The 115,343-nt window shown below is 41.0% G+C and carries 101 protein-coding genes and 1 CRISPR repeat array (1 of these 102 running past the window's edge); of the genes, 55 read left to right on the top strand and 46 right to left on the bottom strand.

Annotated features, from left to right (window positions below; translation table 11 throughout):
• Positions 1–872, bottom strand: an 872-nt coding sequence (locus VB836_RS18790) for an Ig-like domain-containing protein (RefSeq protein WP_323221504.1), incomplete at its 3' end; no start/stop codon positions are given.
• A gap of 746 nt (positions 873–1,618) precedes the next feature.
• On the opposite strand from VB836_RS18790, the gene VB836_RS18795 reads away from it, so the two are divergent.
• Positions 1,619–2,830 (top strand): M20 family metallopeptidase, encoded by a 1,212-nt coding sequence (locus VB836_RS18795; RefSeq protein ID WP_323221506.1) that lies wholly within the window; start codon positions 1,619–1,621, stop codon positions 2,828–2,830.
• Between the two features lie 135 nt (positions 2,831–2,965).
• Here VB836_RS18795 and VB836_RS18800 read toward each other — a convergent pair whose 3' ends face one another.
• Both VB836_RS18800 and VB836_RS18805 read right to left on the bottom strand, forming a co-directional pair.
• Complete coding sequence (locus VB836_RS18800) at positions 2,966–4,501, bottom strand: DUF4335 domain-containing protein (protein WP_323221508.1); 1,536 nt, start codon at positions 4,499–4,501, stop codon at positions 2,966–2,968.
• 27 nt (positions 4,502–4,528) lie between these two features.
• Positions 4,529–5,089, bottom strand: coding sequence for a DUF3038 domain-containing protein (locus tag VB836_RS18805; RefSeq protein WP_323221510.1), 561 nt, complete (start codon positions 5,087–5,089; stop codon positions 4,529–4,531).
• 417 nt (positions 5,090–5,506) lie between these two features.
• Between VB836_RS18805 and VB836_RS18810 the strand changes: the two genes are divergently transcribed.
• On the top strand, positions 5,507–7,324 hold the full coding sequence (locus VB836_RS18810) for an iron uptake porin (RefSeq protein WP_323221512.1): 1,818 nt from the start codon (positions 5,507–5,509) through the stop codon (positions 7,322–7,324).
• A 149-nt stretch (positions 7,325–7,473) separates the two neighbouring features.
• Here VB836_RS18810 and VB836_RS18815 read toward each other — a convergent pair whose 3' ends face one another.
• The 4 genes from VB836_RS18815 to VB836_RS18830 form a co-directional block, all read right to left on the bottom strand.
• The gene (locus VB836_RS18815) at positions 7,474–8,583 is read right to left on the bottom strand and encodes an ABC transporter ATP-binding protein (protein WP_323221514.1); all 1,110 of its coding nucleotides are present in this window, start codon (positions 8,581–8,583) and stop codon (positions 7,474–7,476) included.
• A gap of 245 nt (positions 8,584–8,828) precedes the next feature.
• On the bottom strand, positions 8,829–9,905 hold the full coding sequence (locus tag VB836_RS18820; protein WP_323221516.1) for an ABC transporter substrate-binding protein: 1,077 nt from the start codon (positions 9,903–9,905) through the stop codon (positions 8,829–8,831).
• Between the two features lie 23 nt (positions 9,906–9,928).
• Positions 9,929–10,792 carry an ABC transporter permease gene (locus VB836_RS18825; protein WP_323221518.1) on the bottom strand — a complete coding sequence of 288 codons (864 nt, stop codon included), beginning with the start codon at positions 10,790–10,792 and terminating at the stop codon, positions 9,929–9,931.
• Positions 10,792–11,670, bottom strand: a complete 879-nt coding sequence (locus VB836_RS18830; protein WP_323221520.1) for an ABC transporter permease — start codon at positions 11,668–11,670, stop codon at positions 10,792–10,794. The genes VB836_RS18825 and VB836_RS18830 overlap by 1 nt, the downstream gene beginning before the upstream one ends.
• 153 nt (positions 11,671–11,823) lie before the next feature.
• Between VB836_RS18830 and VB836_RS18835 the strand changes: the two genes are divergently transcribed.
• Both VB836_RS18835 and VB836_RS18840 read left to right on the top strand, forming a co-directional pair.
• Positions 11,824–12,486 (top strand): RNA polymerase sigma factor, encoded by a 663-nt coding sequence (locus VB836_RS18835; protein ID WP_046280168.1) that lies wholly within the window; start codon positions 11,824–11,826, stop codon positions 12,484–12,486.
• A gap of 70 nt (positions 12,487–12,556) precedes the next feature.
• Entirely contained in the window at positions 12,557–12,709 is a 153-nt protein-coding gene (locus tag VB836_RS18840) for a hypothetical protein (protein WP_323221522.1), read from the top strand.
• Between the two features lie 128 nt (positions 12,710–12,837).
• Here VB836_RS18840 and VB836_RS18845 read toward each other — a convergent pair whose 3' ends face one another.
• The 8 genes from VB836_RS18845 to VB836_RS18880 all read right to left on the bottom strand — a co-directional run bounded on the left by VB836_RS18845 (position 12,838) and on the right by VB836_RS18880 (position 24,592).
• Positions 12,838–13,905 carry a hypothetical protein gene (locus VB836_RS18845; RefSeq protein ID WP_323221524.1) on the bottom strand — a complete coding sequence of 356 codons (1,068 nt, stop codon included), beginning with the start codon at positions 13,903–13,905 and terminating at the stop codon, positions 12,838–12,840.
• 91 nt (positions 13,906–13,996) lie between these two features.
• A complete protein-coding gene (locus VB836_RS18850) occupies positions 13,997–15,778 on the bottom strand; it encodes a tetratricopeptide repeat protein (RefSeq protein WP_323221526.1) in 1,782 nt (593 codons plus the stop codon).
• Positions 15,779–15,868: 90 nt separating this feature from the next.
• The gene (locus tag VB836_RS18855) at positions 15,869–16,540 is read right to left on the bottom strand and encodes an FkbM family methyltransferase (RefSeq protein WP_323221528.1); all 672 of its coding nucleotides are present in this window, start codon (positions 16,538–16,540) and stop codon (positions 15,869–15,871) included.
• A 102-nt stretch (positions 16,541–16,642) separates the two neighbouring features.
• Positions 16,643–18,046, bottom strand: a complete 1,404-nt coding sequence (locus VB836_RS18860) for a tetratricopeptide repeat protein (RefSeq protein WP_323221530.1) — start codon at positions 18,044–18,046, stop codon at positions 16,643–16,645.
• Between the two features lie 137 nt (positions 18,047–18,183).
• Complete coding sequence (locus VB836_RS18865; protein WP_323221681.1) at positions 18,184–18,711, bottom strand: tetratricopeptide repeat protein; 528 nt, start codon at positions 18,709–18,711, stop codon at positions 18,184–18,186.
• Positions 18,712–18,717: 6 nt separating this feature from the next.
• Positions 18,718–20,391 carry a tetratricopeptide repeat protein gene (locus VB836_RS18870; RefSeq protein ID WP_323221532.1) on the bottom strand — a complete coding sequence of 558 codons (1,674 nt, stop codon included), beginning with the start codon at positions 20,389–20,391 and terminating at the stop codon, positions 18,718–18,720.
• Between the two features lie 30 nt (positions 20,392–20,421).
• Positions 20,422–23,427 carry a tetratricopeptide repeat protein gene (locus VB836_RS18875; RefSeq protein ID WP_323221534.1) on the bottom strand — a complete coding sequence of 1,002 codons (3,006 nt, stop codon included), beginning with the start codon at positions 23,425–23,427 and terminating at the stop codon, positions 20,422–20,424.
• A 76-nt stretch (positions 23,428–23,503) separates the two neighbouring features.
• The gene (locus VB836_RS18880; protein ID WP_323221536.1) at positions 23,504–24,592 is read right to left on the bottom strand and encodes a calcium-binding protein; all 1,089 of its coding nucleotides are present in this window, start codon (positions 24,590–24,592) and stop codon (positions 23,504–23,506) included.
• Positions 24,593–25,687: 1,095 nt separating this feature from the next.
• Between VB836_RS18880 and VB836_RS18885 the strand changes: the two genes are divergently transcribed.
• From VB836_RS18885 to VB836_RS18895, 3 genes are all read left to right on the top strand, one after another.
• Entirely contained in the window at positions 25,688–26,170 is a 483-nt protein-coding gene (locus VB836_RS18885) for an orange carotenoid protein N-terminal domain-containing protein (RefSeq protein ID WP_323221538.1), read from the top strand.
• Positions 26,171–26,709: 539 nt separating this feature from the next.
• Positions 26,710–28,260: a glycosyltransferase family 39 protein gene (locus VB836_RS18890; protein WP_323221540.1), complete on the top strand. Its 1,551-nt coding sequence runs from the start codon at positions 26,710–26,712 to the stop codon at positions 28,258–28,260.
• A 240-nt stretch (positions 28,261–28,500) separates the two neighbouring features.
• Positions 28,501–29,544 carry a glycosyltransferase family 2 protein gene (locus tag VB836_RS18895; RefSeq protein WP_323221542.1) on the top strand — a complete coding sequence of 348 codons (1,044 nt, stop codon included), beginning with the start codon at positions 28,501–28,503 and terminating at the stop codon, positions 29,542–29,544.
• On the opposite strand, the gene VB836_RS18900 is transcribed toward VB836_RS18895, so the two are convergent.
• Entirely contained in the window at positions 29,541–29,945 is a 405-nt protein-coding gene (locus VB836_RS18900) for a hypothetical protein (protein WP_323221544.1), read from the bottom strand. The genes VB836_RS18895 and VB836_RS18900 overlap by 4 nt on opposite strands.
• 334 nt (positions 29,946–30,279) lie before the next feature.
• On the opposite strand from VB836_RS18900, the gene VB836_RS18905 reads away from it, so the two are divergent.
• From VB836_RS18905 to VB836_RS18935, 7 genes are all read left to right on the top strand, one after another.
• Positions 30,280–32,004 carry an ABC transporter ATP-binding protein gene (locus VB836_RS18905; RefSeq protein WP_323221683.1) on the top strand — a complete coding sequence of 575 codons (1,725 nt, stop codon included), beginning with the start codon at positions 30,280–30,282 and terminating at the stop codon, positions 32,002–32,004.
• Between the two features lie 178 nt (positions 32,005–32,182).
• Positions 32,183–33,364, top strand: a complete 1,182-nt coding sequence (lpxB, locus tag VB836_RS18910; protein ID WP_323221546.1) for a lipid-A-disaccharide synthase — start codon at positions 32,183–32,185, stop codon at positions 33,362–33,364.
• A gap of 219 nt (positions 33,365–33,583) precedes the next feature.
• A complete protein-coding gene (locus VB836_RS18915) occupies positions 33,584–34,270 on the top strand; it encodes an endonuclease I family protein (RefSeq protein WP_046279062.1) in 687 nt (228 codons plus the stop codon).
• Positions 34,271–34,378: 108 nt separating this feature from the next.
• Positions 34,379–36,037: an S-layer homology domain-containing protein gene (locus tag VB836_RS18920; RefSeq protein ID WP_323221549.1), complete on the top strand. Its 1,659-nt coding sequence runs from the start codon at positions 34,379–34,381 to the stop codon at positions 36,035–36,037.
• Positions 36,038–36,232: 195 nt separating this feature from the next.
• Positions 36,233–37,069, top strand: coding sequence for a nucleoside triphosphate pyrophosphohydrolase (mazG, locus tag VB836_RS18925; RefSeq protein WP_323221550.1), 837 nt, complete (start codon positions 36,233–36,235; stop codon positions 37,067–37,069).
• A gap of 319 nt (positions 37,070–37,388) precedes the next feature.
• The gene (locus VB836_RS18930) at positions 37,389–37,610 is read left to right on the top strand and encodes a DUF4327 family protein (protein WP_046279093.1); all 222 of its coding nucleotides are present in this window, start codon (positions 37,389–37,391) and stop codon (positions 37,608–37,610) included.
• A gap of 460 nt (positions 37,611–38,070) precedes the next feature.
• Positions 38,071–38,607 (top strand): universal stress protein, encoded by a 537-nt coding sequence (locus tag VB836_RS18935; protein ID WP_323221552.1) that lies wholly within the window; start codon positions 38,071–38,073, stop codon positions 38,605–38,607.
• Positions 38,608–38,627: 20 nt separating this feature from the next.
• On the opposite strand, the gene thiS is transcribed toward VB836_RS18935, so the two are convergent.
• Positions 38,628–38,861, bottom strand: a complete 234-nt coding sequence (gene thiS / locus VB836_RS18940) for a sulfur carrier protein ThiS (protein ID WP_323221554.1) — start codon at positions 38,859–38,861, stop codon at positions 38,628–38,630.
• Between the two features lie 19 nt (positions 38,862–38,880).
• The gene (locus VB836_RS18945) at positions 38,881–39,963 is read right to left on the bottom strand and encodes a thiamine phosphate synthase (RefSeq protein ID WP_323221556.1); all 1,083 of its coding nucleotides are present in this window, start codon (positions 39,961–39,963) and stop codon (positions 38,881–38,883) included.
• Positions 39,964–40,158: 195 nt separating this feature from the next.
• Here VB836_RS18945 and VB836_RS18950 point away from each other — a divergent pair, with 195 nt between their 5' ends.
• A complete protein-coding gene (locus VB836_RS18950; RefSeq protein ID WP_323221558.1) occupies positions 40,159–40,860 on the top strand; it encodes a CADD family putative folate metabolism protein in 702 nt (233 codons plus the stop codon).
• A 142-nt stretch (positions 40,861–41,002) separates the two neighbouring features.
• On the opposite strand, the gene VB836_RS18955 is transcribed toward VB836_RS18950, so the two are convergent.
• Both VB836_RS18955 and hpsJ-B read right to left on the bottom strand, forming a co-directional pair.
• Complete coding sequence (locus VB836_RS18955) at positions 41,003–41,899, bottom strand: glycosyltransferase family 2 protein (RefSeq protein WP_323221560.1); 897 nt, start codon at positions 41,897–41,899, stop codon at positions 41,003–41,005.
• Between the two features lie 138 nt (positions 41,900–42,037).
• On the bottom strand, positions 42,038–42,874 hold the full coding sequence (gene hpsJ-B / locus VB836_RS18960) for a hormogonium polysaccharide biosynthesis protein HpsJ (RefSeq protein WP_323221562.1): 837 nt from the start codon (positions 42,872–42,874) through the stop codon (positions 42,038–42,040).
• 348 nt (positions 42,875–43,222) lie between these two features.
• Between hpsJ-B and VB836_RS18965 the strand changes: the two genes are divergently transcribed.
• Together VB836_RS18965 and VB836_RS18970 are read left to right on the top strand one after the other, a co-directional pair.
• The gene (locus tag VB836_RS18965; RefSeq protein WP_046279070.1) at positions 43,223–43,735 is read left to right on the top strand and encodes an adenylyltransferase/cytidyltransferase family protein; all 513 of its coding nucleotides are present in this window, start codon (positions 43,223–43,225) and stop codon (positions 43,733–43,735) included.
• A gap of 81 nt (positions 43,736–43,816) precedes the next feature.
• On the top strand, positions 43,817–44,542 hold the full coding sequence (locus VB836_RS18970; protein WP_323221564.1) for a GUN4 N-terminal ARM-like repeat domain-containing protein: 726 nt from the start codon (positions 43,817–43,819) through the stop codon (positions 44,540–44,542).
• A gap of 27 nt (positions 44,543–44,569) precedes the next feature.
• Here VB836_RS18970 and cas6 read toward each other — a convergent pair whose 3' ends face one another.
• The 4 genes from cas6 to VB836_RS18990 all read right to left on the bottom strand — a co-directional run bounded on the left by cas6 (position 44,570) and on the right by VB836_RS18990 (position 47,385).
• Positions 44,570–45,502: a CRISPR-associated endoribonuclease Cas6 gene (gene cas6, locus VB836_RS18975; protein WP_323221685.1), complete on the bottom strand. Its 933-nt coding sequence runs from the start codon at positions 45,500–45,502 to the stop codon at positions 44,570–44,572.
• 76 nt (positions 45,503–45,578) lie between these two features.
• Complete coding sequence (locus VB836_RS18980) at positions 45,579–46,658, bottom strand: RNA-guided endonuclease InsQ/TnpB family protein (protein ID WP_323221567.1); 1,080 nt, start codon at positions 46,656–46,658, stop codon at positions 45,579–45,581.
• A 58-nt stretch (positions 46,659–46,716) separates the two neighbouring features.
• Positions 46,717–46,917 carry a hypothetical protein gene (locus tag VB836_RS18985; protein ID WP_323221569.1) on the bottom strand — a complete coding sequence of 67 codons (201 nt, stop codon included), beginning with the start codon at positions 46,915–46,917 and terminating at the stop codon, positions 46,717–46,719.
• 219 nt (positions 46,918–47,136) lie between these two features.
• Positions 47,137–47,385: a hypothetical protein gene (locus VB836_RS18990; protein WP_046279076.1), complete on the bottom strand. Its 249-nt coding sequence runs from the start codon at positions 47,383–47,385 to the stop codon at positions 47,137–47,139.
• 259 nt (positions 47,386–47,644) lie between these two features.
• Here VB836_RS18990 and VB836_RS18995 point away from each other — a divergent pair, with 259 nt between their 5' ends.
• The gene (locus VB836_RS18995) at positions 47,645–48,277 is read left to right on the top strand and encodes a TetR/AcrR family transcriptional regulator (protein ID WP_323221572.1); all 633 of its coding nucleotides are present in this window, start codon (positions 47,645–47,647) and stop codon (positions 48,275–48,277) included.
• Between the two features lie 165 nt (positions 48,278–48,442).
• Positions 48,443–49,168 (top strand): GDSL-type esterase/lipase family protein, encoded by a 726-nt coding sequence (locus VB836_RS19000; protein ID WP_046279078.1) that lies wholly within the window; start codon positions 48,443–48,445, stop codon positions 49,166–49,168.
• A 15-nt stretch (positions 49,169–49,183) separates the two neighbouring features.
• Here VB836_RS19000 and VB836_RS19005 read toward each other — a convergent pair whose 3' ends face one another.
• Genes VB836_RS19005 through VB836_RS19025 form a run of 5 tightly spaced genes read right to left on the bottom strand, consistent with a single transcriptional unit; the run spans position 49,184 to position 53,294 of the window.
• Complete coding sequence (locus VB836_RS19005; protein ID WP_323221575.1) at positions 49,184–50,260, bottom strand: SGNH/GDSL hydrolase family protein; 1,077 nt, start codon at positions 50,258–50,260, stop codon at positions 49,184–49,186.
• 58 nt (positions 50,261–50,318) lie between these two features.
• Positions 50,319–51,560: an alginate O-acetyltransferase AlgX-related protein gene (locus tag VB836_RS19010; RefSeq protein WP_323221577.1), complete on the bottom strand. Its 1,242-nt coding sequence runs from the start codon at positions 51,558–51,560 to the stop codon at positions 50,319–50,321.
• Positions 51,561–51,606: 46 nt separating this feature from the next.
• A complete protein-coding gene (locus VB836_RS19015; protein WP_323221579.1) occupies positions 51,607–51,759 on the bottom strand; it encodes a transporter associated domain-containing protein in 153 nt (50 codons plus the stop codon).
• The gene (locus VB836_RS19020) at positions 51,756–52,067 is read right to left on the bottom strand and encodes a CNNM domain-containing protein (RefSeq protein WP_323221580.1); all 312 of its coding nucleotides are present in this window, start codon (positions 52,065–52,067) and stop codon (positions 51,756–51,758) included. The genes VB836_RS19015 and VB836_RS19020 overlap by 4 nt, the downstream gene beginning before the upstream one ends.
• A gap of 45 nt (positions 52,068–52,112) precedes the next feature.
• Positions 52,113–53,294, bottom strand: a complete 1,182-nt coding sequence (locus VB836_RS19025; protein ID WP_323221582.1) for an RNA-guided endonuclease InsQ/TnpB family protein — start codon at positions 53,292–53,294, stop codon at positions 52,113–52,115.
• Positions 53,295–53,386: 92 nt separating this feature from the next.
• Here VB836_RS19025 and tnpA point away from each other — a divergent pair, with 92 nt between their 5' ends.
• Positions 53,387–53,797, top strand: coding sequence for an IS200/IS605 family transposase (gene tnpA / locus VB836_RS19030; protein ID WP_323221584.1), 411 nt, complete (start codon positions 53,387–53,389; stop codon positions 53,795–53,797).
• Between the two features lie 48 nt (positions 53,798–53,845).
• Here the strand turns inward: tnpA and VB836_RS19035 are convergent, their stop codons facing one another.
• A complete protein-coding gene (locus VB836_RS19035) occupies positions 53,846–54,055 on the bottom strand; it encodes a CNNM domain-containing protein (RefSeq protein ID WP_323221586.1) in 210 nt (69 codons plus the stop codon).
• An 87-nt stretch (positions 54,056–54,142) separates the two neighbouring features.
• On the opposite strand from VB836_RS19035, the gene mfd reads away from it, so the two are divergent.
• From mfd to VB836_RS19055, 4 genes are all read left to right on the top strand, one after another.
• Complete coding sequence (gene mfd / locus VB836_RS19040; RefSeq protein ID WP_323221587.1) at positions 54,143–57,580, top strand: transcription-repair coupling factor; 3,438 nt, start codon at positions 54,143–54,145, stop codon at positions 57,578–57,580.
• Between the two features lie 271 nt (positions 57,581–57,851).
• Positions 57,852–58,642: a CRISPR direct-repeat array (repeat unit 37 nt; unit sequence CTTTCCAACATTAAATTCCCCGCAAGGGGACTGAAAC).
• Positions 58,643–58,764: 122 nt separating this feature from the next.
• Positions 58,765–60,024, top strand: coding sequence for a DNA (cytosine-5-)-methyltransferase (gene dcm / locus VB836_RS19045; protein WP_323221590.1), 1,260 nt, complete (start codon positions 58,765–58,767; stop codon positions 60,022–60,024).
• Between the two features lie 11 nt (positions 60,025–60,035).
• Positions 60,036–61,061, top strand: coding sequence for a hypothetical protein (locus tag VB836_RS19050; RefSeq protein ID WP_323221592.1), 1,026 nt, complete (start codon positions 60,036–60,038; stop codon positions 61,059–61,061).
• A gap of 129 nt (positions 61,062–61,190) precedes the next feature.
• Positions 61,191–62,102 (top strand): 2OG-Fe(II) oxygenase, encoded by a 912-nt coding sequence (locus tag VB836_RS19055; RefSeq protein ID WP_323221594.1) that lies wholly within the window; start codon positions 61,191–61,193, stop codon positions 62,100–62,102.
• A gap of 16 nt (positions 62,103–62,118) precedes the next feature.
• Here the strand turns inward: VB836_RS19055 and VB836_RS19060 are convergent, their stop codons facing one another.
• Complete coding sequence (locus VB836_RS19060; protein WP_323221596.1) at positions 62,119–63,390, bottom strand: RNA-guided endonuclease InsQ/TnpB family protein; 1,272 nt, start codon at positions 63,388–63,390, stop codon at positions 62,119–62,121.
• Between the two features lie 26 nt (positions 63,391–63,416).
• Between VB836_RS19060 and VB836_RS19065 the strand changes: the two genes are divergently transcribed.
• Together VB836_RS19065 and VB836_RS19070 are read left to right on the top strand one after the other, a co-directional pair.
• On the top strand, positions 63,417–63,563 hold the full coding sequence (locus VB836_RS19065; RefSeq protein WP_323221598.1) for a ribbon-helix-helix protein, CopG family: 147 nt from the start codon (positions 63,417–63,419) through the stop codon (positions 63,561–63,563).
• Between the two features lie 204 nt (positions 63,564–63,767).
• Positions 63,768–65,690: a S9 family peptidase gene (locus VB836_RS19070; RefSeq protein ID WP_323221600.1), complete on the top strand. Its 1,923-nt coding sequence runs from the start codon at positions 63,768–63,770 to the stop codon at positions 65,688–65,690.
• Positions 65,691–65,862: 172 nt separating this feature from the next.
• Here VB836_RS19070 and VB836_RS19075 read toward each other — a convergent pair whose 3' ends face one another.
• The gene (locus VB836_RS19075; RefSeq protein WP_323221602.1) at positions 65,863–67,803 is read right to left on the bottom strand and encodes a protein-arginine deiminase family protein; all 1,941 of its coding nucleotides are present in this window, start codon (positions 67,801–67,803) and stop codon (positions 65,863–65,865) included.
• Positions 67,804–67,943: 140 nt separating this feature from the next.
• Here VB836_RS19075 and moaA point away from each other — a divergent pair, with 140 nt between their 5' ends.
• On the top strand, positions 67,944–68,930 hold the full coding sequence (gene moaA, locus VB836_RS19080) for a GTP 3',8-cyclase MoaA (protein ID WP_323221604.1): 987 nt from the start codon (positions 67,944–67,946) through the stop codon (positions 68,928–68,930).
• Between the two features lie 76 nt (positions 68,931–69,006).
• On the opposite strand, the gene rpsD is transcribed toward moaA, so the two are convergent.
• The gene (gene rpsD / locus VB836_RS19085; protein WP_046279390.1) at positions 69,007–69,615 is read right to left on the bottom strand and encodes a 30S ribosomal protein S4; all 609 of its coding nucleotides are present in this window, start codon (positions 69,613–69,615) and stop codon (positions 69,007–69,009) included.
• Positions 69,616–69,751: 136 nt separating this feature from the next.
• Complete coding sequence (locus VB836_RS19090) at positions 69,752–70,849, bottom strand: clostripain-related cysteine peptidase (RefSeq protein ID WP_323221606.1); 1,098 nt, start codon at positions 70,847–70,849, stop codon at positions 69,752–69,754.
• A 210-nt stretch (positions 70,850–71,059) separates the two neighbouring features.
• On the opposite strand from VB836_RS19090, the gene VB836_RS19095 reads away from it, so the two are divergent.
• Entirely contained in the window at positions 71,060–71,653 is a 594-nt protein-coding gene (locus tag VB836_RS19095; protein ID WP_323221607.1) for a hypothetical protein, read from the top strand.
• Here VB836_RS19095 and VB836_RS19100 read toward each other — a convergent pair.
• Positions 71,595–72,128, bottom strand: coding sequence for a hydrogenase maturation protease (locus VB836_RS19100; protein WP_323221610.1), 534 nt, complete (start codon positions 72,126–72,128; stop codon positions 71,595–71,597). The genes VB836_RS19095 and VB836_RS19100 overlap by 59 nt on opposite strands.
• 88 nt (positions 72,129–72,216) lie before the next feature.
• Between VB836_RS19100 and VB836_RS19105 the strand changes: the two genes are divergently transcribed.
• Entirely contained in the window at positions 72,217–72,774 is a 558-nt protein-coding gene (locus tag VB836_RS19105; RefSeq protein ID WP_323221611.1) for a Uma2 family endonuclease, read from the top strand.
• Positions 72,775–72,875: 101 nt separating this feature from the next.
• Here VB836_RS19105 and VB836_RS19110 read toward each other — a convergent pair whose 3' ends face one another.
• Both VB836_RS19110 and VB836_RS19115 read right to left on the bottom strand, forming a co-directional pair.
• Positions 72,876–74,489: a nickel-dependent hydrogenase large subunit gene (locus VB836_RS19110; RefSeq protein WP_323221613.1), complete on the bottom strand. Its 1,614-nt coding sequence runs from the start codon at positions 74,487–74,489 to the stop codon at positions 72,876–72,878.
• Between the two features lie 231 nt (positions 74,490–74,720).
• The gene (locus VB836_RS19115; RefSeq protein WP_046276467.1) at positions 74,721–75,683 is read right to left on the bottom strand and encodes a hydrogenase small subunit; all 963 of its coding nucleotides are present in this window, start codon (positions 75,681–75,683) and stop codon (positions 74,721–74,723) included.
• 451 nt (positions 75,684–76,134) lie between these two features.
• On the opposite strand from VB836_RS19115, the gene VB836_RS19120 reads away from it, so the two are divergent.
• The 5 genes from VB836_RS19120 to VB836_RS19140 all read left to right on the top strand — a co-directional run bounded on the left by VB836_RS19120 (position 76,135) and on the right by VB836_RS19140 (position 79,862).
• Entirely contained in the window at positions 76,135–77,118 is a 984-nt protein-coding gene (locus VB836_RS19120; RefSeq protein ID WP_323221617.1) for a tetratricopeptide repeat protein, read from the top strand.
• A gap of 14 nt (positions 77,119–77,132) precedes the next feature.
• Positions 77,133–77,411 (top strand): hypothetical protein, encoded by a 279-nt coding sequence (locus tag VB836_RS19125; protein WP_323221619.1) that lies wholly within the window; start codon positions 77,133–77,135, stop codon positions 77,409–77,411.
• 18 nt (positions 77,412–77,429) lie between these two features.
• Entirely contained in the window at positions 77,430–77,654 is a 225-nt protein-coding gene (locus tag VB836_RS19130; protein ID WP_046276464.1) for a hypothetical protein, read from the top strand.
• Positions 77,655–77,821: 167 nt separating this feature from the next.
• Positions 77,822–78,691, top strand: a complete 870-nt coding sequence (locus VB836_RS19135; protein WP_323221621.1) for a NifU family protein — start codon at positions 77,822–77,824, stop codon at positions 78,689–78,691.
• Between the two features lie 10 nt (positions 78,692–78,701).
• Positions 78,702–79,862 carry an NHL repeat-containing protein gene (locus VB836_RS19140; RefSeq protein ID WP_323221624.1) on the top strand — a complete coding sequence of 387 codons (1,161 nt, stop codon included), beginning with the start codon at positions 78,702–78,704 and terminating at the stop codon, positions 79,860–79,862.
• A 187-nt stretch (positions 79,863–80,049) separates the two neighbouring features.
• On the opposite strand, the gene VB836_RS19145 is transcribed toward VB836_RS19140, so the two are convergent.
• The gene (locus VB836_RS19145) at positions 80,050–80,889 is read right to left on the bottom strand and encodes an Rpn family recombination-promoting nuclease/putative transposase (RefSeq protein ID WP_323221626.1); all 840 of its coding nucleotides are present in this window, start codon (positions 80,887–80,889) and stop codon (positions 80,050–80,052) included.
• Between the two features lie 138 nt (positions 80,890–81,027).
• Here VB836_RS19145 and hypF point away from each other — a divergent pair, with 138 nt between their 5' ends.
• The 9 genes from hypF (at position 81,028) to hypB (ending at position 88,770) form a co-directional block, all read left to right on the top strand.
• Positions 81,028–83,394, top strand: coding sequence for a carbamoyltransferase HypF (hypF, locus tag VB836_RS19150; RefSeq protein WP_323221627.1), 2,367 nt, complete (start codon positions 81,028–81,030; stop codon positions 83,392–83,394).
• Positions 83,395–83,411: 17 nt separating this feature from the next.
• A complete protein-coding gene (locus VB836_RS19155) occupies positions 83,412–83,657 on the top strand; it encodes a HypC/HybG/HupF family hydrogenase formation chaperone (RefSeq protein ID WP_046278812.1) in 246 nt (81 codons plus the stop codon).
• A 38-nt stretch (positions 83,658–83,695) separates the two neighbouring features.
• Positions 83,696–84,184 (top strand): hypothetical protein, encoded by a 489-nt coding sequence (locus tag VB836_RS19160; protein WP_323221632.1) that lies wholly within the window; start codon positions 83,696–83,698, stop codon positions 84,182–84,184.
• 35 nt (positions 84,185–84,219) lie between these two features.
• Positions 84,220–85,377, top strand: a complete 1,158-nt coding sequence (hypD, locus tag VB836_RS19165) for a hydrogenase formation protein HypD (RefSeq protein WP_323221634.1) — start codon at positions 84,220–84,222, stop codon at positions 85,375–85,377.
• Between the two features lie 44 nt (positions 85,378–85,421).
• Complete coding sequence (locus VB836_RS19170; protein WP_046278809.1) at positions 85,422–85,637, top strand: 2-hydroxymuconate tautomerase; 216 nt, start codon at positions 85,422–85,424, stop codon at positions 85,635–85,637.
• A gap of 88 nt (positions 85,638–85,725) precedes the next feature.
• The gene (locus VB836_RS19175; RefSeq protein WP_323221637.1) at positions 85,726–86,382 is read left to right on the top strand and encodes a Uma2 family endonuclease; all 657 of its coding nucleotides are present in this window, start codon (positions 85,726–85,728) and stop codon (positions 86,380–86,382) included.
• A 5-nt stretch (positions 86,383–86,387) separates the two neighbouring features.
• Positions 86,388–87,494, top strand: coding sequence for a hydrogenase expression/formation protein HypE (gene hypE, locus VB836_RS19180; protein WP_323221638.1), 1,107 nt, complete (start codon positions 86,388–86,390; stop codon positions 87,492–87,494).
• A 32-nt stretch (positions 87,495–87,526) separates the two neighbouring features.
• Positions 87,527–87,871: a hydrogenase maturation nickel metallochaperone HypA gene (gene hypA / locus VB836_RS19185; protein ID WP_323221640.1), complete on the top strand. Its 345-nt coding sequence runs from the start codon at positions 87,527–87,529 to the stop codon at positions 87,869–87,871.
• Entirely contained in the window at positions 87,862–88,770 is a 909-nt protein-coding gene (gene hypB / locus VB836_RS19190) for a hydrogenase nickel incorporation protein HypB (RefSeq protein WP_323221643.1), read from the top strand. Before hypA ends, hypB begins: the two co-directional genes overlap by 10 nt.
• Positions 88,771–88,838: 68 nt before the next feature.
• Here hypB and VB836_RS19195 read toward each other — a convergent pair whose 3' ends face one another.
• Positions 88,839–88,979, bottom strand: a complete 141-nt coding sequence (locus VB836_RS19195; RefSeq protein WP_160315460.1) for a hypothetical protein — start codon at positions 88,977–88,979, stop codon at positions 88,839–88,841.
• A gap of 760 nt (positions 88,980–89,739) precedes the next feature.
• Here VB836_RS19195 and VB836_RS19200 point away from each other — a divergent pair.
• The 4 genes from VB836_RS19200 to amt all read left to right on the top strand — a co-directional run bounded on the left by VB836_RS19200 (position 89,740) and on the right by amt (position 99,249).
• On the top strand, positions 89,740–92,649 hold the full coding sequence (locus VB836_RS19200) for an ATP-binding protein (RefSeq protein WP_323221646.1): 2,910 nt from the start codon (positions 89,740–89,742) through the stop codon (positions 92,647–92,649).
• Positions 92,650–92,974: 325 nt separating this feature from the next.
• The gene (locus VB836_RS19205) at positions 92,975–94,303 is read left to right on the top strand and encodes a hybrid sensor histidine kinase/response regulator (RefSeq protein WP_323221648.1); all 1,329 of its coding nucleotides are present in this window, start codon (positions 92,975–92,977) and stop codon (positions 94,301–94,303) included.
• 41 nt (positions 94,304–94,344) lie between these two features.
• Complete coding sequence (locus tag VB836_RS19210) at positions 94,345–96,381, top strand: sensor histidine kinase (RefSeq protein ID WP_323221650.1); 2,037 nt, start codon at positions 94,345–94,347, stop codon at positions 96,379–96,381.
• Positions 96,382–96,603: 222 nt separating this feature from the next.
• A complete protein-coding gene (amt, locus tag VB836_RS19215) occupies positions 96,604–99,249 on the top strand; it encodes an ammonium transporter (protein ID WP_323221652.1) in 2,646 nt (881 codons plus the stop codon).
• Positions 99,250–99,321: 72 nt separating this feature from the next.
• Here the strand turns inward: amt and VB836_RS19220 are convergent, their stop codons facing one another.
• Positions 99,322–99,888 carry an HD domain-containing protein gene (locus tag VB836_RS19220; protein WP_046278802.1) on the bottom strand — a complete coding sequence of 189 codons (567 nt, stop codon included), beginning with the start codon at positions 99,886–99,888 and terminating at the stop codon, positions 99,322–99,324.
• The gene (locus VB836_RS19225) at positions 99,888–101,240 is read right to left on the bottom strand and encodes a TIGR03985 family CRISPR-associated protein (protein WP_323221657.1); all 1,353 of its coding nucleotides are present in this window, start codon (positions 101,238–101,240) and stop codon (positions 99,888–99,890) included. The genes VB836_RS19220 and VB836_RS19225 overlap by 1 nt, the downstream gene beginning before the upstream one ends.
• Positions 101,241–101,391: 151 nt before the next feature.
• Between VB836_RS19225 and VB836_RS19230 the strand changes: the two genes are divergently transcribed.
• Complete coding sequence (locus VB836_RS19230; RefSeq protein ID WP_323221659.1) at positions 101,392–101,697, top strand: CRISPR-associated protein Csx3; 306 nt, start codon at positions 101,392–101,394, stop codon at positions 101,695–101,697.
• A 325-nt stretch (positions 101,698–102,022) separates the two neighbouring features.
• A complete protein-coding gene (locus VB836_RS19235) occupies positions 102,023–102,358 on the top strand; it encodes a hypothetical protein (RefSeq protein WP_323221661.1) in 336 nt (111 codons plus the stop codon).
• On the opposite strand, the gene VB836_RS19240 is transcribed toward VB836_RS19235, so the two are convergent.
• Positions 102,349–103,800, bottom strand: a complete 1,452-nt coding sequence (locus tag VB836_RS19240; RefSeq protein ID WP_323221663.1) for a RecQ family ATP-dependent DNA helicase — start codon at positions 103,798–103,800, stop codon at positions 102,349–102,351. The two genes, VB836_RS19235 and VB836_RS19240, sit on opposite strands and share 10 nt — an antisense overlap.
• Before the next feature lie 74 nt (positions 103,801–103,874).
• Between VB836_RS19240 and VB836_RS19245 the strand changes: the two genes are divergently transcribed.
• On the top strand, positions 103,875–104,738 hold the full coding sequence (locus VB836_RS19245; protein WP_323221665.1) for an alpha/beta fold hydrolase: 864 nt from the start codon (positions 103,875–103,877) through the stop codon (positions 104,736–104,738).
• Here the strand turns inward: VB836_RS19245 and VB836_RS19250 are convergent.
• Positions 104,735–105,376: a PAP/fibrillin family protein gene (locus tag VB836_RS19250; RefSeq protein WP_323221667.1), complete on the bottom strand. Its 642-nt coding sequence runs from the start codon at positions 105,374–105,376 to the stop codon at positions 104,735–104,737. The two genes, VB836_RS19245 and VB836_RS19250, sit on opposite strands and share 4 nt — an antisense overlap.
• Positions 105,377–105,749: 373 nt before the next feature.
• Between VB836_RS19250 and VB836_RS19255 the strand changes: the two genes are divergently transcribed.
• Entirely contained in the window at positions 105,750–106,532 is a 783-nt protein-coding gene (locus VB836_RS19255) for a hypothetical protein (protein WP_323221669.1), read from the top strand.
• Here the strand turns inward: VB836_RS19255 and VB836_RS19260 are convergent.
• Both VB836_RS19260 and VB836_RS19265 read right to left on the bottom strand, forming a co-directional pair.
• Positions 106,529–107,668, bottom strand: a complete 1,140-nt coding sequence (locus tag VB836_RS19260) for an amidohydrolase family protein (RefSeq protein ID WP_323221671.1) — start codon at positions 107,666–107,668, stop codon at positions 106,529–106,531. The genes VB836_RS19255 and VB836_RS19260 overlap by 4 nt on opposite strands.
• Positions 107,669–107,755: 87 nt before the next feature.
• Complete coding sequence (locus tag VB836_RS19265) at positions 107,756–109,084, bottom strand: glutamine synthetase family protein (protein ID WP_323221673.1); 1,329 nt, start codon at positions 109,082–109,084, stop codon at positions 107,756–107,758.
• A 113-nt stretch (positions 109,085–109,197) separates the two neighbouring features.
• Between VB836_RS19265 and rpmF the strand changes: the two genes are divergently transcribed.
• Complete coding sequence (rpmF, locus tag VB836_RS19270) at positions 109,198–109,377, top strand: 50S ribosomal protein L32 (RefSeq protein ID WP_046277131.1); 180 nt, start codon at positions 109,198–109,200, stop codon at positions 109,375–109,377.
• Between the two features lie 420 nt (positions 109,378–109,797).
• On the opposite strand, the gene VB836_RS19275 is transcribed toward rpmF, so the two are convergent.
• Positions 109,798–112,116 carry an S-layer homology domain-containing protein gene (locus VB836_RS19275; RefSeq protein WP_323221675.1) on the bottom strand — a complete coding sequence of 773 codons (2,319 nt, stop codon included), beginning with the start codon at positions 112,114–112,116 and terminating at the stop codon, positions 109,798–109,800.
• An 864-nt stretch (positions 112,117–112,980) separates the two neighbouring features.
• Here VB836_RS19275 and VB836_RS19280 point away from each other — a divergent pair.
• The 3 genes from VB836_RS19280 to VB836_RS19290 form a co-directional block, all read left to right on the top strand.
• Positions 112,981–113,193, top strand: coding sequence for a hypothetical protein (locus tag VB836_RS19280; RefSeq protein ID WP_046279440.1), 213 nt, complete (start codon positions 112,981–112,983; stop codon positions 113,191–113,193).
• Positions 113,194–113,455: 262 nt separating this feature from the next.
• A complete protein-coding gene (locus VB836_RS19285) occupies positions 113,456–114,811 on the top strand; it encodes a P-loop NTPase fold protein (RefSeq protein WP_323221677.1) in 1,356 nt (451 codons plus the stop codon).
• On the top strand, positions 114,801–115,343 hold the 5' portion of the coding sequence (locus VB836_RS19290) for a WD40 repeat domain-containing protein (RefSeq protein WP_323221679.1). Its footprint extends 4,455 nt past the window's final position; 543 of the gene's 4,998 nt are visible here — the first part of the coding sequence; the start codon lies at positions 114,801–114,803; its stop codon lies off the right edge, out of view. Before VB836_RS19285 ends, VB836_RS19290 begins: the two co-directional genes overlap by 11 nt.

Here is a 115,343-nt window from a genome sequence, read left to right on the forward strand (position 1 = left end):
GTAACGCTAGCAACATTAGAACTATCTTCCCCATCGTTGGCGCTATAACTGAAGCTGTCGTTTCCGCTAAATCCGGCATTGGGGCTGTAAGTGAATGAACCATCCTCATTCAATTCTACGGTGCCATTGTTGGGTTGAGTGACTAAGCTTGCTGTTAAGGCATCCCCGTCTGCATCCGTATCCCCATTAAGAACCCCTAAATCAGCATTGACAACAAGCGGGGATTGAAAACCTGTGCTGTAGCTGTCATTATCGGCGAGGGGGGCTGTATTGGGAAGCTCGATATTTTGGGCTAATGTAATCACCCGCAGAGGGTCAACAGCAGATTGACTGGTAAAGGTAACTTCTAAGATGTTGTTATTCTCTCCCAAGATTCTGACGATATCTTGACTATCTCCAAACTCTGGCCCTTCGAGAGTATTTCCTTCTTGTATTACCCTAGCCCGATAACCAACCAGTTCGTCATTACCGTTGAGAGTTTCTAAGGTTTCCGCATTACCAAACAACTCATCATCAGCTATGAAGCCAATAATTTCACCGTCAAAAGTGAAAGTGGCTGTCAATGTTCTCCGTGTTAGTTGCTCTTCTCCTGGTAGTTTGTCATTTTTAAAATAAATGAAATGACTGTCAACAGCAGTACCCGCCTCAATTGTTCCTAAGTTATTGAGATCCTCCCAATCTTGGGGGTTACTAATTTTAATATCTTCTGAGAGGGTGACATTTTGAGCTTCATTAAAGAATAGTAAGCTATCGGCTGATGCAGTAGCCCACCAGTTTGAATATTGAAAGGCTTTGTTGCCTGTCGCATCATCTAACCAAAAATCACTAATATCAATCTCTTGTGCTTGCCCAGTAAAACTAAGAATTGCCATGATCTTAATTCCTCGAATTTTACAAGTAGGTTTCCAGAGTTAAACTATCAACTTTCATCGATGAATTAAGGTGAAACTTTTATATCCTATGTCCAAAAAACGCTCAATTCAGCTATTGCAAGCCCTATATTTAATGAAAAAATCTCATTGACATCAACTCAATTTTTGAGTGATAGTATCGTTGAGCATTGAGTTCTATTCTTTTATTTCCCGCATAACACCATAGACATTACTGACTTGCAACTGTTTTTCACCCTCGTTTATCAATAGAAAGCAATAGAAATTATGAGCGTTTACTTAAGCAACACTCAACCCTAGTGCTGAACTAATAAAAGATGTTGAACCTTTTGGCCAGTCAGTGACTCTTTCACAGTAACATTCGCCTTCCGTAAAAATACAGGTGATTATGTAAAGTATTCGTTGCAACTTTGTAATATTTCTGTAAAGTTCAGGATATCCAGCCCACAAAATACGCTTCTAATCTCAGGGATCTCAGGGATCTCAACCCTTGAATGTGTTCTAAAGTTCTCTCGAGCAACTAACGCGCATCTCAAATTACCCATTTTCTTCTGCCCTCCGCCCCGATCCAAGCGACCTTTCGGATCAATATTGTCGGTAAAATTCAAACGCGACAACTTATAGTAATAGTTTTCCCGCAACTTGTGAGCGCATCAGGCATCACACCTTGATTCTGCATTTCCTCGTAAACTGGATCTAAAGTCAGAATCTATGATTGAAACTTATCCATGCTCAATCAAATTAAAGCATTAGCGACTGATCTCGCCCCTCGTTTAATTGAAATTCGTCGCCATATTCACTCCCATCCCGAACTGAGTGGTCAAGAATACCAAACCGCCGCCTATGTTGCAGGGGTATTATCCTCCTGTGGGCTTCATGTCACCGAAGCCGTCGGGAAAACAGGAGTCGTCGGTGAATTGAAGGGAAAAAGCAATACTCCTCAATGGCTCGCCATTCGTACCGATATGGATGCTTTACCCATTAAAGAACTCACAGAGTTAGACTATGCCTCCCATCAGCCCGGAATTATGCACGCCTGTGGCCATGATGTACATACGACCATTGGGGTAGGAACGGCAATGGTATTATCGCAGCTAAACGAGGCTTTAGCGGGTCATATCCGCTTTCTGTTTCAACCGGCTGAAGAAATCGCCCAAGGCGCTCATTGGATGGTTGCTGATAACGTCATGCAGGATGTGGTGGCTATTTTAGGAGTACACGTCTTTCCGAGTATTCCCGCCGGATGTGTGGGGATTCGTCAAGGGGCATTGACAGCAGCAGCCGATGATTTAGAATTAATCATTATTGGAGAATCGGGTCATGGTGCGCGTCCTCACGAAGCGAAAGATGCGATTTGGATTGCGGCTCAGGTGATTACCACGCTACAACAAGCGATCAGTCGCACCCATAACCCTTTAAGACCTGTGGTATTAACGATTGGTCAAATTGTTGGTGGACGGGCGCCGAATGTGATCGCCGATCAGGTTAAACTATTAGGAACGGTGCGATCGCTTCATCCTGAGACTCACGAAAACTTACCTGCTTGGATCGAAAAAATTGTTGCAGGGGTTTGTCAGATGTACGGGGCGCGTTATGAGATGAATTATCGTCGGGGTGTTCCTTCAGTACAAAATGATCCAAAAATTACCCAGTTAGTGGCAGAATCAGTGGCGGAAGCTTGGGGCAAAGATAGCATTATTATGTTAGCTGAACCGTCTTTAGGTGCGGAAGATTTTTCAGTTTATTTGAATCATGTACCGGGAATGATGTTTCGTTTGGGAGTCGGACACAAAAATCAGCCGAATTATCCCTTGCATCATCCGAAGTTTGAAATTGATGAATCTGCGATTATTACAGGCGTTGTGACTCTGGCTTATTCAGCTTATCAATATTGGCAAAAGATCGGGAATAGGGAACAGGTTACAGGTTACAGTATTTGATTTGTGTAGGGGCGGGTTCATTACAGTTTACAGTTATCAGTTATGCAGTTATCAGTTATTAGTTATTAGTTATCACTGGTTACTGTTCACTGGTCACTGGTCACTGTAAACTGGTCACTGTAAACTGTTCACTGTTTACTGTTCACTGTTGACTGTAACAGGTGGAGGCGGCGAATTATTAAAAGATTCAAGAAACACACTCACCCGACCATTAGGTTCTAAAATCACCCGAATTTTCGGTCGTCTTCCGTCTGCTGTTGCGGAAACAAACGGTTCACCCACATTCGGTAATTCAAGCTGAGGTAAGCGATTAACGGCGGGTTGACCAACAGGTGTAATACTGGCAATTGTACCATCAGCATTCAGTTGTAAACTGTACTGAAGTGCTTTTCTTAAATTTTTAGGCGGATACCAATTTTCTTGAAAATAGGTTCTGACTTCATTAACTTGGGGAATTTGATCAAATAAAGTTGTGTCTTCTTGACGAGTTGCCGCTATCGTTTGGGGACGTTTTTCTAACTGTGCTAAATAACCTTCTTCGGAAGTTTGATCTTCTGGAACTTCCGGATCAACAATTTCCGGATTAACTGTTGAATAATCTGGCATTTCTTCCTCTGGAAAAACCGTAATAATTTCCGGGGGTGTAGTATCTTGCAGGGGTGGAAGTTGAATCACAGGTGGAACTTGGGGGACTGTCGGACTAAATACAATCGGTGGCGGGGTTGTCGGCGGTGGGGCGGGTGGAAGGGGTGGCGGACTAACGGGTACTGGAGGGGAAACAGGCGGGTTAACTGCCTGCGGAGGGGGACTTGCAGGCTGAGGTTCTGGGAGGATAATCATCATTCCCTCCTGCTGAGAAACATTGGGGATGGGTTGAGGGGGAGGTGGACTGACCGGGGCAGGAAATAAGGGCGGTGGAACCGCAAGCGGCACTGTATCGACTCCGGGTAAATTGGGTACGACGGGGGCAGGGGAAGCCGGAGGAGGGGGCGTGGGTGCAGGCCAAACCGGAAGCGCCGGAGGGGTGAGGTTAGGCGGTGGAATGGCAGGGGTTTCAGTGTCTTCTTGAGAAGCGGTGAGGGTTTCTTGAGATAACTGTCGGTAAAAATTGATTAACTCAATCATCCCCGTCAAAGTTCCAATACTGACGAAAATCATCAGCAAAGTACGCAACCAAATTAACGGTTTAAACCGAATTGAAAAACGGCGATCGCGAACCTCTGACACTGTATTGGTACATTCCTCTAATGCACTCACCAAGTCGAACAATTGCAACGCACTCAGATGAACAAAAGGGCCTGTATTTTGAGTGGAGAGCGAACCCAAGAATAGATCATGGTAAAGTAATCCATCGGGCTTTAGATAAATATCAGTAGGATTGGAGTGAGGAGGTTTGGAGTTATTTGAACTATCTTGAGGGACAATACTCAGCAACGCTGAACTGTTAAGAAAGTTTTGAACGTAGGTGATTACCACTTCAGAAAGACGATCAAGCTGAGTGCGATCGCCTTCGACTGTGACATATTCTTCTTCAGGTAAACGTGGATCATCGAAGCTTAATTTAAACTTAAAAGGTTCAGAAACCGTCTGATTTGTTAAGCGATTAAATCGGGGTTTTTCAGTCGTTAATTCTAGAGTACAGGTGGGTGGAGTATATTTTTGATTCGTCATTTCTAGAGGGTGTTAATCAGGGGTAATTTATCGATTTTGATTGAGTAAAACGAGCCAAAAGCGTTGCGGACTGTTGGAATTGCTGTAAAATAGTAGCTCGATTAAAAGTTTGATAGCCAAGGGATTGAGGGCGTCAGATGGAGCAGAAGCTGTGGGATCAATTTGCTCTTGATACATTTGATTAAAGGCATCTAAATAGTCCCGAATTAAAGCCACTTGACGCAGATCATGTTCAGATTGAGTATATTGTTCTAAAAGTGAAATTGCCCGTCGAATCAGAGCTTGATTTTGTTTAGCCAGATAACAAATAATTAAAACAAGTGATCGCGCTTCATCAACGGTTAAGAGTTTTTCTTGTTCTGAATTCTCAGTTTGGGTGAGCCGATCCGCAATAATAGATTGTAAATTAAGTTGATGGGCAACTTCGACTAATGTTTCCGAACCCACTCCAGTTAAGCCTACTAACGCCAGCATGACTAATTCTAGTCGATGGGTAATTCGATCTAACTGGGTCGGTTCTGGCTCTCGTTCTAAGTTTAACGCCTGCCAATTCAAACCGTGATCATCAGCCATAGCCAATGCTTGCATAGTCCCCGGGATTGATGTTACTCTGCCTTATTATAGGGATTTTCATCAATAATTTTTGGGCTTGGGGTTTCCGGTTGTTTATTTTGAAAGGGACACCCGCTTCAGACTGAATCAATAGCGATCGCAACTTCTAGGCTCTTGGGAAATCCTATCCGATCAAGTTCCAAGTCCCGCTTGAAAATCTCTACTTTTGCTAAAAATGGTAATTCGTTATACCTAAAACCAGGCCAACTGAGAGGGAAAACAGGCCCACTGAATCCCAGTCCTCAAGGCCCACTGGGGCTGTTTCATTATCTGTTTAATATTTTTAGTAACGCTGCTTTCCTCCAGAAGAAAAGACGAGTAAAATGACGGTGGAAATTCAGAAGTTCTCACGAGAACGACTGATCAAACGTAACAGTAGTGTGAGGAGAGAGTATGTCACAACGAACCTTGAAAGCATGGCTACTCAGTCCTGCTATTTTAGGAGCTAGCTTAATTGCCTCTTCGGCGGCGATCGCAGAAGTTAATATTGAGAGTTCCCCGCAGGTGGAAACTCAAGTCAATAACCCAGCTTATCAGTCTGAACCCTTAGCCCAAGTTCCGGTTAATCCCCATAGTGGTCAAATTGGCCCGCAGTCAAATTTTTCTCAAGTACAAGTCTCTGACTTAGACTCCGGGGAAAATACAGACAATTCCGTGAACCCCCAAACCTCCGACCAACTCAATCAATATTTTCAGGAGGGTCGGCGGTCTAATTCCCAGAAGAAACAGCAAGTTACCTCTGTTTCCCAACTCTCAGACGTTCAACCCACTGACTGGGCGTTTCAGGCGTTACAATCTCTCGTTGAACGCTATGGCTGTATTGCGGGATATCCAGATGGTACCTATAAAGGAAATCGGGCTTTAACTCGTTTTGAATTCGCCGCCGGGGTTAACGCTTGTTTAGAACGCATTAACGAACTGATTGGTGCGTCTACCGCCGACTTGGTGACGCGAGAAGATCTCGCTAAACTGCAACGGTTGATGGAAGAATTCGCGGCGGAACTCGCGGCTTTGCGCGGACGAGTCACGGTTCTCGAAGCTAGGGCTGCTGAACTCGAAGCCAATCAATTCTCTACCACGACTAAACTTAACGGGGAAGTAATCTTCTTTATCGGGGATACTTTTGGCGATCGCGCGGAATATACCGTCGCAGGAGGGCCAAACGTTGATGAAGAGGAAGACCCCACTCAAAGCTATTTCGGTTATCGGGCGCGTTTAAACTTCGATACCAGCTTTACCGGAAAAGATAGACTGCGAACCCGTTTGCAAGCCCGAGACATTCCGAGACTCAGCCGTGAGAACCTGACTAACACCTTGATGAGTCGTCTCGGTACCGATGGTGGTAGCGAAACGATCACGATGGATGACCTGTATTACCGTTTTCCGATTATGAACGGTAAAGCTCAGGTTTATTTTGGGGCGAAGGGGATGAACCTTGATGACGTTCAAGACCCGATTAGTCCTTTTGAGAGTACAGGAAAAGGAGCGTCTTCTCGATTTGGTCGTTACAACCCGAATACATTCCGGGGGCCTGAAGGAACCGGAGCGGCGCTTCATTATACATTCAATGACAGACTTAAAGTTCTTCTGGGCTACTTAGCCGATGACGGAGATGCACCCAACCCCGAAGAAGGACGAGGTATATTTAATGGTGGCCACTCTGCATTTCTTCAATTGGTTTATGAACCCACTGATGAGCTAGTGGTGAGTTTGGCTTATAACCGTCGCTACTTCCGAGAAGATGATGTGAATGTCAGTGGTGGAACCGGAAGTTTCTTGGCGAACCGTCCGTTTGGGAATACGGCGACTACCACAGATAACCTCGGTTTCCAAACCAACTGGCGTATTGCTCCCTTCTTCGAGGTGGGTGGCTGGTTTGGTGCGACTTGGGCTGATGATAAGGGTGGTGGCTCAGGTGATGACCTCGATGCGACTGTTCTTAACTTTGCGGTGACGTTGGCGTTTCCTGATTTGCTGAAAGAAGGCGATTTAGGCGGTATTATCGTCGGGATGCAACCGAAAGTGGTTTATCACACGCTTGATCGTTTGGAAGAAGAAAAAACGGGAATTCACATTGAAGCCCTCTATCGCTTCCAGTTTAATGAATACATTTCTTTGATTCCGGCTGTTTTCATTATTACTGACCCCGAACATACGGATGAAAATGATACGGTTGTTGTGACGACTCTACGGACAACATTCCGTTTCTAAAACGGGCAGTTAATTAACAAAATTTAACCTAAAAGAATCTCGGTTTCTGAATTCAGAAGCCGTTTTTTATTTGAGTCGTAGGGTGCATCAAATTCAAGTCATTTGAACTCAGTAATAGAGGTCAATGGTTTGATGCACCCTACCTATTTTTATTCAGCTAAGAGGCTGATGTTTTCAGGAGAGATAAAAAGGTTAACAGTTTCACCAACAGCATAGGGTTGAAGGCGATCGCGTTGGAGGTTTTGTTGACGGATAATTAGGGAAATATTGGCTGTTAACCTGACTCGATAACGGGTATCTGTTCCGAGATAAATCGCTTCTTCTATTTTACCCTGAAAACTGTTATTTTTACTATTATTTTTAGCGTCTTCAGTCGGAATTATACTAATTTTTTCAGGTCGGATGACAACGGTTAAAACTTGTCCGATAAAGGTTTCTTCCTGAGAAATAACAGAAACCGATAATTGTTCATCAACTAATAAATTAATGTGGGGTTTTTGTTGTTGGGTAACTCGTCCGGTTAAACAATTACTTTCCCCAATAAAATCAGCGACAAATCGAGTTTTTGGATACTCATAAATTTCGACCGGAGTTCCGACTTGTAAGAGTTTACCCTGGTTCATTACGGCAATTCTATCAGACATGGTTAAGGCTTCTTCTTGGTCGTGAGTCACATAAACAAAAGTAATTCCTAACCGTTTTTGCATTTGTTTAAGTTCGAGTTGCATTTCCTTCCGCAACTTCAAATCTAACGCCCCTAACGGTTCATCAAACAGTAAAACTTTCGGTTGTTTAACTAACGCCCTGGCTAAAGCAACTCGTTGCTGTTGTCCGCCGGAAAGTTGACGGGGATAACGGGTTTGTAAGTCTGTGAGTTGCACTAATCCTAACACCTCAGAAACCCGTTGACGAATTTCAAGACGAGGTAAATTTTCCATTTCTAGTCCGAAAGCGATATTTTGACTAACGGTTAAATGAGGAAATAGGGCATAATTTTGAAAGACAGTATTCACCGGACGATGAAATGGGGGATGATGATTCATGGCTTGTTGATGAATATAAATTTCCCCTGATGTGGGAATTTCAAATCCGGCTATCATCCGTAATGTTGTTGTTTTTCCACAACCAGAAGGGCCTAAAAGTGAAAAGAATTCCCCTGTTTTAATCTCTAAATTGAGAGAATCAACCGCTAACATTTCTCGACTGCGATTTCCTTGATAAAATTTAGAGATATTAATTAATTCGACTGCATTCTTCATAGAATAGATTGTTAATTCTAACTTGAGAGTTAGGGCGGGTTTAGCAAGGTTGTTGGTAAGATGAATCAATCTCGGTGAACCCGCCCTCAACAGTGAACAGTAACCTGTTACCAGTGATCACTGTAAAAACTGTAAACTGATAACTGTTAACTCTCTTGCGAAGTTGCTCCACGCAGGCGTAACCCCAAGATCGCACTTCGCGCTGTAAACTGTAATGAACCCGCCCCTACAAAAACGGCTAACAACTAATTACCCAAGCTTAATTTTACCTCATTCCAAGCTTCATCATAGAGAATGGTTGCTTCTCCGACATCTTCGAGATAGGTTAATTTAGCAAAGACTTCTTCGGCGGGATAAATACCGGGATTTTGTAGACTTTCTGGCTTGATTAACTTTTCTTGGATGGCGGTTTTATTCGGTGAACCGTAGTTAATAAAATTAGAGACTTTTGCACCAATTTCTGGTTCTAGAATAAAGTTCATAAACTGTTCCGCTAGTTGTTTGTGGGGTGCATTTTTTGGAATGACCATGCTATCAATTGCGATCAAAGTTCCTTCCTTTGGAATAACATATCTTAAATCGGGATTTTCTGCCATCACTTGAAATAAATCACCGCTATATTCCATTGCTAGATTAATTTCACCTTGATTAAGAAGATTTTGACCTGTATCGGGAAGGAAAGCTTTAATATTTTTCTGGTTTTTAATTAAAAATTCTTTGGCTTTTTTGATTTCTTCCGGGTTCGTTGTATTGGGATCATAACCGAGATAAATTAACACCGCCCCAAAGGTATGACGCATATCATCTAATAAAGCAGCTTTTCCGGCAAATTTGGGATTAAATAAAGCAGCCCAACTATTAATTTCTTCTCCAGTTGCCTTAATATTATAACCGATTCCCATTGTCAGCCATTGATAGGGGATACTATATTTATTTTCAGGATCATAGGGTGGATTAAGAAACTTTTCATCAATATGTTTAAGATTGGGAACATTGATCTTATCAACTTCTTCTAGCATATTTTCTGCTATCATTACTTTCACCATGTAATCAGCCGGAAACGCAATGTCATAACCGGGATTTCCAGGTTTGAGTTTAGCATAAAGGCTTTCGTTGCTATCATAGGTGTCGTAGTTTATTTTAACGTTATATTGCTGTTCAAATTGACTGATCACTTCCGGCGCAATATAAGTAGACCAATTATAGAGATTGAGAACATTATCTTGACCCGACTGTGATAAGTTAGAATTGTTCCCTGTACAACCCAGGGGTAACAATACACTCATCAAAAATAAGAGAAAAAAAGTAAAAAGTCGTTTCATTGTTTTGAGGTAAAGGTGAATAATTAAGGTTTGGTTGTGGGTTGTGTTCGATTAATTGTTAATGAGGATACCACAAGTAGCAAGGATACCAATAACATTAACGTAGAAAGGGCGTTAATTGCAGGAGTGACAGATAGTTTGATCATTCCATAGACAAATAATGGTAAAGTGGTTGCACCGACTCCGGTATTAAAGAAAGTGACGACAAAATCATCTAAAGAGAGGGTAAAAGCTAACAAGGCACCACTGACAATTCCAGGTAAAATTAAAGGTAAGGTAATGCGGGTAAAGGTTCGCCATTCATTCGCCCCGAGGTCAAGTGCAGCTTCTTCTAAAGATGGGTTTAACTCCGCTAAACGCGCCCTCACCGTAATCGTTACAAATGCAATATTAAAGGTAACATGACCGAGAATGACAGAAGGTAATCCTAATGTTAAACGAATTCCCGTGAGATTTTCCACAAGACGAAAAATTAGGGTAAAAAACACGAGTAAAGAAATCCCCATGGTGATTTCAGGGATAATAATCGGAAGTAAAATTAGCCCTGTAATGATTTTATCACCGGGAAACCGAAAACGTTCAAGGGCGAGGGCGACAGAGGTTCCTAATATTGTGGCGACTCCAGTAGAAATTATAGCAATGATTATACTATTATTTAAGGCTTGCCAAACTTCAACAGTAGAAAGATTAGCGGTAGTATCGGTAATTTGACCGAATAAACTGCGATACCAGTCCAGTGTAAATCCCGTCCAAACGGCGTTAAACCGAGAAGTATTAAACGAGTAAATCACTAAAATTAAAATCGGCAGATACAGAAACGCAAGGGCGAGTGTCGCGTGTATCCACAGCCAAGATTTTCCTATTTTGCGAATGAGTAAATCAATCATTAGTCATCTGTAGAGGTTTGAAAATAAATCAATACAGGAATTAAAATAATTCCCATTAAAATCATCGATAAGGCTGAACCAAACGGCCAATTTCTGGCTTGCAAAAATTGATTTTGAATCAGATTTCCCAGCATTAAGGTTTTCGCCCCGCCAAGAATATCAGGCGTGATAAAGGCTCCCAATGCGGGGATAAAGACTAAGATTGATCCGGCGATAATTCCCCGTTTAGTTAAGGGAAAAACAACTCGCAAAAAACTTCTAAGATCATTCGCCCCTAAATCTTGAGCAGCTTCAATCAGAGCAAAATCTAAACGTTCTAATGTTGCATAAAGTGGTAATATCATAAAGGGTAAGTAGCCATAAATTAAACCAATAATAACAGCAAAAGGGGTAAACAGTAAAGTTAGGGGTTGATCAATCAGTTGTAAACTTTTGAGAAGGGAGTTAATCACACCTTCATTGCCTAAAATCACAATCCAAGCATAGGTTCTGACTAAAAAGTTTGTCCAAAATGGAATAATCACTAAGACTAATAGAAGATTTCGCCAACGGGGAGAACGAGTGACAATAAAAAAGGCTAAAGGATAGGCGATGATTAAACAAACAAGAGTCGTTAAAGCAGCGAGTTGAAGCGATCGCCAAAATACTCCCCAGTACAAAGGACTGACTAAACGTTGATAGTTACTCAGGGTAAAAATCCAGTTAATCCCGCCATAGGTTCCGCGTTCAAGGAAACTACAAACCAGAACAAATATTAGCGGTAAAACAAAGAAAACTAACAGCCAAATTGTGGCAGGTAAGAGGAGAATGAGTAAAGTTTTTTGTTGGCGAGTTTCCAGGGTTGGAGAACTCGATTGATGTTGCTTTAACAAAGTCATTTTAATGTACAATTAAAGTTAAAAAGACGTGATTTTAAACTGTTGACTGAAAGCAGGGGTGACAGGCGACTGAAATGATGGCTTGATCTATGATGCAAAATGAGCTATGATTCAGCAGAGTTAAGTCCATTTTTGAACAAATCTCTACTGACGGTGCAAACGCTTCATCTATCTGAATCAAACCACCCCCTGGTGAAGTCGCTATCCCATCATAGCGATCAAGAATTGCTGACAATGTTTCAAAACCACCCGGATCGGGGGAAATATTTTGTTACAATTTTTTGTCGTTATGCGCTGATTGTATACACCTTAATCGGTCATTCTGTGCGATCGCCTGTACAAGCTGAGTATTTATTGTCTCAGACTTGGCGACATATTTTTTATGAAATGCGAGGTTTGAACTTGCGGGAGTCCCAAGACGCGCAGGGAGAAACAACCCTACAAAATTGGTTAATTAATGTCACGGCGATTTGTATTAACCGCGCCGATTTACCCCCCGTTGAGTCGATACAATATTCCCTGAAAGCAGCGCCTCCTCCCCTGTGGTGTTATATGGGACAAGCGCTGGATCAACTCGATCCTTTGTTGCGTTTAGCTGTAGTGATGGCGCAAACCTTTCATTGGAGTGAAACCCGTATTGCAGCGTATTTACAAGCGGAAGGAGAAGCGATTTCCCCCAGTGAAGTTAAGGATTTATTGAAACAGGGATATGATCAACTTCAGAAGAATTTACCCCCAGATATTCGCGCAATTTATTTAGGTGAATCTCTGAGTGATTCTGAACAAAATGGCAAGACAGAAGTGCTTCAATCTTAACTTAAAATTGCTTGTAATGTGTTTTTTTAGATAGAGTTAAGGAAAGACTGCTGAAATCATTGCCCATAAAATGTTTGACTCTAAAATTGAGTTCTGGAGTCAACGAATTAGACAGTCTCAATTTCTCAGAAGTCTTTGTTTAAGTTTATTGGAAGAGGCTTTACGTCGCAACCGAGAAACAAATCAGTCGGAAGTTTTAGCAGGGTTGATTAATCAATTTTAGAATTGAGGCTGTCTGGGGTTGATGCGATCGCATGGTTTTGGAAAATAATAGAAGATGGAGATGCTTGGCAATTAGTAAAATACCTATAGATTTTAAACTTGACTATACTTTTCTGGTTTTCATCTATTTTATGGTATTAGGATAGATACCACTAGGTGTTGCCAAGTAGGGTTGCAACTAAGAGAATACGAATCAAAAATAAAATTCTCTTTTTCAGAAAACTTTTTAAACCTCTCTATCCAATCAGCAATTACTTGAGTTGGAAGAGAACAGGAAGAATATTTAAAAGATTGGTTTAAATATTTACACATCTCTGACATTTGATCTCTGTTGTAGTTTTGCCATGCCAAAAATACTAAATTATTATATTTCGTTTCTTTTTCAGAATCTTCTATTTTATTTTGATTTGAGTAATTTTTATAGTTGAGTAATTTTGATTTTTGGTAAACTTCTAGAATAAAATCATAGGTTGCACTAAGCCCAAGTTTATCATCAAGAAGATTTAGTTTATTTTCTAGCAAAAGCTGTTGAAGAGAAGGTGTTAATTCTGATCTATAAAAACTTGTAAAAGTAAGACCAACTTTACGCCAAGTCTCTATGCTATAGTTGATTTTATGCTTAACATGATACGCAACAGTATTTTGAAGATATTTAGGATTAAGGTCATTTTGGATAGCAATGCAAGGAATCCAATAATCCCACCAAGGAATACCCAAGCAAAAGTCATCGCATAATGGGAAATACTTTAAAAGTTTTCGATCAAAGAAAAACATATCAAAGCCATAGCCATACATTTCTCCTGCTTCTGATTCTACAGTATCAATGTCTAGTCTTGACGCAAAAAGTACAGAATTCGTAGTTTCCTGACGAACATATGAAATAAAATCTTTCCCAGCCTTCAAATGAATATCAGAATTAACAATTCCAACAATTTTTGATCCATGTTCTTCTAGATAGAGTAAAATATCGTTCACGTATACAAATGGTTTACCATACTTTTCTCTTGCGTCACGCTTAACCATGTGAAAACTAATATCGTCAAAGTAAGGTTGAAGCTGATCGATCTCTTCTTGTATATTCACTGACACTACTAAAAATCCTAGATCAAGCCAGCTTTGGATAGCTGCACGTTGCTTTTCTATACCCACAGGGGCAATACTAGTCGCTATTACTATGCTGTCATTATGTTGGTTCATTGTGTTACCTTACCTTTAAATTCTTTTGTATGTCTAGTTTATCAAAATAGTAAAATATAGCTTGAGCTTTACTTAGCTTTCGACAAGAATTTTATTCCATACCTTTCAAAACTCGGTATTTTCTGTGATATTCAATTGCCTTTTCTATTTGACTACGCTTTATACAAATTTCTCCAAGATAGAAATAAGCATCAGACATATTAGCATTTATTTCCAGGCATTTTTCATAATATAGCGTAGATTTTTCCAGCTTATTTTCTCTAAAATAAACACTTCCTAGATAAAAATAAGCATCCAAACATTTAGGATTTAACTCAACACACTTTTCATAGTTAAAAATGGCTTCTTTGATCTGATTTTGACTTTTATAACAGTTTCCTAAATAAAAGTATACATCTGCTAAGTTTGGGTTTAACTCCAAGCATTTTTTATAGTCGATAACTGCTTTATCTAGTTTTTGCTGGTTATAGTAGATTGTTCCTAAATAAAAGTATGCATCCGCTAAATTAGGATTTAACTCCAAGCATTTATTATAGTGAATAATTGCTTCATCTAGTTTTTGCTGGTTATAGTAGATTGTTCCTAAATAGAAATGTGCATCCGCTAAATTTGGGTTTAACTCCAAGCATTTATTGTAGTGAATAATTGCTTTATATAATTGTTTATTTTGATAGTAAATTGTTCCCGAGTAGAAATATACATCAGCTAAACTAGGATTAAGTTCCAAGCATTTATTATAGTAAGTTAAAGCCCGATCTAGTTGCTCTCTACTTTTATAAAAATTTCCCAATAAAAAGTATGCTTCTATTAATTCTTGAGACATTATTCCTACAATTTTCGTATATATTGATAATGCTTGACTGAGTTTATTTTTGCTTTTTAATTCTAAGGCTTCAGATAAATAGTTGGCTATTATTGAGTCTGATTTAATATGAGATACCTGACAGACTTGCTGGGAACTATAATCTTTATCTGAAGTATTAGATAGATTACGAAGTTTCTTACCATCCCGCCAATAATGTAAGTCCGGATGATTTTCAAACGATGTTTCTCCATCTGATTCAAGTACAGTTTCTAAAAACTTCTTGACTTCTTCTTTGACTTCTTTATTACTGTCAAGCATACGATATGAGTTCATTTGTAAAATGAAGCTAGGCCTAACAGAATATCCATCTATATCAGTATTTACCCAATGAATTTTATCATGTTCATGATACCAGAGATATGCACCTATATAGTTAAAATCAGAAAAGTATATGCGCTCTTTTGGGTCATCCTTAAACTTAGCACCGAACTGCTGCTTCATAAATTCTTTGAAAGACATACCATGATTACGTTCAATTAATTGACGAGCTGAACTATACATTTCTCGAGGATAAATTTTTTCAGGTCTACGACTGAATTCATATTCTACTGCTCTACCTACGGCATTTTCAGTTCCAGCTTTCCATAAAATCGGATTAGCCCCACCTGTTTTCTGACTCCATTCAATTAATGTTTTATATGGGGTATACTCAAGAATAGGCTTTCCATTCCGAAACATATAATCCTCTCGTAAATTTCTAGAGAAAATACTATCAGTGTCAATGTGAATAATATATTTCCCTGTACAGTATGTATCTGCTGTTAGCTTGCTATACTTCTGCTGAATTCTTCCATCTGCAAACTTGTCCTCTCGTACAACTTTAACCCATTCCGGAATTAATGGAGCGAGTTCGGAATTATCTTGCTTTTCATACACAATTACTACTTCTTTCCGAATGGGTACAAATCGCTCTATACTTCGGAGTAAATAGGGCAACCATGCCTTATCACCAACATATGTTCTACAGGTAATGCTAGTTTCTTTTAAAATTAAATCATTAGAATTCATAAGCTTTTTTGTTGCGATATTTTATGAAGAAATTAACTTTTTATGCTGTCAATACTATCAGTTTTTTTGAATCTATAACCTGGATCTAATTTATTTTTGAATGGCAAGTAAATCAATTCTTTCACTACTTAATTTAGTACCAGGCTGTATGGGTTTAAAATCATATGATAACTCTTCTAAAAATGTGTATATGTCTTGTCTGTTACCTCCTGTTCTTTTGAAAACATTATCATTAATTTCAATGACCATACGGGGTTTGCACTTGATAAGAGTTTGTCTAGCTCCTTTAAGAGTCTGTAGTTCATAGCCTTCTACATCAATCTTAATTAAGTCCACTGAAGAAAATTTAAAAGAGTCTAAGGTCACTGCTTTGATTGGTACTGACTCGTTAAGATTAGTAGTTGTACAATAACTTTCTCCAGTATTAGGTCTTAGAACTAGATTTAGTGTTTCTTCTTTATCAGATATTGCATAAGGATAAGATTCTGCTTCAGGAACGTTAATTTTCAGACACTCATAAACTTCAGGATGAGGTTCAAATGCTACTACATGACCCTCTGAACCAACTTTCTTAAGGTAAGCAATTGTATGATCTCCAATATTTGCGCCAATATCTATAACAGTTCCATGAAGTGGTATATGTGGTAATACTAAGTTGAGTAAAGCTTGATCATGGTCTAATCTTCCTGTCTGTGGAATCCATTTTGTTCTATGAGTATCTTCTTTAATTAGAGCAATTTTATTCCAAAAAATTATAGTCATAGTAACTCCATTCAACTACTAATTTGGTTTGTAAAGTTGGCAAATGTTGATGTATATCAACATTAAATTAGTCTGCAATCTACATCTTTAATTATAATTATTTTAGTAACCTAAAGTCAATAATTTTTGCAGTTTATACTGAGCTTTAGAGTTGTTAGGTTCTATCTGCAGAGCAATTTGACAAAAAATTATTGCTTGATCCAGTTGATTCTGTTTAATCAAAGTATCCAAGAGATCTATATATAGATCAACATCTTTGGGTTGGACACTTAAAGCTTTATGATAACTTACTATATCATTAGGATCAAGCTGAATAGCTTTATAGTAGCTTTTAAAAGCTCTATTTAAATCTAAATATGCTCTGTTTTTTAGAGAATCTCCTAGACCCTGGTAACTCCAAGATATATTTGGGTTTAGGTTGATCAAACAGTTATATGCATATATTTCTTCATCAAGTATTTTATATAATTCCTGAAATTTATCTTCGCCATCCAAAGTGGCTACTGAATGAAAAGAATATTGATTTTTGTCTTTCATTGCTTGTCTTTGATATAGTAGTTCATATAATTTTTGATAAATGAATGGTTGAGTTTTAGGCTGGAGTCTGATTGCTTGATTGTAGGCAATAACTGCTTCGTCAAACTTCTCTAGCTTAAATAATGCATCACCTAAATCGGTATAATATGAAGACAAGTTGGGTTCTATTTCAACAGCTTTATAATAAGCTTTAATAGCTTCTTTATAGTCTTTTTTTTGACTCAAAGCCTTACCTAACCTGTAATATGCTTGAGCAAAATATGGGTTTATTTCTGTGGCTTTTTGGTAATACATAATCGCTTCTTCCCATCGCTCTAAATTTGATAATATCTCACCCAAATTATAGTGAGACCAGACTAAATCTCCTTTTAATAGGATTGCACTCCGATAAGCTTTAATCGCCTCTTCCGACTCCTGCAACTCAGCCAACACATCCCCTAACTTACAATGACTCCAACAAAAATCAGGATTAAGCTCAATAGCTTTACGATAAGCATTAACCGCCTCTTCCCGTCTCTCTAAGATAACTAAAACATCTCCTAAGTTATTATAAGACCAGCAAAAATCAGGCTTTAATTCAATCGATTTGTTATAAGCAACAACAGCCTCTTCAAACTCCTCTGTGTCTTGCAACAAATTACCTAACTTGTGATACACTTCCCATAATTCTGGCTTGAGTTCAACGGCTTTTCTATAAACCTCGATTGCCTCTTCTTTTTCTCCTATTTCTACTAAAGCATCACCTAAAGAGTGGTAAGTATTTTCAAATATTGGCTCTACTTTTATGGCTTTTCGATAAGCGGTTATTGCCTCTTTTAACTTACCTTTTTTAGCTAAAACAAGCCCTAGTTTATAGTGAGATAAAGCTGGATTTATTTTTGATTTTTTACTCTGTTGACTCAAAACGAGAGATCCTTGATCGGCTTGAGTGAGAGAGGAAACGAGTTTAGCTTGATTTCGGTTAGACATTTTGAGTATGACTTTTAGAGAGTATTCAGCAAACAAGTTGAAAGTTCGTTGAAGATATACTGAACTTTTGAAGAAGGGTCATAGCTTATTTATACAAAGCTATGTTCCCTCATCCGGATGATTTTTTAACTTTTGACTTAAACCTCAATATTCTTAACTGATGAGGGTTCAGTTTCCGTCAATTCAATGGCTTGATGATACGCTTCAACGGCTTCATCAAGTTGACCTATTTCTTGAAAGAGATCACCCAGTTTATGGTAAGCTTCCCAGTTGTCAGGTTCTAACTGAATTAATTGTTTATAGCAGTCAATTGCCTGTTCAAACTGAGCTTTAGAAACAAAAACTTCTCCTAAATTATGATAGATTAAAGCTAAATTTGGGTTAAGAGCGAGAGCTTGGTTATATGCGGTGATCGCTTCTTCCCAACGTTCAAGTTGAACTAAAACTTGACCTAATTTACAGTAAAACTCTGGCTTTTGAGGATGATGTTCAATGGCTTGATTATAGATCGCGATCGCATTTTCTAATTGTTGTTGAGAGATGAAGATTTCTCCTAAATTGAGATAGGCTTCGACTTGACGGGGATCTAACTGAATTGCTTTTTTATAGCAAATCACGGTCCAGTCTACTTTTCCTAATTCTATCAGAGCGTTAGCAAATTGTATATACTCTTATGCTGTTACTCCTTCAGGTTCTAAAGTTAAAGCACGATACCAACAATTTGCCCATTCTTCAGACTTTTCTAACTGTTTCCAAACTTTCGCTAAGTTGCGATAAGCAGACGCTAATTTAGGTTTAATCTGAATCGCTTTTTGATAGCAAGAAATCGCCGCATCCCATTGTTGATCTTTGGCGTACAGACTTCCTAAATTTGCATGAACTTCTGCAAACTTAGGATCGATAACTAAAGCATGATTGTACTGTTCTTTCGCTTCTTGAACTCGACCCAAACATTGCAAAGCATTTCCCCATAGTTTATAAGCGATTGCTGAATTGGGCTGGATTTTAACTGCCCTTTGACAAGCATTAATTGCTTTTTCAAACTGTTTATTTTTTAAGGATTCTTCAGCTTCTTTGAGATCGATATCAACATTTTGATAAGTCTTGTTATATTTTTCTGTTGCTACAATCTCAACCTTTTCTAAAGTTTGAGGTAAAGTTGTAATATTACTGGGTTTTGACTCGAGTTTCAGATGACCATTGGAATAACCATTGAGAGGAATTGGTTGAAGAGGCGTAATATTATCAAACTCTGAACTTCGATGACCATTATGGGTATTAAACAAGTGATGAAAATTGCTTCCAGGTTGATTATCCTTTTTGATAGAAATCGTTGGATGATGAAGTTGTTCTAGTTTTTGTAAATAGAATTCTGCCTCATCTCGCTTACCTTGACGCTTCAACGCTTCGCTGATATTTTGATAGGCTGCTGTTAATTTTGAGTCCATCTGAATGGCTCGTTTATAACAAGTGATCGCGGGTGTAATCTGATCTTGCTTCAGCAAAATATTTCCCAAATTCAAATGCTCTTTAGCGGTTCCTCGTTCGGGTTCTAAGCTATAGGCTTCATACAAACATCCAGCCATTTCTAAAGGTTTATTAAGCTGTTTCCACACTTTAGATAAGTTGTGATAAACAACCGCAGATTTGGGATTAATCTTAATCGATTCCTGATAATACTTAATTGAATCTTTCCAGTTTTGTTGTTGAGCGCATAGGGTTCCTAAGTTGAGATAAATTTCGGCATCTTTCCATCCGAACTCAATTGCTTTTTTATACAACCCTTGAGCAGATTCTCGATGACCTAGAGCTTGTTCAATTTCTCCTAAAATCTTATAAGCAACTGCTGTATTGGGTTGAATTTTTAGTGCTTCTTGACAAGCCTCAATAGCCCCGGTTAAATTGCCGAGTTGGGCTGCGGCTTCAGCTTGTTTAATATACTGTTTAACCGTTAATTTATCTGAAGTTTGATAACTTAAACTTTGTTCCTTAACTCCAGTTAAATATTGACTCGATTTCAGTTCATTTCCTGATAATGCTCGGTTAGACATATCATGCAATGGGCTTGATTTTAACTCTTGATTCTGAGGAACAGAGTCAACTTCTGTCAATGAAGAAACTGTAAAAATGGTGTGATTATTTTTCCCTCTAGTTGGCAAGGTTGCCTCTAAAAAAGCGGAAGAAAGTTCGGGTTCAAAACTCCAAGCTGAAAATACATGATTCAAGAAACCTCGTAAGCCTTTGATAGACTTTCTCGCGGGGTTAACTGAAAGTGAATTTTCATTTTTAACCCCTTCTTCTAGCTTTTGTTCCGGTAAAGAACCTAAAGCTTTCAAAGCGATCATATTTTGATAATCCAGTGCAGTTTGACTCAGTTACATCTGGCGTTTCAGGGCTTTTCCTAGCTTTTTATACGACTCTTGAGAATAAGAATTAGATTGAATTGCATGACAATAAGAAGCAATTGCCCGTTCTACTAATCCCATATTCAGCAACATATTAGCTAGCTGCAAGTGTTCTTCTGAAGAAATGGCTCCGGGGTTAATAGAATAAGCATGATACCAACATTCTGCGGCTTCTTCTTTCTTGCCTAATTGAGTCCAAGCTCTTGCTAAATTGCGGTAAGCAATCGCTAATTTTGGTTCTAACGTAATCGCTCTTTGATAACAAATAATTGCGGGTTGCCAATCTTGTTCTTGGGCATATAATGTCCCTAAATTACAGAAGACTTCTGCAAAGTCTGGCTGAAGCTGAATGGCTTTAGCATAAGAATCTTTAGCCTTTTCAAATTGACCTTTAATTTGTTGTATATTCCCGAGTATTTTATAAGCTTTCGCATTGGGTGTAATGCTGATTACACGCTGACAAGCTGCCGCTGCCTGTTGATATTTTTTCTGAGTATAAAGGGCTTCGGCTCCGTGTAGATAAATGTCCTGATCTTCGCTATTGAGAAATAACCCCGATTGAGTAGAGGGTTCAATTCCTGAAGTCGTAACTTGTGGGATAGAGTAAGAAATCTTTTGATTAAGAGACATGGGCTGTTTTGAGGTAGACGGTAAGGATATCTGGGTTTGAGATTGGAGAATGCCAGCTATTTTCATAACTTTTTCAAGAGATTTTAAGGAAATCAGAATATCTTCAGTTAAAGGGTTGGGATACATAAGCTGTCGAACGGGATAACAGCCGAACTCTGAGCCTTTTATGTAAAAATGTTGCAGTTTTAGCTGCTGACTAATCACCCAGTAATAATGCCGAATATAGTGGGGCGAAACCAGTTCAATGACTGTTGTTCCAGGACAACAAAACATGATATTGGTTAAACCACTGCCATGAGCCGATACAATGATTTCAGCATTTGCAAATAGAGTAACTTGCTGTTCGACTGACAAAGACTCCAGTTCGACTCGAACAAATCCCCATTGACTCAGCCATGACATGACTTCGGCTTCATTAATAATGTGACGATAACTGGCTCGTTCACGACTGATATAAATACGGGTTGGTGAGTGAGATTGATTTTGGGTTTTTGGTGTCAAAAATAGGCTGCGATGGAAGGCTAACGCCTCAGAAGATAACCACCCTAGATGACTGGGAAATGAGGGAACAATTAACTTTTCAGCTTCGATATAAGGAGAGCGATCACTTTCAATAATTTTGCTCAGGGGAATCCCTAATCTTTCCAATGTTTCTCGCTGAAAAGGTTGCTGAATACTATTTACAACAAACCAATCTATCTGATCCCAAGAATATCCTCCATTTCGTAAAATGTCAAATCGAGGTAAAATATCAACCATCCAGTGAAAGTAAACGTTTCCTGATAACCCCGAAAGAACTGCAACGGTTCCTTCTATGAGTTCTAGGTTTGGTAATTCATCTGGAATTAGACTATAATCTTGAACGTTATGAGTCTTTTCACAGAAGGGAAGTTTTCCTGGATAACTGCGAGAAAGTTCAGGAATGATTTTATTTTTTGAATTCCAAATCGTGATCTGTTCGCAAACTAACCAACTATTTTTTTGAGGACTTACCCAAGCTCGTCCCTGAAAAAATCTAGAGACTTTAATCGGGTCATTCTGGATTTCTATTGTATCAGGAAACTGACAGAAATACACATCTTGACTGAGGGACTGAATCTGAAATTTACTGAATATTTTCTTCAGACAGGATTGACAATTTAAGCCTTCACATGGTTTTGATGTTCCCTTTGAAAATTCATCCTTGATATTGGAAACTTTAAGGTTTTTGTCTACTTGAATGGATGAATGATTTTCGATTGATTTTTGAAAGGCTTTGAATTCTTGATTGGCAACTAAGAACAATTGTTTGATGATCTTAGCTGAATTCCATTTTGCTTGTTTTTCTAAACAGAGTTTTAAGTTTAAAGAAGCTTCATTCCCTTGAGGATAAATCTGTAATGATTTGTGATAATATAACTCAGCTTGAGCATATTTTCCCGATGCAATTAAGACATTCCCGAGACTGATATAGGTTTGACTGAGAGATGCAACTATCTGAGAAAAATCAGTATCTAATTTCAAAGAAGTTAAAAAATTCGCACAAGCAATAATAGCCTTTTCTAATTCATCTTTGCCGATTAAAGATTGAGCAAAACTACAATAATAATCAATCAAAAAATCCGATTGTTTAACGGCGGATTTCCAAAAGGCGATCGCGGACTTTAACTCACCCACGAATAGTAAGCTTTCTCCCAAGCTACTCTCAGCAAAAATAGAATCCGGTTGAAGCTGAATTGCACGTTTAAAACTCTCAATTGCATCCTGATGAAGATTCAAAAGTTGAAACGCTTTACCTATATTTTGATGAAAAATATAGTTTTCTGAGTCTAACATAATTGCTTGTTTAAAATGATAAATGGCTTGTTTTAATTCACCTATTTCCAAGAATATTTGACCCAGGTTATTTTGTATGATTGATTCATTATTGAATTTATCAAGGGCAACTTTTAATGTATAAATAGCAGACTTAACCTGATTTGTAGAAGCGAATAAGTATCCTAAATTATTATAAGCATTAACTAAAAAATAATCTGCTTTTTTTGTTTTGTTTTCGGCGGGAATATTAATCATTTTTTTGTAAATATTAATTGCCGCATCAATTTGACCACTGTGTTGGAGAGCAACCCCTAAATTATAATAAGCTTGCAGGTAGTTGGGATTTTGTTCAATTGCTTTTTGGTAGCTCTCAATCGCTCTAGGTAAATCTTCTAGCTTATATAAAACCAGACCTTGATTATAGTAAATTTCAGGCCAATGTGGTTTTTGAATCAGAGCTTGCTGGTAATAATAAACTGCTGTTTCAAATTGTCCCTTTTGGTGGCATTTTAGACCCATTTTAGCGAGGATTTCAGGAGGATGACGCATAGTGTTTAGAAAGACTTCATGTGTGAATATCCGTCAAGGCAGAATAGCTCTAAGTGGCAAGTCAAAACATGAGATATTAGATGATTTCAAAGTCATCTAATCCAAGATTAGCTTTGTTATCAAATTGAGCAATCGGTGAGACTACACCTAACTCATTAACGTAGTACAATAAACCCTGATTTTTATCGTAGATCAAGTTGGCACCTTGAGTTGAAGATTGGCCCGGAACAAAGTTATTAATTGTAGTAAATTTGCTCGGATCGATAGTACCATCTAAAGCACTAAAGACAGTGTTTGACAGTTGAATAATATCTTCAGTGGGATCAAAATCTGTCAGTGTATCTGTATTTTCAGCACCGAAGAAAGAGAAGGCAAAAGTATCAGCACCTTCACCGCCAGTTAGAGTATCATTACCCTGACCTCCGATGAATAAATCCTTACCTGTTCCGCCCTCCAGTATATCCTTACCTAAACCGCCGTATAGCGTGTCATCTCCTGTGCCACCTACGAGAATGTCATCTCCCTGATTTCCAAATAAGAGGTCATTTCCCGTATCACCACCAATGGTATCGTTTCCTTCACCACCAAAAGCAGTATCGTCACCCTCTCCGGCGCTGAGGCTATCATTACCCAAATCGCCAAATAACTGGTCATTTCCTTTACCTGCAACTAGAGTATCGTTGCCTTCTCCACCAGATAAAACATCGTTACCTTCTCCACTGCTGATGAAGTCATTACCCTGATTACCGACGAGGATATCGTCACCTTCATTATCAATCAGGGTATCATCTCCTTCCCCACCAAAACCTGTGTCGTTACCCTCTCCGCCATAAATCAGGTCATTTCCCTTATCCCCAAATAGTTGATCATTTCCTTGATTACCGCTAATCGTATCGTTACCTTGACCACCAAAGACGAGATCTTCATCTTTTCCTGCACTAATGAGATCATTTCCTTGGTTTCCGAGAACGATATCTGTTCCATCCCCGGCTTCGATACTATCATCAGCACCAAAGCCAAACAGGAGATCATTAAGATTACCTCCTGCGATATCATCACCAAAATCTGAACCCAGGAAACTATTGGGTTGTTCCGTCGCGCCTTGAAACAAAAAGCCACCGCCCGGTAATGGGGTGATTTGAGGGGTTGTAATAATTTGAGACATATTTTACTCTAGGAACTTTCAAAATTCACACTGTTACGCGCTAAACCAAAGCGTTAATGCAGTAAGCCGTTCCCTGATCAATTTACTAAGTTTAATCGGAGAATTGATTTGAGTCCCCTGATCTTCTAAAATTTTATTGCTTAGATTTCAGTCACCCATATCTATATCTATTCTCAAGGTTTTATCTCTCTCATCCGGACGATTTATAGATTAATAAAAAACTTATATTATTTGAGATTGAGTATCGGGCAATCTACCGATGGGCAAGGCTTTTAGAGATTATTACCCCGGATTCATAGGTTCAAAATCAATTTTAATTTATGTTACTTATGATCACAGTTTAATAACTTCTTAACATATGACTCTAACACTGGATGAACTCCTTTCTACTGTTGAGGTGTGATTGGAAAATTCCTGCTGTTGGGAATGCCAATTACAAGTAACTCTTTGAAGACGGGATCTTGTTTTAATGGTTCCCGCAGTCAAAGTTTTTCTGAAAATTTTGCCGCTTAACTGTATCATTGTTTACGGTTTAATCCCTAAAAGGCTTTGATCGATCTAGTCGTTGCGATCGCGAATATTGTCTAACTTCTCAGGCTGGGCGATCATCTCTGCTATCCTATAAATTCCGGCTTCTTTTCCAGATACCCAAACAAGCACCCCATCTTCGATAGCAGTATCCTTCCCATAGCGAATGACTCACCAAGACATTTGTTCAAAGTCGGCGATCGCATCAAGGACTCGATAATATTTAGGATTCTCTTTAAAGAGTCAGCATAGCACAATTCAACCTTCACATTTTCTTTTTATAGGGTAACTGATTTGAGTTGCCCTGTCACGTCCTCTTATTTTTCCTTCCCCATCAACCCCTCTTCTCAAAAATCTATCTTTAGGAGGATGATTTTATTTAATCCGGTTTTTATATGGTTTTTAGAGTAAGCATTTGTTTCCCTTATTTATCTTTCTTACTCTAGGAGGATGAACGGAGAGTTTTTCTTTATTAAGATATGTAAATAGTTGGTTAAATTGCCATTTTTAAATAGGGGTTTCCGAGAATTTTTCCAACAATTACGATAAAAATTTGGAGAATATTGTATGACATTTTCTCAACTCACAAATGATATCACCGCCGCCTTAAATGAGTTTAAAGGTTTAAGGACTGATACTCAACTTGCGCTGTTGTGGTTCATCTATACAAAGATGGGAAGTTCCATCACTCCGGCTGCTCCGGGTGCGGCTGCACCGCCGATTGCAGAAGGATTATACAATCAAGTCAAAGAAGTCTCTCACGAGGAACAATTACAAATTCAACGGGATATTTTACAACAAACTAACAATGAAATTTCCCGTGAATATGGTGCTTTAAGCGATAATACAAAGCTGTTATTCTGGTATCGTTTAGCCCAAGGAATGGAAACCGGAGAAATTGTTCCCATGCCCGAAGGTTATAAGCTGGACAAAAAAGCAGAAACGCTATTAGCTGCCCTAGAAACCTTAGATTTTGAACAACAAATTACTTTCTTGCGTCAGGTTGTTTCTCCGACAGGTTCTCAACAAACATCCCCGGGAAATATATAATCAATGGTTCTCGCTTTTCTAAACCGATAGAGGATGATCTCTGAATCGACTGCTATCTAATTTGCATTCAATAATTTACGGGTTTAAGTTCCTGGTTTCTGGTGGAAGCCGGGAATTTTTTATAGTCCAATTCTTGCCAACTGAAAGCCGCAAAGTTATCCGACTTGGCTCTCTCAAAATAGGGCGCACTGAGTACCCCAACCCTAATTAATGTCTAATTCATACCTAAATTTTTACAAAAGCTTTAAACTTGTCACTATTTTTAAAGTAATTGTGAAGGCACAGAAAGTATCCGTTTGAATAGCCCTGATTTATCAGATCTGTCCTTCCAGTCTAGTGCTGGGTTCAGCAACTTCCGATTAACGAATCTGAAACCTATAAATAAAAAAATATCTCAACTTTGTTATAATATGTCTCGAAAAAATATTATATTTTCAAAGGCTACATTCAAAGGGAATGCGTGAGTTTCAAGTTCATCATCAACTTGGTATAGGCATCAACGTATGTACAACAGCAAAGATTTACTGAAAGACCGTTCAATGAAACAGTGGCTTGCGATCGCAATGGTCATGGGATTAGCGATTGTGCTGCGTCTCTATCAACTCGGTACCGAGAGCGTTCTTTACGATGAAATGCTGAGTATTCGAGATTCAGAAAATTATCAACTCAGCTTTCCCTACAGTCGTCCCTTATTTTATATGCTGCTAAATTTGTGGATGCAGTTTGGAAGCAGTGACGCTTGGCTGAGATCAATGTCTGTTTTGTTTGCGATTGGTGCGGTTTGGCTGACCTATCGCCTGGGTTCTCGAGTCGTCGGTGAATCAACCGGAGTGATTGCAGCGTTGATGATGGCTGTCTCGCCCCTATTTCTAAATCACGCCCAGGAAATTCGGATGTATGGGTTGATTACGTTCTTGAGTGTAGCAGGTACCTTAGCCCTGTGTCATTTCCTCGAACGTCCCAGCTATCTACCTTTGGGGTTGTGGATGGTAGCGCGAATCGGTTTGCTCCTCAGTAATGCCAATAATGTGTTGATTTTATTACCCGATACGATTTTATTAGCTTGGCAGTACCGTAAACAACTGCATTGGTTTATGGTGTCCGCTATCAGCATGGTGTTGGTTTGTCTGGCATTCATACCTGTGGTTTTATCTCTGACGTCTGGGGGTGAATACGGTGAGTATATGGAAACAACCGTCGCCGAGTATTCCAAACCGGGTTTAGTATTAGTTCTCGGTGAACTGACCCAAATGACAGTTTACTGGCCGATGAGACATTTGCTCAAGTCGAATGAAATTGCACTCGAAAATAATCAATTGGGCGACAGTAGTCTGTTGAGCAATATCTTCTCGACTCAAACTCTCAGTCTTCTGTTTTATGCCGGTTTTACCCTGGTGTTAATTGGGGTTTTGGGTGTGGCGTTGTTTTCCCTGGTAGCCGACAAGCAACGTTCAGAAAAATTGCGTTGGGTAGCGGCTTGGGCCATTTTGCCAACGGCTTGTACGCTGATCCTGTCCTATATTTCTAATCCGATTTGGAAACCCCGTTACTTACTGTTTGTTGATCCTTACTTCCTGATTCTCCTGGCAACAGGTTTTGTAATGATTTGGCATTGGCGACGATTATTCGGTATCGTTATAGCAGTTGCCTACTTCGTCGCGGTATCGGGTGGACTATCAGCTTATTACGGCACTTTGTACCGTACTGACTGGAAAGGGGCGATTGAGATGATCCGTTCAAATGAGCAACCCAATGATGTCATCTTAGTTTACTCTCCCCTGGTGGGTTATGATTACGCCTTTAAGCGTTACTATCAGGGTTCCCTCCCCGTGTACCGTGTTGGGCCAAAAGACCAAATTCCCAAATTCCAGGCGGATAGACAGTCTTTTCGGGTGCAACAAGGCGAGGGTGAATCTCCCTCAACTCCTGATCGTCTGTGGTTATTCTGTTGGTCTTATTGCAAACAGACGGCTGAAATGGATGAACTTTCTCGGATTATGCTGGGAGAATCCTTTGAAACCGAACAGACTCAAATGTTCAAAAGCCTAGAAGCTTCTTGGGTTGGTGTTTCTCTCAGAACTGCGGATTAAGCCCCAACCTCAAATGAATCGACAGGTACGAATCGTTAGGGACTAATACCCTAAATAGATGTTCACAGATAGGGCTGATGGTTGAGACTGTACCCGGTTTTCAACTTGTCTATGCCAAAAAACATCAAAATTAGACTAGCATAGACTCACGGCTCTCAAGCGTGCCAATCAGAGCATTTTTCCGATCAAGTTTAACCCTCTTACGTCTCGATCCGTCATTGATTGCTGAAATAACAATTCATGGATATTTTACCCACTCAATTAGAGCAACCATCAACGCATTCTCTATTCTCCGAAACTCTCGAACCCCTCAATGTTTCTATTGTTGTCCCGATTTACAATGAGGTCGAAAGTTTACCTAAACTGATTGAGGCGATTCAAGCCAGCTTAGAGTCCACAGGTCTCACTTATGAATTGATTTGTGTCGATGATGGTTCTCGAGACGGATCAACCGATCTCCTCAAACAACTCGCTGCCATTAACCCCATTTTAAAAGCGGTGATTCTCCGACGCAACTATGGTCAGACTCCGGCGATGTCGGCGGGATTTGATCAGGCTCGCGGAGAGGTGATCATTACCCTCGATGGGGACTTGCAAAATGATCCGGCCGATATTCCCATGTTGTTAGATAAATTAGCGGAAGGCTACGACGTGGTGAGTGGCTGGCGCAAAAACCGACAGGATAAGGCTTTAACACGATTACTTCCGTCCAAGATTGCCAACTGGATCATCGGACAGATGACCAACGTTAAACTCCATGACTATGGCTGTTCTTTGAAAGCTTACCGGGCCGAAGTAGCGGCGGACCTCAAACTCTATGGGGAGTTACACCGATTTTTACCCGCTTTGGCTGTAATTGAAGGGGCGAGAATTACAGAAGTTCCTGTGCGTCATCATGCGCGTCAGTTTGGTAGCAGCAAGTATGGCTTGGATCGCACTTTCCGGGTCGTGATGGATTTGTTGACGATTTCCTTTATGAAAAAGTTCTTGACTCGGCCGATGCACGTCTTTGGGTTACTGGGTATGGTGTCGCTGTTGATTGGTGTTCTTTCTGGACTGTACTTGACCTTCCTCAAATACGGTTTGGGTGAAAGCATTGGCGATCGGCCTCTGTTGATCCTCGCAGTTTTACTGACTTTAACCGGAATTCAACTGTTTAGCTTTGGCCTATTAGCTGAGGTGTTGATGCGAACCTACCACGAGTCTCAAAATCGACCGATTTATCGAGTTCGAGAAGTGGTCAGCGCGACCAACTCTCAGTCACAGCGTCCCAAACATTCCTAGTCAGTCTCCTGATCGACCTCTGAAGGAATCGGAAAGATTTTACAAGCCATGTGACTGGGTGGAACGTTAGGAGAAGGTTCAGGTTTTTCTGAGGCGTTCAAACGGTTGACCATTTCTTGAGGGGGAGCAATGCAAACTGCTACTTGTCCAACTCCTGCCATAAGGGTGCTGACTCGCTGCAAAATTGAATGAATCTCTTGAACTAATTGTTCAGCTATCAGCCGAGAGGGGGCGATGATCAAAAAGGTCTTCACTCCTGTCGGACTCGGTGCCATGCCATAGCTACATTCCCCGAGTAGGGTTTGTGTTGCTAGGTTCAGGGAATGATGAAAGCGATTGACTAAAGCTTGATAGAAAGATTCGCTCAGAGCGCGATTGTTGAAAATTGGTTGCGGCAGCATAATTAAATCCCTTGTGCAGTACATCCTCTGTTGCAGCGTTTTCAGCCTCTACTCTTTGATTTTAACATTTATTAACATATTTGCATCAAGTAATCATTCGCTGACTCATTTCACCCTAGAGTCCTCACCCCTGGGACTTCTGACTAAATCTCTGGAAAAAAAATAAAAATCACCGTGAATCTGACTTTCCTTGACCCGATTTTTGCGTGAATTTTGCCCGATCAATGATCAACTGTCCTTTCAGGCATTGACAGAAGGAAAAAATCCTGAAAAGCTAGTCGCTAATAACAGTTATTTTGGCGAATCTCCTTCGGAGACGCGACGCAAACACATTTTGAAACAGTCGTCTTCCTACTGGCAACTTCTCCCCTTTCTCCGTCCCCACTGGCCAACGATCTCGAAAGCTTTGGTTTGTACCCTGGGGTTTACAGCATTCTGGCCTTTACTCGCCTGGTTGGTCGGCAAAATTGCAGGTTATATTGGTCAAGGCAATGTTAGTGCGATCGCCCAATTTGCAGGTGTTACTGCGATTATTTTTCTGGTTCGGGGTGGGGTTCAATACGCTCAAGATACGTTAATGGCAAAGGCGGCTTTAGCGATCGCTTTTGATTTGCGAAAAAAGGTTTATAGCCATCTCCATCAACTCAGTGTCGGTTATTTTGAAACGGCTAAAACAGGCGATCTTTCTTACCGTCTCACCGAAGAAATTGATCGGGTCGGGGAAGTCATTTATAAGTTTTTTCATCAGTTTATTCCCTGTATTTTACAACTGATTGTAGTTTTAGGGTACATGATTTATATTAACTGGCAACTCACCCTCGCAACGTTCATTATTGCGCCATTAATGGCGGTCTTAATTGGTTGGTTTGGAGAAAAGTTACTCAGCTTGAGTCGCCATAGTCAAACCCGCATTTCTAACTTAGCTTCTTTATTAACAGAAGTTTTCAACGGGATTCGTTTAGTACAAGCTTTTGCCGCCCAAGACTATGAAATTGCTCGTTTTTCTCTAGAAGCAGAACACAACCGACGAGCCAAATATCGCGCTGAACAAATCAAAGCCCTTCAGTTTGTGGTGGTTGGTTTTTTAGAAGCGATGAGTGTAGTCTTTCTATTTTTATTAGGAGGTTGGCAAATCTCCCAAAATAATCTCACGGGAACCGAGTTTATTAGCTATGTTACGGCTGTTGCCTTATTAATTGATCCGATTGGTTTAACAACCAGTAACTACAGCGAATTTAAACAGGGTGAAGCTTCTTGCGATCGCCTATTTGAACTCTTAGCCATCCAGCCAGAAATTCAAGAAAAATCAGATGCGATTATCCTACCATCCGTTCAAGGAAAAGTAGACTATCAGAATATTGACTTTGCCTATATTCCGGGAAAACCTGTCTTAAAAAACCTCAATTTGCGGGTTCAAGCGGGAGAAATGATCGCCTTAGTGGGGGCTTCTGGGGCTGGGAAAACAACATTAGTTAATTTATTGCCTCGATTTTATCATCCCCAAGCAGGTCAAATTTTAATTGATGGAATTAATATTCAAGATGTGACTCTCAGCAGTCTGCGGCGACAAATTGGGATTGTTCCGCAAGAGGTGATTATTTTCTCGGGAACGGTGGCTCAAAATATTGCGTTTGGTCAGGTTTATTATGATCTCAAAGAGGTACAAATGGCGGCAGAAATTGCCAATGTTCACCAGTTTATTAGTCAACTTCCCGAGGGCTATCAAACTTTAGTGGGGGAACGGGGGGTGAATTTATCGGGCGGACAAAGACAGCGAATTGCGATCGCCAGGGCGGTATTATTAAACCCAAGAATTTTAATTTTAGATGAAGCTACTTCAGCGTTAGACTCAGAATCTGAAGCTTTAGTTCAGGAGGCTTTAGAACGATTAATGGAAAATCGAACGGTTTTTATTATTGCTCATCGTTTGGCAACGGTACGACGGGCTGATCGGATTTTAGTCATAGAAGGCGGTAAAATTATGGAGTCGGGAACCCATGATCAGTTGCTTGAAAAAGGTGAGCGATACGCCCGATATTATGCTCAACAATTTAGTTAATGATATGAAAGACTTCAATGTTGGCTACAGAAGTTGGGCAGGGGAGCGGAGAAAAACGAACTGTCAGCGTAGGGGCAGGTTCTGAAAAAATTTATGTTTCCTATCAATAATCTAGATCAACCCGCCCTCTTGTCTATGGGCTTTTGTAGCCTTATTTTTTAATTTTAGCATCAATAACATGAAAATTTTTATCAGTACAGGTGAAGTGTCTGGAGATTTACAAGGGGCGATGTTAATTGAAGCTTTGCACCGTCAAGCCGATATTTTAGACCGAGAATTAGAAATTATTGCATTAGGCGGAACTCGCATGGAAAAAGCGGGTGCAGAGCTTTTAGGAAATACTTTGAGTATGGGTTCTGTCGGGATTTGGGAATCTTTGCCCTATGTATTTCCGACTCTAAAAATGCAGCAGCAAGTTGAGCAATATTTACAGCAAAATCCTCCTGATTTAGTGGTTCTGATTGACTACATGGGGCCGAATCTTAAGATTGGCAATTATATTCGTCGTCATTTTTCTTCGATTCCGATTATTTACTATATTGCTCCCCAAGAATGGGTGTGGTCATTGGGTTCAGGAAATACCGCCGAAATTGTTAAAATTACAAACCGATTATTAGCCATTTTTCCTGAAGAAGCCCGTTATTTTCGAGAAAAAGGAGCAAATGTAACTTGGGTGGGTCATCCTTTAATGGATCGAATGCAAACCGCCCCCAGTCGAGAACAAGCGAGAACAATATTAGGTATTAAACCGGATGAAATCGCGATCGCCCTTTTACCTGCTTCTCGTTGGCAAGAAATCAAGTATTTAATGCCTGTGATGTTTGAGGCAGCAAAAATGATTCAGTTAAAATTGCCTCAAGTTCGCTTCTGGATTCCCCTCTCATTACCAGAATACCAAGATTCAATTGAAAAGTCAATCCAAAAATACGGTTTAAATGCTAAATTAGTCACGACTGACTCTGATCAAAATCAGACTTTAAAGGTTCTAGCCGCAGCCGATTTAGCGATTACGAAATCAGGAACGGTTAACTTAGAAATTGCGTTGTTAAATGTTCCGCAAGTCGTGATTTATCGGGTGAGTTCGATCACGGCTTGGATAGCCCGAAATATTCTCAAATTTTCGATTCCATTTATGTCACCGCCCAATTTAGTCCAAATGAAATCGATTGTTCCCGAATTACTCCAAGAAGAAGCTACACCTGAAAGGATTGTTGGTGAAGTAATGGAACTGTTAAACAATCCCCAAAGACGACAAAAAATGCAAGCTGACTATCAAGAAATGCAACAAGCTTTAGGAGAAGTAGGTGTTTGCGATCGCGTTGCGGCTGAGATTTTAAACAATATATCGAGAGAAAATTAAGCGTTTTAAAAGCGATATTCAAGTGAACTTATAGAATTATACTAGAACAAGTTGGCGATCGCCTGTTATCTGTACCCGCCAAAACCAAGCTAAAGATTGAATTTATATTTTTCTTCCGGTATGACTCAATGCAGCCCCGAAGTAGACAAAAGATTTTGCAAATACATCTGTTTAACCTGACAACTCCATTTCACTCTCAACTCTAAAATTTTTGGACTTATGAGAACTATTGCTGTTGCTATCTTGCTGCTGATCCTATCGTTTACGACACCTGCTTTTGCGGATCAAACTAAAATTCCCAACTACAACAAAGCCCAAGATTTATTTTGGGGAGAACTTTATTCAAAAGGTGGTGAAGATCTCTACTGTGGGGAAAAAATAACCCCTGGTGATCGTTCTTTTAATATTGAACACGTTTATCCTGCTTCCTGGATGAAAGAAGCCGCAGGTTGTGAGGGAGTTTCTCGCAAAAAATGTCGTAAAGCGAGCGCTCGCTTTAATCGGATGGAAGGAGATTTACATAATCTCTATCCTTCTTTAACTTATTATAACAGCAAACGCTCCAGTTATAGCTTTGCAATTATTCCCGGAAATTCCACAATTCAAGGCTGTGATTTTGAACTGAATGGTAAACAAGAATCTGTTGAACCTCAGCCCATTTCTCGCGGAAATATTGCTCGTTCTATCTTTTACATGAACAAAGAATATGGGGCTAAAATTGCGCCTCCGGGTGGTGATCCTGAATTGAAAGACTTATTAACAGCTTGGCATTGTGCTGATCCTGTAGATGAAGCTGAACGAGTTCGTAATGATCGCATCGAACAACTACAAGGAAATCGTAATCCTTTCATCGATAATCCCGATTTAATTTCTTGTTCAAATATCAAACAATTCCCGGAAGACTAAGCCTTAAAAAACTCAGATATAAACCCGGTTTATACAGTAAGTTTCAATCTCTTATAATAAATCGGATTTTTTACTTTATTGAAAACGAGATTAAATTCACTTCAAACAATGAAACAAGAAACAACTGAACAACCTTTTTCTTTCCTAACTCCCGATGAAATATGGTTAGATATTAAAAATCATTGGGCGGAAAACTGTCTAAAAGAGTTAGGATATTCTGGTTTATTTAATGGTTATCCTGATGGTAAGTTTAAACCCGATAACTTAATGACACGGGCGGAATTTGCAGCCGCTTTAAAGAAAGCCTTTCCTGATATTCCGGCTAAACGAGAAGCGATTCAATTTTCCGATGTTTCATCTAAGTTTTGGGCGTTTGAAGCCATTCGTTGGGCTTATGAACGAAAGTTTATTTCGGGTTATCCCGGTAATCTTTTTAAACCCCAACAAAATATTCCCAGAGTTCAAGCTTTAGTCGCTTTAGCAAGTGGGTTAAATTTGCAAGCAAATCCTCAACTGATTAACTCTTTTAGTCAACTTTTTGAGGATGCAAAAGATATTCCCAATTATGCTAATTCTGGTGTGGCTGCAACTTTAGAAAAACGAATTATTGCCAGTCCAAATAATCCTAAAAAACTCACACCCAATCAACCGGCAACACGAGCGGAAATTGCTGTTTTTATCGCCCAATCTCGTTTACAACCTGGACAAATAGATCGAGTGAATTCTCAAGTCATTATTGAACCTGTTATTTCTCCTGATTTTCTTCCGGCTAACCCCTGGAAAAATAATAAATTTGAACGAAAATTATCTCAATCTGCATCTAAAATTGATTGGAGTTATAACGAAGAAGTTTTAGCTGGTTATCAGCCAAAAACCGGAATTCAACTTTGGGATGTTAAAACGGGAGATTCTCTTAATTTAATTGCCGAAGAACCCAATCAAATTTATCATAGCTTTGCCCTGAATAACAACGCTGAAATTATCGCATTTTACGTTTACGACACCGAGAAAAAGCAACTGAGTCTGAAACTTTTAAATCGAACTAGCCAAGTTATTCAAAACTTTGAAACTATCCAATTCTTAGATTATTTCACCCTAGACGAAAAATTTTTAACCTTGTTAGAGTTTAGCCCAAATGGAGAATTTTTGGCATCATTTGCTGGAAGTATTGATGATCAATATCCTGATAATGGAGACATTCAAATTTGGGATGTAAAACAGGGTAAAACTATCCGAACTTTGACGTTTAACCCTCCGAAGTTAGAAAAACTGGTGTTTAGTCATAATAATGAAAAATTCGCCAGTTATAACAGCAAAGGACAAGTTAAAGTTTGGAATGTTAGCACAGGTGAATTGCTGTATACCTTGAATGAAGAAACAGTTATTGATAACATTACATTTAGCCTGGATAGTCAATTTTTACTGAGTTCAGTTTTAACTATTGTTAGCGGTTTTCCCATCGTTACTCATGTGCGAGTTTGGCAGATATCAACGGGAATGTTACGCTTTAACTTCAGTTTATCTGTAGATCGAACCAGCAGAAATAGAACTCTTTCTGGGGATGGAATGACTTATTTTGCCAGTGGAGAAGTAGCCGGGGCTAGCTTTTTTTATGTCGGAAGTCGTGAGACTTTTGACTTAGCTTTTCCGCCGAATATTTCTCCAATGGTAATCTATGATGCCCGACAAAATTTATTTAGTCCACAAGGGAATTTGTTTTCCATCGCAACTTCTGAGGGAGTGTTGATCTGGAATTCCTCTTATTAATCTCCTCATCATAAATCGGGTTTATTGCTATAGTCAACCTCGTAGGGTGTATCAAAAATTATTGGGTTATCCTGCCAACAAATTTCCCTAATTTGATGCACCCTACACATTTGGAATAGAAACCCGGTTTCTCAGAGTACACATTTTTAAGAATATGTTTTAAGCTTTTCTAGTAGTGCTAGAATGCCATCACCCATGTCTGAATCTCAAAATTCCCATCCCCAAGCTTTATCGCCCACTTTAACCGCTTTACAAGGTTTAATTGATGTTGTTGCTCAGTTGCGATCGCCGGATGGGGGTTGTCCTTGGGATCTCGCCCAAACGCCTCAAACCCTGACGCCCTATGTGATCGAAGAAGCCTATGAGGTGGTGGATGCGATCCGCAGTGGGGATATCGAAGCGATCGCAGAGGAATTAGGAGATTTATTGCTTCAGGTGGTTTTACAAGCCCAAATAGCTAGTGAGTCTCAACAATTTTCCCTCGAAGATGTTGCTAACCGCATCACCGAAAAAATGATTCGTCGTCATCCTCATGTCTTTGCAGAAGTTGAAGTTGAAACGATAGAAGAAGTCCATGAAAATTGGGAACAAATCAAAGCAGCCGAAAAGGGAGAAAACCCCGAAACCCAACCGTTATCGTCTAAACTCAGTCGGTATGCCCGTCAACTTCCGCCATTGATGGCAGGAATGAAAATCTCTCAAAAAGCGGCATCTGTTGGGTTTGAGTGGGAGAATATTCAGGGAGTTTGGGATAAGTTTCACGAAGAATTAGCGGAGTTTGAACACGCGCTTTTACACGAAGAAAAAGCTAATCAAGAAGCAGAATTAGGAGATGTTTTATTTACGTTGATTAATTTAGCCCGATGGTATGAACTTGATCCAGAAGCCGCGTTACAGGGTACAAATCATCGGTTTATTCAGCGATTTTCCCGACTTGAACAAGCTTGCGATCGCCCGTTATCTGAATACACATTAGAAGAATTTGAAGCCCTTTGGCAAAAGATTAAAGCTCAATTAGCCCAATCCAGTTAGTCTGTTTGACATCATCTCGGCACAGCCCATGTGCCTCTGTTTTTACTTTTGCTTTGGACTTTCTTCAAGCTCCAAGGCATTAGCCACAGAACGTCCATATTATTACTGTAACTACAGTTTAACACAGACCTCGAACAATTGCCAAATTTCGGGGGATTTTCTGTTAATAATTTTAAACTAAATAGATAAATATGCTCAATCTAGAGGAAAATTAAATTGGAAATAGAATTTTGATTTTCAGCCGTTTTGCTCTTGAGTCCTGATCAGAGTTGAAATGGCGGTGTTTGATTCTTTTAATAAAAGGCGAGAGAGAGGAACAATGCTTCAAACTAAAGTTTATTCCATTAATGTGATCAAAGATGAAGCCCGTCACTTAGTTTGTCAGGGGGTTGTTGGCTGTCATCAACCAATTTATACCTTGTGTCAATATATTCCAGCCCGAGACTGGGAAGGTGTTGAGTGTGAATTAGAAGACAATGACTTTTTACTGCGAGATCGGATTATTGATTTGATTGGTTATGAAGAGTGGCGAGAAGACTAAGCATATTTACTAATAGCAAGACTGCATTTCATAACAATCAGTTGATCTGAGTTGAAATCTTACCTAACCCTGATTTTTGGGGTTGGGTTTATTTTTTTTTGAGAGAAAATTATCAGTCTTGAATGCTGAGAGTTCATCACAGTCAGGGGTTTGTAAATAAACTTAAAATAGCTATCTAAAATCACCACTTTCGGCGACAATGGAGATGGATCTGTAAAACAGGCTACCAATTATCACTCAAAATCTGAATAAATTCCTAAAAAATCTCTTTCCGGTCAAGCTGGCTCAGAAACCCGGTTTCTCCTGGCTGTACAGTGCCTCAAATGCAGAAGTAATATCACATCCAATTAATTAATGATCATTGAGAAACTGGGTGGATCTGTCACTCGCCTTGAGACAAAATTGGTATTTTTGAAGCTTGAGTTTACTGTCAATATCTAATCTTAAAAGAGGAAAAATAATGACTTTTCATAAAATTTTAGTCGCCCTCGATATTTCATCTCCTGAAGTAGAAAGAGTTTTTCAAGAGGCGCTCAAAGTCGCCAAAACTGAAGGAAGTCACCTGATGTTATTTCATTGTATTTCTTGGGAGAACGAAGAAAAAATAAATCCCTTAGCTGGAATTGGGACTTTAGGAAATGTGAATTTACACACAATCCTAAAACAATTCTCCCAGGCAAGTTGGACAGAGCAAGTGAAGCAAGTTCGTTCCCAATTACAACGTTATTGTGATACAGCCGAATCTCAAGGAATTTCTGTAGAATATCAATATCAAGTGGGAAATCCCAGTGCGTTAATTTGTGAGCAAGCGAAAGATTGGAATGCCGATCTAGTGATTGTTGGACGACGAAACCGCATGAAATGGTCAGAATTCCTTTTAAAAAGTGTGAGTAGCTCTGTTTTGCATCATGCGTCTTGTTCAGTTTTTGTCATTCAAACGGAAACCGCCTGTACTAAACATCAATCAGCTTCTCAGACTCAACCTGTCTATAATTAATAGGAATGAGTGATAACTGATCACTGGTGACTGGTTACTGTCATTCCCCCGCCGACAATGGTGACAATTTCCAGGACATCTCCGGCTTTCATCTCTGTCGTTTCCCAAAATTGTCGGTGCAGAATTTCGCCGTTATATTCCACAGCCACCAAACGGGGATTTAATCCCATCTGTTCTAAAAAATCGGGTAATTTAGTGTGAGGAGAACAGGTTTTGACTTCTCCGTTAACCTGAAGTTGGATTGAATCAGACATGAGATTTTAACGGTTAATTTCAAGAAGGATTTGGTAAAATATTGTAAGTCCGTAAGGTTTGAATTCGCGTCAGTTGAGACAGAAAATATTGCGTCACTAGCGTCGGTTGTTCGGCTTCCATAATCGCTCGGACTACCGCAATCCGTTCCCCACCAATAGACATGACATCATCAAAATTATTCATATCAATTCCGCCAATGGCAAACCAAGGAATCGAACAATTGTCAGCCGCATGACGCACATATTCCAAGCCAGCAGCAGGTTTATCCGCCTTCGTGGGGGTTTGATAAACAGGCCCAACCCCAATATAATCGGCGCCCTGTTCAATTGCCTTTTGCATTTCTTGGGGGTTCGTCGTTGAACGTCCGATAATTCGTTGCGGGCCGAGTAACTGACGCGCTAAACTAATCGGAATATCTTTTTGTCCGAGATGAACTCCATCAGCGTTAGAAGCGATCGCTAAATCCACGCGATCATTCATAATAAACAGGGCATCATAACGATGACAAAGTTGAGAGAGCTTTTCTGCATTCTGAAGTCGAGTTTCATCATCGTTTTGTTTGTCGCGATACTGCACCAATTTCAGTCCGCCTTGCAACGCCGCTTCTACAATCGAGAACATTTTATCCGATGGAGAAGTCACTAAATACAAATAGGCATCATCGAGAAGTTGATAACGTCGATAAGCCAATAATCGACTTTCTAGGGTATAAACTCGATAGCGCATCTGCTTAAACGATACGCCCATATCCGGGTGATAAATTTTGCCGTATTCTTCCAGTACCCGTAGAGCTTCTTCGATGCGACAAAAATTCGCCTGTAATACGCTATCAATCCCCTCGCGTCTTTCTTCTTGGGGGTGCGTGAGTTCCGTACCCAAATCTCCAGGCGTGTTTCTCGACAACCGGAGTTCCATCGTATGCCACTGAGCCAATTCTTGTCGCAACTGTTTGCACTCCTCAGCCAATTCTGCGCTATCGAGTCCAAAGCGACACCATTCTTCAATAATTCTCAATCCCTCACGAGCGCGATCTAAATTTGCATCTAGAATGCGACAGAGGGCGGATTGCACCTGTTTATTCCAACTTTGTTGATCGACCATCAAACCTACCTCAATCTGTACTTAGCTTACCCGATTGCAGAAGAACCGCAGGCTACTATAGCAGATTTTCGAGATCAAGTTAGAGGGGCAAATGTAGCGTAAGTTCGTTTTGACACTCTGAAGTCGTGGCGCGGAGTGTCAAAATTCGCCAATTTGGTATACAATTCACAAGCATCAACATCACTAGGGTGAATTATGCTAGTCCAAGAGCAATCCATTACTGAGCAAGAGTTTTTAACTCAAATTGACGCGATTATTGATGGAAATCATCTGCTGAAGCATCCTTTCTATCAACTCTGGAATGAAGGCAAACTGACGCTAGGGATGCTGCAAGAGTACGCCCAAGAATATTATTTGCAAGTTCATCACTTCCCCACCTACGTTAGTGCTACTCACGCCGCTTGTGATGACTTAGAAATTCGTCGGATGTTGCTGGAAAATTTAATCGAAGAAGAACGGGGTTCTGCCAATCATCCTGAACTTTGGTTACGGTTTGCTGAAGGATTAGGCGTTGACAGAAAAGCCGTCAAGGAACGTCAACATCTCAAACAAACCCAACAATCGGTTAGCATTTTAAAAGAACTGTCTCGCAGTGAAAATCCAGTCAAAGGTTTGGCTGCGCTTTATGCTTATGAAGTCCAAATTCCAGAAGTTTCTACAACTAAAATAGCTGGACTGAACACCTATTATGGCATTACTTCATCCGATGCGGTTGCCTTTTTTAAAGTCCATGAACAAGCCGATGAAGTTCACTCTCAGATGACTCGTGATGCTTTGGTTAAACTCTGTCAAACAGACGAACAAAAACAAGAGGCGATTTCAGCGACAGAAGAAGCTGTTTTTGCTTTTAATTTGTTGTTAGATGGAATCTACGAAAAATACTGTCAAGCTGCTTAATTTGTGAACGGTAGGATGGGTTAGCATGGGCGTAACCCATCTTTCGTTAGAAAAAACACCCTCGACACGCTCGACACAAAGGGTTACTGCTACGGCTAATTCATAAATTACCCCTACAACCCTGTCACCTGTAATCTGTTCCCTATTCTTCTGTGTAAACCTGAGAAGAAACTGCGGTTTCTTTCATCTCAACAACAGGAAGATGAGCAGGTGTTAACTCGGGAACGGGCATATTGCGAATTTCCCAAGTTTTTAGTACAATTAAATATTCATAAAATGCTTGTAATGTACACCAAGCTAACCCGGAGCGACCATCTAACCAACCACCCAACATAACATACATATAAAAAAAGCGGATAAACGGCCTAAAGGGTAAACGCAGAGAAAAGTCTTTCAGCGCTCGGCGTCGTTCAACTTCTGATTTTCCAAAGAATAAATCTCCCCAATTAACAGTTCCTAATTCCAACTGCTTAACGGTTTCTGTGGCTTCATCGGTTGAGTAACGGTTGTGTTTTTCCAGCCAACGGGATAACCCTTTACTACAGGTATAATGGGGATAGGTTTCTTTTAAAAAACTCGTCTGCCCTTGACAAACTTCTCGTTCTGTGTGACCGTAATCGGTAAACCAGACTTTCTCCTTATGAAATAAACGCATTTGATAACGGGGATATTGGGTACTGCGACGAATCCAAGACCCGAGAAATATCACCCGTTCTGCGACATAATAACCAATATATTCAGAGCTTTTCATCGCTTCTAAACACTCAGAAAACAGCTCGGTCGTCATCCGTTCATCGGACTCTAGAATATAAACCCATTCGTATTTGCAGGGAACTTCCTGAAGCATCCAAGTTCGTTGACGTCCGTGACTTTCAAAAGCATGAGGGATGACGCGCACCGGATAACGTTGGGCGATTTCAACCGTGCGATCGCTACTTAAAGAGTCTACAACAATAATATCATCTGATAACATCGCCGACTCAATGCAAGCCGCAATATCAATTTCATCGTTGTAAGTCAGGATATAAATTGAAAACATTAGTTTTTGAGGAATTTAAAAACTTACCAATGAGAATAAAAAATTTAACACAAAAAACACAGTTTATAATCAGTAATCAGTTATCAGTTTTTTTCCGCTTATCCTGATACTGATTACTGTTAGCAAAATGCTTTGAGACTAACCCGCAGCAGGAGGTTTCCGACGACCCCCACCCAAAATTCCAACCCCTTTTAAACCGGTAAAACCGACTCCAATATAACCAATTGCGAGTAATAAACTGCTAATTCCGGTTTGTAAGCTGGACTTCAAAGAACGAGTTTTAGCCTGTTCTTCGAGTTGTTGCTGACGTTCTCTAATTTGAGTTAAAAGCTGAGTCGGTAGACTATCAGCTTGCTGTTCTAAAAACTGTTCGAGAACTTGAGGATTTGTTTTGGATTGTTCGAGAACGTCTTTAACTTGCTGAGGCAGATCTTCTCGAGCCAAAAGTTGATTCAACTGTTCCTCATTTTGAATTACACTACTAAACTGATTTTTGAGTAGATTTTTCCGTTGTTCAACCTGTTGTTGAAACTGATCGCTTCCCAGTTGGGTTTCCAGTTGAGTTTCCGCTTGAGAAGCTTGTTGCTGAATTTGACTCAACGCTTCCGCCCGCGCTAAACGAGTATTATTCAAATGGAGGGGAAATAACAACAGATAAAGCAGTCCCAATAGACTCGCGAGCAGTGCTATCCAAAATCTCAAATCAACTAAAGCTTTAATCGGTTTTTGACTTCCTCCAGAAGTAACGCTATCCATCCAAAAACCAATCAAAACTAAACCCATTCCGACCATGGGGACAATACCGCGATCAACCAATTGGCTCGTAACACTCAGTTGCCATCCTCGATTGAGTAAATTGGGCGGAATTAACAAGATCAGGTAGTCTACTAAAGAAGAGACAATCAAGATAGCCCCGATCAGTTTAACACTCCAAGCGGCGAGTGAGGGAAATTGACGGCTAGTAGTTGCTTTCATAGGATTGAGTGAACTCAGTGATCATCTGCATAAGCAGCAGGGTGGAATAATTTGGGGGCGAGTCAAGATAGTTTTTGGCTTCTCAAACCCGCAAAAGGAGAATGCAGATTTTCAAGTTGTTATAGACTGATGCAGGAGCCTATCGGGTTAGCTTAACGCCGGAGTCAAATGACCTGGGCTAACGATATAACTTGATTAACGCTAGCCTAGCATACCGACTGTAACTTTCTTTACCCCGTGAACCCGTAAGCATCGGGTTTACAAGTGTGACCTCAATATGGAGATCACCGATAATCAAATCGCGCTCCCTAATGAAATTCAGACTATCATTATTACGGATCAAAACTCATGGCAAATCCCGATTCATTAAATCTCAAAAATCTTTACACCTTGGAACAATTACAACAGGCGATCGCTTCAGATCCAGCGGCTTGGCGTCCTTTGGTTTTAACCAATGGTTGTTTTGATTTGATCCATGCCGGACATATTCGTTATCTACAGCAAGCTAAAACTTTGGGGCGATCGCTAATTGTCGGCTTAAATAGCGATCGCTCAGTTCAAAGCCTCAAACCAGCAAAACCTGGATTTCCACCTCGTCCAATTGTATCGCAAATGCAAAGAGCCGAAGTTCTAGCCGCCCTCAAACCTGTAGATGCAGTGGTGATTTTCAGTGAAGCTACGGCGACTCAACTGATCGAAACGTTAAAACCCGAAATCTACGCCAAAGGTGGCGACTACACCCTAGAAACGTTACCCGAAACCCCTGCTATTTTAGCCTATGGGGGGAAGATTAGTTTGATTCAAGTCGAAGTTCCCCTCTCGACTAGCACAATTGTTAATCAGATTTTGCAACGATCATAGAATAAGGAGACATACACCTGTACAATAGTTGAGGATCTGCACACCAGTGTCATGTAGATTGCTCACCCCAAAACGCCTCCTATGACTGATTCGACCCTATTCAAAGCACAGGACGCATCACTCAACCCGGATGATGTTCGCTCTCAACTCAACTCGGGTTCTGAGAAAACGAAGCTACAACTGATTCAAACATTAGCGGAGGCGGGGGAAGTCGGTTTACCCGTATTAATGGAGTTTTTGTTAGAACGTCAATCTGCTTCTCCGACTCCTGTTGAGGGTAAAGCGTATCAGATTCTTTACAGCGCTAACTCCTCTGAGGTTCAAGATTTTCTACAAGCTCATTTTCCCAAAGGTTTACTCTCAGCCAACCCGGAAGCAGAAGCGGACTACAGTCAGCTTCAAACACTCCTCGCTCAACAAGACTTTCAAGAAGCGGACAAATTAACCCTGCAAAAGTTGTGCGAACTTGCGGGCCAAGCTGCTGTTGAACGAAAATGGGTTTATTTTTCGGAAGTCAAACGCTTCTCTACGGCTGACTTACATACCCTTGATTTGTTCTGGCGGATCTATTCTGAAGGAAAATTTGGTTACTCTGTACAACGACAGCTTTGGTTAGGTGTTGGGAGAAACTGGGAGAAACTTTGGCCAAAAATTGGCTGGCGTCAGAATGGAAATTGGACTCGCTACCCGCAAGAGTTTACCTGGGATTTAACTGCACCTGTGGGTCATTTACCCCTATCTAACCAACTGCGAGGGGTGAGGTTGATTGAAGCGTTGTTCTCCCATCCAGCTTGGTCAGAGCCGTGACACGTACTTAATCCTTAACTGAAAAGATTAATCCGTTTGGCGCAATGCCCGACGCGCCAGTTTGGCGTAGGTTTTCACCGTTTCATAGGGCATTTCCAAGTCTACTGCGATCGCAATCAAAGATTCTCCATCTTCGCGACGGGCTAAAATTGTCGCCCAAGTTTCCGCAATTTTTTGAGTGCGATTTCCCCCCGTGCGCTTTCGTTGTGTGGTGAACTGTTCAGCTAACTCGGCAATCCGTTCACCCAATTGTTGTGAACTTGAAGGAATAACTTCTATTTCCTCAAGCTGCCACTGGCAAAGGGTTTGTCCCAAGCCAAAGGTTGTTTTATGTCCGGTTCCACAATAAGGAGCAAACCGCCCCAAAGCATAAAATAATTGTTGATTTTCCGCAGAAGCTAAAGAAGATTTTTTCGATAAACCTAATTCAATTGCCCCGGTAAATCCCGTTACCATTCCCCGTTTTCCGGCAGCCACTTTTGCAGAAGCGATCTGATGGCGTTGAATAATCACCGACTCATCCACCCAGTCTAAGAAAGACTCTTGTTCAACAGGAAGATTAGAAAAATCATTCCAACGCCGTAAGTAGCTATGAAACAAATTCGTGGGGAGAGGCAGGGGAAAATGATGACCTTTGCGCCGAAAACTGGTTGGACTCAGAAAACTCAAATTAATCCTAGCAGGTTTCGGAATCGGCGCATCAAAAAGTTGACGATAAGTTGTTGGCGCTAAAGCAATTTGGCAAGATTGAATTGTTAACGGTGCATTTCGCAATTCAACCTGTGGAGGTAAACGTTTAACCCACTCCGCTAACCAGCGTACAACCGGCTCTGACAAAGCCGTAATAGACCAAAGATAAGTCTGTTCTGGTTGCAATTGCAAGTGTTTTCCCGACATTTTCAGCCCACCTTCCAACCCCGAAAGCGTAAAAGGCTTTTCTGACTGCTTTATAAAACTGATATAACGCGGTACAAACCGTGTTAACGTTTACTTCCTGCATCACCCCGGACTGTCGGCAGCACCCGGTCAGACAGGCTCAAACCGAATAGCCTTCGGCGTAATGCTTTAAGTTGAGGCTCGCATTCAAATCGCGAGCAATTGATATGTCGCAAGCTTCACAGATGAAAACTCGTTCTTTCAGTGCTATTTCTTGAATGTGACCGCAACTTGAACAGGTTTTAGTTGACGGGTAAAATCTATCAGCAAACACTACTCTTGAACCGTACCACTCAGACTTATACTCGACTTGGCGACGAATTTCAGAAAGAGCAGAATCAGCAATAGCACCCGCTAACTTGTGATTTTTTAACATCCCAGAAACATTCAAGTCTTCTAACCCGATGACTGCGTGGTTTTTGCATAGCCATGAGGTTAATTTGTGAATTGTATCTTTGCGAATGTTGACAATTCTTTGTGAAGCTCTTGCTAATTTGAGTTTGGCTTTATTCCTGTTGTTTGAACCCTTCTGTTTTCTAGAAAGTTCGCGCTGAAGTCGAGCCAGATTTTTTTGAGCTTTTTTGTGGGCGGCTGGATTGACGAAAACAGTACCATCTGAACAGGTCGCCAATGCCTTAACCCCAACATCAACACCCAGATAAACTCTTGATTTAACAGTCGGTTCTGGCTCAAATTCGTAGGCTACAGAGATATACCAAGAATCGGCAACCCGACTAATTGTAACTCGTTTAGTCTGGATTTCGGTTAGGGGTTCGTAGGTGTTAACCCATCCAATAAAAGGGAGTTTTAACCTCCTTCCTGAAAACTTCATTACCTTACCGCAATTATCTAAAGTAAAGCTATCATTTCTGCCTTTTTTCTTGAACTTAGGATGTTTGGCAACGCCTTGAAAAAAGCGACTGAAAGCTTCCCCTAAGTGCATAAAGGCAAATTGATAAACTCTAGAACTTAGCGTTGACTGCCAGGAGTATTGAGGTTTAATGTGATTGGTGTAAAATTTTTTGAGCTTGTTCGTTGAAGGTTTTAGTCCTTCTTTATAAGCCTCGTTCCACATCGCTAAGGCCCAATTCCAGACCCATCTTGAATATCCCGCGTGTTTAGCCATTAAGGTCTTTTGACGGTTATTAAGTTTGAGTTGGGTCTTGAAGGCTCGTTGCATAGATGTATTCTGTTATCTGACAGATAGTACCGTGTTGTACCATAAATTGTCAACTAAGTTACTGCTCTCCATCGTGAAGATAAGCCGATAAGTCCGGGTTCGTTTGTCGCACTTGGTCAAGAAACCAAGCATGAAGCCCGATAGTATATTGAGGATACAGCAAATCTGCACCGCTCGGACGCAGAGCTAAAGCTAACCCCACCAATTCAGTTTCAGTAGACCAACTTAAGGAAGTCGTTTTTGTTAAAGACCGTTTCACGCATTGAAGTCCTCATAAAAGAGTGATCTCCAACTCAGTATAAACCGTTTTTTTACCCAATAAACCTTTTTCTCGGGCGAGGGTTCCCCCAGAGGTATCTTATTAAATTTTTATAACTACTCTATAAGAAGGTTGTCAATTTTTTTGGCGTTCATTGCCTAGCAATGCCCTAAGTCCCTGCACATGAATCAACGGATCTGTTGTCAGATTACCCTGAGATTAGTGATACTGAATTTGAGAGACGGAAATTGCTAAACCTGTTGTGGGGTCTGTCATTTCGTAGCGAGAAATGGTGACTTTTTCCGGTTTAGTGAGATTGAGTTCTTGGTTGTGATCACTCTTGAAAGATGTTTGAGGCGTTTCAGCAGTTATGCCCATCATACTCATCGTAATTAAGGCAATCGCAGCAGAAAGTTTTAAGGAGGTGTTGAGGTTTTGAGGGTGGGGTCTGATGGATTTACTAAGCATGATCAATTGTCCTAAAAATAATGATGAAATTGAAAGAGTGGAATCGTCAATCGCTGAGGGTAATGAACTGTTTCTCGATCTGAGTTGATTTCACCAAACCCTCTTTATGTAGAACGGTCTGTATATTCTTATTATGTAGACAGGTCTGTATATTGTCAAGCGAGTTTGTAAAATTGCTTTTGTGTGAGGTTAGCTCATGGCTCTTGGCTGCGTACCCCTGGAAATTGTCTCCGGGTGCGACTTCAAGGGAGAATGCGATATGATTATATTATACAGACCTGTCTACACAGATGCTATGGTAAAGACAAAATCATCCTCTCGTTCCTCTGTCCGCGATCGCATTTTGGCGACGGCATCTGAACTGTTCTACTCCGAAGGGGTGCAGAATGTCGGCATTGATCGGATTATTGCGGAGTCGGGTGTTGCGAAAATGTCGCTGTATAACCATTTTAAGTCTAAGGATGCCCTAATTGCGGCTTGGCTACAACAGCAGGATGAATGTTGGCGGACTTGGTTTCAAGAGGCGGTGGAACGCTTGGCTACGAAACCAGAAGATCGGGTGTTGGCGATTTTCGATGCGCTGAAAGAATGTTTTGAGCAGCCTGATTTTCGCGGCTGTGCTTTTCTCAACTCGGCGGTTGAGTTAGTTGATCCAGAACATCCGGGTTATCAGGTTTCTTTGGAGCATCAGCAGGCGAATTTTGATTATATTCTCTCTCTGGTGAAAGCGGCTAATTTGCCTAATGCGGAGGAACTGACTCAACAGTTGGTAATTTTGGTGGTGGGTGCGACGGTGGTTGCGATGATGGAGCGTCGTTCCGAAGCGGCTATGCAGGCTAAACAGGCGGCGTCGGTGTTGATTGGGGCTTCTCGAGCTAAAAATCTATCTTGACATCCTCCCACTACGGCCGCGAGACTGTCAAGATAAGCAAGGCTTATCTCATCCCCGCGCACAAGGCGACAGGGTTTTCTTCTCGGCGATTTATAATAAACTGTTGATCAAATCTGTTGTACATAGCTCTCTGAAGTAGATTAGTTAAACCCGAACCTAAAACCTATGCAAGCATCAGTCGCTTGGAGTTCCCAATCATCAGTTCTTCGCTTACCCCAACCCGTTCATCGTCATTCTTTGAGACTTGTTGCTTTGGGCGATAGTCTAGTTTATGGCTTTGGTGATCCTGAAGGTGGAGGTTGGGTTGAACGACTGCGACGACAATGGATGTCACCGGGTAGTCCGGGTCATGTCGTTTATAATCTGGGTGTGCGAGGAAATCGAGCGGTTCAGGTGCGAGATCGGCTTGAACACGAATTCCGTCATCGCGGTGAACTGAGAAATCGTTTTCCTGATGTGATTATACTCTCAGTTGGAGTCAATGATAGCGCTAAAGTTCAATCCCCTCAAGGTCGCAGTTATACGGAGATTGAACAATTCCAAACGGTAATCAATAGTTTACTGAATTGCGCCCAAAATCTTTGTCCGGTTTTGTTTGTCGGAATGGTTCCGGTTGATCAGACGAAAATGCCATTTCAAGATTGTTTATATTACAATCACGAAAATCAATTTTGCTACAAAGAAGCGACTCGTTTAGCTTGTTTAGAACGAAATATCCCCTATCTTGATATTTTTCAACAGTGGTTAGAACAAGGTGAAACGTTCTGGAAATCGCGCTTGAGTGTAGATGGTTTACACCCGAACACTATCGGTTATCAAACGTTACTGCAAGATGTCCTCAATTGGGAACCGATTGTTCACTTGAGTCGCACCCATTCTCAGTTCATCTAATTAGAGATAACAAAATTATCTAAACAGATGAGGATATTTTTGAGAAAGATTGTTAAATAAAACGTCTGCGGCTAGTTGATTTCCGGCAATATTCCAGTGAGTATCATTGGGTTTGTAGAGTCGTTGTTGACTAGAAGCGGTGATAAACTCATCCATTACATCAATATAGTCTATCTTGTTTTGTTGAAAGGTTTCCTGTAACATTCGGTTCGGAATTCGGAAATCTAACTTATCTGGATCATCCGAATCAAATCTTTCGACAATTTTTGCTTGCAGCTTTTGATCCACCTGAACTTCATCAGGAATAATCACCACCACTAGCTTAATATTCCGATAGTCGCAGATTTCCTTAATTTTGATAATATCACTGACGGCATCTTCTACATAGCTCTCAAAGATGTCATCAGCCGGATTTTTAACGAACATATTGCTTTTGTTTTTGGTATCCTTTAAGTAAAATTCATCGTTTTGGGTGGGTGCATTGTCAACGTATGTTAAACTATTATTGGGATTGAAAACTAAGCCTTCATACTGGGTTTGAAGTTTAATTAGCGATCGCACAAAAGAAATCACATAGGATTGATATCCTACTCGCTCTTTTGCTTTGAATTGATTATCCATAAAATCATTGCCAATATAAAAGGATAGCAACACCATATCCGGTTGATATTCTAACCCTTCATTGATTAACAAAGACAGATAATCTTTTGGCCCCATTCCAGGAATTCCCATGTTTATTAACTCAATTTTTTGATTGTTTTGATTGAGTTTTTCTTCTAACAGAGTGAGATAATTGTGTTGATAGGGAACAATTCCAAAGCTGAAAGAATCTCCAATGCCGATAATTCTATAAGTTCCGGCGGGTGTTTTTAAGGGATATTCTACATCTTTAAACCCTTTGGAATTTAAGGTGAATTCAAAATCCTGAGAATGGGGTTTTCCTCGCCAACGGTTGTAAGATTGATCGGGAAAGAGAAAGGTTGGGTTGATTTTATGATAAATTCTGAAGGTTATTTCTGATAAAATACAGGTAATTGAGGTAATAATTAAGGTTTGCAAGAAGAACGATTTAACTTGTTTTATTTTGATCATTTTAAGTTCCAATTTGTTGACAAAACATTGATATTGCTACAGAGACTTAAATTCCTAGCTAATTTTTAGTCCTCTGAAGAGGACTGTTACTATCAGACAGGGACTTAAAGTAATTATCCGTATTTTTTCGTAAATTTTCAAACAAAATCTCAGCCGCGAGTTGATTTCCCGCCGAATTCCAGTGAGGTTCTTGGAGAAGATAGAGATGTTGTTTTTGTTGTTCGGTTTTGAACCGATCTAAAAAATCGATGTAGGGAATATTCTGGGCTTCTAGATGTTGTTTTAGAATGTCTTGCATACAGTTGATTTGATATTTATTGGGGTTCAGTTCAAATTCTTCAATAACTTGATTAAACAGCTTTGGGTTAACCTGAAACTCATCGGGATAAATGGCGACAATAAACTGAATATTTTGGTCTTTGAGGATTTGATTCATTTCTGAAACACTGTTGAGAATGTAGTTAATATTTTTATCTCTCTTTCCCTCGGCTAAGTCATCTTTTCGGCAAAAACTTAAACGATGTTTTTCAACTTCTAAAAAAGCTTCAAGCGAGAGGATACCGGGCGATTTTTCAACGGGAGGAGTAGGATTTATGTTTAAATTTTGAGGACTGGAAGAGGCAATTAAACGTTCAGTTGGTTGTAATACTTGTTTGGATTTTGCAGCTTCTTGAAAGATTTTATATTTTTGTTGGATAAATAGCCATAGCCTCGACTGTCCGATCATGGGATAACCCAAGATTACTAATTCTTCCCGTTTATCAATATCAATATAAATATCATTGACAATAATTCGTTTACGGTTAGGATCAGCATCAATAAAGTCATTTCCCACAAAAAAACCCAAGACGACTAAATCAGGATTGTATTGTAAACCGAACTTTTTTAACATCTCCAACTGTTCCCCTGTGTGGGTTCCAGGATAACCTGTATTAATCACCTCGACTTGAGATTGACGATAATATTCTGTGAATTTATTTTCTAATAACGCAGTGTAATTTCCTTCTTTTCCCCCCGCCCAGTTAAAAGAATCACTAACAACCAACATCCGAAATTTTCCCGGTTCTCTTTCTAAGGGATAATCTTGGTCATTAAACCCAAATTGATTATTTCCATTGGCGTAGGGACGAATTTTAAAGCCTAAATCTTGGTCGTATTGATAAAGTCCTTTAAATAGATAAGGTTCTAGGACAATCATCAAAAATTCTACTAAAAATAAAGGAACAACTGTCCAACAAAATAACAGGATTAAAGTTTGACGAACTTGTTTAAGCCGAAGTGACTTGAGAGATTTTAACATAAACTTCAAGATCTAAAATGAGTCAGACATTCTACGATAGCAATCTTTAATCCAACTGTCTAGGGATTGGGTTTCTAGAAATAGGCATGACTAATACTTTATCAACTCGGTTTCCATCCATATCAACCACTTCAATTCTTAAACCATTCCATTCAAAATGATCTGCAACTGAAGGAATACGACTCAAATGAGTAATCACAAAACCGCCAACAGTGTGATAATTTCACGGGGACAGTCCGGCGAACCCAATTTTGAGAGCAAATTCATCGGTTTAGCAATAATAACCGCAATCCGTTCAGGATGATTTAACGCTAACCGTTTTGGAACTAATTCCCCAAAAATTAAAGATAAATAAGCAATCAAACTAACCACAACGGCTAAAGCGATGACATCACTATAAGGATCTAAAATAGGAATTTGACTCAGTTCAACCGCTAATTTTTCCGCCAACGTCGCTCCGCCAAACGCTCCCGCTAAAATTCCAATTAGTGTAATCCCTACTTGCACCGTCGTTGACACTCCCTGCGCTCTCTGCGACAGGGATTCTACATTCTACGTCAGAATTTGCTCTAACAGGTTTTCACCAATTAGAGTAGAGACTCCAACTCCTGTAGCGTTAATTCGGGAATGCCCTTCCCTATTTTTAGTTGAATTCAAAATATTTTTAGCAGCGTTTGTGTCTCTATGAAGCTTGCATCCACAACGACAAATATGGGTGCGAGTTGATAGAGACTTTTTAACGATTACCCCACAATTACTGCATTTTTGTGAAGTGTAGTGGGGTGAAACAGCAATTGCTAATTTACCAAATTTAGCTGCAAAATATTCTATCCATTTCCGAAACAAATACCATCCTGCATCGCTAATTGACTTAGCTAAACAATGGTTTTTTATCAAATTTCTAACACTTAAATCTTCGTAGGCGACTACATCGTTTGATGTGCATACGTTACGCGCTAGTCTTTTAGCGTGTTCATTCCGTTGTCTACTTACCTTTAAATGTTTTTTGGCGTAAACTTTTCTACTTTTCCGTCTCCCCGATGAACCTTTGACCTTTTTATAGATTTGTCTCTGAGATTTTTTAATAGACTTTTCGGCTTTTCTCAGAAACTTAGGATTTGGTTCTTGATAACCGTTGGAATCTGTATAGAAAGATTCTACACCAACATCTAGACCAATTTCCTTTCCAGTTTTCGGTTGAATATCGGTAATAGTAATATCCAGACAGAACTGGCAGTAATAACCATCAGCACGACGGAGAAGTCTAACTCGCTTGATAGACTTAACTGGGTACTGATGGATATCCCATTTTCCCAAAAGTTTAAGCTCACCAATCCCTTTTTTGTCAGTTATCGTGATTCGCCTTTTGGTTGGATTAAGCGCCCAACCCGACGTTTTATATTCAACGGAACGACAATCTTTTTGGAAACGAGGATATCCTTTCTTCCCAGGTTTTTTTGATTTACAATTTTCATAAAAACGATAAATTGCCAACCATGCTCGTTCAGCAGCAGCTTGTACTGCCATTGAGTTTAGGTCTTTGACAAAGGTGAATTCAGAACGTTGTTCTGTAGAATACTTGTTTAAAGCAAATCGATTAATTTTGGCTTCTTTAGGTGCGTCCATCCAATAACGAATTGACTTGTTTCTAATGAACTGTACCGTTTTAATCGCTTCATCAATCGCTCTGTACTGATGAAGCTTTGCTTTAACTTTGTATTCGAGAACTATCATTGATTCGACCTCTCAATGGGTTGTTTGCTTGCTACTATCAACTTTAACACGGTAAGCTGGTTTTGTCGATAAGAACAAGTAGACAACCCAAGATGAAACTAAAGTCTATAGATTACAAGCATTACAACCATTCAGTCGGATTGGCTTGTGTCCATCTCGTCTGGATTCCAAAAAGAAGAAAGCCTGTGCTAACTGGAGATGTAGCAACACGCTGTCGGGAGATATTTTATGAATTGGCAATTGAGAAAGAATGGGAGATTAAAACCCTGGAAATAGCTCCTGATCATATTCACTTGTTGATCTGTCATCAACCTGATTATGCCATTAATCAGATTGTGCAAGCTTTTAAAGGGAGATCATCACGTTATCTAAGAAGAGAATTTCCTCATTTATTGAAACTTCCTAGTCTATGGACTCGCTCATATTTTCACACTACTGCTGGTAGTGTTAGTTCTAAAGTTATCATGGAATATATTAATGATCCTCATCACAACACGCATTAACAGACAGGCGCTTAAAAGCGCTACCTTGCCTTCGTCCACTCACTAAAGTTACGTGGTTTTCGGCTGCGTCAATAATAAAAAGCGATTTGGGGTATTTGCCAATTCTAGGGCGGTGTGGGCTTTTTGATTTCCCGCATTGGCTAATTGTTGCAAACGAGCCTTGCGAGATGATACGATCGCGATCTCACACATCGCAAACACACCATTGATCAAAACCAACAGCAGCACAATCAAAATTTCACCGAGAACCGTAAACATTTTGAAAATCCCCATTAACGAATCGCTAAATTCTCTACAATATTAGAATATTGGAACGACTTTCCTTGCTCTATCCCTAAAGCGTCTATGACATTTTCTGCGATTGTTCGGGCGACTGCTCGATCGCCGCTAACCCGTGAACTGCTGACCAAACTCAATCAACATCAATCACTGTACCTCAACGGAGTCTCACGGCTACCGAAAGGACTGGTGGCTTCGGCTTTAGCCCAAGAAGCGGGACTGAATTTATTTGTTGTCACCGCCACTCTAGAAGAAGCAGGACGCTGGTCAGCCCAACTGGAAGCGATGGGTTGGTCTTTGGTTCATTTTTATCCGACGTCTGAGGGTTCCCCCTACGAACCTTCTTACTCAGAAGAAATGATCTGGGGTCAAATGCAGGTGTTAGCAGATTTGGTCAACCTTGGTGAAAAAACCGCAGAAAATGGGAAAATTGCGATTGTTGCCACTGAGCGATCGCTACAACCTCATCTTCCCCCAGTAGAAGCCTTTAAACCCTACTGTCTCACCCTCAAACGGGGAATGAGTCAAGACTCCAAACAACTCGATGAACAACTGGCGACTCTGGGTTATGAACGAGTTTCCCTGGTTGAAACTGAAGGTCAATGGAGTCGTCGCGGTGATATTGTTGATATTTTTCCGGTTGCGGCTGAACTCCCGGTGCGTTTAGAATGGTTTGGCGATGAACTTGAACGCATTCGAGAATTTGACCCGACAACTCAGCGATCGCTCGATAAAATAGAGCAATTGGTTCTCACGCCTACTGATTTTACCCCTTGGGGAATTGGGACGGAAAATTGGAAAATCGACCAAAGCGCCTGTTTACTTGATTATTTACCCGAACTAACGTTAGTTGCGGTTGATGAACCGGATCAATGTGCGGCGCATGGCGATCGCTGGTATGATCACATCGAACAGAGTTTGTTAGAACAAAACTCCTCAAATAAACATCCCAAACTTCATCGTTTGTTTAAGGACTCTTTTGCTGAGATTTCTACTCGCTTTGATCGGCTTTATCTATCGGAACTCACGGAAGTTATCCCTTCTCAATTGGTTGCAGGTTCGCCCAGTCTCAACCTCTCCAGTCGTCCTGTTCCGATCATGCCTCATCAATTTGCCAAACTCGCCGATCTGATTCGTCAAGAGCGTAATCGTCATTTTTCCATATTCTTGGTTTCTGCACAACCGAGTCGTTCTGTCGCCCTGTTGTCTGAACACGACTGTCCATCAAAATTTGTTCCCAACCCTCGCGACTATCCCGCTATTGATGGTTTAATTAAAGATACTCCCGTTGCGCTGAAATATACCGGACTGGCTGAACTTGAAGGGTTTATTTTACCGACCTTTCGGTTAGTTGTGGTGACGGATAGAGAGTTTTATGGTCAACATTCTCTCGCTACTCCCAGTTATATTCGCAAACGGCGTCGGGCTGCTTCTAAACAAGTTGATCCGAATAAACTCCGTCCGGGAGATTATGTGGTTCATCGTCAGCATGGAATTGGGCAGTTTATTAAGTTAGAAAGTCTGACGATTAATAATGAAACCCGCGATTATTTAGTGGTTCAATATGGTGATGGGTTATTGCGGGTGGCGGCGGATCAATTGGGAACCTTATCTCGGTTTAGAAGTACAGGCGGGAAAGTTCCTATACTGAATAAACTCTCCGGGAAAGCTTGGGAGAAAACCAAAAATAAAGTCAAAAAAGCGATTCAAAAATTAGCCGTTGATTTGCTGAAACTCTACGCCCAACGCGCCCAACAAACGGGGTATAATTATCCTCAAGATACGCCTTGGCAACAAGAACTTGAAGACTCTTTCCCCTATCAACCGACTCCCGATCAACTGAAATCAACTCAAGACGTTAAACGGGATATGGAAGCCGAACGTCCGATGGATCGTCTCGTTTGTGGAGATGTGGGCTTTGGGAAAACTGAAGTGGCAATCAGGGCGATTTTTAAGGCGGTAACTGCTGGAAAACAGGTGGCATTTCTTGCGCCAACCACGATTTTAACGCAACAACATTATCATACTCTCAAAGAACGATTTGCGCCCTATCCGATAGAAATTGCCTTGTTAAATCGCTTTCGCACAACGGCTGAACGCCGAGATATTCAACAACGGTTAACAACTGGGGAAATTGATATTATTGTGGGGACACATTCGATTCTCAGCAAAACAATTCAATTCAAAGATTTGGGCTTATTAGTCGTCGATGAAGAACAACGGTTCGGGGTGAATCAAAAGGAAAAAATTAAAACTCTCAAAACTCATATTGATGTTCTAACATTAACCGCGACTCCTATTCCTCGGACTTTATATATGGCGTTGTCGGGAATAAGAGAAATGAGTTTAATTACCACACCGCCTCCCTCTCGTCGCCCGATTAAAACTCATTTATCTCCCTATAATGAGGAAACGGTTCGCACGGCGATTCGTCAAGAATTAGATAGAGGCGGACAGGTGTTTTATGTAGTTCCGCGTATTGAAGGCATTGAGGAAAAATCAGCTAAAATTCGCGAAATGGTGCCAAGCGCGAGGATAGCTGTTGCTCATGGTCAAATGGATGCGGAAGAATTAGAATCAATTATGCTGACCTTTAATGCGGGGGAAGCTGAGATTTTAGTCTGTACAACGATTATTGAATCGGGCTTAGATATTCCTCGGGTGAATACGATTTTAATCGAAGATGCTCATCGGTTTGGGTTAGCCCAATTGTATCAGTTAAGGGGGCGGGTTGGACGTTCGGGAGTTCAAGCCCATGCTTGGTTATTTTATCCCGTTGCTGCCGATGGACGGGCTATCTTATCCGATGATGCCCGTAAACGGTTAAAAGCCATTCAAGAGTTTACCCAGTTAGGTTCGGGCTATCAACTCGCCATGAGAGACTTAGAAATTCGCGGCGCAGGTGATATACTGGGAGCCGAACAATCGGGTCAAATGGATGTAATTGGATTTGATCTTTATACGGAGATGTTAGAAGAATCGATTCGGGAAATTAAAGGTCAAGAAATCCCGCAAGTGGATGATACGCAAATTGATCTGACTTTAACGGCGTTTATTCCTTCTGATTATATTCCCGATATTGATCAAAAAATGAGCGCTTATCGAGAAGTTGCCTCTTGTAATAGTCGCGATGAACTGGTAAGATTGGAGGAGGATTGGTGCGATCGCTACGGCCCAATACCGACACCCGCCCAACAGTTAATTCGGGTGATGGAACTCAAACAAATTGCCAAAAAACTCGGTTTTTCTCATATCAAACCGGACAAGGAAACCAAACAACATATTATCCTCGAAACGCCAATGGAAGAACCCGCCTGGAATTTGTTAAAGGAGAAGCTTCCGACTCATTTACATTCTCGGTTTGTTTATAGCAAAGGCAAAGTCACGGTTCGCGGTTTAGGGGTGATGAATGCCAGTAAACAACTGGAATCTTTAATTGAATGGCTAGATAAAATGCAGGATGTTCTCAGCGAGAAGAAGGAAGAAGTCATTCAACTGGGTTAATCTCCTGACATCCTCGGGTTGGGGCTAGACAAAATCAGAAGGCTGTTTTATCATGTTGACAGTTAGATTTTTGGCAAACCGAAGCGGAGGCGAAAACCCCAGGGGGTTCACGAAAATCGCCAGAACCTCGACAAATGAATAGTTTCACAGTTTCGGTTGTTGGTAAAAGATGCCGGAGTCGAGATTTTTCGAGGGCTGAAATGAACCTAAAAATTAGGTTCACGAAAATCGGTTCTAGAAGTCTCTCCCAGACTCACCTTCAGTCGGCGGACTTTCCAACATTAAATTCCCCGCAAGGGGACTGAAACAGATCTGGATTTTTACAGACGTCACAAACGCTTCATACTTTCCAACATTAAATTCCCCGCAAGGGGACTGAAACATTGAGCTACAAAAATCATCAAGTTCAGTAAGTTGTTCTTTCCAACATTAAATTCCCCGCAAGGGGACTGAAACACACTCCGCGAGTTCTAATAAAAAATTAGAAACAGCTTCGATCTTTCCAACATTAAATTCCCCGCAAGGGGACTGAAACATCGCTTCGTCATACTCAACTAAAGCTTCATTGTAAGTTTTGACTTTCCAACATTAAATTCCCCGCAAGGGGACTGAAACTAATTAAAATAACGTCCGGGTAGCGGCCCTACCCAATTGCTTTCCAACATTAAATTCCCCGCAAGGGGACTGAAACGATTAGCTTCTGTGCGATCGCAACTTTCTAATGGTCTTTCCAACATTAAATTCCCCGCAAGGGGACTGAAACATGGCGGCTCTTAAATCCGCATTGGTGATGATGCTTTCCAACATTAAATTCCCCGCAAGGGGACTGAAACAGACACATAGGGGGTCATGGGTATTACTTCACGTAATGTGAGGTTGGCTTTCCAACATTAAATTCCCCGCAAGGGGACTGAAACTTCATTCGGAAACATTGACTTAAACCATTCTTCATCTTTCCAACATTAAATTCCCCGCAAGGGGACTGAAACGCCGCAGCATAAGCCCAAACTTTAGGATCATTAATTCTTTCCAACATTAAATTCCCCGCAAGGGGACTGAAACTTCGGAACAATCGCTTTCAAATATTGCTATAAACCCGGTTTTGCAAATAAACTGGGTTTTTCTATTTACCCGAAAAACTGCTATAATATCTTTCAGAATAGACCTAAATCAATACAGTTGTAGTGCTTAAGTTCATTGACCTATTTTCTGGAATAGGCGGTTTAAGATTAGGGTTTGAAAGAGGAATTGAGTCTATTGGTTTGAGGGGAGAATGTGTGTTAGCCAGTGAAATTGACGGCGAAGCCAATCAAGTGTATTCTCGCAATTTTCAGCACATTCCCGCCGGAGATATTAGCCAAATTCAATCTTTACCTGAACATGATGTTTTACTCGCTGGTTTTCCTTGTCAGTCTTTTTCCTATGCGGGAAAAAAACAAGGCTTTGGGGAGATTCGCGGAACACTTTTTTTTGAAATCATGCGGCTGATTGACACCCATAAACCGAAAGTGTTAATCTTGGAAAATGTCCGGGGTTTAACCACCCATGACTGTGGTAAAACCTTCGCAACCATTGAACATGAAATCCAATTAAGAGGCTACAGTTTTTATAAATTTGTTTTAAATAGTGTTAACTTTGGCTTACCTCAAAATAGGGTTCGCGTTTACATGATCGGGGTGTTAAACGCATCTCCTCAATTTAACCTAATTTCCGACTTAGGGCCGAAAGATTCTCATGCTTATAATGCGGTGCAGCTTAACCTTTTTAGTCTAAATCATGTTCCGCCAAAAGTCAAAGATATTCTCGAAGAAAATCCTGATTCATCTTTTGATTGTTCGCCGAAGTTTATCCAAGCTTTAAATCAAGTATTAAATGGAGATTTTAACCAGTTACATGGAGTCAGGTTAATTGACTATCGGGGTGGAAATTCGATTCATTCTTGGGAGTTGGGGTTGCGGGGGAAATGTAGCGAAGATGAAATTAAATTAATGAATTTACTAATAACTGAAAGACGGAAGAACAAATTTGGCAAACATCAAGATGGAAAACAACTAACCCGTGAACAAATTGCCAGTTTCTTTCCCCATCCTCAGTTAGATGATATCTTAGACGCTTTGGTGAAAAAACATTATTTAAAACTCACAGACGGACGCTATAAACCTGTCTCCGGTAATTTTTCCTTTGAAGTCTATAAATTTCTCGACCCTGAAAAAATTTCAGTGACGTTAGTTGCGAGTGACGCTAATCGAATTGGAGTTTATCACAATAATAGAGTGCGGAGAATTACCCCGAGAGAAGCCGCCCGTTTACAGGGATTTCCAGATAGCTTTCAATTGCATCCTAACCCGTCTAAAGCTTTTTATCAAATCGGTAACTCGGTGAGTATTAATGTTGTGAAAGCTGTAGTTGAAGAAGTAATTGCAAAAGTTGACTTGAACAGTTAAAATTAACAAATATGAGTAAATATCAACGTTCAATAAAAGAATTGCAAAATCAAGCATCCATTTGGTGGTCTAAAGAACTGCTTCAACAGGTTGCATTGAATTCGCCTAGCACATTACTAGCAGAAACTTTTAGGCAATTTTATGATACTTGTATTCGAGCAAAAACTGTTAATCAATTAATTGATGAATTTGATAATAATGATCTTCCATTACATCATAATCTTAAACACCTTCAGGTAATTACTGATGTAGGAGGTGAAGTATTCAAAAGAATTTCCAGTGATTCTCGCCAACTTTTTCCTAATGGAAAACTTAATGTATGCTATCAAAATGTATCTATAGAAATTACCGTCTGTCAATCAGAGCAATTATTTCGGATTTCCAATTCTCTACTTGATTTAGATGCAAAAGGGTTAGCTAAAGAGTCTCCTCGAAATCCAGAATTAATTAAAGCCACAACTCAACTATTATGTTTAGGTAAATTTGCTACTAATCATCAAGCATCTGAAATTTTCCGAAAGTGTGGTTTTGCTGATTATATTGGAAATCAAGCAATTCTAGATGAATATCTTAAAACTAGATATATTGCTGTCAGTAGAATTACAACTGGATCTGAAACCAATGCAACAGGACAAATTTTACAAAAATTAGTGAAAGATAAGCTGATGACTAGACTTAAGACTTATATGAATAAAATAACTATCTCTACAAATGCTATCCTAACAGTTAGTGGTCATTCATATACATCAGATATTTTAGTGACGAATCGTTTTACTAATCAAAGTATTGGAATAGAAGTGAGTTTTCAAGTGACAACTAATAGTGTAATAGAAAGAAAAGCTAATGAAGCTAACAATAGATTTTTAAATTTTACTCAAGCTAGCCATTACACGGCTTATGTGCTAGATGGAGCAGGTAATTTTGAACGGCTATCTGCTTGCAAAAAAATTTGTGACTCTAGTCACTGTACTGTAGCATATAGTGAACCTGAACTTGATTTGTTAGCAGAATTTATTATAGAAAGCTTAAATTTGTAAAAACATTACCTCACCTCAAAAATTTTTCATTAAGATATTCCATAACCCCTAAAAAATAACCTGAATCATAGAACGATAACTATTGCTATAGATTAAAATCTCTATTGCCGAGTTGAACCCCCTTATGCCATGATAGAGAATAAGTCAGAATTTGGTGGAAAGATGGCTCACGATATCCTATCTGTTGACCGACTCAAACAGTTAACTAACCTATCGATAGAAACTTTAGAATCTCTGCTAAAAAGTCCAGATATTTCTTCTCAACAAAAAGCAGAAATAGCCTTCAAAATATTAGAAATGGTGGGAGTTTCACCTGAAAACTTCAAACCTTCTAGTATTTCTCCCTCAACTAACGGCTTTTCTAAACCCACTCAACCCTCACCCAAAACCGAACCCGTTCCCGCGCCAGACTATCAATCTGTTATCCAAAAAGACTCTTTATTTTTACCCGCAGATCATGTTTTTATTGAAAACTTTTTGTCTCCAGAAGAGAACCAAAAAATATTAGAAATAGCTTTGAGTAAAAGCGATCAGTTCGTCGGTTCAACAACGACAACCCAAGCCGTGAACTACCGTCAGTCTTCTATCTTATACGCGACTTTATTTCCTGATTTTTATAACTTGATGAGAAACAAACTCTTACAAACTTGCCCGGAAATTTGCCCGAAACTCAATCATAAACCCTTTAACGTTTCTCAAGTGGAAATGCAACTCACCGCCCATAACGACGGTTGCTTCTATAAAATTCATAATGACTCAGGCAGTGAAAAAACCTATACTCGTGTGATTACCTATGTCTATTATTTTCACCAAGAACCGAAGCAATTCTCAGGGGGAGAATTAAGACTCTATGAAACTGAACTAAAAGCAGGTTCAGCTATTAGCCATAACAACTACAAAACCATAGAACCTCGCAATAATAGCATCGTCTTTTTTGACAGTCGTTGCAAACATGAAGTAATGCCTGTTTGCTGTCCCTCCCGCAAGTTTGAAGATGGGCGCTTCACCCTCAACGGTTGGTTACGACGAGAAGACAATTAAGTGACATCCTCCCCTCCTAACTGCTAAGAGCAGTATAGAAGGGGCTTCCCAACTTCACAATTGAGAGTTGCTGATTCACAGGACGAGTATCTTCGTATCCTCCACAGCCAGCAAACGCCAGTCCAAGCGTCCGTTGTACCCGACTCAAAATGTTAATCCCAGAGTTCCAGTCACGGTCGATAACCAAGCCACAATGAGGGCAATCATGAATTCTATCCTTGAGGGTTTTTTCAACCCTTTCACGGCAACCAGAACAATCAATACTCGTGCCTCTAGGGTCATCTCCAACTACCCACTTACCGCGTTTTACCGCTACTGCTTGCAGGATATTCAAGAAGCTTCCCCATGCTGCATCCAATATCGACTTGGCAAGTCGGGTTCTCGCCAATCCTTTAATATTCAGGTTCTCAAACGCTATCAAGTCGTACTGGTCACACAACCAATGTGCAACTTGATAATGAAACTCTTTTCTCTGTCTGGCAACGTGCAGATGAAGACGAGCAACCTTATTCGATTGCCGACGGTAGTTCTTAGAACCATTTTCCATCCGCGCCAGTTGTCGTTGTTGACGTGCTAATAACTGTTGAGACTTCCGATAAAACTGAGGGATTACAACAGCTTGTCCATCCGATGTCGCTAAAAACTTCTCTAAACCTACATCTATGCCAACTACACTCTTAACTTCATCTACAGGTAAAGGTTCAGGAACCGTTTCATCTTTCAATGAGAAACTCACATACCAACCGTCAGCCTTCTTGACTAAAGTGGCTTGCTTAATCGCAAACCCATCAGGAATTGGGCGATGCAGGATAACTTCAATTTCGCCAATCTTGGACAGTTTGAGAATGTTTCCTGTTAGATGCGCTCCTGCTTTGGCGTTGTTCACTCTAGGGAATGTGAATGAGCAGATGTCATCCCGTTTCTTGAACCGAGGGCGACCACCCCGCTTACCCGTTTTATCAGGGATCAACCAACGCTTCCAGGCTTTGTCCAGTCGCATCAAGTTCTGCTGCTGGCAGTCGGCATAGATGTTCTTGTACTCAGGGAACAGTTCTTTCGTTTGGCGTAACTGTGATGCTTGCGAGTAATAGTCAACTGTTTCAGGGATATCACCTATCGACTCAGACACAATACTGCATCGGTCAATCTGACATCGAGTACGGCGCAGCCAATCGAGTCGTTGACCGAGTGCGTAATTGTAATGTCTACGCAGCAACTCTCCCCAGGCTTCCATCGTTGATGCCTGTCCAGGAGTTGGATTGCACTTGTACTGGTAGGTGATTAACATACTGGTATTATACCGTACTTGTCAGTATGAAACACTTAACCATCAACGTCCCCGAACAGGAGCTAGCAATTCTCAAAACTTATTGTGAGCAAGAAGGAAGAAATCAGACAGACGTACTCAGAGAATACATTCGCAGTCTCAAAAGGAAGATAAAACGTGATAACAAAGGTTAATTGGGAGCCTCCGTCCCTCCGGCTCCCCTCCTATCCCCCATACGACCAAACCCTATCGGGCTATGGTCGCAGTACCTCGGAGCAAATTAATGGATTTTAGCTGGAAGCCCTAAAATTCATTACCAGAGGAGGATGAAGTTACTCTCACTTTCTGGAACAATCTAAGTTAAAATACCCTGTGACCTGCACTAAATTCAGAGATTAATGACGGATCGAACTGTAGCCCCCTATGGATCTTGGACATCTCCCATTACAGCCGATCTAATTGTAGCGGGAACGGTTGGACTCGGAAGTGTCGCTTGGGATGGAGAAGATATTTATTGGTTAGAAAGCCGTCCCTCAGAAGGAGGACGCAGTGTATTAGTCCGACTGACTCCCGAGGGTCAGCAACAGGATGTCACCCCGCCACCCTATAACGTTCGGACTCGCGTTCACGAATATGGCGGCGGCTCTTATACTGTTCATCAAGGAGTTGTCTATTTCTCCAACTTTGCTGATCAACGTCTCTATCGTCAGGTCATTCACAACAGCCCTATTCCTCACGAAGTCACCCCAGAACCCCTGACACCAGAAGGAAACTATCGTTACGCTGATGCGGTGATTGACACCCAACGTCAACGGTTAATCTGTGTGCGAGAAGACCACACCGCAACAGGTGAACCTGTTAACACCATTGTCAGTATCAATCTCAACAACGCCGAAGACATCATTATTTTAGCTGAGGGAATGGATTTTTATGCCTCTCCTCGCCTCAGTCCCAATGGTTTACAACTCTGTTGGATAAGCTGGAATCATCCGAATATGCCTTGGGATAACAGCGAACTTTGGTTAGCTTCTGTACAAGCGGATGGTTCCCTCGCTAACCCCAAACTGGTGACAGGCGGTAAAGAAGAATCGATTTTTCAACCTCAATGGTCGCCGAAAGGTGTACTGTATTTTGTCAGCGATCGCTCCGAGTGGTGGAACTTTTATCGTTATCGAGCGGGTAAAATCGAACCCCTCTATCCCATTCCTGCCGAATTTGGCTTACCGCAATGGGTGTTTGGAATGTCTACCTACGGCTTCGCTACTGCCGATGGGATTATTTGCACCTACACTGAAAAAGGAAACTGGTATCTCGCCACTTTAAATGGTCAGTCCCAACAACTGCAACAGATCCATATTCCCTATACTTCCATCTCGGGAATAAAAGTCTCTGGAGGGCGTATTTTATTTATAGGCGGTTCGGCTACCGAACCCAGTGCAGTTGTCCGACTGAACTTTTCTGATGGGGAAATATCGGTGTTGAAACGTTCAACTGATATTGACATCGATGAGGGCTATCTGTCTGTCGCCGAACCGATCGAATTTCCCACTGATAACGATCAAACCGCCTTCGGCTTCTTCTATCCTCCCACCAACAAAGATTACATCGCCTCACCCAGCGAAAAACCGCCTCTGTTAGTCAAAAGTCATGGTGGCCCGACGGCAGCAACTTCTAGTAGCCTCAGTTTAAAAATTCAATACTGGACCAGTCGCGGCTTTGCAGTTTTGGATGTTAACTATGGCGGAAGTACAGGCTATGGACGGGAATATCGTCAACGCCTCAAAGATAACTGGGGAATTGTTGATGTCAATGACTGTGCAAATGGCGCGAAATACCTGGCAGGGCAGGGTTTAGTGGATGGCGATCGCATGGCAATTACAGGGGGAAGTGCAGGCGGTTATACAACATTATGCGCTCTGACGTTTACTGATGTGTTTAAAGCAGGGGCGAGTTACTACGGCGTCAGTGATCTAGAAGCGCTCGCTCGAGATACACACAAGTTTGAGTCTCGCTATTTAGATAATTTAATCGGGCCGTACCCTGAAAGCCAAGATCTCTATATTCAGCGATCGCCTATTCATCATACCGAACGTTTGTCCTGTCCGGTGATTTTCTTTCAAGGCTTAGAAGACAAGGTAGTTCCGCCTAACCAAGCCGAAACAATGGTGGAAGTGTTGAAAGCCAAGGGGTTAACGGTTGAATATGTGCCGTTTGAGGATGAACAACATGGGTTCCGCAAAGCTGAGAATATTAAACGGGCGATCAAAGATGAGTTTGGCTTCTATGCTAAGGTGTTCGGTTATGAACCTGCGGACTCTTAAAATCGGTGTTAGGTAGACCCGAAAAAAGATCTGTTGTAGGATCAGTTTGATTCGATTTTTGGCAAAGCCAAACGGAGGAAAAACCCCAGGAGGTTTGCCAAAATCGCCAGAACCTTAAAAATTGAATAGTGTCACCGTTTCGGTTGTCGGTTTAGAATACCGGAGTCGGGAATTAAATATCAAAAGCACCATCGGGCTTAAACTCCCACCATTTTTTATGAGTAAAGGGAGAACGTAAAGTATTGGTTCCGCAATGAACTTCCCCTGACATTTCATGGTAGGGATACCAATTGTCAATAAACTTACAGGTTTGTTCAGGAACCGCCTTGCGGAATGCAGCTTCAAAGGCACATTCTCCATTAATGATAGGCCCGTAAGGTTTAGGAACCAGACTGACATTTCCAATCACTAAATGATTGATCATATCAGGGAAGTAAGCGAGAGTTCGTTCTTTAGCAGGAGGATAAAACAAAACCGGAATATCAATCAAATCAGATTCATCTAATCCTAATTCTAGCTTGAGGATTTTTCGATTGAGATCCATGTGCCTTTGAAAAACAGCATTCGCTTCCCAAAATTCTTGATCATCAAGAAGTTGATCAATGGTAATTTCTGCGGAGAAGGAACTGTCTGGACTGTTTCGATTTTGACCTTCAAACATTAAAGTCGAACCATATCCATCATTGCTGAGAGATTGTAATAAGGCTAGACAACTCCCTGGAGAAGCCAGCAATACTTTAAATCCTTTAGCATTATTAGCCGGGATAAAACAAATAATTTCATCAACATGACCAACGGCTAGCCAATCTGTATAGATTTCAATCGGACTTTGAACTTTTTGAGCATAAAGAAAACTCCGAATTTGTGGCATCATTTGTCGGGTTTCTTCCCCAAAATCTCCATATTTTCGACCTCCAAACACGATGCGACCTAAAGGATATTCTCGTCCATTAACGCTAACAGGAGGACTGACTTCTAAGTTTCCAAAAGAATCCAAAGAATTGGGGGTACTTCCGCCCATTTGAAAATGTCCGAAGTCAGGATTTAGTAATTCGGCTTCTGGAAATCCGTCTAATTCTCGATCACGCGGACTATCAAAAACAACAGGAAGAATATGACTATTACTTTCACAATAGCCAAACTCAATTTCATCTTGAATCCAGCGATCGCCGTTATGTTGAGAAGGGGGTAGAATGATTAGGGGAATGTCTAATTCATCGAGTGCTTCTCGAAGCTGTTTCAGAAAATTAGTATTAGGATTAAAGAAATCTTCTGAAATTTCACAGGTGTAAACTTTTTCAACAGGGAGAGTATTTGGAGTCATAATCCAAGGTGCGACTCGGAAGACGACTTGATCGGTTCCAATCACAACTCCATTGTGTCGCAAATGAACTTCTATCGTAATTAATCCTTCAAAAAAAGAACCGGGATATTGAAGCGCTTCGACAAAGAATGTTTCCCCAGTCGCTGCAAGAGGGGCTGAGATCGAAATTGCATTGCTATCTGCTAATAGGGGATCTTTCCCTAAAATTCGACGAAACCCATCAATGGTTTTTTGGTAGACACAAAAACGTTTTGCTGCATCGGGTGTAGCGTACAAAACGATTTCTACTCCTTTCGGTAAATCAGTACAGCCTGTTGGTGCAAGCACTAACTCTGAAAGTTCAGAAAGAGATTCGGGAGTTGGATTAAAATCTGATAAATCGCGATCATTATTAACCAGTAAAATAGCACCCGGACTATTTTCTCCCCAGACCCAATTGTTACAGTTCGTTTCTGTTAAATCAACTTTGCCATCTCGATTGGCATCATTAATCAGTTGAAGCTTTAGGGTATAGAGTTCGAGTTCTATTTGATTAACAATAGTCTCATTAATCCGATGTTCTAAAACGGCTGTTCCCCGTCCCGGTTGATCGCCATTCACCAGAAGCCGACTTTCTAATTCATCTGCCGCATTAATAGGAGAATCTATCTCAAACGGCATCCAGTCTCTTTGTCCAGAATGATAAACTGTTAAATTCGTTGCTGCCCGTAAAATAATTTGTCCAGATAAAGCTGGAAAATTCGTTCGTGAGGGTTGTCCTAAGACTTGAAATATTGTCCGTTTGTCCACGTTTATGCTTCCTTTAGACGTTCAAAAATAAACGTCAAATTAAATTTGTCTCTAGAGGTTTACTCTTTAGTTCGTCTACAGTTTTTGGGAATCGGGAATATAATAATAAAGATATATAAATATTTAGCGAATCAACCCTGATGAATACCGTTGATTATCTCCGAATAAGCCTAATAGACCGTTGTAACTTCCGATGTCAATACTGTATGCCGGAAGGGGCGGAGATGGACTATATTTTGCAGCAGAACCTCCTCAGCAATGATGAACTGTTAACGTTGCTGCGAGAGGTGTTTATTCCGGTGGGGTTTACTCGCTTTCGGCTAACAGGCGGTGAACCCTTGCTGCGTCCGGGAGTGGTAAACTTAGTTAAAGAAATAACCGCTTTTCCCCAAACCCAAGATGTCGCTATGACAACCAACGCTTTTTTACTTGCACCAATGGCGCAATCGTTGTATAATGCAGGGTTAAGACGGATTAATATTAGCTTAGATTCTCTCGATCCTGATACATTTAATCAGATTATTGGTAATCGAGGACGCGATCGCTGGCAACAAGTTTGGGATGGTATTCAAGCGGCTTATCAGGTTGGCTTCGATCCCCTGAAGTTAAATGTAGTGGTCATTCCAGGCATCAATGATCGCGAAGTGTTAGACCTGGCTGCATTAACAATAGATCGACGTTGGCACGTTCGGTTTATTGAGTTTATGCCCATTGGCAATGGTCAACTGTTTGAAGATAAAGGCTGGATCGCTTCAGAAGAACTTAGACAACAAATTCGCGATCGTTGGGGTTTAACGGAGTCTCATGTACGCGGAAACGGCCCTGCGGATGTGTTTCAAATTCCGGGAGCCAAAGGAACATTAGGGTTTATCAGTCAGATGTCCGAATGTTTTTGCGATCGCTGTAACCGGATGCGTCTGTCTGCGGATGGTTGGTTGCGTCCCTGTCTGTTGAATGAAACGAGTCAAATAGACCTCAAAACCCCGCTTCGTCAAGGTATCTCTTTTGAGGAATTACGAGAACGGGTAGAATACCTACAACGCCAGAAACCCGATATCAACTTCAAACAACGAGACGCAGGGACAACCGACGGCTACAGTCGCACCATGTCACAAATTGGCGGTTAGTCGTGCTTCGTTTAGGGGAGAGGAATAGAAAGCATCGCCTTCCTTCCTCCGTTAACCATTAGCCCACAGACAACAATTAAGCTTGACGGGAGTAATATTCAACCACCAGGAGTTCGTTAACCTGAAGTGCCACCCATTCACGATCAATAACACTGTTCACCTTACCGAGCAGTTTTTCTTTGTCCAACTCCAGGTGAGAGGGAACGTTGGCTAAACCGGGATATTGCAAGTTGGCTTTCACCATTTCGCGAGATTTTTCCCTGTTTTTGATGCCAACAAGATCTCCAGGACGACACTGATAGCTGGCGATATCAACAACACGACCATTCACGGTAACATGACCATGATTGACTAATTGACGAGCGCCGGGAATAGTCGGTGCCATCCCTAAACGGAAAATGGTGTTATCGAGACGCATCTCTAGCATTTGCAACAACACTTGACCCGTTGAACCCGTAGCCCGACGAGCTTTTTTCACATAACGCAGCAATTGCTTTTCAGAAAGACCGTAGTTAAACCGGAGTTTCTGCTTTTCTTCCAAACGGATCGCATATTCTGAGCGTTTGCGGCGAGCTTGACCGTGTTGACCCGGAGGATAAGCGCGTCTGGCGACTTTTCGGGTTAACCCAGGTAGATCTCCCAAACGTCGAACAATTCTTAAACGGGGGCCTCTATATCGAGACATTTAACTTCCTCTCTCCATACGATTTATTACCAAACCTCTATTTTAGTCTTCTTGCACACCAACAATCAACTCGACTCCGAAAGACCAAAAATCCTGGGTTGGGGACGGTGGGGAAAGTTTGCACCCCTCGAAGGCTTCAACTTTTAATTATCTTTTTGTACAAGCCGATGAAATCAACCCGTTGATACAAAGCCAGGGAAGCGTATCTGTCAATATCTTGCCGGGTTTCGGGAAAATACAGGCCCAGACCCGACAGCGCTCGAACGTTGGGATGGTTGGAGAAGCGAGAACCGTACAGTTTTCCGCCGGTTTTGTGGCGAGAAATCACCTCCGAACCCAGAAACTCGGCAAATTCCCCCAACTCGGACTCACCCCGGCCGCCGATTCTCGAAAGATAACCCAGCAAATTCAGCAAATCGCAGTGCTGTTCGCCAAAATAGCCGTAAATCGACAGTTCGGAGGGGTTGACGGCAGGCAAAGGACCCCCAAGAATCGCCAGAATCACCCGCGAAAGCTTTTCGGGAATCTGTTCAACCGCCCGGTTATCGACGAGGGTAAAGCTGTGATACATATCCGCCCATTCAGAATCTATGATAGCAGTGGCGGCTTCCAGTCCCCCCACCAATGGGTCTTTGAGGCGGTAGAGAAAACGTTGGTAGTAGTAATTGGGGGCGCCGAGGTTAAGCTGCGAGGCGAGGGTGTATCGGGCGCAGTGGCGGGCCTCATAAATCACCTCCAGGGTGGCTTTGTTGCAGTTTTGAAAGAAAAGCAATTCAACCCGCCCGCCGGTGGCTTGGTTAAAATTCTTCACCGCCCCTGCGAACCGGTCAACTCCCATCCAGGTGATTTCCTCTCCGGTAGCCCGGTGTTCGTCGGGGCTAATTTCGTTGAGTTTTCCGGCGTGACCCACAACAATTATCGCCCAGCGTTCGGCTTCTAAAGACTGATAGGCCCAATCCAAATAGGCGGAAAAATTGGAGACATCGCTGCTATCTTCTTCTGTTAAATTAATCTCGCGCACTTTTCCACCAACAAGCAAACGCCGGCGCATTTTTTGGTCGCCCGAATAATCAGACTGAACGACGACCAAAGCGGGGGAACGGTGAGTACCGAGAGTCAGCATTTCGACAATGGGTTCCCCGAAACGGCTGAGGTTGTTATCGTAGGGCATCCAATACAAAACGACCCACTTGTAATTGGGTTGATCCGGGGCGGATTTAGAACTCGTAGCCACCGCCCAATCTCGCCCGAAAATTCCACCAAAACAGGCCGAACTTACTGCTGCATAAGGGCAGAAAATTCTTCGTTTCATTGGGTTTCATTTGAGAATTAAAAAGCTAAATTGTTAATAGTCAACTGTTCGGCGTGCAACCCCGACGCAAGGGTTGATGATATGATAATCCAGAACTTTTCCCGTGTCATCCTGTTTATTTCTAGGTTAGCTATGATTTTTTCGAGTTTATCCCGTTGGACTTTCCTCGGACTTCTCCAACACCGACCCCAAACCCGGCGTTGGCTGTCACGGATTGTGTTATCAATGGGTACAGTGAGTTTATTGGCGGCACCTGCAACGGCATTTCCTTCATTTAATTTACTCAATCGTCACGATTATCGCAGGTGTGCTGAGGGTTTACGCGATGCGGGAATAGCCCCTAAACTTTCGGCTGAAGCCTGTGCAGGGGTGATTCGTCCGAGAGATTTGTCTGAATGTGTCGTTAGCATCACCAACACAGCAGCCATTAGCAGTGAAGAAGCGCTCGTGGGTTGTGTGAGTGTGCGGCGTCCGAGAGAGTTGGGGATTTGTGTAACAGGTATTGTTACAGTGGCGAGTAGTGCCGATCCGTTAAACGTTCTCAACAGTTGTGCGTTAAGTTTATTACCGGAACGTTATTCATTTTGTGTGATTGGGTTAGCAGAAGTTCATCAAGATCTTGCAGTTGATGATTTATTAGAAACTTGTCTAAACCCACCGGAACAATTTACGGATTTGGACTTGCAGTTGCAGGTGGAACCCGAGACGGATCAACCCCAGGAGTAGATGGCGCAACTTCTGTAGAAATTATCGTTTTCAACACCATTTGAAACACTTTTTCCGCCGCTTGTTCAACTGGGGAACTCAATTCCCAGCCAAATTCTAAACTTTTAGCTTCGATTAAATACACCCTGACATCCTGCGGGAAATCCTCTTGAAAGATGCGACGACCCGCAGCTAAAGCATGATCCCAACGAAAATCATGTAAATTATAACTGGGTTCGGGTAATTGTTCTAATTCAGAGCCGGGAACTTCAAAAACTGCACCGGGTTCTGAACCTGTTGAACTCGCATCAATAATGATTAATTGTTCGCTTCCTCTAGCTTGAAACATCACTTCCATTCCCGCAGTTCCGCAGTCAAAGATTCGCACATTTGGATGAGGATTTTGGATGAGATATTGTTGTAAACGTTGAGCGATAATGACTCCCACTGCATCATCACAGCGATTTAGATTCCCACAACCAATAATCGTTAACATTGCCCAGTCCCCTAATATTGCTGACCCAGTTTGCTATAATTCATTTAATTCCTCAACTCAATTTAACACCTATTATAGCAATAAACTAATGGTAATAATCAAAAGTCAACTCACTCTCGAAGAATTTCTCGCCCTTCCCGAAACCGACTTAAACTATGAATTAATAAATGGAGAAGCAGTTCCTCAAATGGCACCCAAACGTTTTCATTCTCGACTAACAGGTACTTTGTATACCCTCCTAACCGAATGGTGTAAAAACCGGGGAGAAGTGGGGATAGAATGGGCTGTTGTTCTCAAAAAAAATAATCGAGATTGGGTTCCGATTCCCGACTTACTTTATATTTCCTACAATCGTCTTCCGTTAGAACGATTTGAGGATGAAGCTTGCCCAGTTCCCCCAGAATTAGCCATTGAAATTATATCACCCGAGCAAACATTTGGGGAGATGAGCGAAAAAGCAATTGATTATCTCAATGCAGGAGTCTCAAGAGTTTGGGTGGTTGACCCCAAAGCCAAAACCATCACCATTTTTTATCCCGATGCACCCCCACAAACCAAACGAGATGAAGGTATTTTAAGCGATAATTTATTAGAAGAATTGTCATTCACAGCCCAAGACATTTTTCAACAAGCAGGTATTGTTTAAACAATCACCGTAGGGGCGCAAGGCTTGCGCCCAATTGCGCCCAATTGCGCCCAGTTGCTTGCGCCCAGTTGCGCCCACAAAAATAACAGAATAAAACCCGTTTAAGCAGTGCGGAACCGGGCTAATTCTTCACCTGTTTTCGCATCATGGGCGTGAACGGTACAGACTAAACAAGAGTCAAAAGAACGGGCGACATGACCGACTTCTACGGGGTCGTTTTTATCGGCAATAGGGGTACCAATTAACGCTTCTTCGATGGGGCCACGCACGCCTTCACCATCACGGGGGCCAATATTCCAAGTGGAGGGGGCGAGAATTTGATAATTTTTAATTTTACCATCTTCGATTTCGACCCAATGACATAAGGCGCCGCGACTGGCTTCTGTTGCACCCCAACCCCGTCCGTCTTTTGGTGTGGGTTTAATATACCAGGGTTCGCGTAGTTTAAACTCTCGTAAACAGCGTTCGACTTCTCGATATAATTTAACTTGTTCGTGCATTCGGGCTAACTGACGCAGATGCACACTCGGCCCACCCATTTTTTTGAACATATCGAGGATGAAGCCGTCATAATGTTGCCAGCTTTCGCCATGATGTCCGCCTGCGACGAGTTGACGCGACAGTGAACCGACTTCTAGACGACCCATATCTTGGTGTTTCACTGCGGTTGACCAAGTATAAGCGCCTTCTAAGAAGTCTACATCATTGTTTTGTTGGGGGACGGTAAAACGGTCAAAGGGATGTACATCTTCGTTGCCTTCTTCGTACCAAGAATGGGTGGTATTTTCGCGGGTAAAATGATGTTCCATCAGTTGATGGGTGTCGTTAAAACTATCATAAACTCCACTTTTCATAATCACTGCCCCATTGCGTCCGGCAATTGTTGGGCGTTGATATCTGTCTTCGTGGGGGAGATAGCCCCAACTCATGTATTTTCCGGTTCCCGCCCCAAATTTATCTAAACCGATATCTAAGCCCATTCGCCAATAGAAGCCTAAGTCGGAATTTAGATGATTTGGACTTTCTCCCAACCAGGTCATAAAATCATCATAGGACTGAATTTCTTCGTAACGTTCTAACGAACAGCCTAACCAAACGGGTTCTAACCAATTGGTGCGGAAATATTCTAAAATCGACCAAGCGCGAGTAATATCGGTTAACGTTGGGGCGCACATCACGCCACCGGGAACCATAAAGCTAGAATGAGGCCATTGTCCGCCAAATAAGGCATAAATTTCTACGGGTTTGGCGGAAATTGTTACCCCAATTTCGTAGGATTTTCCGGTATAAGCGGCAAACCGACGACAAGCTTCTTCGTAAAAAGGGCTATTTTGATATTTTTTGTTAGTGAGGTCAATGGCAAACAAACCGTAAAAATAACGGGGATGGCTTTGAATGGTTTCAACGAGTTGACCTAAATTTTTTGCTAAAATTGCATTGCGAGGAACTTCGGTTTCCCAAGCGGTATCTAATGCCCAAGATGCACAAGTTAGGTGAGAGGCGCCGCAAATTCCACAGACTCGCGGTGTGACAATTAATCCGGCTTGGGGGTCTTTTCCTCGTAGAATAACTTCAAACCCGCGAAATAGTTGGGCTTGTGTCCAAGCGTTAACGACTTGACCATCTTGGATATCGACTCGGACATCTAAGTCTCCCTCAACGCGACCTACGGGAGAAATATCTAAAGTTTCGATAGATGTTCGTTGTGCAACCATGTTCGTCCTCTCTCTCAAGTGTTCATTTGTGTTCAAAACGGATAGCTTTTGTAGGGGCGGGTTTAAACAGTGAACAGTGACCAGTGAACAGTGACCAGTGAACAGTGACCAGTGAATATTGATAAGTCAATACTAATAACTGAAAACTCTGGTAACAGTAAACTGTAAACTGTAAACTGTAATTAACCCGTTCCTACATCCTTATTGGTCTTGGTTTCAAAACGTTTGGAGTTAAACGGTAAAAATGTCTTCTTCTGCCCATTTTGGGGTCGAATCTTTTGCGACAATGGTTAATAGGGCGTAGTCTTTACGGTTGACGCCTGTGGGTAATTCTTTGGGAACTCCCATGACGGTTTGGGTTTTGAAGACGGTTCCGGGTTTGAGGTCATGGAAGGGAAATTCGGGTTCGGTACAGCCGAGACAAGGCATTCCGGCGCGGGTTTTGGAGGAAACACGGTTCCACAAAATGCGGTTACAGGAAGAATGGGTCATTGGTCCGCGACAACCTAAGTCATAAAACAGACAGCCTTTGCGTTGTCCGAAGTCTGAAGATGAGGCTTTATAGGCAAAATGAATATTGCGGGTACATCCGGTTTGGGTGAAACTCTTGAAGAAGGTTTCGGGGCGATGAAATTCGTCTAAGGTAATATCATCGAGTCTTCCGGTGGCAACTGCGACTAAAATTTGAGTTATCCAGTCAGGATGGGCAGGACAGCCAGGAATATTAATCACGGGAAACCCGGCTTGGCTGAGGTAGTCGGGGCCAAGAAAGCCGCCTTTTTGCCGTTTGAGAAATTGTAACCCTTCGGACTCGCTGGGGTTGGGTGCCATTGCGGGAATACCGCCATAGGTTGCACAGTCTCCGACAGCGACAACGAATTTAGCGACTTTGGACAGGTCAGATAACCAGTCTTTCATCGGACGGTCTGCAAAACGGTTCCATTCTCCGGTTCCTTTGGGGGCGTTGACGACGCTGCCTTCAAAGACGAGAATATCAACGGGGACGATGCCATTGATGCAGTCTCGCAGTAGTTTTTTCAGGCTGTCTCCGAGTTCGAGTCCGAGGGAGGGATGCCAGAGAAGGTTGATGTTAAAGTCGGTTATTAGGTCACAAACGCTCGGTTCTTCGGCGTTGAGAAATGACATGGTGTTTCCTGAACAAGCGCCACCTTGCAGCCAGAGGACGTTAGCCACAATAATTCTCCTTGTGCGATGCGGACAAACAATTGGGGTATTTAATTTTGATGAGTTTTGACAATTATCTAATACAATTTTTTAAATTGTGATAATCATGGCGATTTTTTTTAGATTTATTGGCGTGAGATTTACAAAACTTTTTATCCCTTGGGCTAGAGAAAAATTGAAATCACCAAAAACCTGGTAACTTTCTCGCGCACCGGGTTTTTATGGACTTGATAAAAATTAAAAAAGGATAAAGTTCAGCCAATCGTGACAAAAAGAAAATTAAACTGATTAACCGTATCAGATAATACAGTTATTTCCGGCTAATTGAGATTAATTTTAAGCAACAAGAGTGACTATTTTTTCCGATAATTTGAGATTGACGTTAACAGTTGTGTTGAGTATTGGCCGATAGCGTCAATCTCTGAAACGATTTGTCAAATCCTTCACCCCTAGAATAGTTGTGACACAAAGTTTTACTGAGTCTGCTGTTAAAGCCGCCACTGCTGCGGTTGAGTCTGAAGCCGCTACCGTTGCTGAAAAAGTGCAAATGTTGACTGAAATTGCCCGGGGGTTGCTACAAAAACCCAAAGGCATTGAACAGATAGAAGCGGCTGTATTATTGTACCGTCAAGCGATTGAGTTGTGCGGTTCAGATTATCCTTTATTAAAAGCACGGGCGACGGTTGGTTTAGGAATTGCGTTGCGAACCTATCCCGGCGAAAGTTCCGAGGGGTTAGTTGCAGCCAAACAAGTTTTTGAAACGGCACTACCGATTTTACAACAACAGGCTTCCCCGGAAGAAGTTGCAGAAGTGCAGATGAATTTGGGGTTGGTTTTTCAAGCGTTGGTTGCGTTTAATCTGGCTCAAACCAAAGACGCAGTTCAAGCTTATCAGCAAGCGTTAGAAGTGTTTACGCCGACACAATATCCCCAAGAATACGCTATCTTACACAATAATATTGCGATCGCCTATTTGTCAATGTCGTTGTCGGGAGATGGCGAAGATATGCGTCAGGCGTTGGCGGTGCAGTCCTTTGAAGAAGCGTTGAACTGGATTATTTTAACGGATCATCCGGTTGAATATGCGATGTTACAAAATAATCTGGGAAATGCGTTGCAATATCTCCCGAGTGTTCATCCAGTTGAGAATAATCTGCGGGCTTTAAAAGCGTATAACGAAGCGTTAAAAGTTCGGACAGCCAAGGATACTCCGGTTGAATATGCAAATACAATTGCCAACAAAGCGAATATTTTATTTAACCTTCCAGATGATATAGAACATCCCGAAGCGGGTAATCCTAATCATCTGCAAACGGCTAAGAGTCTCTACGAAGAAGCCCGATTAATTTTTGTTCAATATGGGGAGTCTGAACGAGCGGAAATGGTTGCTCAAGCGTTGCAAGATTTGGATACAGAATTACAAGCGTTGTCATCTTTAAATTAACCCAGGAGAACAAGATGAACGAATTTTTTAACGCCCTGTTAGAAGTGTTAAATACAACGGCTGTACAGACCTTTTGGCATGATTTACTTGCCGGAGAAATTACGCTGTTAACGGGTATTGTTTGGTTGGCGGTTGCGGGTGCTGTTTCGATTCTGGGGGGTGCAATTGGAGGCATTTTATTAGCCCGAAAAGACTTAGGTTTTGGTTTGTCGGCAATGATTGGGGGTTTGTTTGGCCCCGTAGGTGTTTTACCTGCAATTGCACTAGGATTGATTGTCTTGAAGTTTGTTTAAAATGAAGGAGAAAGTACCATGTTAGAAGTCGGTTGGTTCAGTACCAAGTTACTGTTAAAAGGAAAATTGTTGCAAAATCCGGGCTATTTTGTTCGTCAAAGTGCTATCGGGTTAACATTAGGTTTACTGTTGTTTGTCGGGTTGGATAAAGTGGGTGTAACCTTGTGGTTGCCGATTGTTTTATCGAGTTTATTGACAGGAATTGCCATGCCTTTTCTGTTGAAAGATGTCAAAATGAAATAACCCCAATTTCTAAATTTGTAGGATGGGTTACGCTGCGCTAACCCATCAAAACCTATTAAAATTCATCAATTCGCCTAAAATGTAAAAAAATGGGTAAAAATGGGCGCAAGCCTTGCGCTACAATTGAATTAAAAATTAAAATAACAAGATAAAACTATACAAATATTATGACTTCAACGCCAATTTCTCCCCAAGATGCTGTAACGTTAGAAGACTTGGTTCAAGAAATAAAGTTTTTTGAAAACACCGTTTTAGAATGGCATGACCCAGAAAAGTTATTGGTTGTCGAGGGATTAAAACAATCGATAGAAGCGTTACATAAAGAGGCGCTAATTCGTTTAATTCGCAGTGTTAAACAAGAATCTCTCGCGGCGTTACGTCATGCGGTTGAAGATGAAATAGTTTACGGACTGTTGCGTTATCACGAACTTGTAAAACCGCCCCAACCCCCGTTAGAAACTCGCATTCAACAAGCCTTAGAAGAAGTGCGTCCAGGCTTAAAAAGTCATAGCGGCGATGTGGAATTAGTGGCTGTTAAACTCCCCGATACGGTAGAAGTTAAATTAGTCGGAACTTGCAGCAATTGTCCGGCTTCTACGTTAACCTTAAAGCAAGGGGTTGAACAAGCGATTAAAAATCATTGTCCTGAAATTCAGCACGTTATCTCGGTTAATACTCCCGTTTCAACGAACAATTCTCATTCTATTATTAGCCCTTTTTCTACGGATAACGAAGCAGGTTGGGTGGCGATAACAACCATTGAACAGATTCCAGAGGGGGGAATTTTAGCTGTAGAATTGGATGGGTTAAAACTGATTATAACCCGATTTGCTGATCAGATTCAAGCCTATCGCAACAGTTGTACTCATCTGGCGATGCCGTTAGATAAAGGAGAAATCAAAGAGGGAATTCTAACTTGTCCGTTTCATCATTTCCAATACAATTTAGAAACCGGAGAATGTCTCACCGCCCCCGAAATGCCATTACAAACCTATCCCGTGAAACGAGTTGGAGAACGAGTGTTCGTGCGAGTTTAATAATATTTAGATGAATACCCCTGTTAATTCTCAATCTTCTTCTATTCCAGATATTTTTTCCCCAAAAGGTGCGGAAATTATTCTCGGACAACAACCCTCTGATGTGTTAGCAGTTCCCCTCGAACCGAATGCCACGACAATGTTTGGCCCGCGTGGCTTGTGTTGGGTGGAAAATGGGCCGTTGTGGGTGGCCGATACGGGACATCATCGTTTATTGGGATGGCGCCAACGTCCCGAAGTTGATGGACAGGCGGCGGACTGGGTGATTGGACAGCCCGACTTTTACCAAGAAGGACAAAATGCCAACGGTTCCCCAACGGCTTCAACGGTGAGTGTTCCGACGGGGATGTGTATTTGTGGCGAAAGTTTGGCGGTTGCTGATGCGTGGAATCATCGCGTTTTAATTTGGAAAAAAGTTCCTCAAGATAGCAATATTCCGGCGGATATTGTTCTCGGACAAGCGAATTTTAACGCCAATGAACCCAACCGAGGCGAGTTTGAAACCGCAGCAAATCGAATGCACTGGCCCTATGGGGTTTTCTATTACAATGGGCAGTTTTTTGTGGCGGATACGGGAAATAGACGGGTGTTAGTTTGGCGGGAATTTCCGATAGAAAATGGTCAACCTGCGGACTTTGTTTTAGGACAGCCAGATTTGGTTTCTCGGGATGAAAATGGCGGCGATAGTCCGACGGCTTCGAGTATGCGTTGGCCTCATGATTTTACGGTTTGGAATCATCGTTTTGTTGTTACCGATGCGGGGAATAATCGCTTGATGATTTGGGATAATATTCCCACAGAAATCAATCAACCTTGTGACTTTATTTTGGGTCAAATGGGGTTTGATACGGTTGAATTGAATCAAGGGGTTTATTTCCCCTCTGACTCTAGTTTAAGTATGCCTTATGGGGTGGCTGCAACATCTGAATGGTTGATTGCGGCTGATACTGCAAACTCAAGATTAATTGGATGGAAAGGTGAGATTTCAACGGGAAAAGCGGCGGAAATGTTAACAGGTCAATCCCATTTTAAGAGTAAAAGTGAAAATCGTTGTTATGGGAATGCAACTCGCAATAGTTTGTGTTGGCCCTATGGCATTCAAGTTTATGGAAATACGGCGATGATTGCCGATTCTGGGAATAATCGGGTGTTATTGTGGTCAATAGGTTAAGCCTATAATTAATAGGATTTATCCCCCCTAGCCCCCTTTTTTATCCCCCCTAGCCCCCCTTTGAAAGGGGGGAATAAAGGCGATAAATTATAAATCAAGCCCTGTTTTATAAGGGGAAAAATAAAAAATAAAGTCCCCCTTTATAAGGGGGATTTAGGGGGATCAATTCTCTCTAAAATTTGAGCAACTAAGCATCGGTTTGATTTTCGGTTGAGGATTGAATCGCTTGTTGAACTTGTTCTAATTCTAGTCCTAATCTGACAGCAATTTCTTCTAAACTAATTCCCAAACTCATTAGAAAAGGAACTAATTCTAATTTAGCTTCTTGTCGCCCTTCTTGTCGTGCTTCTTGTCGCCCTTCTTCACGCCCTTCTGCAAAGGCTTCTTGATAAAAACGGGTTTGTTTTAAGTCATTTAAACTAAACATGGCTTCCAATTCCTCCCGACTGAGTTGAGGTAATTTATAGACTAAGATGGCTTCTATTAATTGTAGAAGATCGGTTTGAGATTGTGGCTGAAAAGTTTCTGCCCTCACCCGTTCAATTAAACTCTGGGCGAGAGGAATGGCTTGTTCTTGCTGTGCTACAATCAGTTGAACGGTGGCAATACCGACGGAATTTTCCGCTATTTCTCCTAACTCATCCAGATAAATTAGACTGACTCGCCCTGCATGAAATAACTCTTGATATCGAGGAGTTTCACCGGGGTCAATATTGCGACTGGGATAAAGAACCACGCCTCGCCAGTCGTTAATGAGATCGGTTTTATTAAGATCAAGAAAAATTTCGGCAAAAAACCGGGAATAAAAGCGAGAGTCAGATTGAAACTGAACTTCAGCAAAGTAAATTGGTGGGTTAGTTGCGTTAAGATTTGGGATAAAAACGCCATCAATTCTAAAAGAGAGTTGTTTGACTTCAACGGAAGCAAACTGATAATTTTCGGCTTCTTCGGGTGAACGGTTAATCAGTTCAAAAAAAATACCCGGAAAGGCTTCAAATAAGCGATAAAAGAGAGTATCTGTTTTCACTCAATTGATTTTTGAGAAAATTTTGTAACAAAGAATAACACAGCGATCGCTAAAAAAGCCTGAAGAAAGACCAAAGAAATTCCCCTGATCGCCCAATAAAGATTCACAATAAAGGCATAGGGTCTATATGAATGAAAAATGACTACGATAACGGGTCACATAGCTGAAGAAATTCGCGTTTGCGGTATCGTTCAAGGGGTGGGGTTTCGTCCGACTGTTTATCGTCTTGCCCTAGACTGTGGCTTGTGTGGAGAAGTCAGCAATGACGGTGAAGGGGTGTTAATTCGCGTGGTGGGTGATCGCAATTCTATCGATACATTGATTCATCGTTTGCAAACTGAACCGCCTCCTTTAGCAAAAATTGAGTCGATTTCTCGCTCTCCCTACACAGGTAAACAGTCTTTTTCTAATTTTACCATAGTTTCCAGTAAAAGCAACAAAATTAGAACAAAAATTGCTCCCGATGCGGCAACTTGTCCTGCGTGTCAACAGGATATTTTCGACCCATTAAGTCGATTTTATCGCTATCCTTTTACAAATTGTACTCACTGCGGCCCTCGTTTAAGTCTTATTAAAAAGTTGCCCTATGACCGAGAAAATACCAGTATGGCGGGGTTTAAATTTTGTGGAGACTGTCAACAAGACTATGAAGAGCCAGTTAATAGACGGTTTCACGCCCAACCTATCGCTTGTCATTTTTGCGGCCCGAAAGTAACATTAGAACGAGCGGATGGTAAGCCCGTAACGGCTCATATGTTCTCGATGTTAGATGAAGTTGATGCCGTTTGTACGCTGCTTCAACGAGGGCAAATTGTGGCGATCAAAGGGTTAGGGGGATTTCATCTGGCTTGTGATGCAACAAACGAAGAAATTGTGCAGAAATTACGTCTTCGTAAACGTCGCCCCGATAAACCTTTAGCGTTGATGGCGCGAGATATTAATATTATTGAAAACCATTGTTTTGTCACAGCAGAAGAACGAGAATTATTAGAAAGTTCAGCCGCACCGATTGTATTATTGCGCCGGAAAAAAAGCCTAAAAGATGGAATTGCTGCTTCTGTAGCACCTCATCAAAATTATTTAGGGTTTATGTTACCCTACACGCCCTTACATCATTTAGCATTGAGAAGATTAGAGATTCCAATTGTTCTCACCAGTGCTAATTTTTCTGATGATCCGCAATGTATTGATAATGCAGAAGTGAGAAGCAAACTTTATAATGTTGCTGATTATTTTATCTTACATAATCGGGAAATTGTCAACCGGGTTGATGATTCTGTTGTGAGAATTTCTAATAACCGTTTACAAATTCTACGTCGGGCGAGAGGATACGCCCCAGCCCCGATTAATTTACATCCCGAATTCAAAGATAAACCGGCTATTTTAGCAATGGGAAGTGAACTAAAAAATACGTTCTGTTTGTTGCGAGAAGGTCAGGCGATTTTATCTCAACATATTGGCGATTTAGAAAACGCTTTGGCTGCGGAAGCCTATCAGAAAACATTGAATCTTTATTTGGGTTTACTTGAACATCAACCGAGTGCAATTGCCGTTGATTTACATCCCGAATATTTATCAACGAAACTCGGCAAAGAACTTGCAGAAAGCAATAATATTCCGATTGATTTCATCCAACATCATCACGCCCATATTGCTGCTTGTATGGCAGAAAATGGCTTATCTATTGATACCAAACCAGTTTTGGGAATTGCCTTAGATGGGTTAGGATATGGCGATGATGGGACAATTTGGGGCGGTGAATTTTTGTTGGCTGATTATGGCAGTTTTAAGCGTTTAGGAACGTTTAAACCTGTAGAAATGATTGGCGGTGAACAGGCGATTTATCAACCCTGGCGCAATACTTACGCGCATTTAAAAGCGGCATTTGGGGAGGATTTAACCTCACAAGTTATGGGTTTAAGATTAGGTGAATTTTTAGTCCAACAACCGTTAAAACTCCTCGATCAATTGATTACAAAACAGATTAATTCTCCTCTCGCTTCTTCCTGTGGACGGTTGTTTGATGCGGTGGCGGGGGCGATAGGAATTTGTCGCGAAAGTTGCAGTTATGAAGGACAAGCTGCGATTACACTAGAAGCGATCGCGGAAGACTATCTGTTAAATTACTCTGAAGAAATTGAGCCTTATCCGTTTCTGGTGAGAAAATTAGAATGCTCGTTATTGTCTATCGAACCTCGTCCGATGTGGTTCGCTTTGTTAACAGACTTGCGACAAACTCTTCCAGTGGGGATGATGGCGGCGAAGTTTCATTTAGGGCTAGCTGAAGCGATCGCCATGATGGTTGAGAGGTTAAGTTCTGAAACTGATTTTAATCAAGTTATTTTAACAGGAGGTGTGTTTCAAAATCAAGTTTTATTAACCCAAGTTTGCAAGCATTTAACTGCCAAAAATCTCGAAGTTTTAACTCATAGCCAAGTTCCGGCGAATGATGGGGGACTCTCCCTCGGACAAGCCGTAATTGCGGCTGCTAAACTAGAAGAATAATAAATTACTCGAAAAAAATGTGTTTAGGAATTCCGGGTCAAATTACTGAAATTACCGACATCACCAACAAGTTAGCAATGGTTAATATTGCGGGTGTAAAACGACAAGTGAATATTGCTTGTATCGTTGATGAAACTCATTCGATAGAGTCTTGTGTCGGAGATTGGGTGTTAGTTCATGTGGGTTTTGCCATGAACCGAATTGATGAAAAAGAAGCGGCTGAAACGTTAGAAATTTTACAACAATTAGCCGCCCTTCAGTAGATAATAAAGCTGCCCTCCCCATTTAGGAGAAAATAAGGATGCAAACCGCCCCGGAAAGCCTTTCTTGGTCTGATATTCCCACCGATGTTAAAGATTTGTTAATGCAAGCGGTCGAACAGTGGGAAGATACGACACAATCAGAACAATACATCTATCAAGCCTTAGAAAAATCAGGAGAAAATTATGATGTATTAATTGGGGTGTATCGTTATTTTTTCTACAAAAACAAGCCTGCAATGGCTCTAAAAATTGCTGAAATGGTTCTGAATAAAATCAAAATAGAGGAACAATTACCGGACAGTTGGGAAGACCAAAAACCGCGCTTAATTCAAGATCAAGAACAGCCTAAAATTAGACTATACCTAAATGCTTATGCAGCAACAGGTTATATTCTCGCCCGTTTAGGTGAAATTGAACAAGCCAAACAAATCACAGAACAAGTTAAAGAAATCGATACCCAAAGACAATCTAGTGCGACGACGGTTTTTGAAGTATTAACCAGACCCTCTGAAGAAGACGAAGAATAATTTTAGAGATAAATAAAAATGAGGAGAACACAACGATGAAATATGTTGATGAATTTAGAGATCCCCAAAAATTACAAGCCTTAATGGGGGAAATTAACCGTTTAACGTTAATACTTGAACGGACATCCGAACACCCGTTAAAAATCATGGAAGTTTGCGGGGGTCATACTCATTCTATCTTTAAATATGGCATCGAAGAACTTCTTCCTGATAGTATAGAACTGATTCATGGCCCCGGTTGTCCCGTTTGTGTGATGCCGCGAGGAAGACTCGATGCTGCGATTAAATTAGCCGACATTCCTAACGTTATTTTTACGACGTTTGGCGATGCGATGCGGGTGCCGGGTTCCCAAAAAAGTTTGCTACAAGCGAAAGCGGAAGGTGCCGATATTCGCATGGTTTATTCACCCTTAGACGCCTTGCCCATTGCCAAACAAAACCCTGATAAAGAAGTCATTTTCTTTGGGTTAGGCTTTGAAACCACCGCACCGAGTACCGCTTTTACGATTCTACAAGCTGAAGCTGAAAACATCAAAAATTTCAGTATTTTTTGCAATCATGTGATTGTGGTTCCGGCGTTAGAAGCCTTATTAGATAACCCCGATTTAGAACTCGATGGTTTTATTGGCCCCGGTCATGTTAGTATGGTTATCGGTTCAAATCCCTATCAAATTATTGCCGAAAAATATTATAAACCCGTCGTTGTTTCCGGCTTTGAACCGTTAGATATTGTGCAGTCTGTTTGGATGTTGCTGCAACAGTTGGTAGACCGACGCTGTGAGGTCGAAAATCAGTATAAACGTCTGGTTCAACCGGATGGAAATCCGATGGCGTTAGAAGCCATTTCTAAAGTGTTTGAAGTGCGAGAAGAATTTGAATGGCGGGGACTGGGAGAAATTGCCCAGTCAGGACTGAAAATTAATTCAAATTATGCCCAATTTGATGCGGAGGTTAAGTTTAATATTTCTGATGTGAAAGTTCCCGATGCGGCGGCTTGTCAATGTGGAGAAATTCTTAAAGGAGTCTTAAAACCCTGGCAATGTAAAGTATTCGGAACCGCTTGTACACCAGAAACACCAATCGGAACTTGCATGGTTTCTTCAGAAGGGGCTTGTGCGGCTTATTACAAATATGGTCGCCTTTCAACCGTTGCAAAAGCCAACAAACCCCAACGTTCAAAAGCAAAAGTCTAAAGCTTTCTATCTTTTTTATAGCAACAAATGAGGAGGAAAACTGTATGCCATTTGTCACAATTCAAATTGGAGAAGGTCATTCTATTGAGAAGAAACGGGAACTTGCCAAAGCCGTAACCGATGCTTTAGTCGAAACTTTGGGAACCCAACGAGAATGGGTGACGATTCATATTGATGAATTTAGCCGGGATAATTGGGCGGTTGGTGGTGAATTACACTCCGACAAACACCCCGGACGTCACGCTGAAAAATCGGCTTAATGTGTTGGGAGTAATAGGATTGAACCGTTAAAATGACTCTTTAAACTATTACTCCCAGACTAATTTTTATTAGATGATGAGCGACACCATGACTCAGCCTTTGGTTACTAAACCGCTTAGTAAAATCGAACTGAATCCGGGTAGTAAAATCAAAATTTATGATGTAAACTGGCAGGAGTTTGAAGGGTTATTAGAGGAATTTGGAGAACGGCGAGATGTTCGCATTGCGTACCATCAAGGAACCTTAGAAATTATGGCTCCCCTACCCGAACATGAACGCTCAACTGTTGTAATTTCTGACTTGGTTAAAGTTATTTTGAGGGTTCAAAAACAGCCTTGGGAGTCTCTCCGTTCGACAACATTAAAACGAAAAACAATGGCGGTTGGAGTTGAACCCGATGACTGTTTCTATATCAAAAATTATCGGCCTGTTATCGGAAAAAATCGGTTAGACTTGGATATCTATCCGCCTCCTGATTTGGCTATTAAAACGGATGTCACCTCATTAACAGAAATTAGTGCCTATGAAGCCTTGAAAGTTCCCGAAGTTTGGATTTATGCCCAAGATGTTTTAACGATTAATCTATTTCAAGGGGGCAAATATATCGAATATAAAACCAGTTTAATCTTTCCAGATTTACCCATTGTTGAACTCATTCCAGAAACCATAACCAAAGCAAAACAGATAGGAATCAGCCAAGCTTTAGAAGAATTTGAAAGCCGGTTATTAACAAATAAAGGTTAAAATACATGACACATTCTTTGAGTCAAAACTCAGCCGAACATCCCCTCTTTCAAAAACTAGAAAAAGTGCGTCGTCGCCCTGCAAAAATTCGAGATAAAACCGTGACACTCGCTCATGGAAGTGGCGGAAAAGCGATGCGGGATTTAATTGATGATATTTTTGTCAAAACCTTTGATAATCCGATTCTCTCTCTACTCGAAGATCAAGCCAGTTTGAACTTAGCAGAATTAGCAGCACTTGGAGATCGGTTAGCTTTTACAACCGATTCTTATGTTGTTGATCCGATATTTTTTCCGGGTAGTAACATCGGGGAACTTGCTGTTAATGGCACCGTGAATGATTTAGCGGTAAGTGGTGCAAAACCGCTTTATCTTTCCTGCGGTTTTATCCTGGAAGAAGGGCTAGCGATAGACACGTTGCGGGAAATTGTTCAAAGCATGAAAATAGCCGCAGACAAAGCAGGCGTAAAAATCGTTACCGGAGATACAAAAGTTGTTAATCGGGGCTGTGCAGATAAACTGTTTATTAATACAGCAGGTGTCGGGGTAATTCCTTCAAAAATTAACATTTCTGCTCAAAATTTACAACCAGGAGATGTGATTTTAGTCAATGGTTATCTCGGTGATCATGGCACTGCAATTTTAATCGCTAGAGGTGAATTAGCCTTAGATACAGCCATCGAAAGTGACTGTCAACCGTTGAATCATTTAATCGATAAAATAATAGAAGTTTGCCCAAACATTCGGGCTTTACGCGATGCAACTCGGGGCGGGGTGGCAACGGTTTTGAATGAATTTGCCATGAGTTCAGAAGTGGGAATTCGCCTGTTTGAACCGCAATTACCGATTAGAGAAGAAGTGCAGGGAGTCTGTGAAATTTTAGGGCTTGAACCGCTCTATTTAGCCAATGAAGGGAAGTTAGTTTTAGGGGTTCCGAAAGAATACGCCGAAACGGTTTTAGAGGCGATGAAATCTCATCCTGCGGGCGAATATTCCCGAATAATTGGGGAAGTGATTGCTTCTCCACCCGGGGTTGTTTTGCTACAAACGGCGTTTGGAACTGAACGTATTGTGGATATGTTAGTCGGGGATCAATTGCCCCGAATTTGTTAATTTAACTCAAACTTTAACAAGGATTTTAAGTTATGCACGAACTCGGAATTACTCAAAATATTGTGGCAATTGTCAGTGAACACGCCAGAGGCGCACCCGTTAAACGAGTCACGTTAGAAATTGGTAAACTCTCGGCAATTATGCCCGATGCGATTCAATTTTGTTTTGATGTTTGTACTCAAGGAACGGTTTTAGAAGGGGCAACGTTAGAAATTATAGAAGTGGCAGGTTTAGGAAAATGTCGGCAATGTGGAACAGAAGTTCCTCTCACTCAACCTTTTGGAATTTGTCACAATTGTAATAGCGTTGAACTCGATATTATTCAAGGCGAAGAACTCAAAATTAAAGAAATGGAGGTTGAAGAATTATGTGTGTAACTTGTGGCTGTTCTGATGATAGCGAAACAACAATGACAAACCCTCAAACGGGAGAGAAAATTGAGATGAAAACTCATCATCACCATCCCCATTCTCATACTCACGAACAGCAAACTTCAGCCCCAGAAGAACATACTCATACCCATACTTTAGCCGATGGAACGGTTGTTACTCATACTCATGCTCACGCCTCAGAACCTCCTAAAACTGAAGCGAAAGTGTCTGAAATTCATGCTAAAATGCACGGCAATACTATCGCTTTAGAAGAAGCAATTTTAGGTAAAAACAACTTGATTGCGGCTCAAAATCGCGGCTGGTTTAAAGGACGAAATATTTTAGCTTTAAATCTTGTCAGTTCTCCCGGTTCAGGCAAAACAACGCTATTAACCCGCACGATTAATGATTTAAAATCAAAGTTAACTTTTAGCGTGATTGAAGGCGATCAAGAAACGATTAATGATGCAGAAAAAATTCGGGCGACTGGCTGTAATGTTGTTCAAATTAACACGGGAACCGGGTGTCATTTAGAAGCCGCAATGATTGAAAGAGGCTGTGAAGAGTTGAACCCGCCTCTCAACTCGATTGTAATGATTGAAAACGTCGGAAATTTAGTCTGTCCCGCATTATTTGATTTAGGAGAAAAGGCAAAAGTAGCGATTCTTTCAGTTACAGAAGGGGAAGATAAACCGATTAAATATCCCCATATGTTCCGGGCGAGTCAAGTGATGATTTTAACGAAAATTGATTTACTTCCCTATGTTCAATTTGATGTGCAACGCTGTTTAGACTACGCTCGTCAAGTGAACCCTAAAATGCAAATTTTCCAAGTTTCCGCCTCAACAGGAGAAGGGTTAGATGCTTGGTATGACTGGTTAAAATCTCAATCTCAGCAACTCTAAACTTAAAGGTTGGGTTCAACTTCTGTCAAACCCAACCTATTTAGAAAAGCAGATCAAAATCCTCAATTTTAAAGTAAGTTACGAACCATTTGATAAAACCACTCTAATCCCGCCTGTTGTATCCACAAAGGAGGGATATTATAGTTATCCTCTTTGAAGTTGGATGAAGTGATGATTGGATTTGAAACTTTCTCAATGGGTAAGCGCATAATTATTCCTTGTTTCTCTCAAGTGGTATAAATTTCTCTGCTACGGGTTGGGGTGTTCAAGGTTGAAATAGGGATATAAAGTGTTGACTTAGGCGAGGGATGAGTGTGAATTTAAGTTCCCGTTTTAGAGATGAATTAGAACTTCAATCTGATTCCTTTACCTTGAGAACATAAAAGTCTGATTAATGAACTTTTGTTGCTTTGATTTGAGACTAGCGCATTAAAACCTCTAGTCAAAGTCATCAAGCCAATTACGATTCAGCAATTTGCTCGTTAGCCTCTCAGGTAACTTATCAGATGAATGCTTTTGTTTGTTTCACCCCTTCATTCTATCTGAGTAGTCAACCGGAAAAAAAGGGGTTTATGTAATATCTATGTAAAAGTTTAGTAAATTTGAGTTCGACCTGCTGGGGACTCCTGGAGGGATTTAAGCTAAAAAACGGCTGACAGAGGCTAGGATTGGCCAAAACAGATTTAATCAAACAAACGGGCATCTTAATCAAACGCAACAAAGTTTTGTAAATTTGCTTCTCACAAGCCCTAACTGAAAATTTGATTAAAAAGCTACAATTCAACTCTAGTCCTATCAACTCCTCTGTCATATGGAGTAACTTAGGTATAGTAAATACAACTAAAAGAGGGTATTGATATGGGACATCTGTTCTTTCATCTTGAGAACTTTGATCACTTTTTCATTCAGCCGTCGTCAACTACGCCCCAAACTCATTAAACCTGCCTAATTTCTCAACAAAGATCACCCATGAATTCTAAACAATTACAACGATTGTTGATCTTTTATTCTGCTGTGGGAATATTTGCCATTAGTATACTGGTGGCAATTTTAAGTATTTTTCCACTCTATCAACAACTGAAAAAAGGCGAAGAACGTAACTTACAGTCCGCTTTACGAACTCGAACATTAGCCGTTGAGGAATTTCTATCTAGAGCCAAAGATATCACTGCACAAATTGCTAGCCGCACCCAAGCAAAAAGAGAATTAGAAAGCTATAACCTCAATCCAAATGCTGGCAATTCTGCTGCTGCTAACCTTACCCGTATTCTCACCGATGCTCTCAAGGAAACTGAAGATTTAGCTGGAATTACTCGCCTCGATCAAAATAATCAATTGATAGCTAAAGTTGGTTTATCTATCCCCAATCCACTTCAGAAATTGTCCTTTCAAGACTCTAAAAATAATCAAATTAGTCATCCGATTCGCCTCAACGATCACTCCTATCTGATTGTGACTACACCCATTCTTAACTCTAAAAAACAACAAATTGGTACAGACTTAGTGCTATTTAAAATGGATCGCTTAGAAGAAATTATAGCAGATTATACAGGCTTAAGTCAAACGGGAGAAATCTTTTTGGGAGCTTTTCAGGATGAACAGATAAAGTTATTTTTCCCATCAATCAATCAACCCAAAACGCTTTATGAACCTCTGATAAAGGCTCTTGAAAAAAACCGAATGTCTCAAGAATCTAGACTAACTGTAGTTCCAGCTAAGTCCTGGATTCACTCTCAAGTGATTGCCTTTGAACCCCTATCTAAAATCAATTGGTGGTTAGCAATCAAAATCGAGCGGAATGAATTGTATGCTCCCGTAAATCGTCAGCTTATTACAATTGGAATTGTGACGATTATTTTGAGTCTTACGGGTGCGAGTGGGATGATATTACTCTTGCGTCCGTTGGCGGGTAGAGCGATTATTAAAGCCGATGAATTGGAAAAACAACTTCAAGAAAAAAATCTCACTTTGCGGGAGTTAAATTACACTCAAGAACAACTTCTATTGGAAATTCGCGATCGCAAACAAGCTGAAACGAAACTGCAAAAACGAGCCGAACAACTCCGAAATCACAATACCGTTTTAATGGAACTAGCTCAACATCGAGCGGTTAATAAAGGAGATTTGCTAACAGCGTTTCGAGCGATTACTGAAGCGACAGCAAAGATGTTAGGTGTTGAACGGGTGAGTATTTGGTTATATGATGACTCAAAAACTTATTTACAATGTCTAAATTTGTACCATAAAAAAATCGATCAACATAGTGCAGAAGTCAAAATTAGAGTCAGGGATTATCCTGCTTATTTTCAAGCCATTAGCTCCCAAGATATTCTGGCAGCTCCTGATGCTCGTACTGATCCCAGAACTGAGGAATTTTTAGAGGATTATTTCAATCCTTTAGGGATTGTTTCCCTGCTCGATACGGCGATTTGGATTAGTGGAGAAATAGTCGGTATTCTTTGTATTGAGCAGTGCGAAACCATCCAAAACTGGACACCCGAAGATGAAATTTTTGTGCGTTCAATTGCCAATATTATTTCTTTAGCGATTGAGGCGAGAAATCACCAACAAGCTGAACTCGCATTAAAAGAAAGTGAAAGGATGTTTCGTCAGCTTGCCGAAAGTATTGATAGTGTATTTTGGATTAGCGATGCTCATGGAGAAAAGATATACTATGTTTCTCCGGCTTATGAAAGAGTTTGGGGGCGTTCTTGTCGCCAAATTTATCAGCAACCGCAATGTTTTATTGAGTCCATTCATCCAGAAGATCGCGAACGAATTATTTTTGCTTTGACTCAAATCGCTTCTGCTGAATATGAAGAAGAATATCGAATTGTTAAACCGAATGGTGAAATTCGCTGGATTTATGATCGGGGTTTTCCTATCGCCAATGACCAAGGAGAAATAGATCGAGTGACTGGAATTGCTACCGATATTACAGAACGCAAACAAGCCGAGACAGCCCTACGACAATCAGAAGCTCAATTAAGAGAACAAAAACAACAGCTTCAGCAAGCTTTTAAAGAACTTCAACGCACCCAAACTCGGATGATTCAGAGTGAAAAAATGTCGAGCTTAGGTCAAATGGTGGCCGGAATTGCCCATGAAATTAATAATCCGGTTAACTTTATTCATGGAAATCTTCTCCATGCGGAAAATTATATTGAAGACCTGCTCAATTTAGTTCAACTCTATCAAAAGTATTATCCTGATCCGCCTCCTGAAATTGAAGCAGAAATTGAAACCATAGAACTAGATTTTATTCAAGAAGATATTAAAAAACTCCTCCAGTCTATGCAAGTTGGAACCGAGCGAATCCGAGAGATTGTCAAATCACTGCGAATCTTCTCCCGTTTAGATGAAGCCGAAATTAAAGAAGTTAATCTACATGAAGGAATTGATAGCACTTTAATGATTTTACATAATCGCCTCAAAGCTAAACCCGGATATCCCGGTATTGAGGTCATTAAAGAATATGGTCAACTTCCTCGGATCAATTGTTATTCTGGACAACTCAATCAAGTGTTTATGAATATTCTCAGTAATGCAATTGATGCAATAGAAGACGTTCATTATTCTAAATCTCTCCCAGAAAACCCGTGTAATCCCGGCTGTATTCGCATTAAAACCGAACGAATTGCTGACAATTGGGTGCAGATTTTGATCGCAGATAACGGCTCGGGAATGAGTGAAGAAGTTCGCTCTCGTTTGTTCGATCCTTTCTTTACAACTAAACCCATTGGGAAAGGAACCGGATTAGGGCTTTCGATTAGTTACCAGATTGTGATTGAAAAACACAAAGGACAAATTGAATGTGATTCAATCTTAGGAAAAGGCACACAATTTAGAATCATCATTCCCATTCAAACCCTGCTCTGATCATTTTCCTCTGATTATTGATGTGATTTCTATCACGCATTTTTCTGAACTTTTTAATTAAATTAAAGTTAAACAGAGATTTATGAATTTCATTCAAAACAATCAGGTCTATCTATGAAACCCAATATCAAGCTTGCAGGACAGGTGTTCGCTAGGGATTGTCTAAAGTTGATACCCTCTTCTGCTTCCGAACATCTCAGTTTGACTGATGCTTCCTCTGTCATAAAAATTTATACTCTCATTCAAGCCGACTCGTTATCCAATCAACCCAAAAGTCATTTCAATCTCAAGCCTCTATAATACCGCAGAAAAGAGGGAAATTTCCATGAATACTCGCAATACGAATCTTATTTTAATTGTAGATGATAGCCCGATTCATCTTAAAGTGTTGTCAGAAAGCTTAATAGAAGCCGGATATGAAGTGGCAGTCGCCCTGAATGGTGAAACAGCTTTTCAACAAGCTCTTGATGATCCTCCTGATCTAATTTTATTAGACATTCAAATGCCGCGAATGGATGGATTTAAAACCTGTCAGCAACTCAAAGATCATCCTTCAACTGAAAGGATTCCAATTATTTTTATGACAGCTCTCTCGGATATCTCTAGTAAAATTAAGGGATTGAAGATGGGGGCTGTTGACTATTTGACAAAACCCTTTCAACAGGAAGAAGTTCTAGCTAGAATTGGAGTTCATATTCAAATCAAAAATTTAACTCAATCTCTCCTAGAGAAAAACCTTTTACTGGATCAACTCAATCAAAAACTCAAACACCTAATTCTTGAAAAAGATGATCAACTTCAACAAGTACAAGTTAAATTAATTCAAGCCGATAAGCTGTCCTCAATGGGTCAAATGCTCGCCGGAATTACCCATGAAATCAATAACCCTCTCGGCTTCGTCATCGGTAATGTCAATCAGGTTGATGAATTTCTCCAAGATTTACTCACTCACCTAGAACTGTACCAAAAATTTTATCCAAATCCTGTCCCCGAAATTGAATATCATGCTGAAGAAATCGACATTAATTTTTTGATGGCTGATTTACCTGAAATGATCGCATCTATTAAACAGGGAGCCATCTTAATTCGAGAGATTAGCACTTCCATCCGCATTGTTTCCCGAATTGATGGACCAACAAAGGTTTTATTTAATATTCACGATGGTATTGACAGCACCTTATTAATCTTAAAACACCGACTCCAGCCCAATGCTGATCATCCCGAAATTAAGATTAAAAAACAATATGGAATCCTTCCACAAATTGAAGGTTTTCCAGGACAACTGAATCAAGTTTTTATGAATCTCATTGCTAATGCTATCGATGCGGTAGAAGAATCCAATCAGGGCAAAACCTACAAAGAAATTATGGCTCATCCTAATCTAATTACCATCTCCACCGAATTAACACCGGATCAAACCCAAGTATTGATTCGTATTACTGATAATGGCGTGGGAATGTCAGAGGAGGTTTGTTCACAGTTATTTGATCCTTTTTTCACGACCAAACCCGTTGGAAAAGGCACCGGACTGGGATTATCCATCAGTTATCAAATTGTTGTGGAAAAACATGGCGGTACAATAGAATGCCATTCTCAACCCAGAAAGGGGACTGAATTTATCATTAAAATTCCTATTGATTCAACTCAAGATTAAGCTAAATTTAAACAGTAAATCATTGTTAAATGGGGGCTTTAATGACTAGATATTGGTTGAATAGCCTAAAATTTAAAATTCCACTGTTCGTTTTGCTAGTCGTGATTCCGGCGATGCTAACCGCTATTGGACTCACCAGCTATCGAGCCTCTGAAATCCTTCGTAAACAAGCAGAAGAAGATTTAGCTTCCCAAGCCAAATCTCTAGCAACACGGGTTTATCAATGGGATAAAATGAACATCTTAGCCTTACAAAATCTCAGTCAAAATATTAGTTTAATCCAACCGAACACCCAGCAACTCAGATCGCTCTTAATGGTCATACACAATAGTTATAAAGATTACCTGTGGAGCGCTGGAATTGCGAACTTAGAGGGAAACTTTATTGCTCTTAGTGAAAATGAAAAAATTCCATCGATTAACTACAGCGATCGCCAATGGTTTCACGGGGTTATTGCTGGAAACCAAATTATTAGAGAAAGTATTATTTCCCGTCGAACTGGAGAACCGGCAGTCATTTTTTCCGCACCAATTAGAGAACAAAATTCCCCTACTTTTTCTGAAAACGCTTCCCCTCCGGGAAAAATAATCGGTGTTATCCGTCTGGGTATCCTCCTGAATGAACTGACTGAAGCCGTCGGTGCAACAAGAGTCGGAGAAACCGGATTTGCAATTTTAGTCGATCAAAAGGGGCAATTATTGGCTCATCCTAATGCAAAATTGGTATCAGGAGAAAAGCTGACTGATCTGAGTAGCTATCCTCCCGTAAAACAGCTTTTAAACAATCATCAAGGTTTTTTTTATTTCACAGATGATCAGGGAATTCAGTGGCTATCTTACAACATAAGACTGAAAAACCAATGGGGAGCAATTGTACTTCAGCAGCAAACAGAAGTATTTTCTAAAGTTCGATCTTTTTGGCAACTTGCGATTACCATTGCGATTGTTGTGACTGTGGGAATGGGAATTTTAACGGCATTACTGGCTCATCGTCTCATTCAACCGATTAGTGATTTAACCCAAGCTGCATCTCAAGTGAGTCAGGGAAAATGGCATCAACAAGTCAAGGTGAGAAGTCGAGATGAATTAGGCATTTTAGCTGAAACTTTTAACCGAATGGCAAAAGCATTAAAAGAGTCTTTTTCTCTCCTCACTCAGATGAATGAGCAACTGCAAGCATCAGAAGCAAGAGAACGTGAAAAAGCAATAGCTTTAGAACAATCTCTACAAAAATTACAACAGGCACAAACTCAACTCATCCAAACTGAAAAAATGTCGAGTTTAGGTCAAATGGTTGCAGGAGTCGCCCATGAAATTAATAATCCCGTAAACTTTATTCATGGCAATTTAGTTTATCTGAGACAATACACAGAAGACTTGCTGGAATTAATCGAACTCTATAAAAAGGATGAATCAAAAACTTCTATAGAAATCCTTCAAAAAATCGAAGATATTGAACTTGATTTTATTAAAAAAGATTTAAATAAATTATTAAACTCCATGCAAGTTGGAAGCAATCGAATTCGAGAAATTGTACAGTCACTACGAACTTTTTCGCGCCTCGACGAATCCGAACTAAAACTTGTAGATATTCATAGCGGAATTGACAGTACATTAATGCTCCTCAAAAACCGCTTGAAAAAGACATCTGAACATCCTGAAATTCAACTGATTAAAACCTATGAAAACTTACCCTTAGTCTATTGCTATCCGAGTCAGATAAACCAAGTTTTTATGAACATTCTGAACAATGCAATTGATGCTTTATCCGATCATCCTGATGGTAATCTACTAACTCAAACTCACTCCCCTTACCTGATTAAAATTATCACAAAAGTTAAAAAAAATAATTGGGTTGCCATTCACATTAGCGATAACGGCTCCGGCATCAGTGAGGCGATTCAGACTAAAATTTTTGATCCATTTTTCACCACCAAACCCGTTGGTAAAGGCACCGGACTCGGACTGGCGATCAGTTATCAAATTATTGTGAAAAAACATAGCGGAAAACTAGAATGTCATTCTCAGCCCGGAAAAGGAACAGAATTTATCATTGAAATTCCAGTTCAGTCTCTTTAAAAATCAATCCCCTGTTCTCCGTCAACGTTCACTCAACTAAAGAATAATAAATGTGTAGTTTTTTTTAAAAAAAATGAGACTTGACGGAGAATAATTCCTCATGCCAAGCTTAGGACAGCGAATCTATACAAATCCGAAACACTACGGATCATTGTAGCCTTTGCTAGAAAACCCCTAACGAGCATCCAGGACGGAAACCCCCATGACTTCAAACACTTAGTAATGATTGATACACTCTGGTTACTGCTATGTTCCTGCTTAGTCTTCCTGATGCAAGCTGGATTTATGTGTTTAGAATGCGGCCTCACCCGTTCTAAAAACAGTATTAACGTTGCTGCAAAAAACTTCGCAGATTTTGCGGTTTCTGCTATTTTATTTTGGGGCATCGGTTACGGATTAATGTTTGGTTCCTCTCATCTAGGTTGGTTTGGAACGAGCCATTTTTGGGTCAACCTAAACACAGCAAACCTCGCCGCTTTTTTCCTTTTTCAAGTCATGTTCTGCGGTACCTCCGTAACCATTGTTTCTGGAGCCGTCGCCGAACGCATGAAATTCAGTGCATACCTCATCCTCGTCATCCTCGTTTCCGGTTTAATTTACCCGATTTTTGGTCATTTAGTCTGGAATGGAGCGCAGGACGGCATCTTGGCAGGTCGTTTAGGCTATCTCGGCTTTGTGGATTTTGCAGGTTCAACCGTCGTTCATAGCATCGGCGCCTGGGTCTCCTTAGCCGCCTTACTCGTCATGGGGCCTCGTTCCGGTCGCTTTCCGAAAACAAAACCTCCCCAAAAAATTCACAGTTCCAACCTGCAATTTTCCGTTTTGGGCGCCATGCTGTTGTGGTTTGGGTGGCTCGGCTTTAACGGCGGTAGCACCCTCGCTTTCAATCACCAAGTTCCCCATATTATGGTCAATACCACCCTAGCCGGGGCCGGAGGAATGATTTCGGCGGGCGCACTCAGTTGGGGCAAACGCAAAGCCCCTGAAGTCGAAACCCTGATTAACGGGACTCTCGCCGGACTGGTGGCAATTACGGCTTCCTGTCATGCCGTCACAACTCCCATCGCTGTGATCATCGGTGCAACTGGGGCGGCGGTGATGATGTTAACGGATATTCTCCTAGAACATTGGCGAATTGATGATGCTGTCGGAGCGGTAGCGGTACATGGCGGAGGCGGAGTTTGGGGAACGTTGGCCGTGGGGTTGTTTGGTCAGCCCGAATTATTGGGGACAGGCTTGGAACGATACGCCCAACTCGGTGTGCAGTTATTAGGGATTTTTGTGGGGTTTGGATGGGGATTTGGTATGGCTTATTTGCTGCTATTTTCGGTGAATCGGATTTTCCCCCTACGGGTTTCTTTATCCGAAGAAAAAATCGGTCTCAATATTTCAGAGCATCGCGCAAAAACAGAGATCTATGACTTATTTCAAGTCATGGAAAAACAAGCTCAAACCTATGATTTAAGTTTACGCGCACCTGTCGAACCGTTTACCGAAGTCGGTTTAATTGCTGAACGTTACAATGCGGTGATGGATGCTTTAGAAGAGGCCGTAACCCGCACCGAAGCTATTGTCAAAACGGCAATGAATGGGATCGTTACTTTTAGCGGTTCCAACTTAGAAATTACCACCGCTAACCCGTCAGCCGCGATCATGTTTGGCTATTCAATGGAAGAGTTGATCGGGATGTCAATTCATCAACTTTGGGAATGGCAGGATGATGAAATTTATGCTCAAGAAATGCTATTAAAAGAATTATTAAAGACAGGACATTATGAGTTAATTGGATGTCGAGTAGATGGTTCACAATTTGCTCTCGAAGCAACGGTTACACAAGCCAAATCTGGTCAGCTTTCTTTTTATACCGCAACTTTTCAAGATATTAGTAAACGCAAAGAGGCAGAAGCTGCATTACGCCAATCAAAAAGCAGACTCAAGCAAAAAAATCAACAACTTGAAGAGGCATTAACAGAACTCCAACAAGCACAAACACACCTAATTAAAGCCGAAAAAATGTCAAGTTTGGGGCAGATGGTGGCAGGTGTTGCCCACGAAATTAATAACCCTGTTAGTTTTATTTATGGTAATATTCAACCCGCTTTAGATTATACTCGAGATATACTGCAACTTCTCGAACTTTACCAACAGCATTATCCTCAACCCAAACCAGAAATAGCTGACTATGCGGATGAAATTGATGTTGAATTTCTTAAATCTGATTATCTACAACTCTTAGACTCCATGCGTGTTGGTGCTGAACGAATTCGTGATATTGTGCGTAGCCTGAGAAATTTTTCGCGTTTAGATGAAGCCGATATTAAAGCAGTTGATCTCCATGAGGGAATAGAAAGTACCCTGTTAATTTTACAAAATCGTCTTAAACCCAACGCTGACCATCTGGAAATTGAAGTTATCAAAGACTTTGGAAAACTTCCCCTGATAGAATGTTACCCGAGTCAACTCAATCAAGTGTTTATGAATATTATCAGTAATGCAATTGATGCCCTCGAAGAATATAATCTTCAGCAACTTTCAAAAGGCATGAAATCTAAACAGTATCAAATCAGAATTAAAACGCTATTAGTTGATCCTCAATGGGTTGAAATTCGCATCGCTGACAACGGGCCAGGAATCACAGAAGAAGTAAAATCCAAACTCTTCGATCCTTTCTTTACGACAAAACCCGTTGGTAAAGGTACAGGTTTAGGGTTATCAATTAGTTATAAAATTGTTGTAGAAAAACACAAAGGAAAAATTTGGTGTTCTTCAGAACTAAATCAAGGCACTGAATTTATTATTAGAATTCCCCGTTTAATTCTCTCCATTGCCCGGAAACTTGAATCTTCTAAATACCATCCCAGAAATTAACATTCACTTGACTTTCTAGTTTTCAAAGGTTGCAGTCATTCTATACCCAACTGGAGATCCGGTCATTGCTGATCAGAACCGCAAACTGTTAACAACTTGGCGAAACTCCTGCACCAATTGAAGATAGGGAGTCTTTTTATAAATTTGCAGCAAGGAGTCATAAAACCACAGCGTTTCTGCTTTTCCAACAGGAAAAATTTTCCAAATTTCATCCCCCAATTTATCACACTCAACTAATAGCGAACGTCCATTATGTAACTTATCCGCCAATGACACCAACTGCACCGAAGAACTCGCCGTTTCAATTTGTGCTAAATAGCGTAACTTTCGTTCTTTCCAAGGGGGTTTGGGAACCGTTTCTGACTCCGTACATCCATCAACAATATTGACAACAGACTCCCCAAACTGTTGACGAATTTCTTCGCGAGTTTTTGCACCGCCCTGATCTTCAATACTATCGTGAAGCAAAGCCGAAATCGCCTCATCTTCATTTCCTCCCGCTTCTAAAACCAAAGCCGTAACACTCAATAAATGAGCAATATAAGGAATATTTCCGACTTTGCGAGTTTGATTGATATGTAAGCGATGAGCGTAAACCAAAGCCTGTTCAAAACGTTCGGTTAATTTTGCTGATTTCATCATTCTTGACTCCAATTTTCAGAATACAGTTGAGCTTCTTGTCTGACTTCTTGAGCGATTTTTTGACGAAGTTTCAAGGGAAAAATAACTTCAACTCTCGGCCGCCAAGACCGCAAACGCAATTCAACATTTGTATCTCCCTCCCGATAATTTACTCGATAATAAGCATCGGTTTTTGAACGAGAATGAAGAATTTTGAGTAATTGTTGCTTCTCCGTTCCGGCTTGTTCAATAATTAATTTTTCCGCGTCTTGATAGGAAATCGGTTGAAAGGTTTGATGGCGAAATGTTCCCTCAATATAATAATCACTAAACTGGCGGTCGAACCGCAACAGCATCACTCGACATTCTAAGTAAAAATCAAAACCCCAAGCCACTCCATCCATTTCCATTTGAATATCATCTGGAGTTGGTAGATTCCCTTTCTGATAAGATTCCCACAAAAAATGAGGCAAATCTAAATCATTCCAAGATAAATCCTCAATCTCGATAATTTTATCCAAACGGTAATTGTACCATTGACCTTTGCCATTTGGTGTTTGTCCAAAAGCACATAAATAAACCGCTCGTTGGGCATAATAAATACACACCGGATACACAATACAGCGAACCGTTTTTTTGACCCGCGAACTGTCATAAATTAATCGCACGGGTGGCACAGGATTCTCTTGCCAAAGGAGTTTTAGCTGTTCCTGCCAATCTTCAACTCGTTCCTGTTTTTCTGGAGAAACAATATACACGACTTCCATAAAAAATCGATGCACACCGTTGAGGGGTTGAGAGAGATTTTGAGCAATTAATTCTAGGTCGGGGTTGAGAACCGGAAGCGCTTGGGGTTGATAGAAATTAGAGGTTTCACTCCCAGGTAAAGTTGGAAATTCTTGCACTCGATAATACTTGGTATCCTGTCGTTTTAGCCATCCCAATTCTGCTAAAATATGCAAATCGGTTTGCAGGGAACGGCGAGTCACCCCAAAGAGTCGCTGCTGCAACAATTCATCTAACTCATTGCTCGAAATTTCATCATGTTGTTGCAGGGTTTTTCGCCATTGGAATTCCTGTACTTTCCAGTCAGGATCTAATATCCATTCTGCAACGGTTTTCGCACAAGCACAGTTAGGATCATGTAAGGGGGGTGCGGTTTCGCCTCGGGGATGATTTGCACTAAAAAAAGCATTCCGCCAGTCGGCAAAGGTAAAGGGTTCATCGAGTAGCAAACGGTGCTGTTTGTTGCCATACAAACTGTGCAGCCACACCCACAAACGAATGGCTCTTAATAAGTTTTGTTTGAGAGAACCTCTGGCTAACCACTGTAAAAGTTCGGGTTGGGGACTGGCTTCAAACTGCAACATTCAACAATTCCAACTTGATGTAATTTGAGCTTATCATGTACCGGAAGACCGAACTTCCGGTTTCGAGTTGGGATTTTCTCGGAATTTGGAAAGACCATCTTCCAACGGGGAGTAAGATAAAAACAGTCACAACAGTCACAGGAGAGATCAGATGACAACGTACAACATTGAGATGGTTGATGGTATTTTACAAGTCGGGTTCGCTGATCCGGCTCAAAATGACCAAATTGTGCGGGATGCGGCGGCGCGTTTGGAGGAAATGTCTAAAACCGGAGAACTCAAAGGCGGGGAGTTACTGAGGGTAAATGGCCCTTGTAGTATGCCTGTCGCTTTTGTGTTGGCCCACAAAGTTAGTCATTTATTCGGTGCGGTTGGGGTGTTTGACCCCAAGATGGGAAAATACGTTATTTGCATTACTCATAATCCTAACTATAAATTGGGAGATGTAGTTGATTAAACACAAAATATACGATATGTAATATTATATATTACATATCAATTTTGATTATAGCACTACGCATTATGGTTAGGACTTATGTAAAAGCTGAAAACCTTTTGTAGTCTAACTTTTGCCTTTTGCCTCTTGCAAGATTGCCTAGCGCGTAGCGCTATATGTCAAACTTTCACAAGGTCAAACTAAAGAATATTATTGTCCGGTCGGTGAAATCAAAGATTCTGACCCTTATATTCCCTATCCAGTAGAATAAAAACCCAACCTAGCTCACTATAAAGAAGATATAAAAACAGCTTTAAAAAACCTACAACCGGAAGACTGGAATAACTTGTCTCTGCTGACTTTATTTGTCGAAAAATATGGGTCATGTTTGAGCTTTGGTGAGTCAGATATTGCGTTAATTGACATGGCGCGATCAACGGCTGCGGTTGCTTGTGCGATCGCTCCCAATCTTGAATCAGAAAACATTTGCTTAGTTGCGGGTGATTTGTCAGGAATTCAGAAATTTATTTACACGATTTCTTCTGATGGTGCGCTCAAGTCTTTGAGAGCCAGAAGTTTCTATTTAGAGTTAGTTATCGATGAATATACTGATTACCTGCCACGTCCTCTAGTATTTCCCAAGGGATATCCCCAAGACGATGTTGCTTACAGTTATCTCTGACAATTGTCACAATGTCCACAACCCATGAACTCAGCTTCTTTATTAAAACCAAAAGCCTCCAACAAAAACCGCCAACGACATTGACGAGTATTTAGATATTGCGTCATTTGTTTAATGGCTTGGGTATTGTGATCGGGGAACGCAACAGAAGTTGAATTTATTATATAATGAAACGGATCTTTCCAAGTTAACTGTCCCGAACTATGCAACACAGAAAGCGCGGTTGCACTGTTGCGAAACTGACGAGAGATTTCCTCTATTTCTCCTTGTTTTGGTAATTTTTTAACAAGTTGATTCGCCTGTTGATATTGTTGTCGCCAATTGTCTTGTAAATATTGACGGCGTTGTTTGTCTTCAGGATACAGCCACCCCGTCGGTTCACTGACTAATGTTAAAGCAAAAGCAGGCTTTCCATCCCGTCCCGCCCGTCCGACTTCTTGCAAATATTCAGAGAGTAAAAATGGGGCTTGAAAATGCAGCACCCAACGCACATTGGGTTTATTAATTCCCATCCCAAAAGCAGAAGTACAGACGACAAATTTCAGCGAACCTGTTAACCAAGCTTGTTCAATTTGTCGGCGTTCTTCCCCGCTTAAACCTGCGTGATAAGCTGCCGTTTTATAATCTTGTTCCTGCAACCAATTGGCTAATTCTTCGCTATCTTTACGAGTGCGAACATACACCAAACCTGTTTGTTTGCGCCTTGTTTGAATCAGTTTTAAAAGCTGTTCTCGTCGTCCTCTAGGAGTCCAAACGGTTTGGATATTTAAGTTCAAATTGGGGCGATAGGGGTTGACTAAGAAAGATTTGGGATTTTCGAGGTCTAAAACCGTTTGAATCGTTTGTTTAGCCGCCGAATTAGCCGTAGCTGTAAACGCTGCGATCGCAAACTTTTGAGCGTTTTGTTTAAGCTTTAAAAGCGTGGGTCTAACCGCTCCTAGACGACGATAAGCAGGTCTAAAGGTGTCCCCCCATTGTACCAAACAATGGGCTTCATCTAAGATTAAACCATTGACTAAAGTTCGAGGATGAGCAATCAAACTCCACACCGATGAACTGAATAACGTTTCCGGCGAAACATAAAGCAATCTCAAGCGATTTTGTTCGAGTAATCTTAAGGTTTGTTGTCTTTGTTGTGCTGGAATTTGACTATGTAATAATGCCGCAGGAAGGTTTTTTTCTCGGAGTTCCTGCACTTGATTTTCCATCAATGCAACTAACGGCGAAATCACCAACGTTAACCCAGTTTGTAACAAAGCAGGGAGTTGAAAACAAATTGATTTTCCGCCCCCAGTCGGCATAACAATCAGTGCATCTTGACGGGAAAGGAGACTGCGAATAATTTCACCTTGGGGGGGTCGAAAATCTTCATATCCCCAAATCCGTTGAAATTCCGCTTTGACTCGCTCCCAAGAGAGAGGTTGAGAATCTTTTGTATTCATTGAAGTTGACAGTCTTCCCTGGCTTTTTTATAATAACATTCTAACAAAGATCAAAATTCTGTCATTTATTTTAGATGAATCCCACCCGTAAAACCCTGCAATTGGCTGAAATCAAGATTTCTTATTTAGAATGGAATTCACCCAAAAACGCTGAAAATTCTCAACCCTTGTTGCTTTTGCATGGTTTAGCAGATCATGCTTTAGTCTGGAAAGATTTGGGCAACTTTTTAGCAGATCACTATCATATTATTGCGCCCGATATGCGAGGTCATGGCAATAGTAGCAAACCCCAAAACGGTTATCGCTTTTCTGAAGTCATTACCGACTTAGAAGCCTTAATGCAGCATTTAAACTGGTCAAATGCTCATTTTTTAGGTCACTCTTGGACGGGTAAACTACTACCGATTTGGGCTAAACAACATCCTGAATATTTTCACAGCATGATATTAGTCGATCCGATTTTTATTACAAAAATGCCCAGTATTTTCAAACTCACCTTACCCATTGTCTATCGAAAATTAGACTGTTTGAAAGGAATGGGGCCGTTTTCGAGTTATGAAGAAGCAGAAGAATTAGCCCGTCAACTCAGTCAATATACAGCTTGGAGTCCGCTACAACAGCAAGTTTTTGAAGAAGGCATCGAACAAAAACAAGATGGAAAATGGGGAAGTAAATTCATCATTCCCGCTCGAAATCATATTTTTTCAGAGGTGATGAAAGTCGCTGGATTAACTGAAAAAATCAACATTCCAACATTATTAATTCAACCCGAAAAAGGGGTTAATAGAATGGAATGGCAACTTAAACCCTATCAAAAATATCTCACCCATCTAAAAATTCAGCAAGTGCCTGGAAATCATTGGCCGTTTTTAGTTCAACCTGACTTTTTTAATCAAACCGTTGCTGAATTTTTAAAGACTGTCACCATCACCTGCTAAATTTTTTGACTTCTCTGCAAAACAAACAGACTTCCCTCTCCTCCTCTCCCAATGCGTAACGTTTCGTCTAAATAAGTAATATCTAAACTCGGAATTCGTCCAACAGGATTGCGGGCAGGTACAACACGGGCGGGATTGAGATTTGGCGTTTTGACACCCAAGATATTATCAATCGCGATGTAACGTTTTTGAAAGTAAACATTCAGGCGTTTATCGGGTAGATTTCTGTCATCAACAACGGCTTCAAACCGCGCGGTAACTTTGACTTCTCCCGAGATGAATCCTAAAGGATGTCGAACAAACGCTTGATTAAAAAATGACTGAGAATCTACATCAATCACCTGATAGATTTTTCCAACTTTTAAGCCGAGAGGAAGTGAAGCCAGATTGCGAATTTCTCGGGCGGTTGAGTAAAGCAATAGCCACGCCCCATCGAGGAGTTTGGGGTTAAATAATAAGGGGCGATAATTGGGGTTAATCGCTTCTAATTGAATAACCATCGCCTCAATTTCTTGGACAACTTTAGCGGGAAGTTTTAGATTAGTGACGGGCGCACCCGAAGTTCCTCCATATTCAGATAGAACAGATTGGAGAGTCACTAAAAACTGCTGTTTGAGTTCCCCTTGTACGAATAACATCTGAGTTGCCACTCCGATAAATTGAGAGTTGAACTGAAGACTCAAGACCTAGACATTAACCCAGTTTAGCGCTCTTAGGTCACTAGAACAAGACCACCGAACACAAATTATAAACAAACGAAGCAACAAGAAGGGTAATTTTAGCCTCTCTTGAAGCTTTTACACAATGGTTAACTAATGTATTGTAGTATATAATTGACCTTAAAATAAAAGATGTAATTAGCAGGTTGTGGAAATGGCTATGTTCACAATTTTGATAAAATTTAGCAAATTAGATTCAGTTTCAGTTTCAGTCTTGCCTCTATTGTACACTGATCACCCTAAATATCAGTAGTTCAGTAGAATATATTATAGGATATAGATTGGGGGTTCGATGGTGTCTCAAGGCTTAATTCCAAATTTTCCGAATGTGAGTTTAGTTGCTTTTTATGGCAAAAAATCTCCAGAATTTACACTTTTAATTCAAGAGTTACAGCAACATCTGTCTGATTTACTTCCTGGGGTTTTTGAACGTTATGCGTTAGAGTCTATTCACGCCACGCTTTTGGGTTGTGAAGGTGTAAAAACTGAACGGGGAATTTTGAGTAAGTGGTTTTTGGAGAGGCGGGAAGAATATAGAATTGTTGATTTTTCGGGTTTAATTAACTCAATCCATAATTCTTCTCAATTTACGATGAAAATTCAGTTTGGGGGCTATGAACTCTCAGTAGACTATGGGTTTAACAGTCGCAACAAACATCCCTATGAACGCTCTTTTTGCTTTCAAAATGAGATTGCCGTTTTCATGGGATGGCCAATGCAAGCGGGAAAAATTATCATGGAGATTGATCACCTACGTCGCTCTGCTGAGAATTTTAATTTGCTTCATAAATATCACGGAAATCCCGATGCCGTTGATAATGATTGTTATCTGAGAATTGGGGTTTTAAACTCAATTATTTCCGCCGAAAAAATACAGGAAGTTGAGCAGAACATACAGGAACGCTTGAGAAGGCGATCGCCTCTGGAACTTTCCCTGAGTTTAGATAATTTGTGTTTTGTGCAGTATCACGATTATACCCTACCTTTGGCAACAACACAAGTGATTCCGCTCAAAGATGCAACCCCGGAAAAACTAGAACAACTTTATCCAATTTTGAACGAGAATAACACCTAATCTAACTTTTGCGCTTGAAAGTTCAAATACAATCCTCTGGCATTTTCCGATAACATTTCTCGCGCAATATTTTCGGCTTCATTAACGGTTAAATCTCCATCTTGAATAGTTTCTTCTAGCACTTGCTTTAAGATTTCTCGTCCCCATTTTGCCCCCAAATAATAGAGTTCAGGAATATGATGAGCATCCGAAGAATACATTAACTTTGTGGTGGGAGAAAGTTCAAGTAATTGTCTTAATGTTGAACGCATTCCCATCACGCTCAAAAACGGAACAGCTAAACCAAAATCGAGATAAACTTGCGGATAAACTGAAGCAAGATATCCCGCTTCTCGGATGTAAGGATAAGAAGCATGAAGCAAAACAATCGGAGCATCACGCCAACGTTTTTCTTCCAAAATCGGACGTAAAAGCACAGGATTTCCCACAAATAAATCTAAATCAGGATCACCAAATCCCGTATGAAATTGAACAGGAAGTTGATATTTTGCTGCAACTTCTAACGCTTGAGTAATCAAAAAATCAATTAACGGTTTATCTGTCAAACGAATCGATGATTCATTCGAGGCTTTTTTGAGTAAAATAAAACGAGAACGAGCAAAATCAATCGGCGTGATTTGAATATCTAAACCTGTCCGATAAGCGGCAATACTTTTAAACGCAATCACTTCCGGCGGAGGCGGATCAATCGCTTTTAAGAAAAGTTCTAAAAAGGTTTCAAATTTAGAAGTTTGACTGAGCAACTTTTCTGCTAAATCTTCCAGCCTTAAAATTCTTTGAGCCGGAATGAACTGTTGATGCCATGTCCAGGGTAAAACTTGCTCGGGTAAGAATCCATCATCGAGAAATATCGCTTCTAAATTGGCAGCTTGTAAACAATGCTGAGTCAGTTTTTCTAAGCCCAAATTCTGACGACACGTTAAAATAGCGGCTTCCGTCGGTTCACAGTCTAACAGTTGAGCAATATCACGAATACTGCGTCGATAAAACAAACTATGACGCGCATGATGATTGAGAATATCCGGGTCATATCCCTCTGTAAAAGCCGCCACATAAGGCAATTCTTCAGCCGCTTCTACCGTTAACAAGTTGTGTGAGTGATGGTCAATAGCGGGAATATCCCAAAGGTTAATCATAGTTCAATAAAAGGTCAAAGTTTAGGGTGAGGAGGTTTTGTCAGAACACCCCTACACCAAGATAATCCTTGTGAAGCAAAATGTCAGTTAATAGCGATCAACTAAGAGTTTAACTTCCTGTTCGAGTTGCCAATCTTTCATCGCATTCCACTCAGCTTGACGAACCGCTAGATAAGCCTTGGCTAAATCTGACCCCAAAGCCTCAATTAACACTTGATCTTGCTGCAATTTTTGGATAGATTCACCTAAATTAGTCGGTAAACGATAAATTCCCCGCTCATTTCGTTCAGATTCAGTTAGAGTACAGGGATCAACCGTCACAGGTAATGGTAATTCCAAACGGCGACGCACTCCATCTAAACCCGCAGCAATGATACCCGCTAAAGCAATATAAGGATTTGCAGTCGCGTCAACTGTTTTTAATTCGAGATGAGTTGGACTGGGAGGTTCAGGATTTGTTGGAACTCGAATCGCCGCTTCTCGGTTATCATATCCCCAACAACAAAAAGCACCACTCCAAGTATGAGGTTGGATACGACGGTAGGAATTCGGACTCGGAGTGGTTAACGCCATTAAGGCGTCTAAATGTTGCAATAATCCGGCGACAAAATAACCCGCTAGAGGAGAAAGTTTTCCTGTTTCATCGGGTAATAAATTATTTTCTCCTTCCCACAAACTCAGATGCAGATGAGCGCCGCTTCCAGCTTGGTTAGGAAAAATTTTAGGTAAAAAAGAAGCTTTGAGGTTATTTTGTCGGGCGATCGCTTTAACCGTTTCTCGAAAGATAATCTGTTGATCCGCAGCAATAGCAGCATCAGTATATAAAATTGAAATTTCTTGTTGTCCGGGGCCAGATTCGGGATAATATTGTTCTACAGAAATCCCTTGAGCGATTAAAGATTCGGAAATTTCATCAATGGTTCGTTGTTGTAAATCCATTGATAAAGTGGTCGCAAAAACGGTATCATCCGCCGGAACAATTTCACCCGACAAGGATTTGAGTAAATAAAATTCATTCTCAAATGCGGCTTTAATTTCTAATCCTTGATCTTTAGCGGTAGCGATCGCTCGTTTGAGACAATCACGGGGACAAAATGACCAAGGTTGTCCATCTTTGATCATATCTCCCATCACCCGAGCGTGACCAATGGCATAGGGTATAATCGTTAAAGTATTCCAATCCGGTACGAGGCGAATTTCTCCAACAGGCCCGAGTCCAACTCCGGGAACTGGCGCATCAAACATCACCGGAATGGCTTGTTGGCCTGCGGAAATGCCGACACCGTGAGTAGAATAGTCCCGGAGTCGATTGCGGTGAACCGCTTTAGCCCGTATAATGTTAGCATTATCGCACCAAAGAATCCGAATAAATCGTACCGCAGCTTGGTCAAGAGACGAAAGGACGCGATCTTGCATCTGTTTTCTGGTAGTAGGTTAGGATTTCAACAAGTGCCGCAGGAGTCTAGCAGACGCTCTTCAAATGAGATAGTATAATAGTTTGTCTTGTAACAATAGTTTGAGTAATTCTCATGGCGGTTCCTAAGAAGAAAACTTCCAGATCTAGACGTGATATGCGGAAAGCGCATTGGAAGGGCAAAGCCAGACTGCAAGCTGAAAAAGCCCTTTCCCTCGGTAAATCGATTTTGACAGGTCGTTCTGAGAGCTTTGTCTATCCGAGTGACGAAGAAGAAGAGGACGACGAAGAATAAGGCGGTTTACCAAAAATTGCCGCACACGCCCCTACCTTCAGGTATGGGGATATAAGGCTCTTTCTAATGCTATAATAACTCTACTGGCAGGGTATTCAACCAGTTGAAAAACCCAGCATCTAATCGATGCAATGAACCTTGAAAACTTAAGGTACGGGGTTCTTGCCAGGAATGCTTTGGCAAGATAAAACCTTAAAGCACCAAGTACAGAGAATCAAGCATTTTTTTCTCAAGTACGGTAGGGCATACCGAAACTATCTCTGAAATGAGATGAACGACTGGGGAGACTCACCCCTCTGGAGTTGATTGGGAAACCAGTATGCTGTAAGGGTTGTCAATGAATCAGTAATCCAAAGCCGTGAGGCTTGGAGAATCCCCTTTCTTTAGAAATGGGGAGTATGTCAAGATTTTCCGATTTCTTTACCTCCAAAATAGCCCTAAACCGTTGTGAACTCGGGCGGCGGTGTCGGGTGTGCGATTCAGTAAATGGCCCCCTAAAACCAGGCTCGTTGAGCTACCGCCATCAAAGTTTAATCCCTCAACTGCCCCGAGTTGCTGTATCAGTTGCGCCAATTCGGTTAAATCTGGCCCTGGCCCCCCAATTCGGTTATGAACGGTGACAATTAATAATTCTCCCGTTGCGGTGACACCTATTCCACTGCGAATGGCTCGTTGTTGAGCAAACCAAATATTAAATCCTTCGGCTTCTGCATCCACTACGATTTTACCTTGTTGCAATAGTAACGGCCCTGCTCCTAAAATGTGAGGATATTCGTTAAACTCGGGGGGTGTTGTTTTCGTTGCGATCGCAATATTCGCGCCAATGGGAAACGCACTTAAAGCACTTTTAAAGGAACGAAAAGTCAGTAAATACCCCTTTTCTGGAATAGAAATCGGTGTTTTGTCATCGGTGGCTTCAATTTGACGAGTGATTTGATTATTTTCAACCACAATTAACACTTCATTTAAGGTTAAAGGGGTGTAACTTTTTCCCCAGTCGCCTGTATAACGCGCAATTCCCGCTTTCACATACCCCGTATTGAGTAAATCCACTTCAAATTCTCGTCCGCTTGAGATTTTCAGGGTTTCGATTAATTTTAATCGTGCCATTTTGATCATTCCCGCATCATTCCAGGCGAGCGCCCCTCGGTTGAGAATTGGCCCAGAAAACCATTGATTATTGTGACGAATCGCTCCCAACGGTAATAAATTATTGCGGTTAAAATAACCCGCGTTAATCGCCGCTAAACTTCCCCAATTCTTGGTGATTTCTAAGAGAGAAGCCGTTCCTTTCATTTGAGTTTTGTCTGTCCAGATGGGTTGAAGTTTCAATCCAGAATTGGGTTTAACTTGTAACCAAACGACTGGAAACCGATCTGAATTTAACGTGAGATATTGTTGTCGCCAATGGAGTCCCGTCGCCCAGATAATATTGCGTTCAACTAACGCATCTTTACGAACTTCTATGCTAATGCGATCAGGGCTTTTTAGGGTGGAAACTTTCACCCCATAACCATCAGGTAATTTTCCTTTAATAATTGTTTGATTGGAGCCAAGTTTAACGACAGGACGAGGGGGTTTGGTCAGAATCCCCCCAGTTTCTCCTTCATTTTGTTGCTCTTCATCCGGTTGAATAATATTCGACTCAGGAGGCTTTTCAGGAAAACCATCCGCAATAGATTGATCGGTGTAAGCATCGACCACAACTTCCCATTCTGAACTCAGTTCATACAACTCCCAAGGTGTCGCTTGGTTCAAATCAATGATCATCCGATACACATCAGAAAGTTCTTCATAGATAATATTATTAACTTGACCTATTTCTGAAAATATATTCAGTGTTTTGCCTTCAATTTCAACTTCCCAACCCACAGTTTGGGATAACTCATCAAGATTGAGATAACGATATTCTTGATCAAATTGAGTTTTAATAGGGTAAGGTTGAGTGGGAGGAGAAAACCAGTTTGTCGGCTGAATTGAAATCTCTTGATTATTTAACGGATTCATCCCCAAAACTAAGAGCATTCCTTTATCACTAATTCCCGTTAAAGTTGAAAGCCCAGAACTCCATTGACCCCAGGAGGCTTTCCAGCGTCTCCCATTAACAGACACATGAGTTCCAGTGCGAACAATTCCCGGTTTTGTCGGTTCGACAATAGAGGGAGAAACCAGAGGATTAGCTTTTGTGAGAAAAACCAAAGCCTGATAGATAATCGCCGCAACTTCAGCCCGAGTAGCAGGTTTATCGGGATGAAAAATTTCAGTTTTCGGATGATTTACAACCAGTTTAGACTGAGTTGCAGCCGAGATCGCACTAACAGCATAGTCGGGAATTAGATTGGCATCCGTGTAAACTTCAGCTAAAGAAAAAGCCGTTGTTTTCGGAATATTTAAACCCGCAACCAATGACAACAAAACATGAAGGCGCGTAATATTGGCTTGGGGTCGAAAGGTGTTGTCAGGAAAGCCTGAGATAAAGCCTGCTTCGTAGGCGTTTTGAATGGCAGAAAACGCCCAAAAATCCCGAGGAACGTCTGGAAACGCCAGATAAGGCCGTTTGGGAGAACGTTCAAAGGCCGCCTGTAGCAAAGCTGCATATTCGGCACGAGTTAGGGTTTGAGAGGGGCGGAATGTCCCATCTCGAAAACCGCTCACGATACCTTGGCGTTGCAGGCGGCTAATGAAAGAACGCGCCCAATGTTGGGTAAGATCCGGGAAAGGGGGTTGAGAATTAGTCATAGCTTGTCGAATATACAGATAATATCTGAGGATCTAAACATTTGATTTTGCCGATCGCAGAACTGTAGATCCGCATCAAGTAAATTTTTTTGACTTTGGGGTGGTGAACCTCTCCAACCCTTTGATTTCCCTCACTCTGAATGTGTCGCAGGATAACGACATCGAGATTCAACAGTTGAGTTGAGGAGTTAAAACTTTATGTTTATTTTGATCCCCAACCCCACAGCCTCGATCAATCAAGCTAAAATTCAAGATAATTTTCGACTTCCACCTTGTCTTCCGGAGAACTCGGAAGGTTCTGTGTAGCGTTGATCGGTTGATGATTCTCGCAGGAGAAGTCCAACTCCCAGAGGATTTCCGTGAAGCGCAAGTGAAAGCAGGGTTGAAGACCGGATGAGCATCGTTAACTCTGTGTTGTCTTTCTCGGACAAATTCACTTTGTTAGAACTGATCCGCGATCACAACTTCAAAAGCGGTAAGATGACTGAGGATTGCCAGAAGTTTATCCGTGAAAGTCGTATCAAATTATGCAACGAGCATAGACAGTTAATCCGTTTTTCTATTGACTATCGGTTTTCAGATGAAATACATCTTTCAGTATTTTCACGTAATTGTTAGCTCGACTGAAAACAAATTTGGTAAATTCTACGGATTTGTTTTTGAATTTTAAAGGTTAAGATGAATAAAGATGAACGGATGAAACTTACCAAGCCAAAAATAGTTCAACCCGCGTTTACTCGCGATCGCCAACTGAGTATTAGCTCAAAAAGATAGTCCGGTTCAGGATTGATTTTCCGGTTTTTTTAAAAAAAACTCTGAGAAAATATAAATAACAAGTTGAGATAGTTTGAGAGAGAGGGCGTGATGACTAACTTAAATGTAGATGATGATTTCTGGGCTAGTGATTCTGAATCAATCGCTCGATATATACACGATCAAGTCGGCATTATTGAAGACTATCATTGTGAAATTGACTGGAGTTTAGTGGAGACAGTTTGTCTAGCTCCGGCTGCGGTTCCACCTAAATATAAATGGTTGAGAAACTTATTGAAGATCATGGACTTGTATTTTGATTAGGGTAGACAGAACCGGAGTTTTGAAGTTGTAGGGTTTGTGTTTGAATGAATGGCGACTGACATTGCAAAGGCTCACCATGCCAACAAAACCTGAGAAACCGGGTTTCTCAGCCGACTGGAAGATCTCAATTAAAATTAAAGCGATAGCTAGGGGATGGCGGAGCGTAGGAGTTGAAAGCCTCTGAAATTCTGCCTATTTTCCAGAAGTGACCTTGACAGGGCAGAATGGGAAATAGTATTTAATTGCTTGGGGGAAAGGAGAAATGGTACTCAATCTGGGCAAATTTTTTAGAGCTTGCAGTCCCGCCTACAGGTTGAATATGTCAAACCCTGAAGATCGTCAGTATTATATCGACTTTTCGGCGGTGCGGGGTAGTCATGTGATCAAAGAACTTCGGCGATCAATTACGTTATCGGCGGATGAACCCACTTGTCAGCTTTTTACGGGACATATTGGCTGTGGAAAATCAACGGAATTATCTTGTTTACAATCGGAATTAGAACAACTGGGTTTTCATGTTGTTTATTTTGAGTCTTCCCAAGATTTAGACATGGCGGATGTGGATATTAGTGATATTTTACTGGCGATCGCTCATCAAGTCAGTCAAAGTCTAGAGACTTCTAAAATTCGTTTAAAACCGACTCGTTTTCACAATTTACTCCAAGGGGCGGCGAATCTCTTAAATGCAGATATTACGGGCATTAAAGGCAAAGTTCCTATCGTTGGGGATGTGGGTTTGACAACGGAGGAAGATAAATTTTCTCTCTCTTTTGGCATCGGAGAAATTACGGCAAAAGCCAAAGACAGTCGAGATGTACGGGCGTTATTACGACAACATTTAGAACCGCGAGTTAGTAATATTATAGAAGCGATCAATAAAGAACTCATAGAACCAGCTCAAAAACAGCTTCGACAACAAGGAAAAGCCGGATTAGTGGTGATTATTGATAACTTAGATCGCCTGGATAATACTCCTAAACTCTCAACTCGGACTCAACCTGAATATTTATTTGTAGATCGCGGGGAACAGCTTAATAAACTGAAGTGTCATGTGATCTATACGATTCCTTTAATTTTAACCTTTTCTAACGACAAAGAAACCTTGAGCAACCGTTTTGGTTCTCCCGCAAAACTATTACCGATGGTGCGTGTTACCGAAAAAAATGGTGAGGTGTGTCAAGAGGGGATCGAGTTATTACAACAAATGGTTTTAGCCCGAGCATTTCCTGAACTCGAAGAGGAAAAACGGGTGAGTTTTGCAACCGAAATTTTTGAGGATTTACAAACCTTAAATCGCTTATGTCAGGTGAGCGGGGGTCATGTGAGAAATTTATTAATTCTGTTATCTAATTGTATTCAAAAAGATGATCCCCCCTTTTCTCGCAGTTTAATTGAGCGAGTTATTAGTGAACGTCGCAATGAACTGAGTAAAGCAATTACACCCAATGAATGGGAACTTCTGAAACAGGTTGCTCAACATAAAGCGGTGCGTGGAGAGGATGAATATCAGATTTTATTACGGAGTTTATTTGTCTTTGAATATCGCGATGATCGTCAGGGAAATTGGTTTGATATCAATCCAATTTTAGCTGATGCTAAGGAATTATATGATGACTGATTTTGTTCAACCTGAAGCAATCACGCTGCATAATCAAAGTTCTATTCGGCAACTCATCCGTGCAATTACGTTGTCTCAGGGAGAATTTTCTTTAATTTTAGCCTGTTGTAGCTATAAAATTGTCACGCAGCACATCGTTGAGGAAATTCGGAATCAATCTTCGATGGGTTTGCGAGAAATTACTTTAGAACCTACAACTCAAACGCTATTAACAACTTTAATGGATCAACTTCAAGGAGACAAGCCCGATGCAGTGATGGTTTTTGGGCTGGAATCTGTGCTTGATTTAGAGCAATTATTAATCACGACTAAACGGAATGTTGAGGAGTTTAATAGCTTTTCTTGTCCTCTGATATTGTGGGTAACAGATGAAGTTCTCCACAAAATGATTCGTGTTGCTCCAGATTTGCATAATCGAGCCACCAGTCTGGAATTTTTGATTGAAACCGATGAGCTGATTTTATTTATTCAATCGACAGTTAATCAGGTTTTAAAAACGGTTTTATCTTCTCAAGAAAATCTCTTTTTAGAG

The sequence above is a fragment of the Limnoraphis robusta BA-68 BA1 genome (assembly GCF_034932365.1).
Lineage (GTDB): Bacteria > Cyanobacteriota > Cyanobacteriia > Cyanobacteriales > Microcoleaceae > Capilliphycus > Capilliphycus robustus.

Excerpts from the sequence above, each read along its gene's own strand:
- VB836_RS18795 (WP_323221506.1), top strand. The coding sequence starts at position 1,619 with ATGCTCAATCAAATTAAAGCATTAGCGACTGATCTCGCCCCTCGTTTA.
- VB836_RS18800 (WP_323221508.1), bottom strand. The coding sequence starts at position 4,501 with ATGACGAATCAAAAATATACTCCACCCACCTGTACTCTAGAATTAACG.
- VB836_RS18805 (WP_323221510.1), bottom strand. The coding sequence starts at position 5,089 with ATGCAAGCATTGGCTATGGCTGATGATCACGGTTTGAATTGGCAGGCG.
- VB836_RS18810 (WP_323221512.1), top strand. The coding sequence starts at position 5,507 with ATGTCACAACGAACCTTGAAAGCATGGCTACTCAGTCCTGCTATTTTA.
- VB836_RS18815 (WP_323221514.1), bottom strand. The coding sequence starts at position 8,583 with ATGAAGAATGCAGTCGAATTAATTAATATCTCTAAATTTTATCAAGGA.
- VB836_RS18820 (WP_323221516.1), bottom strand. The coding sequence starts at position 9,905 with ATGAAACGACTTTTTACTTTTTTTCTCTTATTTTTGATGAGTGTATTG.
- VB836_RS18825 (WP_323221518.1), bottom strand. The coding sequence starts at position 10,792 with ATGATTGATTTACTCATTCGCAAAATAGGAAAATCTTGGCTGTGGATA.
- VB836_RS18830 (WP_323221520.1), bottom strand. The coding sequence starts at position 11,670 with ATGACTTTGTTAAAGCAACATCAATCGAGTTCTCCAACCCTGGAAACT.
- VB836_RS18840 (WP_323221522.1), top strand. The coding sequence starts at position 12,557 with ATGTTTGACTCTAAAATTGAGTTCTGGAGTCAACGAATTAGACAGTCT.
- VB836_RS18845 (WP_323221524.1), bottom strand. The coding sequence starts at position 13,905 with ATGAACCAACATAATGACAGCATAGTAATAGCGACTAGTATTGCCCCT.
- VB836_RS18850 (WP_323221526.1), bottom strand. The coding sequence starts at position 15,778 with ATGAATTCTAATGATTTAATTTTAAAAGAAACTAGCATTACCTGTAGA.
- VB836_RS18855 (WP_323221528.1), bottom strand. The coding sequence starts at position 16,540 with ATGACTATAATTTTTTGGAATAAAATTGCTCTAATTAAAGAAGATACT.
- VB836_RS18860 (WP_323221530.1), bottom strand. The coding sequence starts at position 18,046 with ATGTCTAACCGAAATCAAGCTAAACTCGTTTCCTCTCTCACTCAAGCC.
- VB836_RS18870 (WP_323221532.1), bottom strand. The coding sequence starts at position 20,391 with ATGATCGCTTTGAAAGCTTTAGGTTCTTTACCGGAACAAAAGCTAGAA.
- VB836_RS18875 (WP_323221534.1), bottom strand. The coding sequence starts at position 23,427 with ATGCGTCATCCTCCTGAAATCCTCGCTAAAATGGGTCTAAAATGCCAC.
- VB836_RS18880 (WP_323221536.1), bottom strand. The coding sequence starts at position 24,592 with ATGTCTCAAATTATTACAACCCCTCAAATCACCCCATTACCGGGCGGT.
- VB836_RS18885 (WP_323221538.1), top strand. The coding sequence starts at position 25,688 with ATGACATTTTCTCAACTCACAAATGATATCACCGCCGCCTTAAATGAG.
- VB836_RS18890 (WP_323221540.1), top strand. The coding sequence starts at position 26,710 with ATGAAACAGTGGCTTGCGATCGCAATGGTCATGGGATTAGCGATTGTG.
- VB836_RS18895 (WP_323221542.1), top strand. The coding sequence starts at position 28,501 with ATGGATATTTTACCCACTCAATTAGAGCAACCATCAACGCATTCTCTA.
- VB836_RS18900 (WP_323221544.1), bottom strand. The coding sequence starts at position 29,945 with ATGCTGCCGCAACCAATTTTCAACAATCGCGCTCTGAGCGAATCTTTC.
- lpxB (WP_323221546.1), top strand. The coding sequence starts at position 32,183 with ATGAAAATTTTTATCAGTACAGGTGAAGTGTCTGGAGATTTACAAGGG.
- VB836_RS18915 (WP_046279062.1), top strand. The coding sequence starts at position 33,584 with ATGAGAACTATTGCTGTTGCTATCTTGCTGCTGATCCTATCGTTTACG.
- VB836_RS18920 (WP_323221549.1), top strand. The coding sequence starts at position 34,379 with ATGAAACAAGAAACAACTGAACAACCTTTTTCTTTCCTAACTCCCGAT.
- mazG (WP_323221550.1), top strand. The coding sequence starts at position 36,233 with ATGTCTGAATCTCAAAATTCCCATCCCCAAGCTTTATCGCCCACTTTA.
- VB836_RS18930 (WP_046279093.1), top strand. The coding sequence starts at position 37,389 with ATGCTTCAAACTAAAGTTTATTCCATTAATGTGATCAAAGATGAAGCC.
- VB836_RS18935 (WP_323221552.1), top strand. The coding sequence starts at position 38,071 with ATGACTTTTCATAAAATTTTAGTCGCCCTCGATATTTCATCTCCTGAA.
- thiS (WP_323221554.1), bottom strand. The coding sequence starts at position 38,861 with ATGTCTGATTCAATCCAACTTCAGGTTAACGGAGAAGTCAAAACCTGT.
- VB836_RS18945 (WP_323221556.1), bottom strand. The coding sequence starts at position 39,963 with ATGGTCGATCAACAAAGTTGGAATAAACAGGTGCAATCCGCCCTCTGT.
- VB836_RS18950 (WP_323221558.1), top strand. The coding sequence starts at position 40,159 with ATGCTAGTCCAAGAGCAATCCATTACTGAGCAAGAGTTTTTAACTCAA.
- VB836_RS18955 (WP_323221560.1), bottom strand. The coding sequence starts at position 41,899 with ATGTTTTCAATTTATATCCTGACTTACAACGATGAAATTGATATTGCG.
- hpsJ-B (WP_323221562.1), bottom strand. The coding sequence starts at position 42,874 with ATGAAAGCAACTACTAGCCGTCAATTTCCCTCACTCGCCGCTTGGAGT.
- VB836_RS18965 (WP_046279070.1), top strand. The coding sequence starts at position 43,223 with ATGGCAAATCCCGATTCATTAAATCTCAAAAATCTTTACACCTTGGAA.
- VB836_RS18970 (WP_323221564.1), top strand. The coding sequence starts at position 43,817 with ATGACTGATTCGACCCTATTCAAAGCACAGGACGCATCACTCAACCCG.
- VB836_RS18980 (WP_323221567.1), bottom strand. The coding sequence starts at position 46,658 with ATGCAACGAGCCTTCAAGACCCAACTCAAACTTAATAACCGTCAAAAG.
- VB836_RS18990 (WP_046279076.1), bottom strand. The coding sequence starts at position 47,385 with ATGCTTAGTAAATCCATCAGACCCCACCCTCAAAACCTCAACACCTCC.
- VB836_RS18995 (WP_323221572.1), top strand. The coding sequence starts at position 47,645 with ATGATTATATTATACAGACCTGTCTACACAGATGCTATGGTAAAGACA.
- VB836_RS19000 (WP_046279078.1), top strand. The coding sequence starts at position 48,443 with ATGCAAGCATCAGTCGCTTGGAGTTCCCAATCATCAGTTCTTCGCTTA.
- VB836_RS19005 (WP_323221575.1), bottom strand. The coding sequence starts at position 50,260 with ATGATCAAAATAAAACAAGTTAAATCGTTCTTCTTGCAAACCTTAATT.
- VB836_RS19010 (WP_323221577.1), bottom strand. The coding sequence starts at position 51,560 with ATGTTAAAATCTCTCAAGTCACTTCGGCTTAAACAAGTTCGTCAAACT.
- VB836_RS19025 (WP_323221582.1), bottom strand. The coding sequence starts at position 53,294 with ATGATAGTTCTCGAATACAAAGTTAAAGCAAAGCTTCATCAGTACAGA.
- tnpA (WP_323221584.1), top strand. The coding sequence starts at position 53,387 with ATGAAACTAAAGTCTATAGATTACAAGCATTACAACCATTCAGTCGGA.
- VB836_RS19035 (WP_323221586.1), bottom strand. The coding sequence starts at position 54,055 with ATGTTTACGGTTCTCGGTGAAATTTTGATTGTGCTGCTGTTGGTTTTG.
- mfd (WP_323221587.1), top strand. The coding sequence starts at position 54,143 with ATGACATTTTCTGCGATTGTTCGGGCGACTGCTCGATCGCCGCTAACC.
- VB836_RS19050 (WP_323221592.1), top strand. The coding sequence starts at position 60,036 with ATGAGTAAATATCAACGTTCAATAAAAGAATTGCAAAATCAAGCATCC.
- VB836_RS19055 (WP_323221594.1), top strand. The coding sequence starts at position 61,191 with ATGATAGAGAATAAGTCAGAATTTGGTGGAAAGATGGCTCACGATATC.
- VB836_RS19060 (WP_323221596.1), bottom strand. The coding sequence starts at position 63,390 with ATGTTAATCACCTACCAGTACAAGTGCAATCCAACTCCTGGACAGGCA.
- VB836_RS19065 (WP_323221598.1), top strand. The coding sequence starts at position 63,417 with ATGAAACACTTAACCATCAACGTCCCCGAACAGGAGCTAGCAATTCTC.
- VB836_RS19070 (WP_323221600.1), top strand. The coding sequence starts at position 63,768 with ATGACGGATCGAACTGTAGCCCCCTATGGATCTTGGACATCTCCCATT.
- moaA (WP_323221604.1), top strand. The coding sequence starts at position 67,944 with ATGAATACCGTTGATTATCTCCGAATAAGCCTAATAGACCGTTGTAAC.
- rpsD (WP_046279390.1), bottom strand. The coding sequence starts at position 69,615 with ATGTCTCGATATAGAGGCCCCCGTTTAAGAATTGTTCGACGTTTGGGA.
- VB836_RS19095 (WP_323221607.1), top strand. The coding sequence starts at position 71,060 with ATGATTTTTTCGAGTTTATCCCGTTGGACTTTCCTCGGACTTCTCCAA.
- VB836_RS19100 (WP_323221610.1), bottom strand. The coding sequence starts at position 72,128 with ATGTTAACGATTATTGGTTGTGGGAATCTAAATCGCTGTGATGATGCA.
- VB836_RS19105 (WP_323221611.1), top strand. The coding sequence starts at position 72,217 with ATGGTAATAATCAAAAGTCAACTCACTCTCGAAGAATTTCTCGCCCTT.
- VB836_RS19110 (WP_323221613.1), bottom strand. The coding sequence starts at position 74,489 with ATGGTTGCACAACGAACATCTATCGAAACTTTAGATATTTCTCCCGTA.
- VB836_RS19125 (WP_323221619.1), top strand. The coding sequence starts at position 77,133 with ATGAACGAATTTTTTAACGCCCTGTTAGAAGTGTTAAATACAACGGCT.
- VB836_RS19130 (WP_046276464.1), top strand. The coding sequence starts at position 77,430 with ATGTTAGAAGTCGGTTGGTTCAGTACCAAGTTACTGTTAAAAGGAAAA.
- VB836_RS19135 (WP_323221621.1), top strand. The coding sequence starts at position 77,822 with ATGACTTCAACGCCAATTTCTCCCCAAGATGCTGTAACGTTAGAAGAC.
- VB836_RS19140 (WP_323221624.1), top strand. The coding sequence starts at position 78,702 with ATGAATACCCCTGTTAATTCTCAATCTTCTTCTATTCCAGATATTTTT.
- hypF (WP_323221627.1), top strand. The coding sequence starts at position 81,028 with ATGACTACGATAACGGGTCACATAGCTGAAGAAATTCGCGTTTGCGGT.
- VB836_RS19155 (WP_046278812.1), top strand. The coding sequence starts at position 83,412 with ATGTGTTTAGGAATTCCGGGTCAAATTACTGAAATTACCGACATCACC.
- VB836_RS19160 (WP_323221632.1), top strand. The coding sequence starts at position 83,696 with ATGCAAACCGCCCCGGAAAGCCTTTCTTGGTCTGATATTCCCACCGAT.
- hypD (WP_323221634.1), top strand. The coding sequence starts at position 84,220 with ATGAAATATGTTGATGAATTTAGAGATCCCCAAAAATTACAAGCCTTA.
- VB836_RS19170 (WP_046278809.1), top strand. The coding sequence starts at position 85,422 with ATGCCATTTGTCACAATTCAAATTGGAGAAGGTCATTCTATTGAGAAG.
- VB836_RS19175 (WP_323221637.1), top strand. The coding sequence starts at position 85,726 with ATGACTCAGCCTTTGGTTACTAAACCGCTTAGTAAAATCGAACTGAAT.
- hypE (WP_323221638.1), top strand. The coding sequence starts at position 86,388 with ATGACACATTCTTTGAGTCAAAACTCAGCCGAACATCCCCTCTTTCAA.
- hypA (WP_323221640.1), top strand. The coding sequence starts at position 87,527 with ATGCACGAACTCGGAATTACTCAAAATATTGTGGCAATTGTCAGTGAA.
- hypB (WP_323221643.1), top strand. The coding sequence starts at position 87,862 with ATGTGTGTAACTTGTGGCTGTTCTGATGATAGCGAAACAACAATGACA.
- VB836_RS19195 (WP_160315460.1), bottom strand. The coding sequence starts at position 88,979 with ATGCGCTTACCCATTGAGAAAGTTTCAAATCCAATCATCACTTCATCC.
- VB836_RS19200 (WP_323221646.1), top strand. The coding sequence starts at position 89,740 with ATGAATTCTAAACAATTACAACGATTGTTGATCTTTTATTCTGCTGTG.
- VB836_RS19205 (WP_323221648.1), top strand. The coding sequence starts at position 92,975 with ATGAATACTCGCAATACGAATCTTATTTTAATTGTAGATGATAGCCCG.
- VB836_RS19210 (WP_323221650.1), top strand. The coding sequence starts at position 94,345 with ATGACTAGATATTGGTTGAATAGCCTAAAATTTAAAATTCCACTGTTC.
- amt (WP_323221652.1), top strand. The coding sequence starts at position 96,604 with ATGATTGATACACTCTGGTTACTGCTATGTTCCTGCTTAGTCTTCCTG.
- VB836_RS19220 (WP_046278802.1), bottom strand. The coding sequence starts at position 99,888 with ATGAAATCAGCAAAATTAACCGAACGTTTTGAACAGGCTTTGGTTTAC.
- VB836_RS19225 (WP_323221657.1), bottom strand. The coding sequence starts at position 101,240 with ATGTTGCAGTTTGAAGCCAGTCCCCAACCCGAACTTTTACAGTGGTTA.
- VB836_RS19230 (WP_323221659.1), top strand. The coding sequence starts at position 101,392 with ATGACAACGTACAACATTGAGATGGTTGATGGTATTTTACAAGTCGGG.
- VB836_RS19240 (WP_323221663.1), bottom strand. The coding sequence starts at position 103,800 with ATGAATACAAAAGATTCTCAACCTCTCTCTTGGGAGCGAGTCAAAGCG.
- VB836_RS19245 (WP_323221665.1), top strand. The coding sequence starts at position 103,875 with ATGAATCCCACCCGTAAAACCCTGCAATTGGCTGAAATCAAGATTTCT.
- VB836_RS19250 (WP_323221667.1), bottom strand. The coding sequence starts at position 105,376 with ATGTTATTCGTACAAGGGGAACTCAAACAGCAGTTTTTAGTGACTCTC.
- VB836_RS19255 (WP_323221669.1), top strand. The coding sequence starts at position 105,750 with ATGGTGTCTCAAGGCTTAATTCCAAATTTTCCGAATGTGAGTTTAGTT.
- VB836_RS19260 (WP_323221671.1), bottom strand. The coding sequence starts at position 107,668 with ATGATTAACCTTTGGGATATTCCCGCTATTGACCATCACTCACACAAC.
- VB836_RS19265 (WP_323221673.1), bottom strand. The coding sequence starts at position 109,084 with ATGCAAGATCGCGTCCTTTCGTCTCTTGACCAAGCTGCGGTACGATTT.
- rpmF (WP_046277131.1), top strand. The coding sequence starts at position 109,198 with ATGGCGGTTCCTAAGAAGAAAACTTCCAGATCTAGACGTGATATGCGG.
- VB836_RS19275 (WP_323221675.1), bottom strand. The coding sequence starts at position 112,116 with ATGACTAATTCTCAACCCCCTTTCCCGGATCTTACCCAACATTGGGCG.
- VB836_RS19280 (WP_046279440.1), top strand. The coding sequence starts at position 112,981 with ATGACTAACTTAAATGTAGATGATGATTTCTGGGCTAGTGATTCTGAA.
- VB836_RS19285 (WP_323221677.1), top strand. The coding sequence starts at position 113,456 with ATGGTACTCAATCTGGGCAAATTTTTTAGAGCTTGCAGTCCCGCCTAC.